Consider the following 115,343-nt stretch of genomic DNA (forward strand, 5'->3'; position numbering starts at 1 on the left):
TTACGCAAATATCTGTAGGCCCGCGCAAGCGCAGCGCCGCCGGGCAATTCCTGAAGATTGCACCTGGCCAGCACGATAAAAGCCCTCTTTACAGAGGGCTTTTATCGCACAATAGCGAAGATTAACGCTTAAAGCGGTCCGGGAAGGTCATTTCGCTGTAGCGAACGAAGCGGGTGCCTTTCGCCAGTTTGTACCCAAACCAGATGACGAGGAACAGCGGAATACCGATGTAGGTCGCCGCCACGCCGCCCCAGTCAATGGTGTCCTTGAGGAACGCTTCGTAGTTCTGTCCGAGGGTGATGATCAGGCACAGCACGAAGGCGAAGATCGGCCCCAGCGGGAAGAACCCGGAACGATACGGCAGATTATTAATATCGTTACCCTGCAGGACGAAGCCACGACGGAAACGATAGTGGCTGATGGCAATCCCCAGCCAAGCGATAAAGCCCGTCATCCCCGAGGTGTTCAGCAGCCACAGGTACACCGTCTGGTTACCGAACATCGAAGTCAGGAAGCACAGCGCCGCGATAACGGTGGTCGCATACAGGGCGTTGCGCGGTACGCCGCCGCGCGACAGCTTCGAGAAAATGCGCGGCGCTTTGCCGTCGCAGGCCAGGGTATACAGCATACGCGTAGAAGCGTACATCCCCGAGTTACCCGCCGACAGAACGGCCGTCAGGATAACGGCGTTCATGATCGCCGCCGCCGACAGCAGACCGGCGTGCTGGAAGACCAGCGTGAACGGGCTGACGGAGATATCTTTAACGTCGTTGCGCAGCAGGCTCGGATCGGTATACGGAATGATCAGGCTGATAATCAGGATCGCGAAGACATAGAACAGCAGGATACGCCAGAAGACCTGGCGCACCGCGCGCGGAATGTTCTTTTCCGGGTTCTCAGACTCACCGGCGGCAATACCGATAAGCTCGGTGCCCTGGAAGGAGAAGCCGACAATCATCGCCACGCCGATCATCGCCGAGAAGCCGCCGGCAAACGGCGCATCCGCGATCCCCCAGTTGCTCCAGCCGGCAGGCTGCGCCCCTTTGAAGATGCCGACAATCATCATCACGCCGACGATGATAAAGATAATGACGGTGGCCACTTTGATCAGCGAGAACCAGTATTCCGCCTCGCCAAATCCGCGCACCGAGATCCAGTTCAGCAGGAACATAATGCCGAGGAACAAGGCGCTCCAGATCCAGCCTGGGGTATCAGGGAACCAGTAGCTCATCACCAGCTGCGAGGCCACGAGGTCAACGGCGATCGTTACCGCCCAGTTGTACCAGTAGTTCCAGCCCAGCGCGAAGCCGAAGCCCTCTTCAACATAATTCTGCCCGTAGGTGGCGAAGGAACCGGACACCGGCATAAACGCCGCCAGTTCGCCCAGGCTGGTCATCAGGAAATAGACCATCAGACCGATCAGAATATAAGACAGCAGCGCCCCGCCGGGACCTGCTTGCGAAATCGTTGCGCCAGAGGCAACAAAAAGACCCGTACCGATGGAACCGCCGATGGCGATCATGGTCAAGTGGCGCGCCTTTAGTTCACGACGTAGCGTGGGCGCTTCTGTGGTTTTAGTTTCCGAAACCATGTGATAATGCTATCCATCCAAAAAATGAGGCGCGATTGTAGCAGACGATCGGGGTTCCATCCGGTACAAATGCAAAGTTATAAGAGAGCTTCATGATCGACCGCAAATTATTAGTAAAGCACTAACCTTCGGAATTGCCAGCAAATTCCCCCCTTTTATCAGGCGATAAAGCCGGATCGCTACACCTGGCAATACTGCAGAAAACGTTGTAATGCTTTGGAAATATGCTTCTGCCGGTGGTGGATGCGCCACAGCGTGCGCGTCAGCCGGGGCAGCGGCACTTTCAGCTCCGCCAGCGTGCCGGAGGCCAGCTGTTCGGCAATCACCCGCCGCGATAAGCAGCTGATCCCCAGCCCATGGCGCACCGCGTGCTTGATCGCCTCCGAGTTGCCCAGCTCCATCCCCAGGTGAAACGCCGGCAGATGCGACAGCAGAACGTAATCGACAATCTCCCGGGTGCCAGACCCATGCTCGCGCAGGATCCACGGCGCCTCGGCCAGCTGCTGCAGGGTCACCTCCCCCGCCAGCAGCGGCGAGTCAGGCGCGGCAAACACCACCAGCTCATCTTCCAGCCACGGCTCGGCGATAATATCGGCGGCATGGCACGGCCCCTCGATCAGACCGAAATCCACCCGCAGGTCGGCAACGGCGTTAATCACGTCCAGGCTGTTGCCCACGCTCAGCTCAACCGGCAGATCCGGGAAGTCATGGCGATAGCGGGCAATGATCTCCGGCATAATATAGTTGCCGATGGTGCTGCTGGCGTAGACCCGAATCGCCCCGTTGTCGCCGCGAAACAGCTGCTCAATCTCCAGGGCCCGCTCCAGCAACGCCAGGGCGCGCGGATAGAGCAGCCGTCCATGCTCATTGACCACCAGCCGCTTGCCGACGCGGTCGAACAGCTGTACGCCAAGCTGCCCTTCCAGATCGGTCAGCGCGGCGCTGACCGCCGATTGCGAAAGCGCCAGCATCTGTGACGCCTGAGTGGTCGACCCACTCTTATGGACTTCGGCGAACACTTCCAGCTGCCGCAGCGTAATATGCATAACCCACCCGTTTAGTAATCCAGTCTGAATAACCTTCCTTACTATGGTGACACAAATCGAGGCGGCTGACGGAAGGAAAATCCCCTTACGTCACAAAATCATCGTCTTGCTGACAAGATCAGCTCGCTTGCGCGCCTCACTCCCCTGCCCCGTTGTCGCCAGCGAAGCGGCCATTTACCACTTATTACGATTGATTATAAACATATAATCAATTTTATATTTAATCCCGCGCGGCGTAACCTTTAGGCAGACAAAGGAGAAGGTTATGACAGCACTCACTTTACCCACCAAACATCGTTCCCTGCGGCATTTTGTCCCAGGCCTGGCGCTGACCGCCGCCCTGACCGGCGCCGCCCTGTGGGCCGGTAGCTTCCCGGCCATCGCCGGGGCGGGCTTCAGCGCCCTGACCCTCGCTATTCTGTTCGGGATGGTCGTCGGTAACACGGTCTATCCGAAAATCTGGCAGCCCTGCGACGGCGGGGTGATCTTCGCCAAACAGTATCTGCTGCGCCTGGGGATCATCCTCTACGGCTTCCGCCTGACGTTCGCCCAGATTGCCGACGTCGGCGTGAGCGGTATTTTGATTGACGTTCTGACGCTCTCCAGCACCTTTTTCATCGCCTGCTTCCTGGGCCAGAAAGTGTTTGGGCTCGATAAGCACACCAGCTGGCTGATCGGCGCCGGCAGCAGCATCTGCGGCGCGGCGGCAGTGCTTGCCAGCGAGCCGGTGGTCAAAGCCGAAGCCAGTAAAGTGACCGTCGCCGTCGCCACGGTGGTGATCTTCGGTACCATCGCCATCTTCCTCTACCCGGCGATGTACCCGCTGCTGGCGCACTGGTTTACCCCGGAGACCTACGGGATCTATATGGGTTCCACCATGCATGAAGTGGCGCAGGTCGTCGCCGCCGGCCATGCGGTCAGCCCGGATGCGGAGAACGCCGCGGTTATCGCTAAAATGCTGCGCGTGATGATGCTGGCCCCGTTCCTGCTGTTCCTGGCGGCGCGTGTTAAACAACTGACCCCGGCAGGTAACGGCGAGAAAAGCAAAATCACCATTCCGTGGTTTGCCATTATGTTCATCCTGGTGGCGGTGTTTAACTCCTTCCATCTGCTGCCGAAAGCGGTCGTGGAGATGCTGGTGACGCTGGATACCGTCCTGCTGGCGATGGCGATGGCCGCTCTTGGGGTGACCACTCACGTCAGCGCGCTGAAAAAAGCCGGGGCGAAACCGCTGCTGATGGCGCTGATGCTGTTCGTCTGGTTGATTGTCGGCGGCGGGGCCATTAACGTCGCCATCCACAGCCTGATGGCATAAAGCACTACATCTTTCTCCAGTTAAGCCGCTATCATTACCCACCCCCCAGCGGCTTTAACTGGAGTTTTTTTATGAAATACGTAGGAGCGCACGTGAGCGCCTCAGGTGGACTGGCCAATGCCGCCATTCGCGCCGCCGAAATCGAAGCAACCGCCTTCGCCCTCTTCACCAAAAATCAGCGCCAGTGGCGCGCCGCGCCGCTCAGCGACCAGACCATCGCCGAATTCAAAGCCGCCTGTGAAAAGTATCACTTTGGCCCCGGACAGATCCTGCCGCACGACAGCTACCTGATTAACCTCGGCCACCCGGTGGAAGAGGCGCTGGAAAAATCCCGTGACGCCTTCATCGATGAGATGACCCGCTGTCAGCAGCTGGGGCTGACGCTGCTCAACTTCCACCCCGGCAGCCATCTGCAGCAGATCCCGGAGGAAGAGTGTCTGGCGCGCATCGCCGAATCGATCAATATTGCGCTGGCGAAGACCGAAGGCGTCACCGCGGTTATCGAAAATACCGCCGGCCAGGGCAGCAACCTGGGCTTTAAGTTCGAGCACCTCGCAGCCATCATCGACGGCGTGGAAGATAAAACCCGCGTCGGCGTCTGCATCGATACCTGCCACGCCTTCGCCGCCGGCTATGACCTGCGCAGCGCCGAAGCCTGCGAGAAGACCTTTGCCGACTTCGACCGTATCGTCGGCTTTCAGTATCTGCGCGGCATGCATCTCAACGATGCCAAGAGCGCCTTCGGCAGCCGGGTCGACCGTCACCATAGTCTGGGGGAAGGCAACATCGGCCACGATTGCTTCAGCTGGATCATGCAGGACAACCGCTTCGACGGCATTCCGCTGATTCTGGAAACCATCAACCCGGATATCTGGGCGGAAGAGATTGCCTGGCTGCGGGCGCAGCAGATCGCCGAAGTGGCGTAAATAGAGACATAAAAAAAGGGCCGACTGTTCGGCCCTTTTTTATTGCGGAGAAATTATGCCGCTTTTTCGACTTCCGCTACCTGCGCTTCCGGGCGTTTCAGCACCGCGTAGGAGAGGCCCGCCACCAGCGTCCCGGCAACAATCGCCAGCAGGTAGCCCAGCACTGGCGTAATCGCCCCCGGGATCAGCAGAACAAACAGCCCGCCGTGCGGCGCCATCAGTTTCGCGCCAATCGCCATCGAGATAGCGCCGGTTACCGCGCCGCCGACGATACAGCAAGGCAGCACGCGCATCGGGTCACGGGCGGCAAAAGGAATCGCCCCTTCAGAGATAAAGCACAGGCCGAGAACCAGCGCGGCTTTACCCCCTTCCCGCTGCCCTTTGTCGAACTTATTGCGGGCAACCAGCGTCGCGATACCCATCGCCAGCGGAGGCACCATACCGGCCGCCATGATCGCCGCCATCGGCGCGTAGGTCTGGGTACTCAGCAGGCCAACGCCGAAGGCATAGGCCGCTTTGTTCACCGGGCCGCCCATGTCGGTACACATCATCGCGCCGAGGATCGCGCCCAGCAGAACCGCGTTGGCGGTGCCCATGGTTTGCAGCCAGTGGGTCAGCCAGGCGAGGATACCGGCGACCGGTTTACCAATCAGGTAGATCATCGCCAGGCCCACGATCAGGCTGGAGACCAGCGGAATGATCAGGATCGGCTTCAGCGCTTCCATACTCTGCGGCAGTTTCAGCTTAGTGCTGATGGCTTTCGCCACGTAACCGGCAAGGAAACCGGCAATGATCCCGCCGATAAAGCCGGAGCCGCCGCTGACCGCCAGCATACCGCCGATAAGACCCGGGGTCAGACCCGGACGGTCGGCAATGGAGAAGGCGATAAAGCCCGCCAGCACCGGCACCATCAGCGCGAAGGCCGAGCCGCCGCCGATTTGCATCAGCGCCGCCGCGAGGGTGTCTTTCACTTCAAACGCTTTGATCCCGAAGGCAAAGGAGAGCGCGATACACAGGCCGCCCGCCACCACCATCGGCAGCATGTAGGAGACGCCGGTCAGCAGGTGGCGGTAGGCGCCCGCCGACTCTTTTTTACCTTCGCCAGCAGCCTGAGGTTTACCGGAAGGTTGGTACGGTTTGGCTTCAGCCACCGCTTTGTCCAGCTCCTGGGCGGTTTTCTTCAGCGCCAGACCGGTGGTGGTGCGATACATCGGCTTGCCGGCGAATTTCGCCAGGTCGACTTCGATATCGGCGGCGACGATCACCAGATCCGCCTCGGCCACCTCTTCCGGGGTGATAGCATTGCCCGCGCCGACGGAGCCGCGGGTTTCCACTTTCACCCACCAGCCGCGTTTTTTCGCTTCGGTTTCAATGGCTTCAGCCGCCATAAAGGTATGGGCAACGCCGGTCGGACAGGCGGTGACCGCGACAATACGTTTCGGTCCGCCGGTGGCCGCCGGGACTGCCGCGGCGGCAGGCGCCGCGTACGGCGTCGCGTGGCCTTTGGCTTCGCTGAGGAACAGCTCCGGGTGCGCCACGGCGCGATTAATATCGCCGAGGTAGACCTGTTTGCCGTTCAGCGCGCTGTCAGTGGGCAGCGCCGACCCGAGAACAATCACCAGTTCGGCGTCGTTCGGATTATCAATCAGTTCAAGGTGCGCTTTTGGCGCTGCGGCACCCAGCAGGGTTTTCGCCATATAGGCGCGCGCCTGTCCGAGTCCGGCATCAATAATCAGCAGCGTTTTCATTATGCCTCTCCTGCTGTCAATTAAAGGGTTGTAAGTCGACGCGCGCCATCATCGCGGCCAACTGGGTACGGTCGGTGATCCCGACGTTGCTCTGGCTGACGGCCAGGGCAGCGACGGCGGTCGCCAGGCGCAGGGTATGCTCGCTGGATTCACGCATCAGCAGGCCGTAAATCAGGCCGCCGACCATCGAATCGCCGGCGCCAACGGTGCTGACCACTTCGACTGAAGGCGGTTTGGCAATCCACTCGCCGGAGGCGTTCACCCACAGCGCGCCCTCTTCGCCCAGGGAAATCACCACGTGGGCGATCCCCTGCTCGCGCAGCGCATGGGCGGCGTCGATAACGTCTTTCATCTCCGGCAGCTTACGGCCAGCCCAGATCTCCAGCTCGCGACGGTTCGGTTTCACCAGCCACGGCGCCGCTTTCAGTCCGGCAACCAGCGCTTCGCGGCTGCTGTCGAAAATGATGCACGGGCACTGGCTGCGCAGACGGGTCATCCAGTCGGTAAAGGCCTCCGGGCTGACGCCGGACGGCAGGCTGCCGCTGACGCAGACCATATCGAACTGCCCCAGCCAGCTCAGGGAGTCGTTGACGAAGCGTTCCCAGTCGCCTGGGGTCACTTCAAAGCCGGAGAAGTTGAAATCGGTCACTTCGCCATCTTTTTCCGTCAGCTTAACGTTGATGCGGGTCCGGCCCTGCACCACCTGGAAACGGTTGGCGATCCCCAGCTCGCTGAACAGCTGCTGAAAGCCATCCTGGTTGTCTTTCCCCAGGAAGCCGCCGACGGTGACGTCAATGCCAAGATCTTTCAGCACTTTCGCCACGTTGATGCCTTTCCCGGCGGCGTGCAGGCCGGTGGTACGCACCAGGTTCACTTCACCGCGCTCGATCTCCGGGGTGAAGCCCACCAGATCGTACGCCGGGTTTAAAGTAATGGTTGCTACACGTCTGCTCATTTATGCGCCCTCCCCAAGGCCTGCGGCGATCGCTTCGCCAATCGCATCCAGCGCTTGTTGCGCATCCTCACCCTGCGCGGTAAAGCGCAGACGGTGACCTTTTTTCACACCCAGCGCCACGACCTTCATCAGGCTGCGGCCGTTGGCCGGCTTGCCGGAACCGTCGAGGTTAGTGACGGTGACGTCGCTGGAAAATTGTTTAATGGTGTTGACCAGCATGGTGCCCGGACGGGCATGCAGGCCGTGCTCATTGCGCACCACGAATTCGGCGCTCAGCACATCTTCGGCAATCGCGTCGTCGCTGGTCAGCAGCGCCAGCACGGTGGCGGCGTCGGCTTTCAGCAGATGGTCAGCTTTCTTGTCCAGCAGCAGCTTGCTCAGGCGGTTCAGCACCGCGGTTGGCTGATCGTCGGTCATCGCCACCGTAACCAACAGGGAAACCGGCTGGTCGTCGCGGGTGAAGGCGGTGGCGGCGCGGCTGACCGCCACGGCGCTGCGCAGATTGCCTTCGGCGCTGTCGTTCAGCCAGATGCCCTGACCGAGGTTCAGCGGCGTATCGTTAATGACGTGGCTAACGAAGGCGGAATCCACAGCGCCTGCTTCTTTCAGACGCGCGGCGTTCAGCGCCTGCAGGGTCAGCAGATCGCTGGCCGCGACGTCGAGACTCAGGGTCTCGTTGTCCAGCTTCAGCGCTTCGCTCTGCTTCTCCCCCATCAGCAGCGCCCGCAGCTCTTCCACGGTGGTGGCGGACTGCAGCTGGGCGGCGACCGCGTCATCGCTCAGCACATGGGTCAGCTGACGCAGCAGGCCGAGGTGTTCATCTGAGCTGGCGGCAATCCCGATCGCCACATAGGCGGTCTGCCCTTCGCCCCAGGTGACGCCCTGCGGGAACTGAAACACCTGAACGCCGGTCTTCAGCACCTGGTCACGCGTATCCGTCGTGCCGTGCGGGATCGCGATCCCGTTGCCGAGGAAGGTCGAGGTCTGCTGCTCGCGCGCCAGCATGCCGTTCACGTAGCCATCGGCCACGTTGCCGGCGCTGACCAGCGCGGCGGCGACCTGCCGGATGGCCTCTTCTTTATTACCGGCCTGCTGGCCGGGATGAATATCCTGCACAGATAACTGGAACATGGTTCTCCTCTCCTGCTGAATTGAATCGTTTCAGCTAACTTGAGAAAAAAGGCGCCATCTGACGGTGAACGATATGCCGAATGACGCTGAAACGTTTCAAGAATTCTGTACCTTTCTTGCTCAACGCGCAAGGTACGTCAGCGACTTGATTGCAGAACTTAGAGGTACTGCACACTTTTGCTGAAGCCCTGGCGCCTGGCCGCGGTAAACGTCAGCTTTTTGCTGAACTCTCTATTTTGAAACACCTTTTTAATTATTCGTGCCATACTACTGTTTATTTTCAGCCAGCAGGCGTAAACTCCGCGCCGTCTCCTGAAACTACAGAAAACCAAACACATGGAAAACCGAAGCGCCGCCCTTCCCCGACGCGGGTTCGATGTCACCTCTTCCGCCTTCCTGATCGTCGCCTTTCTGACGGGCATTGCCGGGGCGTTGCAGACGCCGACCCTGAGCCTGTTTCTGACCAATGAAGTGCATGTCCGCCCGGCGATGGTGGGTTTCTTTTTTACCGGCAGCGCCGTCATCGGCATTCTGGTCAGCCAGTTCCTCGCCGGACGTTCTGACCGTCAGGGCGATCGCAAGCAGCTGATTGTCGTCTGCTGCCTGCTGGGGGTGCTGGCCTGCGTGCTGTTTGCCTGGAACCGGAACTATTTCATTTTGCTGTTCATCGGCGTATTCCTTAGCAGCTTTGGTTCGACCGCCAACCCGCAGATGTTCGCCCTCGCGCGCGAGCATGCCGACAAAACCGGCCGCGAAGCGGTGATGTTCAGCTCCATTTTGCGCGCCCAGGTCTCCCTGGCCTGGGTGATTGGTCCCCCGCTGGCCTATGCGCTGGCGATGGGGTTTGGCTTTACCGCGATGTACCTCAGCGCCGCGGCGGCGTTTATCGTCTGCGGGATCATGGTCTGGCTGTTCTTGCCCAGCATGCGCAAAGCCAAGGCGGTGGCGACTGGCCGGCTGGAAGCCCCGCGCACGCACCGCCGCGATGCGCTGCTGCTGTTCAGCATCTGCACGCTGATGTGGGGCACCAACAGCCTGTACATCATTAATATGCCGCTGTTTATCATTGACGAGCTGCATCTGCCGGAGAAGCTGGCCGGCCTGATGATGGGGACCGCCGCCGGGCTGGAAATTCCCACCATGCTGATTGCCGGTTACTACGCCCGGCGCTTCGGTAAACGCTTTCTGATGCGCCTTTCCGCGGTGGCTGGGGTGCTGTTTTATGTGGGCATGCTGACGGTGCATACGCCGGCGCTGCTGCTGGCGATGCAGGTGCTGAACGCCATCTATATCGGGATCCTCGCCGGGATTGGCATGCTTTATTTCCAGGATTTGATGCCCGGGCAGGCGGGCGCGGCCACCACCCTCTACACCAATACCACCCGCGTCGGCTGGATCATCGCCGGCTCACTGGCGGGCGTGGTGGCAGAGATCTGGAGCTATCATGCGGTGTTCTGGATAGCGCTGGTTATGGGGATCGCCACCCAGGCCTGCCTGTGGCGGATCAGAGATGTATAGATAAGGTTGCCCGGCCGGAGCCGGGCAGTGGAGATTAGTGATCCAGATAGAGATAATGCAGCCAACTGGTCATGCGCAGCAGCACCTTGCGCATAATCGACACATGGGCAAAATAATCGGTATATACCGCAGCCTGGGCGCTGACCCCGTCCGGTAAATGTTCCACTTCCGGATGGGGATCGAGGTCGATCAGCACGTAAATGCCCTCTTTCCCCGCCCCGGCGTTCAGCCCCTGCAGCGCGCCGCTGGCCTGGTAACTGCCGTCCGGGACGGTCGGCAACACGCGCGATACCTTACCGCTGTAGACGCTGCCCGGCAGACCATTAAACACCACCTCCGCGCTGTCCCCGGCCGTCAGACGCAGGACCGAGTTCTGACGGAATACCGCCACCACCTGGCGCTTTTGCTGGGGAATAAACACCAGCACCGGCTTGAAGGGCAGACGCACCGCGGTCATCCCCGGCCGCGCCAGAAGCTGGGTGACGTAGCCGTCGCTCGGCGCGCGAACCACGGTTTGCGCCAGATTATACTCCGCCTCAAGGATCTGCGATTTCAGGCTGGCAATATTGGCATCCAGCCCGTGGTAGCGGCCGGACACCTGCTCTCTGGCGTTTTGTAATTGCGCTTTCGCCGCCTGCAGGACCGCCGCCTGGATCTGCACCTGCTGCCTGGCGTGAGTCACATCCTGTTCCGAAAAAGGATTCACCGGCATGGCCGCCCCCTGAGCATAGCGCTGGTTGTCACGGGTGACCCGGTCGTACTCCGCCTGCGCCTGCTGTACTCTGGCACAGGCATCGTCAATGGTCGCCTGCTTCGCCCGCAGCGTGGCCTCTTCGGCCGCCAGATCGGCTTTCAGCTTGTTCAGCCGCGCGCGGTAGCGGGTATCGTCGATGCGGAACAGCAGTTCGCCCTTCTTCATTAACACATTGGTTTTACTGGTAACCTCCACCACCTCGCCTGATACCTGGGGCACCATCGGAATGGAGACGACAATTTTTTGCGCTCGCATCGTATAGGGGTGGTTATAGTTCATCGTTAATATTAACGCGCCAACGACCACTATTCCGCCTAATATCGCTGTCGGGATTGTCCATTTATTTACTGGAATGCGAAATATCTTAAATACGCCCCAGGCAATAGCGACATAGCAAAGGATAATTAATAGATCCATATTATTTCTCGCTATTCTCCGCCGACGCCTGCTGGCTGTTTTTTAACGCCGCTTCAAGTAACGCAATGCGTTTCTCCAGCTCCGCTCGCTGCTGATGTCCCTCGGACTGCGAAGCCATCCCCCAGCCACGATCGGGCCGGTACAGCGTGGCCCAGATCCACAGGAAAGGCCAGATAGCATGCAGGGTAAACAGGCTTATCCAGCCCGCCACATGAATCGCGTCCTGATGGGGGTGCTGGCGTTTTTGCGCGATGTGATAGGGAATATCGTGGATAATAATAACTCCATAAAACAGTATGAGAAAAACCAGTATTAATACAAACAAAGCAAAATAATTAAGCAGCATGGTGCATATACACTCAGTAAGCCAGCGGGAAGATCGTTATTTTTAATGACGTCGAGAACCACAAAAGAAGTAATAAAACGCACAGGTTTCCTTAAATAACCGACTGTTCACGGCAAAGGCCATCATACGTTCAGCAGATCAATAAATCACATGGCAATTCCGCCAAACTGGTATATCATTTTTGATATACCATCAATATCAGGCAGCGATAAGATGTTGAAAGACTTTAAAATGGATGAGCTAAGGATCCTCTGCGCCATCGCCGAAACCGCCAGCGTAAGCCGGGCAGCACAGCGCCTGAATATGCCCCAGTCTAACGTCTCACGGACGCTGACCAGCGTGGAGCGGAAAGTCGGCCTGGCCATTTTTCTGCGCACCGCCAGGGAACTGGTGCGTACCGAGTTCGGCGAGCAGTTTATTCACGCCAGCAGCGCCGTTCTTGAGCAGCATGAGCAGCTTATCAACCTCGCCGACCGTTATAAAAACACGCTGCAGGGCGTCGTCACCCTTGGGGCGCCCATCGGCATCCACCAGTTTCTCGGGCGCTATATTCTGCCGGCGCTAAGAAAAACGCTGCCGGAGCTGCAGATCAATCTGGTCACCCGCAACGCCAGCGAGCGGGAACAAAAATACGGCGCCATTTTCAATAGCGACTGCGATCTGCTGATAAGCCCCTTTAAGCCACAGAATGAAAACCTTATCGCCCGCCCCTTCACCCGCTTTCGCACCGGCGTCTTCGCCTCCCCGGATTATCTGGCGCAACACCCTATCGCCGAGCCGGAGGCGCTGGTGGATCATGAGTGCATCACCCTGCGCATGCTGGGCGGCAGCGACAATATCTGGACCTTCAAAAGCAAAAACGGCAAACCGCTCAATCTCACGGTAAAGGGGGGATTCGTGTGCGATAACACGCTGCCGGCGGTGGAGCTGGCGAAGCTGGGAATGGGGATCGTTTATGCGCCCTACTATTCACTCGCCACCGAGCTGGCGGCAGGACAGCTGGTTCCCTGTCTGAAGAAGGAGCGCTGCATCGATCTGCAGGCCTGGCTTATCTACCAGCGACGGGACATTCTTCCGCTACGCGTCCAGGCGCTGCTGGACGGCCTCAGCGTCCATATCAAAAACCTGTCTCATTTGCTGCTTTAAGCTCAGGGCGCGGTGGCCAGCTCAAGCTCCAGCAGCCAGGTGATGGCGTCATCACGATGAGTGAAGCACATCTCCGGCGAGGGCTGCAGGCTGGCGCACACCTTCGGACGCAGTGGGGAGCCGAAAATCAGGCACAGATTGTGCTCGGAGAGCTGAATACAGCGGGTATTGGCCGGCTTGCCCTGCGGCATGCCGGGGATCGGCGAGGATATAGAGGGGGCGATGCAACATGCGCCACAATCAGTACGACATTCCACAACCCAGCTCCCAAAGGCTCATTTTGCGCCACAGCCTAAACGTTTTGCCAGAAGATAGCAAAACTCGCGAATTCCACTTGCCTGAACGCCCGGGCGCGAGTAGTTTTACGCGATATTTTTGACTCGTTAAGTGACAGGATTACTGCAATGCCAAGAGCGAATGAAATTAAAAAAGGTATGGTGCTGAATTACAACGGCAAGCTGCTGATTGTGAAAAATATCGATATTCAGTCACCCAGCGCCCGCGGTGCTGCGACACTGTATAAAATGCGCTTCTCTGATGTGCGTACCGGCCTGAAAGTAGAAGAGCGCTTCAAAGGCGACGATATCGTCGATACCGTGACCCTGACCCGCCGTTTCGTTGACTTCTCCTATGTCGATGGCAACGAATACGTGTTCATGGATAAAGAAGACTACACCCCTTACACCTTCACGAAAGAGCAGATCGAAGAAGAGCTGCAGTTTATTCCGGAAGGCGGCATGCCGGATATGCAGGTGTTGACCTGGGACGGCCAGCTGCTGGCGCTTGAGCTGCCGCAGACCGTGGACCTGGAAATTATCGAAACCGCGCCGGGTATTAAAGGGGCATCCGCCAGCTCCCGTACCAAGCCCGCCACCATGAGCACCGGCCTGGTGATTCAGGTGCCGGAATACCTGACCACAGGTGAGAAAATCCGCATTCATATCGAAGAGTGCCGCTATATGGGCCGCGCGGATTAATTTTCCGTGACGAGTTGACCAGAAAAAAGGACAGCCGCTGGCTGTCCTTTTTGTTATCCCCGTTGCCGCGATTACAGTAGTTCAGGGTATTTGGTCATCTTCAGCGCCAGCTCCACGCCGCGCACTTCCGCCATCCCCTTGAGACGGCCAATCGCCGAATAGCCTGGGTTGGTTTTCTTGCGCAGATCGTCCAGCATCTGATGACCATGATCCGGACGGAACGGGATCGGGCGCAGATCGCCGGCCTGTTTACGCCGCTGCTCTTCACGCAGAATCGCATCCACCACCGCCACCATATTGACGTCGCCGCTAAGGTGCGCCGCCTCGTGGAAGGTTTTCGGGTTCGCCTCGCGGCAGGTGGCGCGCAGATGGGTAAAGTGGATGCGATCGCCAAAGGTTTCCACCATCTTCACCAGATCGTTATCGGCGCGGACGCCATAGGATCCGGTGCACATGGTAAAGCCGTTATTGATGCTGTCCACTGTCTCTTTCAGCCACTGCATATCTTCGATGGTCGACACGATACGCGGCAGGCCCAGGATCGGCCGCGGCGGATCGTCCGGATGCACTGCCAGTCGGATCCCCACCTCTTCGCACACCGGTACGATGGCCCGCAGGAAATAGGCCATATTTTCGCGCAACTGCGCTTTATCGATGTGGTCATATTCCGCCAGGCGCGCGCGGAACTGGTCGAGGGTGTAGCCCTCTTCCGCCCCCGGCAGGCCGGCGATGATATTGCGGGTCAGTTTCTCAATGTCCGCTTCGCTCATCGCCTTGTAATACGCCTCGGCCTGGCGCTGCTCTTCTTCGCTGTAATCCGCTTCCGCCCCCGGTCGTTTGAGGATATGCAGTTCAAAGGCGGCGAAGGCGATCTGATCGAAACGCAGCGCCCGGGAGCCGTCCGGCAGCTCATATTCCAGATCGGTGCGCGTCCAGTCGAGGATCGGCATAAAGTTGTAGCATACGGTATCGATGCCGCAGGCCGCGAGGTTGCGGATGCTCTGCTGATAGTTGGCAATCCAGGTCGCATACTGCCCGCTGTGGGTTTTAATATCCTCGTGCACCGGAATGCTTTCGACCACCGACCAGGTCAGCCCTTTCGCCGCTAACAGCGCTTGACGCTCTTTAATCTCGTCGACCGGCCAGACCTGACCGTTTGCAATATGGTGCAGCGCAGTGACGACCCCGGTCGCCCCCGCCTGTCGTACATCATCAAGCGATACCGGATCGTTCGGCCCATACCACCGCCAGGTTTGCTCCATCGCTATGCCCTCACAAAAGTTGTTATACCAATAATGGCGACAATCATGACGACTACCATACATGTTTCTCGTCAGGCTGCAAACAGTGCCGGCGCATTGATTGATCCAGCTCACAGTCAGCGGATAATTTCGGCTTACCAATTTAATTTCCTGTCATATAACTTTAGACTGGCAATGTTAATAAGCAGTTAAACAGGTGTGTAAAGAATGACAACAATTGCAACCGCTACGCTACCGGAAAACGTGCAACGTCCTCAGTACGATCGCAGCCAGCTCCGCTCGCGTATTGTCCATTTCGGCTTTGGCGCGTTTCATCGCGCGCACCAGGCGCTGCTGACCGATCGCGTGCTGAATAACATCGGCGGCGACTGGGGGATCTGCGAAATCAGTCTGTTCAGCGGCGATACGCTGATGAGCCAGCTTCGCGAACAGGACCACCTGTTTACCGTACTGGAAAAAGGCGCCGACGGTAATCAGCCCATTGTTATCGGCGCGGTGCACGAATGCCTGAACGCCAGGCTCGATTCGCTGGCGGCGATTATCGAGAAATTTTGCGAGCCGCAGGTAGCGATTGTCTCGCTGACCATCACGGAAAAAGGCTATTGCATCGATCCGGCGACCGGCAAGCTGGATCCGACGCATCCGCGTATCGTTCACGATCTGGAAAATCCGACGCTGCCGCAGTCGGCTCCCGGTATTTTAGTTGAAGCGCTGGCCCGCCGCCGGGAACGAGGCCTGTCGCCCTTTACCGTGCTCTCCTGCGATAACATTCCCGACAACGGCCACGTGGTGAAAAATGCCGTCCTCGGCATGGCGGAAAAACGCAGTCCGGCGCTGGCGAGCTGGATCGCCGACAACGTTAGCTTCCCGGGCACCATGGTGGATCGCATTGTTCCCGCCGCCACCGCGGAGTCGCTGGCGGAAATCGCCGCCGTGCTGGGGGTGGAAGATCCCTGCGCCATCAGCTGCGAACCCTTCATTCAGTGGGTGGTCGAAGACCACTTTGTCGCCGGGCGCCCCGCCTGGGAGACGGCGGGCGTGCAGATGACCGACGACGTGCTGCCCTGGGAGCAGATGAAGCTGCGGATGCTCAACGGCAGCCACTCTTTCCTCGCCTGGCTTGGCTATCTGGCAGGTCATGCGCACGTCAGCGACTGCATGCAGGATGAGGTCTTCCGCCGCGCCGCCCGCCAGCTGATGCTTGACGAACAGGCCCCGACGCTGACCATTACCGGCGTCGATCTGGCGGCCTATGCCGACAGCCTGATCGCGCGCTTCAGCAACCCGGCGCTCAAACACCGTACCTGGCAAATCGCCATGGACGGCAGCCAGAAGCTGCCCCAGCGTATGCTCGACGGTATTCGCGTGCATCTTGAGCGCGGCAGCCGCTGGCCGCTGCTGGCCCTCGGCGTAGCCGGCTGGATGCGCTACGTCAGCGGTACGGACGATGCCGGTCAGGCCATCGACGTCCGCGATCCGCTGGTGGACAAGATCCAGCAGCGGGTGGCGCAGAGCGATGAACAGCAGCGCGTTGACGCCCTGCTGGGTCTGGAGGAAATATTTGGCCGCGACCTGCCGCGCAACGCGCAGTTTGTCGCCGGGATCCGCGCCGCCTGGCAGCAGCTGGCGATGCACGGCGCCCGCGAGGCGGTTGCCCGCGCGCTCAATTCTTAACAATATTTGCGCTTATGCGGACAGAATTTCCTTCTGTCCGCCTCAGGACTTCTCTTTTCCCTCTTTTTTCGTCAGGATAGGCGTAACTGTTACAACATTACATTTATCCTGGAGAAAAGAGTGACCAGAACCAATTTGATCACCGGCTTTCTCGGCAGCGGTAAGACGACCTCGATTCTTCATCTGCTGGCGCAGAAGCCTGCGGATGAAAAATGGGCCGTACTGGTTAACGAGTTTGGCGAAGTCGGGATAGACGGCGCCCTGCTGGCCGACAGCGGCGCCCTGCTCAAGGAGATCCCCGGCGGCTGCATGTGCTGTGTCAATGGCCTGCCGATGCAGGTCGGGCTGAATACCCTGCTGCGCCAGGGGAAACCCGATCGTCTGTTGATTGAGCCCACCGGACTTGGCCATCCAAAGCAGATCCTCGATATCCTCACCGCGGCGGTGTATGAACCCTGGATCGATCTGCGCGCGACCCTGTGCATCCTCGATCCGCGTCAGCTACTGGACGAGAAAGCGGTCAACAACGACAACTTTCGCGACCAGCTGGCGGCGGCGGATATCATCGTGGCCAATAAAAGCGATCGGGAAACGCCCGAAAGCGCTCAGGCGTTTGTCGACTGGTGGCAACGCTGGGGTGGCGATCGCCGCCAGGTGTCGGCGACCCAGGGTAATATCGACCTGGCCCTGCTTGATGAACCGCGACGCAACACCGCCCCGCTGCCGGCGAGCGCGGAGCACGCCCACCGCCATCCCCCCACAGCCGGTCTCGCCGCCCTTAGTCTGGCGGAACACCAGCGCTGGCGCCGCCACCTTAACAGCGGCCAGGGCTATCAGGCCTGCGGCTGGATCTTCGACGCGGAAACGGTCTTTGACACCATCGCCCTGCTGGAGTGGGCCCGGCTAGCGCCGGTGGCGCGCGTCAAAGGTGTGCTGCGCATTGCCGAAGGGGCGGTGCGGATCAACCGCCAGGGCGAGGATCTGCATATCGAGACCCTTAGCGTCGCCCCGCCCGATAGCCGCATCGAGCTTATCTCCGCCCATGAAGCCGACTGGAACGCGCTCCAGACCTCATTGTTGAGGCTTCGTTTAAGTTAAGGCGGCTAAGGTTGCCGCCGACTGTCACAAAATCGCAATGGCTATGATGAAAAACCGAATTCCTTTAATCCTGCTGCTTAACATCGCGGGTGTGGCGCTATTTTGCTCCTGGTATCTGCCAGCCAACCACGGCGCGTGGGCGCCGGTAGACGCCGCGATCTTCCATTTCTTTAACCATGGCGTCAGCGTCAGCCGCGCTTACGCCTGGCTGCTGGCGATCATCAACAATCGCGCCTTCGACGCCTGCTCGCTGCTGGCGATGGGTTGCCTGATGCTCAGCTACTGGCTCAAGGCGCCGGCGGCAGGCCGTCGTCAGATCGCTATTATGGGCGTGGTAATGCTGCTGGCGGCGGTGATCATCAACCAGCTGGCGCAGCACCTGATGCCGGTTCAGCGCGCCAGTCCGTCGCTGTTTTTCAGCGATGTCACCCGCGTCAGCGACGTCGTTAACTTCCCCACTAAGGATGCTTCCAAGGACAGCTTCCCCGGCGATCATGGGATGATGCTGCTGATCTTCGCGAGCTTTATGTGGCGCTATTTTGGTCGCCGCGCGCTGGCCGTGGCGCTGGTGATATTTGTGGTCTTTGCTTTCCCGCGGGTGATGATTGGCGCCCACTGGTTCAGCGATATTGCCGTCGGCTCTCTGACCGCCGTGCTGATTGGCGCGCCCTGGGTATTGATGACGCCGCTGAGCGATAAACTGATCGCCTTTTTCGATCGCTACTTACCCGGCGGAATATCGGCCAAATAAAGCCGCGGGCCGCCGCCAGGGGCATTATCTATAAGGGGACCTTTTGGGTCCCTTTTTTCAATTGTCCTTTTTTTCAACATCACGTTCATCTTCTTGTCACATTAATCCCGTGACAAATGAAGGAATTGTCTGTTTTTTGCCCGCAATTGCCGCAATTTTGTCCTTTCCCGATGATTCACTTTTTGTCACCAAAATACTTATAAGAAATCGCGCAAAACCGCTCGCCATGCGGCGTTTGATAGGGTAATCTCGTTCTCGTTTTGCCTTTTCCGCAACATTAATTCAGGCCCTGAATAAAATTGTGCGTGACTGCACAAATTTAAGCTTAAGGAATTGTCTCATTGCGGATGGGTATTTAGGCTCTAACACGTTTGGCATTTTTTATAACGACATTGTCGTTAAGGACAACAAGGGAAAATAAACAGCATGGTCAAATCTCAGCCGATTTTGAGATACATCTTGCGGGTAGCCCCCGCGATTGCAGTAGCGGTTCTGCTTTCCGCGTGTAGTTCAACAAGTACCGCCAGGAATATGCATTCTGAGACGCATGCTGTGGGTAGTGGCGATTTATCATCACTGCAAGCCTCTCAGGATGAATTTGAAACGATGGTCCGTAACCTGGACGTGAAGTCCCGTTTAATGGATCAGTATGCCAGCTGGAAAGGCGTGCGTTACCGCCTCGGCGGCAGCACTCGCAAAGGTATCGACTGCTCGGCGTTCGTGCAGCGCACCTTCCGCGAACAATTTGGTCTGGAACTGCCGCGTTCAACTTCTGAACAGCAGGAAACCGGAAAATCGATTTCCCGTACCCAGCTGCGTACTGGCGATCTGGTTCTGTTCCGCGCCGGCTCTACCGGCCGCCATGTCGGGATCTACCTCGGCAACAACCAGTTTGTTCACGCCTCTACCAGCAGCGGAGTGACCATCTCCAGCATGGATGAGCCATACTGGAAAAAGCGCTACAACGAAGCGCGTCGAGTCCTGAGCCGCTCGTAAACTGTCCTCTACCGCCGCCGGTTATCCCTTGGCTGGAAGCGGGATAAAAAAACACTGCCCCGGCAGTGTTTTTTTTTGCCACCTGATTCTGAACGACGCAAAATAAGCTATGTCTTTTAAGTGGGAATGAGAAAAACGACGACTGACAACCCGTTGCTGCGCATCAATAACACGGAAAGACTATAGCTATGCTGACTCGCTACTTTTCGCCCCAGCGTAAAACCTGGCTAACCAGCCTGTGCGTGGGCATTATCGTCGCGCTACTGGCTGGCAGCATTCAGTTTATGGTGATTTACCATAACCGGGCCGAGCGTTTCGACGCCATTATCAACAATGTTAATACCTATCTGAAAAGCTATTTTCACGACCTGCGCCAGACCATTGACGGCCTGCAGCCGCTGGTGGAGCAGCCCTGCGAGAATATTGACTCCGGGCTCACCTCCCACGCCGCGTTCAGCCCTAACGTCCGCGCTTTCCTGCTGGTCAAAAACGGCGTGGCCTTTTGCTCCTCGGCAACCGGCGCCATGAATACCCCCCTCACCCAGCTGATCCCGGCCATTGATATCCGCAAACCCCTTGATATGGCGATTTTGCCAGGCACGCCGATGATGCCGAAGAGCGCGGCGCTGGCGCTATGGGTAGGCAAACCCGGTGATGAAAACAGCGGCATTTTCGTGTCGATTAACGCCAATCTCACGCCGTATATCCTCTATTCCGCACGGCAGAATGATTTCAGCGGTATTGCGCTGGTCATCGGCCACACCGCTATCTCCACCTTCAGTAACCGGCTGGTGGATCCGCAAACGCTGCATAACGTGCCGATCCGCGAAGTGCAGATCGACGGTTTCCCCCTCAAGGTCTACCTGTATGCCAACAGCTGGCTGGCGGAAAATACGCAGTTTGCTCTGCTGCTCGGGGTGGTGTGCGGCCTACTGGCGGGGCTGCTCTGCTATTACGTGCTGTCGATCAAATCCGATCCGCGAAAATCCATTCTGCTGGGGATCAAAAACAACCAGTTCTACGTCGTCTATCAGCCGGTGGTGAATGCCCAGACTCTGCGTATCAGCGGCGTGGAGGTCCTGATGCGCTGGCGCCATCCGGTGGTAGGCGAAATTCCGCCTGACGTCTTTATTAACCTCGCGGAAACCCAGCAGATGATCGTGCCGCTGACCGATCACCTGCTGGCGCTGATCGCCCGCGACGCGCCGGCGCTGAAGCGTATTCTGCCGCACGGCGTCAAGCTGGGGCTCAATATTTCCCCCGCCCATCTTCAGGCCGACAGCTTCCGCGACGATATGCTGCGCTTCGCCGCCGCGCTGCCCGCCGGCCATTTTCACGTGGTGCTGGAGGTCACAGAGCGGGCGATGATTGACAAAGAAAAATCGGTCGCTAACTTCGCCTGGCTGCACCAGCACGGTTTTGAAATCGCGATCGATGATTTTGGCACCGGGCATAGCGCGTTGATCTATCTCGAACGCTATAACTTCGATTATCTGAAGATCGATCGCGGCTTTGTGCAGGCGATCGGCACCGAAACCGTCACCTCGCCAGTGCTGGATGCGGTGCTGACCCTCAGCCGCCGGCTGAAATTGATGACCGTTGCCGAAGGGGTGGAGACCCAGGAGCAGGCGGAGTGGCTCCGCGCTCAGGGAGTGCATTTCCTGCAGGGGTACTGGATCAGCCGGCCGCTGTCGCTGGCGGCGCTGGTGGCCGCGCACGATGAACCCGCGAATTATTTCACAACGCGTTAAGTCTCACTTATGATGCGGGAACAGAAGTCGGCCACGGGGGCCGGCTATGACAGGGTATTCTGCCGCCTATGTATGCGCGACTTTTTCTGCTTCTGCTTGCTCTGTTTAGCCTGAGCGCTAAAGCGCAATCCATTCAGGAAAGCGTCGCCTTCGCGATTATCGGCGAACCCAAATACGCCGCCGGTTTCAGCCATTTTGATTATGTTAATCCACAGGCGCCGAAAGGCGGCACCCTCACCCTGGCGGCGATCGGCACCTTTGATAACTTCAACCGCTACGCGCTGCGCGGCAATCCCGCGGTACGCACTGAGGCGCTCTACGATCCCCTGTTCACCACCTCGGATGATGAGCCCGGCAGCTACTATCCGCTGATTGCCGAGCGGGCGCGCTACGCCGGGGACTATTCATGGATGGAGATCGCCCTCAACCCGCGCGCCCGTTTTCACGACGGCACGCCGATCACCGCCCGCGATGTCGCTTTTACCTTCAATAAGTTTATGACCGAAGGGGTGCCGCAGTTCCGCCTCTTTTATAAAGGCACCACCGTGAAGGCCATCGCGCCGTTGACCGTGCGTATCGACCTCGGCCAGCCCGGTAAAGAGAACATGCTGAGCCTGCTGAGCCTGCCGGTGATGCCCGAGGCGTTCTGGCGTCATCACAAACTCAGCGACCCGCTGTCAAAGCCGCCGCTGGCCAGCGGGCCCTACCGCATCAGCGCCTGGCGGATGGGACAGTATATTACCTATTCCCGGGTCGCCGACTACTGGGCGGCCGACCTGCCGGTCAACCGCGGTCGCTGGAACTTCGATACGCTGCGCTATGACTATTATCTTGACGACAACGTCGCTTTCGAAGCCTTTAAAGCCGGGGCCGTCGACCGCCGGGAAGAGACGGTCGCCAAAAACTGGGCCACCCGCTACGTCGGCCGCAACTTCAGCCGCGGCTACATCATTAAAGAGGAGTATGCCAACACCTCGGCGCAGGATACCCAGTGGCTGGCGTTCAATATTCAGCGCCCGGTATTCGCCGATCGCCGGGTGCGGGAGGCCATTACCCTGGCGTTTGATTTTGAATGGATGAACAAGGCGCTGTTTTACAGCGCGTATCAGCGCGCCAACAGCTATTTCCAGAACACCGAATATGCCGCCCGCAGCCTGCCCGACGCGGCCGAGCTGGCCCTGCTGACGCCGATGAAAAACGAACTGCCCCCCGAGCTCTTCAGCCAGGTGTACCAGCCGCCGGTCTCCCGCGGCGATGGCTTCGACCGCGCCAACTTACTCCAAGCCGACGCCCTGCTTAACGCGGCGGGCTGGACGGTGAAGAACCAGCGCCGGGTTAACGCCGCCACCGGCAAGCCGCTGCGCTTTGAACTGCTGATGCCGGCCGGAAGCAATGACCGCTGGGTGCTGCCGTTTCAGCACAACCTGCAGCGCCTGGGGATCGTCATGGATATTCGTCAGGTGGATAACTCGCAGTACAGCAACCGCCGCCGCAGCCGCGATTACGACATGATGCCGAGCCTGTGGCGCGCCATGCCCTGGCCGGGGACTGACCTGCAAATCTCCTGGGCGTCGGACTATATTCACTCCAGCTACAACGCGCCGGGGGTGCAAAGTCCGGTGGTGGATAAACTGATTGCGCAGATCCTGCAGTGGCAGGGTAATAAGCAGAAGCTGATCCCGCTTGGCCGGGCGCTGGACCGCGTCCTCACCTGGAACCACTACATGTTGCCGATGTGGTATATGGCGCAGGACCGCACCGCGTGGTGGAATAAATTCTCGTTCCCCCAAACCCGCCCCATTTATTCGTCCGGCCTTGATACCTGGTGGTATGACGCGAACAAAGCGGCCACCCTCCCCGCGGACAGACGCTAAGGACATACCATGGGCAGCTACCTGATCCGCCGTTTGCTGTTAGTGATCCCCACCCTGTGGGCCATCATTACCATTAACTTTTTTATTGTACAGATCGCTCCCGGCGGCCCGGTCGACCAGGCCATCGCCGCCATCGAATTTGGTCAGCACGGCGGAATGCCAGGCGCCGGCGACGGCGGGATGGGCGCCAGCCATGCCCGTACCGGCGCCGGCAATATCAGCGAGGGTCACTATCGCGGGGGGCGCGGCCTCGATCCGGAAGTCATCGCCGAGATCACCCACCGCTACGGCTTCGACAAACCGCTGCACGAGCGCTACCTGAAGATGCTGGGCGATTATCTGCGCTTTGATTTTGGCGACAGCCTGTTTCGCAGCGCCTCCGTGCTGCAGCTGATTAAAGACAGCCTGCCGGTCTCGGTGAGCCTCGGGCTGTGGAGCACGCTGATCATCTATCTGGTCTCCATTCCGCTGGGTATCCGCAAAGCCGTCAGCAACGGCAGCCGCTTTGACATCTGGAGCAGTACGCTGATTATCATTGGCTATGCGATCCCCGCCTTTCTGTTCGCCATCCTGCTGATCGTGATTTTCGCCGGCGGCAGCTATTTCGACCTCTTCCCGCTGCGCGGTCTGGTCTCGCCAAACTTCGACACCCTCCCGTGGTATGAAAAGATCCTCGACTATCTGTGGCACATCACCCTGCCGGTGCTGGCGACGGTGATCGGCGGCTTTGCCGCCCTGACCATGCTGACTAAAAACAGCTTCCTTGACGAGATCCGCAAACAGTATGTGGTCACCGCCCGCGCCAAAGGCGTCGGTGAGAAACAGATCCTCTGGGGACATGTGTTCCGCAACGCCATGCTGCTGGTGATCGCCGGTTTCCCGGCCACCTTTATCAGTATGTTCTTTACCGGCTCGCTGCTGATCGAAGTGATGTTCTCCCTGAATGGTCTGGGGCTGCTGGGCTATGAAGCGACGGTCTCCCGCGACTATCCGGTGATGTTCGGCACGCTCTATATTTTCACCCTGATCGGCCTGCTGCTGAATATCGTCAGCGATATCAGCTATACGCTGGTCGACCCGCGTATTGATTTTGAGGGCCGCTAATGTCGTTCTTCAGTCCCGTTAATCAGGCCCGCTGGGCGCGCTTTCGCCACAACCGTCGCGGTTACTGGTCGCTGTGGCTGTTTTTAATCCTCTTCCTCTGCAGCCTGGGGGCTGAGCTGCTGGCCAACGATCGGCCGCTGCTGGTGCAGTACCGGGGCCAGCTGTACGTCCCGGTGTTAAAAAACTATACCGAGCAGACCTTCGGCGGCGCATTCGCCACCGCCGCCGACTATCAGGATCCCTGGCTGCAGCAGCAGCTGGCCAGCCACGGCTGGGCGCTTTGGCCGCCGGTGCGCTTCGGCGCGACGACGATCAATTTTGCCAGCACGGTTCCTTTTCCATCGCCGCCCTCGGCCAGCAACTGGCTCGGCACCGACGCCAACGGCGGCGATGTGCTGGCGCGGATCCTTTATGGGACGCGCATCTCGGTACTGTTTGGTCTGCTGCTGACGCTGTTCTCCAGCGTGCTGGGGGTGCTGGCCGGTGCGATACAAGGTTATTACGGCGGTAAAATCGACCTCTGGGGGCAGCGTTTTATCGAAGTCTGGTCCGGTATGCCGACGCTGTTTCTGATCATCCTGCTCTCCAGCGTCGTGCAGCCGGGCTTCTGGTGGCTGCTGGCGATCACCGTCCTGTTTGGCTGGATGACGCTGGTGGGCGTGGTGCGCGCTGAATTTCTCCGCACCCGCAACTACGACTATATCCGGGCGGCGCAGGCGTTAGGGGTCAGCGACCGGCAGATCATCCTGCGGCATATGCTGCCCAACGCGATGGTGGCGACCCTCACCTTCCTGCCTTTTATTCTCTGCAGCTCTATTACCACCCTGACGTCGCTGGATTTTCTCGGCTTCGGCCTGCCGCTCGGCTCGCCCTCCCTCGGCGAGCTGCTCCTGCAGGGCAAAAACAACCTGCAGGCGCCCTGGCTGGGCATTGCCGCGTTTCTCTCTGTCGCCGTGCTGCTGACGCTGCTGATTTTCATCGGTGAAGCGGTGCGCGACGCCTTTGACCCCAGTAAGGCGGTGTAATATGACCCACCCGCTGTTAGCTATCGACAATCTCTCTATCGCCTTTCGCCAGCAGGGGGAGACGCAGACCGTCGTGCATAATCTGTCGCTCGAGGTGGCGGCCGGCGAAACGCTGGCCCTGGTGGGGGAATCCGGCTCCGGTAAGAGCATCTCCGCCCTGTCGGTGCTGCGGCTGCTCCCTACCCCGCCGGCCAGCTACCCCAGCGGCGATATCCGTTTTCATGGCCAGTCGCTGCTGCATGCGGATGAGGCGACCCTGCGCGGCGTGCGCGGCAACCGGATCGCGATGATCTTTCAGGAGCCGATGGTGTCGCTCAATCCCCTCCATACCCTGGAAAAACAGCTCTACGAGGTGCTGTCGTTACACCGGGGAATGCGCAAAGAGGCGGCGCGCGGAGAGATCCTCGACTGCCTGGAGCGCGTCGGGATCCGTCAGGCGCCGCGGCGGCTGGCGGACTATCCGCACCAGCTCTCGGGCGGCGAGCGCCAGCGGGTGATGATCGCCATGGCGCTGCTGACGCGCCCGGAGCTGTTGATTGCCGACGAGCCGACCACCGCCCTCGATGTGTCAGTGCAGGCGCAAATTCTGCAGCTGCTGCGCGAGCTAAAGCGGGAGCTGAACATGGGGTTGCTGTTTATCACCCATAACCTGAGCATCGTCCGCCAGCTGGCTGACCGGGTGGCGGTGATGCAGAACGGCCGCTGCGTGGAGCACAATCACTGTCGGGCGCTGTTTAGCGCGCCGGCCCATCCTTACACCCAACGCCTGCTGGATAGCGAACCGGACGGCGAGCCGGTGCCGCTGGCCGCCGATGCCCCGGTGCTGCTGCAGGCGGAGGCGTTACAGGTGGCGTTCCCCATTCGCCGGGGGATCCTGCGTCGGGTGGTCGATCACCATCGGGTGGTCAATGATCTCCATTTCCAGCTACGGGCCGGCGAGACGCTGGGTCTGGTGGGAGAATCGGGTTCCGGCAAAAGCACGACCGGTCTGGCGCTGCTGCGCCTGATCCCCTCCGAGGGCAAGATAACCTTTGCCGGCCAGCCGATTCAGGGACGCGGTCGCCGACAGCTGCTGCCGCTGCGCCGACAGATGCAGGTGGTTTTTCAGGATCCGAACTCGTCGCTCAATCCGCGCCTGACGGCGCAGCAGATCATTGAGGAGGGCCTGCGCGTCCACCAGCCGACGCTGACGGCGGCTGAACGCGAACAGGCGGTGATCCTTGCCATGCAGGAGGTCGGCCTCGACCCGGCCAGCCGCCAGCGCTACCCGGCGGCTTTCTCCGGCGGCCAGCGCCAGCGTATCGCCATCGCCAGAGCGTTAATCGTCAAGCCGCAGCTGATCGTCCTCGACGAGCCGACTTCCTCGCTGGATAAAACCGTTCAGGCGCAGATCCTGAATCTGCTGAAAGCGTTACAGCTGAAGCATCAGCTGGCCTATATTTTTATCAGCCATGATTTAGGCGTGGTGCGCGCGCTGTGTCACCAAGTGATGGTGCTGCGGCAGGGAGTGGTGGTCGAACAGGGCGAGTGCCAGTCCGTCTTCAGCGCGCCCCGGCATGAGTATACCCGCCAGCTGCTGGCGCTAAGCTGACGGTCAGAAAGGGTTATTGCCGGAAAAGGGCTCGGCGATCGCCACGCCAAAGTTTTTCAGACGACAGGTGGCGGCAAACTCATCCTGCAGATTAACGAACAGGCAGGGCTCGCCTTCGCACTCAAGAACGGAACAGTCGACTTCGATGTCGCTTAACGCCTGGCTGAGCTTATGCATCACCGGCCAGGCTTTTTCACCGTCCGGACTCAGCAACTTCAGGGCGACGAGACTGTTTTCGTTCTGCGCGCCGTTTTGCGGAATCGGTTCAACTCTGGAACCCGCAAAACCGGCCAGCCAGCGATAGCTCTGCGGCAGACGGTGTACGATAGAGAGTTGTTGTGTATTCACGTGGTTTCCCCGGAAGCAAAAGGCTTCACAATAAATTTACATCAATATTAACACACTGTTGACAAATAGTCCTGCTCAGACGCAGAAAACGTTTACAGCCGCGGCGGCCCAGGGTTAAGCGCTTATATTCCAGCGTGTTATTTTTTAACCCGGCAAGCCGATTGGCGCTATATGTACCCGTTTCTGTGATCCAAAACAACTTTTTTATCGCAACAATGCGACTTTTTACACTAATTGATTTTACATAAAGGAAACAAATCGCAGAACCCTGAAGCCCATTGCGGTTGACGTGCATCAAGAAAGGGGCGATTTCGCCCCTGAAAATGTGACCTAGCGTGCGATTTTTCGCCGGCGGGAAGCGTAAAGGGAGAAGAAAATAGAGCTGGTGGCGCAGAAGGCGATGGAGATCAGCATCGGCCAGGCGGTGGTAAAGGTGGCCATCGACAGCAGCGCGCCGATAATCGCCCCGATACCAAAGCGGAAAGTCCCCGCCAGCGACGAAGCGGTGCCCGCCATATGCGGAAACTCATCGAGGATCACCGCCATCGCGTTCGACGACACCATCGATACGCAGCCAACGAAGGCCGCCACGCCGATGACCAGCGACCAGAAGCCGACGTCGAGCAGCGCGCAAACCACCATCCACACCGCCATGGCAAACTGGATCCACAGCCCGGCGCGGAACATGCGCAACGCCCCTACCCGCCGCACAAACCGGCTGTTGAACATGGTCATCAGGAACAGAAAGACAATGTTCAGCGCAAAATAGTAGCCAAAGTGCTGAGGCGCGACGTGGTTAATATTGATATAGACGAAAGGCCCGGCGCTAAGGAAAGAGAACATGCCCGCGAAGCTGAAGCCGCTCGCCAGCATATAGCTCAGGACCCGCTTATGGCGGAACAGGGTGGCAAAGTTACCCATCGTGGTGCGCAGGTGGAACGGCTGACGCCTTTCAGCCGGCAGCGTTTCGCGGATAAACAGGCCGATCATCAGCGACGCCAGCAGGGCCGCCAGGGCGAGGATCCAGAAGATGGCATGCCAGCTGAACCAGACCAGCACCGCCCCGCCGACCATCGGCGCCACCAGCGGCGCAATGGTCGTCACCAGCATGACAAACGACATCATCCGCGAAAACTCATCTTTCGGATAGATATCGCGCATCAGGGCGTTGATCACCACGCTGGCCGCCGCGGCCGCCAGACCGTGGAAGAAGCGCATGGCGATCAGCATCTCGATGGTCTGCGACAGGGCGCAGGCCACCGCCGCCGCGGCGAAGACCAGCGTTCCGCCGAGGATCACCGGCTTGCGGCCGAGGCTGTCGGCCATCGGACCGTACAGCAGCTGCCCCAGCGCAAAGCCGAGGATATAGGTGCTGAGGGTCATCTGCGCGCTGCCGTCCGGCACGTGGTACTGGGCAGCGATCACCGGCAGGGCCGGAAGATACATATCGATCGACAGCGGCATCAGCATGGCCAGCAGGCCAAGGATAAAGACAATCCCCAGAGACGAATTTTGCTTCAGCGTCACGTTTTGCTCCGTGGCTGCGGGGCGCCCACGCTGGCGATTTCCGCTTCCGTCAGCGGACGATATTCACCCGGCGCCAGAGACTCATCCAGCAGGATGTCGCCGATGCGTTCCCGATGCAGGCCAACCACGTGGTTGCCCACGGCGGCGAACATGCGTTTCACCTGATGGTAGCGGCCTTCGCTAATGGTGAGGCGCACTTCGGTCGGAGTGATAACTTCCAGCACCGCCGGTTTGGTGAGATCTTTTTCGTTATGCAGCTGGACGCCTGTGGCAAACAGCTCCGCGGTCCCTTCCGCCAGCGGGCTTTCCAGCGCCACCAGATAGGTTTTTTCACAGTGGTGTCGCGGCGAGGTAATGCGGTGCGACCATTGGCCGTCATCGGTCATCAGCACCAGTCCGGTGGTGTCGATATCCAGCCGACCGGCGGCATGCAGCTTATGCGCCACCGGCTCGTCGAGGAAATAGAGGATAGTCGGATGATCGGGATCGTCGGTGGAACAGACGTACCCCTGCGGCTTGTTGAGCATAAAATAGCGCGGGCCGTTCTGCTGGGTCAGCGTGTTCCCGTCATACTCCACCTCGTGCTCCGGCTGAAGCTTAAAGGAAGCATCTTTTACAATGTCGCCGTCCACGGTAACGCGGCTGCCGCGGATTTCACGCCCGGCAATAGCCCGGCTGACGCCAAGCTGCTGAGCGATAAACTTATCAAGTCGCATGAGATTTTTTTAGCCTGTCAAAGTGCTGGAGCGGGCAAATCGCCCGAAAAAGAAGAAATTCACTGGCTAGTATAACGGGCTCTTAACACCACTCAAGGGAAAAGATTCATGGCATACTATTCGCGAGTTAATTAGCCCCGTGAATTCATGACTTTTACATTACGTCCCTACCAACAAGAAGCCGTCGATGCCACCCTCGCCTGGTTTCGTCGCCATACCGAGCCGGCGGCGATTGTCCTGCCCACCGGCGCGGGCAAAAGCCTGGTGATCGCCGAGCTTGCCCGACTGGCCCGCGGCCGCGTGCTGGTGCTGGCCCACGTCAAAGAGCTGGTGGCGCAGAATCATGCTAAATACTGCGCCCTTGGCCTCGAGGCGGATATCTTTGCCGCCGGACTGCAGCGTAAAGAGAGCCACGGCAAAGTGGTGTTCGGCAGCGTGCAGTCGGTGGCGCGCAATCTGGCGCAATTTCGCAGCGAGTTTTCGCTGCTGATCGTCGATGAATGCCACCGCATCAGCGATGATGACGACAGCCAGTATCAGCAGATCATCAGCCACCTGCGGCAGGTCAACCCGCAGCTCCGGCTGCTCGGCCTGACGGCGACCCCGTTCCGCCTCGGCAAGGGGTGGATCTATCAGTTCCACTACCACGGGATGGTGCGTGGCGATGAAAAAGCCCTGTTCCGCGACTGCATCTATGAGCTGCCGCTGCGCTATATGATTAAGCACGGCTACCTGACGCCGCCGGAACGCCTCGATATGCCGGTGGTACAGTACGATTTCAGCCGCCTGCAGGCGCAAAGCAACGGCCTGTTCAGCGAAGCCGATCTTAACCATGAGCTGAAAAAACAGCAGCGTATCACCCCACATATCGTCAGCCAGATCGTGGAGTTCGCCGAAAGCCGCAAAGGGGTGATGATCTTCGCCGCCACCGTGGAGCACGCCCGGGAAGTGACCGGCCTGCTACCGGCAGGCCAGGCGGCGCTGATCACCGGGGAAACCCCGGGTCCGGAACGGGATCGCATCATCGAGGCGTTTAAAGCGCAGGAGTATCGCTATCTGGTGAACGTCGCGGTGCTGACCACCGGCTTCGACGCCCCGCACGTCGACCTGATCGCCATCCTCCGCCCCACCGAGTCGGTGAGTCTTTACCAACAGATCGTTGGCCGCGGCCTGCGCCTGGCGCCGGGAAAAACCGACTGCCTGATCCTCGACTACGCCGGCAACCCGCACGACCTGTACGCCCCGGAAGTGGGAACGCCGAAGGGTAAAAGCGACAACGTGCCGGTGCAGGTCTTCTGCCCGGCCTGCGGCTTCGCCAATACCTTCTGGGGCAAAACCACCGCCGACGGCACCTTGATTGAACACTTTGGCCGCCGCTGCCAGGGGTGGTTCGAAGATGACGACGGCCACCGCGAACAGTGCGACTTCCGCTTTCGCTTCAAAAACTGTCCGCAGTGCAACGCGGAAAACGATATCGCCGCCCGCCGCTGCAGGGAGTGCGACACCATTCTGGTTGACCCGGACGATATGCTGAAGGCGGCGCTGAAGCTGAAGGACGCGCTGGTGCTACGCTGCAGCGGCATGGCCCTGCAGCACGGCGGCGACGAGAAAGGCCCGTGGCTGAAAATCACCTACTACGATGAAGACGGCGCCGACGTCAGTGAGCGCTTCCGTCTGCAGACGCCCGCCCAGCGCACCGCCTTCGAACAACTATTTATTCGCCCGCATACCCGCACCCCCGGGGTGCCGCTGCGCTGGATAACGCCGGCGGATATCGTGGCCCAGCAGGCGCTGCTGCGCCATCCGGACTTTGTCGTCGCCCGCATGAAAGGCCAGTACTGGCAGGTGCGGGAAAAAGTGTTCGATTATCAGGGGCGTTTTCGCCGCGCCAACGAGCTGCGTTAATCACCCGAAAGCTGAGGTTTTGATTGCCCGGGTGTCGTTTGGCGGCTATAATGCCGCCCGCTTTTGCATTCGCAAAGCAGATAATCCGCCTGTTGCTGGGTCGCCTGTAGCAGGCTTTATATATAGAGAGACATCAATGTTTACTATCAACGCAGAAGTACGTAAAGAGCAGGGTAAGGGTGCGAGCCGCCGCCTGCGCGCAGCTAACAAGTTCCCGGCAATCATCTACGGTGGCGAAGCTGCTCCGGTTGCTATCGAACTGGACCACGACAAAGTATGGAACATGCAGGGCAAAGCTGAGTTTTACGGCGAAGTTCTGACCGTCGTGGTTGATGGCAAAGAAGAAAAAGTCAAAGTTCAGGCTGTTCAGCGCCACGCGTTCAAGCCGAAACTGACTCACATCGACTTCGTTCGCGCGTAATCGCCGATAGCAAGTTGAATGGCAAGCGCCCCGGGGTCTTCGGCTCCGGGGCGTTTTGTTATCCGCGCCGCCAAAGCGCCGGCGCCTCGTGCACGATGTCGCTCAGCAGCCGGTGCTTATTCATTCCGGGCAGCCAGAGCATCACCATGGTGACGTTCAGTCCCTGACTGCCGACCTCCGTCGCGATTTCACCGACTCCCCGCCACTCGCCTGGCCGCAAATGGTCCGGTAAAAACCCCCAGCCCCTCCCCTGCTCCATCGCATGGCGCAGCAGGGTAATTTCGTTCATATACAGCGTATGGCCGGAGATCTGCAGCCGGCGGGCAATCTGATCGTCGCTGCGCCGGTGCATCACCAGCTGCGGCGTCAACGACAGATTCAGCAGCGTCAGCGGCCGCGCGGCATCCCGGAACAGGCGGTCCGCCGCGTAGAAACGCAGATCCACGGTGCCGAGCGCCCGCCACTCCATTTCGCTGCCCAGCGTGCGGTTGTTGGCCTGGCACATCGCCATATCCGCCACGCCATCGCTCAGCGCCTGCTCGGCTTCGCGCCGTGAGGCGCTCCAGCAGCTTAACCGGATCTGCCGCCGGGCCAGCGTATCGGCCAGCGCGCAGAGAAAATCACGTGGGATAAAGGGATCGTACACCAGACGCAGCGCCTGCCCGGCGGTTTGCGGCAGCGTTTGCGCAAAAGACTCGAAAGCCTGCGCCTGGCGCAACAGCAGATGCGCCTGACGAAAAAGCTGCTCCCCTTCGGCGGTTAAGGTCAGGGTACGCCCTTCCCGGCTGAACAGCCGATAGCCCAGCGCATCTTCCAGATAGTCCAGCAGATCGCGCAGCGTGGTTCGGTCTTTACCTAACCGAATAGCCGCCCGCGACAGGCTGCCGGTCTCGGCGATGGTGGCGAATGCTTCAATCTGCGCGAAAGAATACTGCAGGGTTTTCATCCTTCTCTCCCTTGCGGGGGAAAATCCCCCCTTTGCTGATTTTAGCCGCCGCGCGCCGATTTATATACTGCGATGCGAATCTATGGCAAACGAGGAAAGGAAGATGATAAGAAAACCACTGGCCCTGGCGTTAATCCTGGCGGCGCTGCCGGCCGCGGCAATGGCACAACGCTGCGGCGACCTGACGCTGGATGTCTGCCCAACGCCTTACGACCAAACGCTACCCGCCGCCAAAGATATGCTCAGCTGGGATCAGACTTCACGCGTGATTGGCTTTCGAAATGACTATCGCAACTATGCCGGCGATGTTTTCCGCCACGGCGCCTCGGCGCCGCTGGAACGCGCTGAAAAGCCATTGACCGATGCCCGCTATACCCTTAACGGCCACACCTGGACCCTGCAGGATTACCTGAAGCGCGAGAACGTCAGCGGTATGCTGGTGCTGAAAGACGGCAAAGTCGCCTGGAAATATCTTGGCGACGGCAACACCGATACCACCCTGTGGACCTCACGCTCGGTGGGAAAATCGGTGGTCTCGACGCTGGTGGGCATCGCCATTCAGCAGGGTAAGATCCACTCCCTCGATGATCTGATTACCGTTTATGAACCCGAACTGAAAGGCACAGCCTGGGACGGCGTGACGCTGAAGCAGTTGATGCAGCACACCAGCGGTGTGGAATGGAATGAAGACTACACCGACCCGCAGTCGCACTTCGCCCGCCTGACCCAGTGCGAGGCGCAGCCCGGGGCCTATGCCTGCGTGCGCAAGATCGTCACCGGCCTGGCGCGCAAACATCCGGCGGGCGAGCAGTGGTCCTACTCTTCCGGCGGCGCCTGGCTGCTGGGCGATATCCTGGAGCGCGCCACCGGCATGTCGCTGGCCGCCTGGCTTGAGCAGTCGCTGTGGCGGCCCGCCGGGATGGCCCACGACGGCGTATGGCATGCTTATCAGCAAGGGAAGCACGATGTCGGCGCCCACGGTTTTAACGCCACCCTTGAAGACTGGGGCCGCTTCGGCGAATTCGTCGCCCGCGATGGTCGGTTAAGCAACGGCAAACGGCTGGTGCCGGCGGGCTGGTTCGATCAGGCCGCAAGCTGGACCACTGCGCTAAACTCGGTCTCGGCGGCGCATCCGCAAGGTATCTACGGCTATCAGTGGTGGAATAACGCCATTCCGGCGAATGCGCAAAACGTCCAGCCGACGCCGCAGGAAGGGCTGAAAGACTCGCTGTGGGCGCTGGGGATCTACGGCCAGGTGATCATGGTGAACCGCGCGGAACACCTGGTGATCGTCCAGTGGTCGACCTGGCCGCAGGCGGAACCCTCCTTTAACGCCCAGCCGCTGGAAGCGGCGCTGATGTACACCGCCATTGCCCGCGAGCTGCGTTAACCCTCCCTGCTCCTTGCCGCTCAGCCGGCGAGGAGCGTGTCGGCATTCAGCGCCAGGTGCTGCAGCAGGATAATGGTTTTGGCATCCATGATCTCGCCATCGCGAATGGCCTGCAGCGCCCGCGCCAGCGGCCACTCCAGCACTTCAATGTCCTCACCTTCCGCCGCCAGCCCGCCGCCGTCTCCCTGCCGGTCATCGGCCTGATATTCGGCGATAAAAAAGTAGAGTTTTTCGGTGACAGATCCGGGGCTCATAAAGACGGTGAAGAGGGGCTCGATGCGCGTCACCCGAAAGCCGGTCTCCTCTTCCGCTTCGGCAACGATCCGCGCCTCCGGCGAGGCGTTATCCAACAGCCCTGCCGCCGCTTCAATGAGATATCCGTCGTGACCGTGAGTAAACACCGGAAAACGGAACTGACGGGTCAGGACCACCGTCCGCTTTTCCAGGTTGTAGAGTAAAATGACCGCGCCGTTGCCGCGATCGTAGGCCTCGCGGCTCTGCTCCTGCCAGCGTCCGTCCCGGCGCTGCAGTTCGAAGGTATATTTTTTCAGCGTGTACCAGTTATCAGAGAGCAGCGTCTCGCGAACGTGACGGACGTGCGGTGCATGAGTTTGCATGTTATATCCCCTTTCAGATGACAGCAGGCACCATAACATGCATAATCGCGCATAAACAAGATCACACGTGAAGGAAAAATCATGCTCGCCAGTCAACGAAAACAGCAAATCCTGCAGATCCTTGCGGAAGAAAAACAGGTAATGTCCGGGGAGCTGAGCCAACGGTTTAACGTCTCTGAGGACTCCATTCGCCGCGATCTGCGCGAGCTGGCGGCGGAAGGAAAACTGCAGCGGGTCCACGGCGGGGCGCTGCCGGTCTCTGCCGCCATCGCCCCTATTGAAACACGCAAAAGCGTGCAAATCGCCTCCAAACAGGCGGTGGCGCGCGCTGCCGCCGGCCTGATCCAGCCTGGACAGGTGGTGATTGTCGATGGCGGCACCACCACCGCGGCGATGATCGGCTTATTACCCGCCGACCTCAGCTGCACGGTGGTCACTCACAGCCCCGGCATCGCCGTGGCGCTGGTCGATCACCCGCGAATCGAGGTGATCCTGCTCGGCGGCAAAGTGTTTAAGCATTCGGTTGTCGCCGTCGGCCCCGAAACGCTGGAAGCAATGGCGCGGATCAACGCCGATGTGTTCTTTATGGGGGTGACCGGCGTCCACCCGCGAGCGGGTTTTACCACCGGTGATTATGAAGAGGCAGGCATCAAGCGCGCGCTGGCGGCCAGGGCCGCGGAAACCGTGGTGATGGCCTCCCGGGAAAAGCTCAACGCCGCGTCGGCCTTTGCCATCGGCGAGCTGAACCTCGCCAGTACGCTTATCGTCGATGGGGAGCCCGACGCCGCGCTGCGCCAGCGGCTGGTGCAGAGCGGCGTGGAGATCGTCCCCGTACAGCGGTCGCGCTGACGGGGCGTGGCGCTTAGTTGCCGCCGGACGTCCGGCGCTGCAGCTGGTCGCGCAGGTTCGGCGGGGTGCCCTTAATGGTCAGGGTATCGGTGGCGGGATCCCAGAATACGCGTTCGCCCAGCAGCATCGCGTCGAAGTTAATGGTCAAACCGCCGCCGCTGCCGGCAAACTTGGTCAGCTGACGTAAGGTGCTGCGATCCGCCGGGAAGCTCTCTTCCAGCTCGTAGCCCTGCTCGGCGGTGAACTCCTGGAAGCTCTTTTCGCTGACGCCGGCAAGCTCTTTGGACAGCGACTCCAGCTCAATCTCTTCCCCGGCCTGCAGCTGTTCATTGCAGTAAGCATAGACCTGCTGACGCACATTCTGTCGCTCGGATTTATCAAGCTGCGCGTCGGCGGCAAAGTCATCCACCGCCTGCAGCAGGCCGCGGTTCTGCGCTTTGGCGTTGAGACCTTCGCTGGCGCCGAGGAAATCCATGAAGAAATCGGCCACTTTGCGCCCCACCCGCCCTTTCAGGAAGGTCAGGTAGCGGGTCGACTCCGGATTGGTTTCCCACTCGGTCAGATCGATGCGCGCGACGATATCGGCATGGTTAATATCCAGATAATGGGTCGAGCGGATATCCAGCTCTTCGTTGACGCGCATGCTGCTCAGGTTATTGAGCACCGCCACCAGCAGATACTCGACCGCCAGGTAACGATACTGACAGAAGAGGACAATGCCCCCTTCGGCGAACGGGTATTTCGCCAGCTCATCGCGCAGGCGGCCGGTCGCCGCGCGGCTGAACGCCAGAAACTCCTCTTCCCCCTGACGCTGCAGGCGCAGCGCCTGCGCCAGTTCGCTCTCTTCATTGAACAAGCCATAGGCTTTGCTTTTGGCGCTATAAACCCGGTGCAGTTCAGCCATCATCTCGACGACCGTCGCGTTCGGCTCCAGCAGTGACTCGCGCAGCACCAGCTCCAGATTTTGTTCATCACGTTTGATTAACTGATGCAGGGCAATCTGGTCGATATCCAGACTCATGTTAAACTCTCCTTTTAGACCGGGCGGTATTCAACCACCGCCGGGTTGCCGACGCAACTGGCACCACACATTTCGACGTCATGACTGACGATCGGTGCGCTTTTGCGCCGCGGCGAAAAAATGCGGAAAAAAAGCTGCTGCTACGGTAATATGTTGCCCTTTCACGAACAAACAGATTTTGAGTTTATGCCGCAAATTTCCCGCTATAGCGATCAACAGGTCGAACAGTTGCTCAGCGAGCTGACGAACGTCCTGGAATCACACAAAGCCCCGGTTGACCTTTCACTGATGGTGTTAGGCAATATGGTGACCAACCTGATCAACAGTAGCGTCGCGCCGGCGCAGCGTCAGGCCATCGCCCGTTCTTTCGCGCAGGCTTTGCAATCTTCGATTAACGACGATCCAGCGCATTAAGGATAACAGCAACAGTATATGGTGACTCTACGTCAGCCCTACCGAGAAAAAGTCTCCCAGATGGTTAGCTGGGGGCACTGGTTCGCCCTGTTCAACATGTTGTTGGCCATGGTGCTCGGCAGCCGCTACCTTTTTGTCGCCGACTGGCCGACGACGCTTGCCGGACGACTCTTTTCGTACGTCAGTCTCGTCGGGCACTTCAGCTTCCTGGTGTTTACCAGCTATGTGCTGATCCTCTTTCCGTTGACCTTTATCGTGGTCTCGCAGCGCCTGATGCGCTTCCTGTCGGTGATCCTTGCCACCGCCGGGATGACGCTGCTGCTGATAGACAGCGAGGTCTTTACCCGCTTTCATCTTCATTTAAACCCGGTGGTCTGGGAGCTGGTCATCAACCCTGACCAGAATGAGATGGCGCGCGACTGGCAGCTGATGTTTATCAGCGTCCCGGTCATCTTTTTGATTGAAATGCTCTTCGCCACCTGGAGCTGGCAAAAGCTGCGCAGCCTGACGCGTCGCCGCCATTATGCCCGCCCGGTCGCCTGGTTCTTCTTTTTGTCGTTCATCAGCAGCCACCTGGTCTATATCTGGGCGGATGCCAATTTTTATCGCCCGATCACCATGCAGCGAGCGAATCTACCGCTTTCTTATCCGATGACCGCCCGTCGTTTCCTTGAGAAACATGGCCTGCTCGACGCCCAGGATTATCAGCGTCGCCTGGTGGAGCAAGGGGCGCCGGAGGCGGTATCGGTCCAGTATCCGCTCAGTAACCTGCGCTACCGCGACCTCGGCGCGGGCTATAACGTGCTACTGATCACCGTCGACAACCTGAACTACTCGCGGTTTGAAAAAACGATGCCGGCGCTGGCGGCGTTTGCCAAAGAAAACGTGAATTTTACCCAGCATATGAGCTCGGGCAATACCGCCGACAGCGGCCTGTTTGGCCTGTTCTACGGCATTTCGCCAGGCTATATGGACGGTGTCCTCTCGGCGCGTATTCCCGCGGCGCTGATCACCGCTCTCAACCAGCAGGGCTACCAGCTGGGCCTGTTCTCTTCCGATGGGTTTAGCAGCCCGCTGTATCGCCAGGCGCTGCTCTCCGACTTCTCGCTGCCGAGCGCGAAGACCCAGAGCGACGAGCAGACCGCCAATCAGTGGATCGGCTGGCTGGACCGTTACGCGCAGGATGAGAATCGCTGGTTCTCGTGGGTCTCGCTCAATGGCACCACCCTCGACGATACGCAGCAGCAGGGCTTTGTCCGCCGTTATAGCAAGGCGGCAGGCGACGTTGATGCCCAGATCGATCGGGTGCTGACCGCGCTGCGCGAAGCCGGCAAGCTCGATAATACGGTGGTCATTATCACCGGCGGCCACGGCAAGCCGCTTAACGTCAAACACGACCCGTTCGACTGGTCGCGCGAGCAGCTGCAGGTGCCGCTGGTTATTCACTGGCCGGGCACGCCGGCCCAGGAAATTGCCACCCTGACCGATAACAAAGATGTGATGACCACGCTGATGCAGCGCCTGCTTCACGTGTCGACGCCGGCCAATGAGTATTCGCAGGGGGAAGATCTGTTCAGCGCCGCGCGGCGTCGGAACTGGGTCACCGCGGCCAACGGCGATACGCTGGCCATTACCACCCCGGCTATCACCGTGGTCCTCAACCATAACGGCACCTATACCACCTGGAGCCGCGACGGTGAGAAAATCAAAGATCAGAAACCGCAGCTCAGCCTGTTGCTGCAGGTCCTGACCGACGAAAAACGCTTTATCGCTAACTGATTGATTAATTATGAATCAATCGCGCGCGACCCGCTTGCATTCGCTTGGGGAACGGGTAATATTGTTCCCCACGCGTCGGCACGTAGCGCAGCCTGGTAGCGCACCGTCATGGGGTGTCGGGGGTCGGAGGTTCAAATCCTCTCGTGCCGACCAAAAATCCCTGAGAAACCAGCCTTTTAAGGCTGGTTTTTTTATGCCCCTCTTTTACGCCTGTTCCCCTCAGCTCGTTGAATTTGTGCCCTTTCCGCGCCACAGCGTATAGAGTACGACTATCCTGATGGTAAATTACGTCGTAGCATCTATTATTCGACCGTATGACTCATAAGCAGGAGCGGATGACATGAGAGTTAATGGACTTACCAAAGGATTTTTCATCCTTATCGTCTTCATTGTAACCCTGGCCTTTTTTGATGTTCTCTCACCCTATTATTCCGCCATCCTCTGGGCCGCCATCCTCGCGGTGATTTTCAATCCGGTCAAAAACAAGATGCGCACCCGCCTCGGCGAACGTAACGGCCTTGCGGCGCTGATGACCATCGTCATTATCTGCCTTATCGTGTTCACGCCGCTGGCGATTATCCTGTCGTCACTGGCCTACGAGCTGAACGTGGTGTACAGCAAACTGCAGCATAACGATACCCAGTTCCCGACGGTGGTCGCCAGCCTGATCGCCCACCTCCCCGGCTGGGCCAGAAGCTTCCTCGCCGAACATAACCTGGATAGCGCGCAGCAGATCCAGCAGCAGCTCTCCGATGTCGCCCTGAAAGGCGGCCAGTATCTGGCCGGCAGCGCGTTTCTGATTGGTAAAGGCACCTTTGGCTTCACCGTCAGCTTCGGCATTATGCTCTACCTGCTGTTCTTCCTGCTGAAGGATGGCCCTCACCTGGTGCTGTTGATCCTCGAGTCTCTGCCGTTATCCAGCTACGTGAAGCAGCACCTGTTCGCTAAGTTCGCCGCGGTGGCCCGCGCCACGGTAAAAGGCACCGTCGCCGTGGCGCTGGCGCAGGGGGCGCTGGGCGGCTTTGCCTTCTGGATCGCCGGTCTGGACGGCAGCATTCTCTGGGGCGCGCTGATGGCGTTCCTGTCGCTTATCCCGGCGGTAGGCTCGGCCATTATCTGGGTGCCGGCGGCGATTTACCTGTTTGCCACCGGCCAGCTGTGGCAGGGCGCCTTTATCGTCGGCTTCTTTGTCATTGTGATTGGCCTGGTGGACAACATTCTGCGTCCGCTGCTGGTGGGCAAGGATACCAGGATGCCGGACTATCTGATCCTGATCGCCACCCTCGGCGGCATGGAGATCTACGGTATTAACGGCTTTGTTATCGGCCCGCTGATCGCCGCCTTGTTTATCGCCTGCTGGAATTTGCTGTCGGGGCGGGAACACGCTGGCAACACTGATGAAATCGATGAAGAATTTATTGAGGAAGCGAAAAATAGCCGTAATGAATAATTTCACCGGCAGGCCTCTGGCGGCCTGCCAGCGCCCCTGTTGCGCTCTGCGCGGCCGACGTCCTACCAGTAGATAACACTATTCATTTTGCAAAAATTGGTAAATAAATCTTAACATTTAGTAAAGTGATGATAGGCTATCTCTGTCAGGAACGAAAATAAAGGATGATCAACCGTGAAAAAAATCACTACGCTAGCCGTTTCTCTGCTGACCGCCGCCTGCATGTCCGCCGGCGCCCTGGCCGCAGACCAGCCGCTGGAAAAAGTCGCGCCGTTCCCGAAAGCGGAAAAAGGCATGAAGCGTCAGGTTATTCAGCTGCCGCAGCAGCAGGATGAATCGGCGCTGAAGGTTGAGCTGATGATCGGCCAGACGCTGGAAGTCGACTGCAACCACCATCGTCTTGGCGGGGAGCTGGAAAGCAAAACCCTGGAAGGCTGGGGTTATGACTACTATGTTTTTGATAAGCTGAGCGGCCCGGTATCCACCATGATGGCCTGCCCGGACGGCAAGAAAACGAAGAAATTTGTGACTGCCGGCCTCGGCGATGACGCCATGCTGCGCTACAACAGCAAGCTGCCGATCGTCGTCTACACGCCGACCAATGTCGATGTGAAATATCGCATCTGGCGCGCGGAGGAGACTATCGGTAACGCCGAGGTCCGCTAAGGCGTGCCATTAAAACGGCAATAAAAAAACGGCAGCCCGCAGGCTGCCGTTTTTGTCAGAGCGCGATATCCGCTATCGGCTTGCCGCCGCTCAGCGGCTTCAGCTCCGCCTGCGGGGCTTCATCCATCGCCGCGGCTGGCTCATATTTCAGCTCCAGCACTTCACTGGTCCACGCCAGCGCTTTCTCAATCTCCGCCGGGTTACCATCAAGGCGAATACCGTAGGTCGGGATGATCGCCTTCAGCCTTGCCTGCCATTCCGGCGAATTAACTTTGTCCTTAAACACTTTTTCCATCAGCTGCAGCATGATAGGCGCCGCGGTGGAGGCGCCTGGCGATGCGCCGAGCAGCGCCGCGACGGTGCCTTCGTCATCGCTGACCACTTCGGTGCCCAGGCGGAGTACCCCGCCCTTCTTCGCATCGCGCTTGATGATCTGCACGCGCTGACCGGCCTGCCACAACCGCCAGTCCTCTTTCCGCGCTTCCGGATAGTATTCGCACAGCGCGGCCAGACGATCTTTATCTTTCTGCATCACCTGGCTAATCAGATATTTCACCAGATCGAAGTTGTCCAGGCCGACGTTGAGCATCGGCAGGATATTCGAGGTATTGGTCGAGGCCAGCAGATCCCACAGCGAACCGTTCTTCAGGAAGCGGGTCGAGAAGGTCGCGAACGGCCCGAACAGCACCACGCGTTTACCGTCGATAATACGGGTATCGATATGCGGCACCGACATCGGCGGCGCGCCCACTTCGGCCTGGCCGTAAACCTTCGCCAGATGGTGGTTTACCACCTCCGGATTTTCGCAGACCAGGAACTGGCCGCCGACCGGGAAGCCCGCATACTCTTTGGCCTGCGGAATGCCGGTTTCCTGCAGCAGGGTCAGCGCCGCGCCGCCGGCGCCGATAAAGATAAATTTGGCTTTAATAACCCGCTTCTGACGACGGTTGTCGGCATCCGCGAGGGTGACCGTCCAGCTCTTGTCGGCGTTGCGCTTGAAGCGACGTACCACGGTGCCCAACTGGAGGGAGAAATTATCATGCTTTTGCAGGCTGGCGATCAGCTGGCGGGTGATTTCGCCATAGTTGACGTCGGTTCCCACTTCCGTACGGGTGGCGGCCACTTTTTGCAGCGGGTCGCGACCTTCCATCACCAGCGGCGCCCAGGCTTTGATCTGCTGATGGTCTTCAGAGTAACGAATGCCGCGGAACAGTTCGCTCTGCTGCAGCGCCGCATAGCGCGCGCGCAGGAAGTTGACGTTATCTTCGCCCCACACAAAGCTCATGTGCGGCACGCTGTTAATGAATGATTTTGGTTTGTTCAGGACGCCGCGCGTCACCTGATGCGCCCAGAACTGACGCGAGATGTGGAAGGCTTCGTTGATGTCGACCGCTTTGTCGATATTGATGCCGTTGGCGGTCTGCGGCGTGTAGTTCAGCTCCATCAGCGCCGCGTGGCCGGTCCCCGCATTGTTCCACCCGTTTGAGCTCTCTTCCGCCACGCTGGACATCTGCTCAACCATGGTAATAGACCAGTCTGGCTCAAGCTCCTGCAGCCAGGTTCCCAGTGTGGCGCTCATAATGCCGCCGCCAATCAACAATACATCCGTCTCTTGCTCATGGCGGGTGTTGGTCCGAGTGCTGTTGGGACCAACCGCCTGTGAGCGTGGTACGGCCATCTTTTTATTCATCGGATTTGAGCCTTACTTTACTCGCTGTTTTTATTTAGCGCAGGTGATACGATTCTCACCCCTCACGTTACCACCGAAGCTCAAAAATTTAAATATTGTTTAAATTTTAAGTTCTGTTTTGAGATCCGTTATAAAAATGTTTAATAAATGTATACAGCAAATCACTTTTTGTACTGGTGCGCTGGTAGATTCCGCGCTATCATCCCTGGTTTTGTGACAGACCGCACGGAAGCTGGGTCTGACACCGCTCCTCCTTTTTTTATAAGCTGCGAACTTTTTTTATGCCTCCAGTTTCTGACTCCGCCGCTTCCGGCAACCTGCGCACCATCCTCCGTTCTCCGTCGCTGCTGACGCGCGAAGCCCTGGCCGGCGTGCTCACCGCCCTGGCGTTAATCCCGGAAGTGATTTCTTTTTCTGTCATCGCCGGCGTTGACCCACAGGTGAGCCTGATTGCTTCCGTGGTGCTCTGTCTGGCGATGTCGCTACTCGGCGGACGCCCGGCGATGGTCACCGCGGCCGCGGGCTCAGTAGCGCTGGTCATTGGCCCGATGGTGCATCAGCACGGCGTGGGTTACATTCTGCCAGCCGTCATTCTGGCGGGTATTATTCAAATTTTGTTTGGTCTGTGCGGCATGGCGCGCCTGATGCGCTTTATCCCCCCGGCGGTGATGACCGGGTTCGTCAACGCCCTCGGGATCCTGATTTTCTTTGCCCAGGTGCCGCACTTCTGGAGCCGCCAGCCGCTCATCGTCGGCCTGTTTGTCCTGACGCTGCTTATCGTCCTGTGGGCGCCGCGCTTTATTAAGGCTATCCCGGCGCCGCTGATCGCCATCGTCGCGCTCACTCTCTATACCGTCACCACCGGCCAGCTGCTGCCGACCGTCGGCGATGAAGGCTCGATGAGCGGCGGCCTGCCGGGATTCACCGCCCTGACCGTTCCCCTCAATCTTGCCACGCTGCAGATTATCTGGCCGTGCGCCCTCAGCATCGCCTTTGTCGGCCTGATGGAGTCTTTGCTGACGGCTAAGCTGGTGGATGACCTGACCCATACGCCGTCGAATAAATCTCGGGAGAGCGCCGGGCTGGGTATCGCCAACATCCTCGCCGGCTGTTATGGCGGTATCGCGGGCTGCGCGATGATCGGCCAGACCATCGTTAACGTGGAAATGGGTAAAGCCCGCAGCCGTCTCTCTACGGCGATCGCCGGTCTGGTGCTGCTCCTGCTGGTGACAGCGCTCAGCCAGGTGATGGCGAAGATCCCGATGGCGGTCCTGGCCGGGGTGATGGTGATCGTGGCGGTGAAGACCTTTAGCTGGCACAGCATTCGCCCGGGCGAGCTGGCGCGCAATCCGTGGCCGGAAACGCTGGTGATGCTGGTGACCGTCGCCGCGACGGTGGGAACCAGCAATCTGGCGATTGGCGTGCTGGCGGGGATCGTCGCGATGGCGATCATCCCCCGCCGCCTGCGGGCAAAAGCGCAGGCTACATCAGAAACAGCGTCGCCAGCCCCAGAAAAATAAAGAAGCCGCCGGTGTCGGTGATAGCGGTGATCATCACGCTGGAGCCGACCGCCGGATCGCGCCCCAGCTTCACCATGACCATCGGGATGATGACGCCCATCATCGCCGCCATCAGCAGGTTGAGCATCATGGCCAGCGTCATCACTCCGCCAAGCTGCGGATCGTCATACAGCCACCAGGTGATGCCCCCCATGATCCCGCCCCACACCAGGCCATTAATCAGCGCAACGCCCATTTCACGCAGGATCAGGAAGGTAAAGCTGCCGGGCTGGATCTGCTGCAGCGCCATCGCCCGGACGATCATGGTGATCGTCTGGTTGCCGGTATTGCCGCCGATCCCGGCGACGATCGGCATCAGCGAGGCCAGCGCCACCAGCTGAGAAATGGTGTGTTCGAAGCCGTCGATGACCCTGGATGCGATAAACGCCGTACACAGGTTGACCGCCAGCCACGCCCAGCGCGTTTTTACCGCCTTGCTGACCGGGGCGAAGACATCTTCTTCATCGCTCAGACCGCCCATCCGCCGCAGATCGTTGTCGGTCTCTTCATAGACCACATCGACGATTTCATCGATGGTCAGACGGCCGATCAGCTTACCATCGGCATCGATAACGGCGGCGCTGAGCAAGTCATCACGTTCGAAGGTGCGCGCCACCTTCTCCGCCTCTTCGTGCGGCTGAAAGGTGACCGGATCGCCCTCCATCACCTCCCCCACCCGCTTCTGCGCATCGTTGAGCAGAATGGTCTGCAGCTCCAGCTCGCCGAGCAGCAGCTTATTGCGGGTGGTGACAAACAGTTTGTCGGTGTTCTCCGGCATTTTACCGAGACGCCGCAAATAGCGCTGGACCGCCGCCAGGGTGGCCTCCGGCCGCACCGTAATGACCTCAAACTCCATGATCGACCCGACGCTGTTGTCGGCGTAGCGCATGATCTGGCGAATACGGGCGCGCTTCTCGGCCGGCAGGGTCGCCAGCAACCGTCCGGTCAGGTTGCGCGGCAGATGCTGCAGCAGGTAAACCTGTTCATCGATATCCAGCGGCTGCATCGCCTGCAGCAGCTCGTGGTCGCTCATCTTATCGATGAGGTCGCCCCAGACGTTTTCTGAGGCTTCCAGCAGCACTTCGCCGCGTTTATCGTCGGGCACCTGGCACCACAGCGCGGTGCGGGCGTCATAGGGGAGCGCTTCCAGCGCATCGGCGAGATCCGGCGGCGGCAGATGCGAGACCAGGATTTCCACTTCGGCCAGGTCATCGGCGAGCGTACCTTCATCGTAACGTTCTGCCAGCGTCAGTTTGCCCAGCAGCGCAGAGGTCACCGCTTTATCGGTGCTCAACAGCCAAATCAGACGGGCGCGCTCTTCGTCACGCAAGCGGGCGCTTTTTTTATGCAAAACGGACATCGGTCGGGCAATCCTTTTGAGAATAGTGAGCCGGCCTGCGGGCCGGAAGCCTTAAGCATAGCGCGAGGAGGGGGAAATAATAACCGTCAGCAATGTAGACGCTGAAAATTTCAGCGGCGCCCGGGCTTTCCCCGGGCGCGCAGCGTGAATCAGGCCGTGCGGGCCACCGCATCGCGGGAGGCCTGCGCCCGCTCTTCGCCGGTGAGCTCTGACAGCTGCCCGGCACGCATCTCCAGCAGGCGATCGGCGTGCTGGAAGTAGTGATCGTCATGGCTGATGGCGAACACGGTTTTCCCCATCTGCTTCATCAACGGCAGCAGGACCTGATAGAACTCGCGGCGGAAATGCGGATCCTGATCCGCCGCCCATTCATCCAGCAGAATGATATCCCGGGACTCGGCCAGCGCCAGCAGGAGCGCCACGCGCTTCTTCTGCCCTTTCGACAGCCGCAGGTCGCCGATCTTACCGTTTTCCAGCTGCAGCTTGTGGGCCATTTGCAGACGCTCCAGCCACGTTGCCACCAGCGCCGGATCGGCCTCCTCGCCCTGCGGCCCGAGCAGACGGTCGAACAGCCAGACGTCTGTAAACACGGCGGAGAACAGTTTGCGGTACGCCTCCGGTTTATCCGCCGCCAGCGGCTGGCCGTCCACCAGAATCTGACCGGAAACCGGCTGATACAGGCCGGTCAGGAGCATCGCCAGGGTTGACTTGCCGCTGCCGTTGCCGCCGATCAGAAACACCAGTTCGCCGCGTTTTAGCGTCAGATTAAGCGGCCCTACCGCAAAGCGATGGTCCGGATAATGGAAAGTGACATCGCGCAGCTCCAGCGTCTGCCAGTCAGCCTGCGGCTGCGGCCGGGGGAAATCGGCCCGGTAAGGGGTGAGGGAGAACTGGCGCAGCTTGTTGAATGCCACCTGGGCGCTCAGCAGCGTGGGCAGCGCGCCGACGGCGGAGAGCAGCGGCGTGCGCAAAAACAGCAGCGTCAGGGAGTAGGTCGCCGCCACGGCGGTATCGGCCCAGCCGAGGCTGTTGGCCATCCAGAACACCAGCCCGATGGCGCCAAGCATCATAATATTCGACCAGTTGACCGCGCTGAGGTGGAAGGTATCGGCGCGAACGATGTGGTGCCGGTACTCACGGGCGTCCGGGAGGTAGAGCTGATTAAACACATACTCCGCGCGCTCGCGGTTGAGGGTCAGCTCTTTGCGCCCTTCCAGCACCGTCTGGTAGTCGTGATAGAGCTTATCTTCCGTTTCGCGCAGGCTGGCCATATGTCTGTAGACCCGCGACACCAGCACAAAACCGCCCCAGATGGTGAGCGCCATCCACAGGGCCGTCACCAGCATCATTTTTCCTGACAGCCAGGCCAGATAAGCGGCGGAGCCGAAGGTGAGAATGATCCCCTGCACCAGCTCAGGGAGGCGTACAAAGGCGATGGTAATATTGCGGATATCGCTGGTCAGCCCGGCAAGCAGCGACGCGCTGCCGATCTTCTCCACCTGTTCAATCTGGGTATCGAGGATGCGTTTCACAAACTCGCCGCGCAGGCGATAAACAAAATGATGGCCGAGGGTGGTCAACGCCAGCTGCGAGCCCAGGGTCACCGCCATCAACAGCCCCAGCAGGCCAAGAAATTCCGGCAGCACCCGCAGCGAGGTATCGACAGTGGCGATCAGGCGCAGGTTAATAAAGGCGATTAAGCCGATACCCAGCGCGGCGCTGAGCAGGCTGAGGGCAATAACGCCCAGAAACGGCCAGCGATACTGGCGCCAGACGAGAGAAAGAAGTTCCATAACAGGCTATCCGGAAAAGCAAAACAGCCAGCAGTTTAAACGGCTCGCCGGTGACATCAAGAATAATTCTTATTTTAATCGCCGGGACGGCCCGCCTGCCGAAAGGTGAGGTTATATCGACAGTCTCCGGTCTCGGGATGATGGCCCGCTTTCAGCGGCTGAACGCCATGATAAAACAGGCGCGACTCCCCGCCCCAGACCACCACATCGCCATGCTCCAGCAGCAGCCGCTGCAGCGGGTCGCTGCGCTGCAACCCGCCAAACTGAAAGATGGCCGGCACGCCCAACGAGACCGAGACGATCGGCGCCCGCAGATCCTGTTCATCTTTATCCTGATGCAACGACAGCTTTGCGCCGGGCTGGTAGCGGTTAATCAGACAGGCGTCGGGGGAAAAGCCCGGGTAGCCGCCGGCCGCGGCTGCCGCCAGCGCCAGTTCACGGAATACGGCCGGCATCGGCGGCCAGGTGTGATGAGTTACCGGGTCGACCGGGGCGTAGAGATAGCCGTGGCGATCGGTGGTCCAGCCCAGCCGGCCGCAGTTGGTCATCGCCACCGACATGGTGTACCCGCCCGGCGTGACCATCTGGCGAAACGGCGACTGACGGGCGACGTCGGCAATCGCCTGCAGCAGCCCCGGAGCGCGCTCACGGGCAAAGCGCCGAAGTACCACCGCGCCGGGGGCCAGCGGCTCCTCCCACGGTGGGGTATCGCTAAACAGATCGAGCATTACTCCTCCTCTCGTTGCGCCTCGCGCGCCAGCAGCTGCGCTTTTCGCGCGGTTCCCCAGCGATAACCGGACAGCGCGCCATTCTCACGCACCACCCGATGGCAGGGAACGATCACCGCCAGCGAATTCGCCGCGCAGGCGCCGGCCACGGCTCTTACCGCCCGCGGCTGGCCAATATGCTCCGCCACCTGGCGGTAGCTGCGGGTCTCGCCCGCCGGGATCTGCCGCAGCGCCTGCCAGACCTGCAGCTGGAACGCGGTGCCCTGCAGATCCAGCGGCAGCGACACCGGCCGCCGGCTGTCGTCGAGGTGGGCAAAAATCTCCGCCATCTGACGACGAAACTCAGGGTCGCCCTGGCGCAGCTCGGCGCGGGGAAAGCGCTGGCGCAGATCGTCGAGCAATGCAGCATCGTTATCACCCGGCAGCACGGCGCAGACGCCGCGTTCGCTTTGCGCCACCAGGCAGCGGCCCAGCGCGCAGTCGCCCGTCGTCCAGGTCACCACGGCGGCGGCGCCGCCGCGGCGAAACTGGCTGGCGGTCATCCCTAAGGCGGCATCGGCCTGGCGATAATAGCTGCTGCTGTCGGGGAAGCCGGCCGCCAGCGCGGCGCGGGTCACCGGTTTCCCCTGCTCCAGCGCCTCGCGCAGGCGTCGCGCGCGCCACGCCTGCTGCCAGGCTTTGGGGGTCATACCGGTCACGGATTTGAATAAACGGTGGAAATGAAACGGGCTGACCGCCAGCTCGCGCGCCAGCGCCTCGAGGGTCAGGGGCGCCTCCTGCTCCAGCAAGCGACAGGCCTGCGCCACTTTATCGATCCTTTGCTGCTGCGGGCAGGCTTTATCCGGCTGGCAGCGTTTGCAGGGGCGGAATCCCGCCGCCACGGCAGCAGCGACGTCAGCAAAAAAGCGCACGTTTTCCCGCCGCGCGCGCCGCGAGCGGCAGGAGGGACGGCAGCAGATGCCGGTGGTCAGTACCGCAAAGACGAACTGACCATCGGCCCGGGTATCACGCTCGCAGACCGCCTGCCAGCGGCGGTCATCAGTATCGGCAACTATCGGTTTCATCACGGGTCTCCTGCTGTAAGTGTATCCTCAGTCTGTGGTAAAGCCCGCCTCAAAAAACCCGCAATCTTGCTTTTTAATTTTTTTCGCCGACGAGGAAGGTACGGAACTGCGGCGACATCCAGGTTTTAAAGCCCTCCCCCTCTTTGACGATCATGTAGACTGCCAGCCCTTGCTCGCGCACCACCTGCTGCGCTTTTTCCGGCCCCAGCACCATCAGCCCGGTATCCCAGCCGTCCGCCTCCAGCGCCGTTGGCGCAATAACGGTCACCGAGACCAGCTTATGGGTTATCGGCTGCCCGGTCTGCGGGTCGATGACGTGAGAGATACGTTTCCCGTCGAGTTCATAGTAGTTGCGATAGCTGCCAGAGGTGCTGATGCCGTGGCCATTGATGTCGACAATCGCCTGAACGGCGTTTTCCCGGTCGGTCGGTTTCTGGATCGCCACCCGCCAGGGCTTGCCTTCGCCATTCATCCCGCGGCTGACCAGCGCCCCGCCCACCGACACCAGATAGCGGGAGATCCCCTCCTGCTCCATCAAGCGCGCAAGGTGGTCGGCGGCATAGCCTTCCCCCACGGTGGAGAGGTCGACAAACAGATCGGGAATATCTTTTTGCAGGAACTGCCTGCCGCTCTGATTGATAACCTGCAGATGCTGCAGGCCGGTGCGCGCTTTCGCCGCGACGATCGCCTGCGCATCCGGGGTGGCGACCGGCTGTTTATCCGGGCCAAAGCCCCACAGATTGACCAGCGGCCCCACGGTGATGTCCATCGCGCCGTCCGTTTTGGCGCCAATCCGCAGCGACAGGGTCACGATGTCCACCATCGCTTCGCTCACCGGCCAGGGCCGGGTATCCGCCGCGTGGTTGAAACGCATCAGCGCCGAGTCGTTTTTCCAGGTCGACAGCAGGCGATCGTCGGCGTCCAGCTGGGCCTGAACCTTGGCGCGCAGCGCCTGGGCCTTTGCCTCATCCACGCCGATAACGCTGACCCGCCAGAAGGTGCCCATCGTTTTACCATCCAGTACGGTGGCCGTTGAGGCGGGTGTCGCGGGAGTGGTGGCTGAATCGCAGCCAGAGAACAGTACGCAGGCGCCCAACAGCGCGGCGCGAAAGAAAGTCATATCCATTAATCGAGGCTCCTCTTACCAGGGCGACAAGAGTATACCAGCGAGGTTAAACCAGACATAAAAAAAGGCGCCAGAGGCGCCTTTTTGTTATACAGCTTGCAACTTAGAACTGGTAAACCAGGCCCAGGGCAACCACGTCGTCGGTAGAAACACCGGCTTTGCGGGTGAAGCTGTTGTCGTCCAGCAGGTTGATTTTGTAGTCAACATAGGTGGACATGTTTTTGTTGAAGTAGTAGGTCGCGCCAACGTCAACATATTTCAGGATGTCCTGGTCGCCGTAGCCTTCCAGATCCTTACCTTTAGACTGCAGGTAAGCGACGGACGGACGCAGACCGAAGTCGAACTGGTACTGAGCAACCACTTCGAAGTTCTGCGCTTTGTTAGCAAAGCCCAGAGAACCAGCGCGGGTCGCGTTGTAGGTCTGGGTGTACTGAGTGGCCAGGTAAACGTTGTTCGCGTCGTATTTCAGACCGCCGGTGTAGGTTTCAGCGTTGTCGCCACGACCCAGAACCAGGTTGTTCTGATCGTCGGTACGTTTAGAGTGAGAGTACGCGAAACCAGCGCTGATGCCATCAAAGATGTCATAAGTTACAGAGGTACCGAAGCCGTCACCGTTCTGTTTCTGAGCGCCACGACCGTTGTTGGTCGCGCCTTCGCCGCTGACGCTGCCGTTTTTACCCTGGTACTGCAGAGCAAAGTTCAGGCCGTCAACCAGACCGAAGAAGTCAGAGTTACGATAGGTTGCAACGCCGTTAGCACGGGACTGCAGGAAGTTGTCAGAACCGTAGGTGTCGCCGCCGAATTCCGGCAGAACGTCGGTCCAGGACGTTACGTCGTATACTACGCCGTAGTTACGACCGTAGTCGAAAGAGCCCGCGTCGCCAAATTTCAGACCGGCGAATGCCAGACGAGTCCAGGCCTGATCGCTGGAGCTTTCAGTGTTGTTCGCCTGAACGTTGTATTCCCACTGGCCGTAACCGGTCAGCTGGTCGTTGATCTGAGTTTCGCCTTTCACGCCTACACGCATGTAGGTCTGGTCGCCGTCGACGCCCTTGTCGTCAGAGAAGTAGTGCAGACCGTCAATTTTACCGTACAGGTCTAATTTGTTGCCGTCTTTGTTATAAATTTCAGCCGCATTTGCTGCGCCTGCTACCAGCAGAGCCGGTACCAGGAGGGACAGTACTTTAACTTTCATGTTATTAACCCTCTGTTTGTTATATGCCTTTTATTATGCCACTGCTTACTGATTACCCTTCTAATCAGTCGGCTATTTCATTGTGCTGCAAAATGCAGAATAATCCAACAAGAATATGATACTAAAACTTCTAAGATGTTTCAAAGTTCCCACAAGATGTTTCAATTTGTAAATGCAGCGGAACTTTTTTTCACCCCAAAATGGCCAGGGAAATACGCACTAATAATCAAAAAAATTATTTAGCCATTCAAAATCAATACGATATACAAAACCAAGCCTATAGCACTGAATGGTAAAACAAAATGATCATTGGTGACTAAAATAAGAGTCGCTATCATCATTAACTTTATTTATTACCGTCATTCAGTTCTGAATGTCTGTTTACCCCTATTTCAACCGGATGCCTCGCATCCGGTTTTTTTTACCCTTCTTTACACAACTTTAATTTATCTGTGCTACAGCCAATGATTCCCTAACGACTATTAATCAATCAATTAGGCAGCCTTTCGTGCTTATTCCGCCAATGTCTTGTTATTTCGTGCGATTCTTCGCTTTTGTTTCTGCCAATATCGTCAGCTGTCAGCCTTGCGGACGCGGTTTCATTTACGCTTCGTTTCTAAGATAATTCCTGGGCGGTATCGCGCCGCTGGCGCCAATCTGTAGTATGGATTTACGCCATTAGCCTTTATACTGCCTGCAGCATCTGCTTTGTTGCCAGTTACTCTGGCGCTACATCCTGTTTACAAACAATGATGAGTCGTTCAGCCACAAGATGACCCCGAAAAAATTCTCTCTGATCCCCGGCAACATCAGCCGCTTCTTCATTTTGATGGTTATTGTCCTGCTGGCGACGATGGGGGTGATGATTCAAAGCGCCGTCAATGCCTGGCTGAAAGAGAAGAGCTATCAGGTGGTTGATGTCTCCCATGCCCTGCACCAGCGTATTGATACCTGGCGCTATGCCACCTGGCAAATCTACGACAATATCGCCGCCACCTCTTCCAACACCGCCAGCGGCGGCCTGCAGGAGACGCGTTTAAAGCAGGACGTGTACTATCTGGAGAAGCCCCGACGTAAAACCGAAGCCCTGATCTTTGGCTCCCACGACAGCTCGACCCTCGAGATGACGCAAAAAATGTCCGATTATCTGGATATTTTGTGGGGCGCGGAGACCATTCCGTGGTCGATGTACTATCTCAATGGTCTGGATAATAGCCTGATTCTCATCTCCACCCTGCCGTTGAAGGACCTCTCCTCAAGCTTTAAAGAGTCAACCATCAGCAGCGTGGTGGAATCCCGGCGCGCGGAAATGCTGCTGCAGGCCAATACCCTTGATGAGCGCGAGACCTTCTCGCCGCTGCGCCATCTTGCCTGGCAGAACGCGCACTACTTTACGTTACGTACTACCTTCAATCAGCCTGGACACCTGGCGACAGTGGTCGCCTTCGACCTGCCGATTAACGATCTGATCCCGCCGGGCATGGCGCTGGACAGCTTCCGTATCGAGCCTGATCCCTCGCAAAATGTTGCCGCCAGCCCCGAGAAAGAGGCTAGCGATCATATCGGGATCACCTTCAACGGCATGCAGATTGACATCGCCACCGACATCAGCACCACCGGTATGCAGGTGCTGTGGACGGTCCCGATGAGCACCATGCTGCTGGAGTCCCTGCAAAACATTCTTCTGCCGCTGCTGCTTAACATTGGCCTGCTGGCGCTGGCCCTGTTCGGTTTCACCACCTTTCGGCATTATAAAGGACGCAGCAGTGCCTCGGGCGCCGGGCTCCCCTCCGCCGCCAATAGCGAACTGCGTTTACTGCGCGCCATTAATGAAGAAATTGTGTCTTTGCTGCCGCTGGGGCTGCTCGTCCACGATCAGGAAGCCAACCGAACGGTGATCAGCAACCCGATTGCCGACCATCTGCTTCCACACCTGAACCTGCAGAACATCACCAACATGGCGGACCAGCATCAGGGGGTGATCCAGGCCACCGTCAACAACGAACAGTATGAGATCCGCCAGTATCGCAGCCAGGTAGCGCCGCGCACGCAGATCCTGATTATCCGAGACCAGGACCGCGAAGTGCTGGTCAATAAAAAGCTCAAACAGGCCCAGCGCTTGTATGAGAAAAACCAGCAGGGCCGGGCGGCCTTTATGCAGCATATCGGCAGCGCCCTGAAGCAGCCCGCCCTGAACCTGGCGGCCGAGGCAGCGGCGCTCGACGGCGCGGAGAACCGGACGCTGGCGCAGCATGCCGATGAGCTGGTCACACTGATCGATGACATTCAGCTGGCTAACCTGCTGGAAAGCGATGCCTGGAAAACCAGCCAGTCGCTGTTCTCGGTGCAGGAGCTGATCGACGACGTCGTACCGGAGGTGCTGCCGGCGATGAAGCGCAAGGGGCTGCAGTTGCTTATCAATAACGCGCTGCCTGCCGGCGAGCAACGCTATGGCGACCGTGAAGCGCTGCGGCGCACGCTGGTGCTGCTGATCCAGTATTCCGTCACCACCACGCCGATCGGCAAGATCACCCTCGACGTCTGCCAGGAAGAGTCGGCCAGCGATCGCCTGACCTTCCGCATTCTCGATACCGGCAACGGGGTCTCGGCTAACGAGATCGACAATATGCACTTCCCGTATCTCAATGAGACCCAGAGCGATCTGTACGGCAAAGCGAACGCCCTCACCTTCTGGTTGTGTGACCGCATGACGCGCAAGCTGGGCGGGCAGTTGACCATCAAAGCGCGAGAGTCGCTGGGGACTCGCTATAGCCTGCATCTGAAAATGCCGGCCAGCGAAGAGGCGCCAGAGGCGGGAGAACATCTGCTGGATGACGTTATCGTCCTGCTGGATGTGACCTCCAGCGAAGTGCGGCGGATTGTCACCCGCCAGCTGGAGAGCTGGGGGGCGTCCTGCATCACGCCGGACGATCGGGCGACAAGTCAAGCGTTCGATCTGTATTTAACGGATAATCCGTCTAATCTTACTGCTTCGGGCTTGCTTTTAAGCGATGATGAGGTTGGGATACGCAAAATCGGCCCGGGCCAACTGCGGGTCAACTTTAATATTAGCACGGCGATGCAGGAGGCTATCCTGCAGCTTATTGAGCAGCAGCTGGCGGAGGAGGCGGTTCAGCCCGCCACCTCAGGAAACGAGAGTAACGCCGAACTCCATGCCAGCGGCTATTACGCACTGTTTGCCGATACGGTACCGGATGATGTTCAGAGATTGTATACTGAAATCGAAGCGGGCGATTTTGCTGCTCTGGCACAAACCGCCCACCGCCTCAAAGGGGCATTTGCTATGCTTAATCTGATACCCGGCAAACAGTTATGTGAAACGCTTGAGCATCTGATTCGCGAAAAGGATGCGCAAGGCATAGAAAAATATATCAGCGACATTGACGCTTACGTCAAGAGCTTGCTGTAGAAGGTAGCCTTATACATGAACACTATGAACGTAATTATTGCCGATGACCATCCGATCGTACTGTTCGGTATTCGTAAGTCACTTGAGCAAATTGAGTGGGTGAACGTCGTTGGCGAGTTTGAAGACTCCACGGCCCTTATCAACAATCTTCCGAAGCTGGACGCCCATGTGCTGATCACCGATCTGTCCATGCCCGGTGATAAATACGGCGACGGGATCACGCTGATTAAATACATCAAGCGCCACTTCCCGGATCTGTCGATCATTGTTCTGACCATGAACAACAACCCGGCGATCCTCAGCGCGGTGCTGGATCTGGATATCGAAGGGATCGTCCTCAAGCAGGGGGCGCCGACCGATCTGCCAAAAGCGCTGGCCGCGCTGCAGAAAGGGAAGAAATTCACCCCGGAAAGCGTCTCTCGTCTGCTGGAAAAAATCAGCGCCAGCGGCTATGGCGATAAACGCCTGTCGCCGAAGGAGAGCGAAGTGCTGCGTCTGTTCGCCGAAGGCTTCCTGGTGACCGAGATCGCCAAAAAGCTTAACCGCAGCATCAAAACCATCAGTAGCCAGAAAAAGTCGGCAATGATGAAGCTGGGCGTCGAAAACGACATCGCCCTGCTGAACTACCTGTCCTCCGTCTCGCTGAGCGCGACGGACAAAGAGTAACCCTACGCTCTCTCCGTCTCGCCCCGGCGAGACGGAGTTCCCCGTTATTCCCGCCCTTTACGTACCCGCGCCGCATATACCGTCAGCGTTTGCTTCAGCACGTCAAGCGTCACCGGCTTGGACAGACAGCTGTCCATCCCCGATTCCAGACAGCGCTGCTTCTCTTCCGCCAGGGCATTGGCCGTGACGCCAATCACCGGCAGCGTCAGGCCAAGCTGACGAATGCGCTGCGTCAGGCGATAACCATCCATATTAGGCATGTTGACGTCGCTGAGCACGATATCGATGTGCTGCTTGCTGAGGACGTTGAGCGCGTCGACCCCGTCGTTCGCGGTCACGCACTGGTAGCCGAGCGATCCCAGCTGATCCGCCAGCAGGCGCCGGTTGATCGGATGATCGTCGACCACGAGGATCATCATGTCGTCGTTATTGCCGGCCTGCGCCTCCGGCGCCATCAGCGCCCGGCTATTGTCCGCACTGGCCAGCGCGACGTGGAAAATACGCCCCAACAGCGGCAGCAGTTCATGCGGCGTCGTCACGCTATGCAGCCACTCGCCGGCGGCCCGTTCCTGCGGAATACCGATATGACGACGGCAGAAGATGACCATCGCCCTTCCCTGCCAGCCGCTCAGCGCTTCATCGTCAGTGAGTAAGACATCCTCGGCGTCCGGGGTTTCTCCGGCATGACGACGTACCGTAAGGCCGTGATAGCTGAGCAGCGAGGTGACGAACATCGCCAGCGAGGTGTTGTGGATGGCCAGCCAGCAGGTCTTGCCAGCGAAACCGTTCGCCGTCATCTGCGGCGTGTTCTGCACGCCATACAGCGGGATGCGGATGGTAAAGCGGCTGCCCATTCCCGGCTCCGTTTCCACGGCGATATCGCCATCCATCATGCTGATCAGTTTTTCACAAATCGCCAGGCCAAGGCCGGTGCCCTGGAAGTTGCGCTGCACGCCGGTCCCCACCTGGAAGAAGGGGTCGAAGAGGCGCAATACCTCTTTCGCCGGGATCCCCTCCCCGGTGTCGCGGACGCTAATCTGCAGATAATCCCCCGCGCACTGGACGTGCAGGATAATGCAGCCGGTGTCGGTGAACTTGATCGCATTGCTCAGCAGGTTGGAGATCACCTGCTGCAGGCGCATCGGGTCGCCGGACATCTGTTCCGGAACGTCCGGTTCGATAAAGCAGTACAGACCCAGCTGCTTGCGCACCACCAGCGGCAGATAGTTGGCGGAGATATGGTTCATGACCTCGCGCGGGGAAAATTCCCGCGGCTCGATCTTCAATTGCTCGGACTCGATTTTGGAGAAATCGAGAATATCGCTGATGATTTTCAACAGCAGGCTTGAGGAGTTGTTCATCGCCGTCACCAGGCGATCGACGCCCTTCGGCAACGCTTTGGTCTGCAGCAGATCGAGGTTGCCGATGATGCCATACAGCGGAGTACGCAGCTCATGGCTGACGGTGGCAAGGAACATCGATTTCGACTGGCTGGCCTGCTCCGCCGCCTGGGCCATCTCCTGCAGCGACTCTTCCATCTTCACGCGGGCGGAAACGTCCACCAGCACGCAAATCGCCACGTTTTCGTTGCGATAGCGCGAGTGGACAAAGCTAATCTGCAGGTTGGTATGGTTGCTGGTCAGCACATCGACAAAGTTGACCTGCTGGCCGCAGATGATCTGCGTCAGCCGCTGGCGGTCCTCATGGGTCAGCATGTTCAGATAGTTGTGCGCCAGCTCGTTACTGAGAATGTTGGTCCCGTCGAGGGTGCGCAGAATACAGATCCCCACCGGGGCGGAGGCCACGATTTTGCGGTTGAACTGCTCATGCTCTTCCAGCCGCTGAGCGTCATTTTCCGCAGGGATAAAAATGCGCCGCTCATACATCCGCGCCAGCGCAAACAGCATCGCGCCGCTGAGGATATTGAGAACGATGGCGTTGATGATCAGCATACGGATCCGCTCCAGCACCTGGTCTACCGAGACGGAATAGACGATGCTCAGGGAGGACGGCGCGAGGCTTTTCTTCAGCACCAGCTCGCGGAAACCCGCGCTGTAGCCAAACCACATTCGCTCCTGCATCCATTTCGCTTCGCTCTGGATTTTGCTTTCCGCGCCGGCCAGGGAGATCAGCGGCTGGCCGTTATCGTCGAAGATAGTCACGCTCATCGGCAGGCTGCCCGGCGTAAAGAAGCTTTCCATGCGGATGGTCTGCTCAACGCCGAGCATCGCCTGCAGGCGATTGGCCATATAGATCGGCGTCAGGGCGTAAAAATAGCCCACCCCGGGGCGCATGCCCTGGCTTATCCAGAACAGGTTGTTGCCGCGCTCGTTTTGCGGCGCATTGCGGTATTGCTCAATGCGTTGATGCAGGACTTTCAGCGCCTGATCGCGCTCAATCGGCACGTCACGCAGGCCAAAGTTGGCCATACAGAGATTATCGCTGCCGATGAGAAAGATGCGGTTAAGGTCATAGGCGGCGGTAAAATTATCCCGCCAGTAGCGCATAAACCACGCCAGCGATTGGAGCGAATTACGCCAGGCGCTACTCATCGCGCTGCAGTCGGAGTCAGGATACAGGGGTTCAAAGCTGGGGATCGCAATATCGCCGCTTTGCCCTTGCGCTACCGCATCCCCTGCCGACAGCCGGTTACCGGCGACGTACTTCAGCTCTTTAATCACATCCGCCGTACGCTGAATGTAGCGCTGGGCCTGATCGGCGTTGAGATTGAGCTCCTGATGGATCTCGGCTTCCCGCTCGTGCAGCGCGTTGACGATATAAAACACAGAGACAAACGCAATCAGCAGCCACAGCAATACCGCCAGCGCTCTGAACAGATAACGGGAAACCTTCAGGGTTGTGTGAAAAGAGGCAAGATATTTCAATGTGGCGATGCTCGGCCGTCAGGGACTCAACAGAATGGGGTTAAAGTAGCGGTAAACCGGCTTTGCCGCAATGTTAATGCAAAAAGGGCCGGGAGAATACCCGGCCCTTTCAGAACATTTACCTGGGACGATTACTCTTCGTCTTCGGCGATGTCGTCATCGGTATCCGCTTCCGGGGCGATATCGTCATCGCCTTCCGCCGCGCTACCGTCGATGGCGTCCAGTTCTTCGTCGTCGACCGGCTCAGCGACGCGCTGCAGCCCCACCACGTTTTCATCTTCCGCGGTGCGGATGAGGATCACGCCCTGGGTGTTACGGCCCACGATGCTCACTTCGGAAACGCGGGTACGCACCAGCGTCCCGGCGTCGGTGATCATCATGATCTGATCGCAATCATCCACCTGTACGGCGCCGACCACGGAACCGTTACGCTCGGTGACTTTGATCGAGATAACGCCCTGGGTGGCACGCGACTTGGTCGGATACTCAGCCGCGGCGGTACGTTTACCGTAACCGTTTTGCGTCACCGTCAGGATCGCGCCTTCGCCGCGCGGAATAATCAGCGAGACGACGCTGTCGTTTTCCGCCAGCTTAATGCCGCGTACGCCGGTGGCGGTACGGCCCATGGCGCGAACGGCATCCTCTTTGAAGCGCACGACCTTGCCGGCCGCGGAGAACAGCATCACTTCGTCCTGACCAGAGGTCAGATCGACGCCGATCAGCTCATCGCCTTCGTTCAGGTTCACCGCGATAATGCCGGCGGAACGCGGACGACTGAACTCGGTCAGCGCGGTTTTCTTCACGGTACCGCTGGCGGTGGCCATAAAGACGTTGACGCCCTCTTCATACTCGCGGACCGGCAGGATAGCGGTGATACGCTCATCGGCTTCCAGCGGCAGCAGGTTGACGATCGGACGACCGCGCGCGCCGCGGCTGGCCTCCGGCAGCTGATAGACCTTCATCCAGTACAGACGACCGCGGCTTGAGAAGCAGAGGATGGTGTCATGGGTGTTGGCCACCAGCAGGCGGTCAATAAAGTCTTCTTCTTTAATGCGCGCTGCCGATTTGCCTTTACCGCCACGACGCTGTGCTTCGTAGTCGGTCAGCGGCTGATACTTCACATAGCCCTGATGCGACAGGGTGACCACCACGTCTTCCTGGTTGATCAGATCTTCGATGTTGATATCAGCGCTGTTGGCGGTGATTTCGGTACGACGTTCGTCGCCGAACTGGTCGCGGATCAGCTCCAGCTCTTCGCGAATCACTTCCATCAGACGGTCGGCGCTGCCGAGGATGTGCAGCAGTTCCGCGATCTGCTCCAGCAGCTCTTTATATTCGTCGAGCAGTTTTTCATGCTCAAGACCGGTCAGTTTCTGCAGACGCAGATCCAGAATCGCCTGGGCCTGCTGCTCGGTCAGGTAGTATTTACCCTCGCGCACGCCGAACTCTGGCTCCAGCCATTCCGGACGCGCGGCGTCATCACCGGCACGCTCCAGCATCGCCGCGACGTTACCGAGATCCCACGCCTGGGCAACCAGCGCCGCTTTCGCTTCAGCCGGGGTCGGCGCGCGACGGATCAGTTCGATAATCGGGTCGATATTGGCCAGCGCCACGGCCAGCGCTTCGAGGATATGCGCGCGGTCACGGGCTTTACGCAGCTCGAAAATGGTGCGACGGGTCACCACTTCGCGGCGGTGGCGCACGAAGGCGGCGATGATGTCTTTCAGGTTCATGATCTTCGGCTGGCCATGGTGCAGCGCAACCATGTTGATGCCGAAGGAGACCTGCAGCTGGGTCTGGGAATAGAGGTTGTTGAGCACCACTTCCCCTACCGCGTCGCGCTTCACTTCAATCACGATGCGCAACCCGTCTTTATCAGACTCGTCACGCAGCGCGCTGATGCCTTCCACGCGTTTTTCTTTTACCAGCTCGGCGATTTTCTCAATCAGGCGCGCTTTGTTCACCTGATAGGGAATTTCATGCACGATGATGGTTTCGCGGCCGGATTTCGCGTCCACTTCCACTTCCGCGCGCGCGCGGATGTAGACTTTACCGCGACCGGTGCGGTAGGCCTCTTCAATGCCGCGACGGCCGTTGATAATGGCGGCGGTCGGGAAATCAGGGCCAGGAATATGCGCCATCAGCCCTTCAATGCTGATGTCTTCATCGTCGACATAGGCCAGACAGCCGTTGATCACTTCCGTCAGGTTATGCGGCGGTATGTTGGTGGCCATCCCGACGGCGATCCCGGAGGCGCCGTTTACCAGCAGGTTAGGAATTTTGGTCGGCATGACGTCCGGAATACGCTCCGTGCCGTCATAGTTGTCAACGAAATCGACCGTCTCTTTTTCAAGATCGGCCATCAGCTCATGAGCGATTTTCGCCAGACGAATTTCGGTATAACGCATCGCCGCGGCGGAGTCGCCGTCGATGGAACCAAAGTTACCCTGGCCGTCCACCAGCATGTAACGCAGCGAGAACGGCTGCGCCATACGCACGATGGTGTCGTATACCGCGGAGTCGCCGTGCGGGTGGTATTTACCGATTACGTCACCAACGACACGGGCTGATTTTTTATAGGCTTTGTTCCAGTCATTGCCCAATACGTTCATGGCGTATAGTACGCGACGGTGTACCGGCTTCAGGCCATCTCGGACATCCGGCAGCGCACGGCCAACAATGACCGACATCGCATAATCCAGATAAGAGTTCTTAAGCTCTTCCTCAATGTTGACCGGTGTAATTTCTCTCGCAAGGTCGCTCATCTAACCGCTATCCCTCTACTGTATCCCGGATTCAAAGGTCGCAAATTATAACACAGCCGCGCTAAGAGAGGTAAAGCAATACGGTTTATTCATGGCGCGCTGCTGATATACTCGCAGGTCTGAACAGAAAAGGAGTAAAAGCGCCCATGAATGCCGAAAAAACGTCGGTAGCCCCTAACGTCGATCATGCTGAAATCGCCAAATTCGAAGCCGTCGCCTCGCGCTGGTGGGATCTGGAGGGCGAGTTCAAACCGCTCCACCGCATTAACCCCCTGCGGCTGGGCTATATCGCCGAACGCTCAGGCGGCCTGTTCGGTAAAAAAGTCCTCGATGTCGGCTGCGGCGGCGGCATCCTCGCCGAGAGCATGGCGCGCGAAGGCGCGACGGTCACCGGGCTGGACATGGGCGCCGAGCCGCTGCAGGTGGCGAAACTGCACGCCCTGGAGAGCGGAATTCAGGTGGAGTATGTTCAGGAAACGGTTGAAGAACATGCCGCGAAGCATCCGCAGCAGTATGACGTCGTCACCTGCATGGAGATGCTGGAGCACGTCCCTGACCCACAGTCGGTCGTCCACGCCTGCGCGCGGCTGGTGAAGCCTGGCGGCCAGGTCTTCTTCTCCACCATCAACCGTAACGGTAAAGCGTGGCTGATGGCGGTGGTCGGCGCGGAATATGTCATGAAGATGGTGCCCAAAGGCACTCATGATGTGAAAAAGTTTATCAAGCCGGCCGAACTGCTGGGCTGGGTAGATCAGACTTCTCTGCAAGAGCAGCATATCATCGGCCTGCATTACAATCCGTTGACCAACACCTTCAAGTTGGCGCCGGGGGTTGATGTTAACTATATGTTGCATACCAGCGCCAAAAAAGCGTGACGTCAGCACCTGCGCTTATGATGATTGCGCGGCATCAAGCCGCGTGATTATTTCTTCCGATGAAGAAATCAGCACTCGATCAAATTTTCATTTTTTTTTCTGTTTTATTGACTTCTTCTCCAGGCCTTATGCGACGTGGACTTGCGGATTATTACCCTTCCGCAACCTCAATTTAACGTCAAAATCAACCCTTGTACTCAAAAGATTCCTTACTAAAATACTCACCATATAGCGTTCCTTTTATCGACAACCCCCTACATATAGTATTTATCCACAGAGTTAGTCACAACGGCCTTCTGTGGATAAACGGGGGATATTTTCTTTCACGGACAGGTAAAATCCACATGAATCAGAGTCTGCTGGTGACAAAGCGCGACGGAACCACCGAGCGCATCAATCTCGACAAAATCCATCGCGTACTGGATTGGGCGGCAGAAGGACTGAATAACGTTTCGATTTCCCAGGTAGAGCTGCGCTCGCATATCCAGTTCTATGACGGCATTAAAACCGCGGACATCCACGAAACCATTATCAAAGCCGCTGCGGATCTGATCTCCCGCGAGGCGCCGGATTACCAGTACCTCGCCGCGCGTCTGGCGATTTTCCATTTGCGTAAAAAAGCCTTCGGCCAGTTTGAGCCGCCGGCGCTTTACGATCACGTGGTGAAGATGGTCGAGAAGGGTAAATACGATCATCATCTGCTGGAAGACTACACGGAAGAAGAGTTCCAGCAGATGGACGGTTTCCTCGACCACTGGCGCGACATGAACTTCTCCTACGCTGCCGTTAAGCAGCTGGAAGGCAAGTATCTGGTACAAAACCGCGTCACCGGCGAAATTTATGAGAGCGCGCAGTTCCTCTATATTCTGGTGGCTGCCTGCCTGTTCTCTAACTACCCGCGCGAAACGCGTCTGGACTACATCAAGCGTTTCTACGACGCGGTGTCGACCTTTAAAATCTCGCTGCCGACGCCGATCATGTCCGGCGTGCGTACCCCAACCCGTCAGTTCAGCTCCTGCGTGCTGATCGAGTGCGGCGACAGCCTGGACTCCATCAACGCTACCTCCAGCGCGATTGTGAAATACGTTTCCCAGCGCGCCGGCATCGGCATCAACGCCGGCCGCATTCGCGCGCTGGGCAGCCCGATCCGCGGCGGCGAAGCCTTCCACACCGGCTGCATTCCGTTCTACAAACATTTCCAGACCGCGGTGAAGTCCTGCTCGCAGGGCGGCGTACGCGGCGGCGCGGCGACCCTCTTCTACCCAATGTGGCATCTGGAAGTGGAAAGCCTGCTGGTGCTGAAAAACAACCGCGGGACCGACGCCAACCGCGTTCGTCACATGGACTACGGGGTGCAGATCAACAAGCTGATGTACACCCGTCTGCTGAAGGGCGGCGACATTACCCTGTTCAGCCCTTCCGACGTCCCGGGCCTGTATGACGCTTTCTTCGCCGATCAGGACGAATTTGAGCGCCTGTACACCCAGTACGAGCAGGACGACAGCATTCGCAAGCAGCGCATTAAAGCGGTTGAGCTGTTCTCGCTGATGATGCAGGAGCGCGCCTCCACCGGCCGCATCTACATCCAGAACGTCGACCACTGCAACACCCACAGCCCGTTCGATCCGGTGGTCGCCCCGGTGCGCCAGTCTAACCTGTGCCTGGAGATCGCCCTGCCGACTAAACCGCTGGAAGACGTCAACGACGAAAACGGCGAAATCGCGCTGTGCACCCTGTCGGCCTTCAACCTCGGGGCTATCGACAGCCTCGACGAGCTGGAAGAGCTGGCGGTGCTGGCGGTGCGCGCCCTGGACGCGCTGCTCGACTATCAGGATTACCCCATCCCCGCCGCCAAACGCGGCGCAATGGGCCGCCGTACGCTGGGCATCGGCGTGATCAACTTCGCTTACTATCTGGCGAAGCATGGCAAACGCTACTCCGACGGCAGCGCCAACAACCTGACCCACAAAACGTTCGAAGCGATTCAGTACTACCTGCTGAAGGCCTCCAACGAACTGGCTATCGAACAGGGCGCTTGCCCGTGGTTCAACGAAACCACCTATGCGCAGGGTATCCTGCCGATCGATACCTATAAAAAAGACCTGGACGGCATCGTCAGCGAAGCCCTGCACTACGACTGGGAAGCGCTTCGCGCGTCCATCAAAACCCACGGCCTGCGTAACTCCACGCTCTCCGCGCTGATGCCGTCCGAGACCTCGTCGCAGATCTCCAACGCCACCAACGGCATCGAGCCGCCGCGCGGCCACGTGAGTATCAAAGCGTCGAAGGATGGGATCCTGCGCCAGGTGGTGCCGGACTACGAAAACCTGCAGAACGCCTACGAACTGCTGTGGGAAATGCCGAACAACGACGGCTACCTGCAGCTGGTGGGTATCATGCAGAAGTTTATCGACCAGTCGATCTCTGCGAATACCAACTACGATCCGACGCGCTTCCCTTCCGGAAAAGTGCCGATGCAGCAGTTGCTGAAAGACCTGCTCAACGCCTATAAATTCGGCGTCAAAACGCTGTACTATCACAACACCCGTGATGGCGCTGAAGACGCTCAGGATGACCTGGCCCCGTCCATCCAGGACGACGGCTGCGAAAGCGGCGCTTGTAAGATCTAAGGTATTTTTGCCGGGTGGCGCTACGCTTACCCGGCCTACGATTTTGTAGGCCCGGCCAACGCATCGCCGCCGGGCAATACAGTTCAACAGGACTCACTTCAATGGCATACACCACTTTTTCACAGACGAAAAACGATCAGCTGCTTGAGCCAATGTTTTTTGGCCAGCCGGTTAACGTGGCCCGCTACGATCAGCAAAAATACGATATCTTTGAAAAGCTGATTGAAAAACAGCTCTCCTTCTTCTGGCGCCCGGAAGAGGTTGACGTCTCCCGCGATCGCATTGACTACCAGGCGCTGCCGGAACATGAAAAACACATTTTCATCAGCAACCTGAAGTACCAGACGCTGCTCGACTCCATCCAGGGCCGCAGCCCGAACGTGGCCCTGCTGCCGCTGATCTCCATCCCGGAGCTGGAGACCTGGGTGGAAACCTGGGCCTTCTCCGAGACCATTCACTCGCGCTCGTACACCCATATCATCCGCAACATCGTCAACGACCCGGCGACCGTGTTCGACGATATCGTCACCAACGAGCAGATCCAGAAGCGTGCCGAGGGGATCTCCCACTATTACGATTCGCTGATCGAGATGACCAGCTACTGGCACCTGCTGGGCGAAGGCACCCACACCGTCAACGGCAAGACCGTGACCGTCAATCTGCGCGAGCTGAAAAAGAAACTCTATCTGTGCCTGATGAGCGTCAACGCCCTGGAAGCGATCCGCTTCTACGTCAGCTTCGCCTGCTCCTTCGCCTTTGCCGAGCGCAAACTGATGGAAGGCAACGCCAAAATTATCCGCCTGATCGCCCGCGATGAAGCGCTGCACCTGACCGGCACTCAGCATATGCTGAACCTGCTGCGCTCCGGCAGCGACGATCCGGAAATGGCGGAAATCGCCGAAGAGTGCAAGCAGGAGTGCTATGACCTGTTCGTGCTGGCGGCGCAGCAGGAGAAAGAGTGGGCGGACTACCTGTTCCGCGACGGCTCGATGATTGGCCTGAACAAAGATATTCTCTGCCAGTACGTCGAGTACATCACCAATATCCGCATGCAGGCGGTGGGCCTCGATCTGCCGTTCCAGACCCGCTCCAACCCGATCCCGTGGATCAACACCTGGCTGGTGTCCGATAACGTGCAGGTCGCGCCGCAGGAAGTGGAAGTCAGCTCTTATCTGGTCGGCCAGATCGATTCCGAAGTCGACGCTGACGATCTGAGCAACTTCCAGCTGTAATGAAGCGGATCTTCTTGAAAATCTCTGACACTCGCCTTGAGTGTCAGGATGAACACCCTTCCCTGTTGGCTGCTCTTGAATCGCATAATATCGACGTCGAGTATCAGTGCCGCGCAGGCTATTGCGGCTCCTGCCGCACTCGTCTGGTCTCCGGCCAGGTTGACTGGCTGACCGAGCCGCTGGCCTTTATCCAGCCGGGAGAAATTTTGCCCTGCTGCTGCCGGGCGAAGGGCGATATCGAAATTGAGATGTAAGTTTTGTCGGGCGGCGTAACGCTTATGCGCCCGACAAAACTGCCGTTCACAGGCCGGGTAAACCCGGCTTTTTACTGCTTAGCGTCCAGAAACTGCACCGCTTTATCCGGGAAATCGGTAAACAAGCCATCGACGTCCGCCTGGCGATACAGCAGGTCATAGAGCTGATTGACGTTGCTGGCGTACTCCGGCAGCTGATCCGCGCGCACGGTATACGGATGCACCTGCAGATGGCTGGCGTGCGCCTCCTTCACCATCGCCGTCAGCTTCACCGCCCCCGGCTTTGAGCCTTCCGCCACCAGCATATGATAATCCGGACCAATGCCGTCGGCGTACTGCGCAATCTGCGCCATGGCCCCCGGCTTGAACATCCAGTCATAGCTGTAGTTCACCCACTTGCCGTCAGCCTGCCGCTGCTGGGTTTCATTCCAGTCGGTATAGGCGATAAGCTGCACCAGCTTGAGATCCATGCCCATCTTCGGCTCCAGCTCATGCTTAATACGCTTGAGCTCATTGGCGTCAAAGCACTGCAGATAGACCTTATCCTGCTTGCTGGTGTAGCCATATTCTTTCAGCACTTTCAGCGTGCTGGCGGCAATATCTTTGCCTTCCTGATGGTGGAACCACGGCGCTTTGATTTCCGGGTAAATACCGATGTTTTTGCCGGTGGAATGATTCAGCCCCTGGACAAACTCAATCTCTTCTTCAAAGGTATGAATGCGGAAATCGGATTTGCCCATCGGGAAACGCCCGGGATAGGTTTGCACATTCTTGCCGTCTTTCGGCTCAAAGCCTTCGGTAAACGTCAGCGACTTGATCTCGGCCAGGGTAAAGTCGATGGCGTAAAAACGGCCATCTTGACGCGCCCGCTGCGGGAAGCGCTGAGCGACGTCGGTCACCCGATCCAGATAGTGGTCGTGCAACACCACCAGTCGGTCGTCTTTGGTCATCACCAGGTCTTGCTCAAGGTAATCCGCCCCCTGCGAGTAGGCCATCGCTTTCGCCGGCAGGGTATGTTCCGGCAGATAGCCGCTGGCGCCGCGGTGGGCGATAACCATTTTATCCGCCGCTGCCGCGCTGAAGCACAGCGCAGAACTGGCCAACATCATGCCGCTCATTAGCGCGGTGAGTTTCATGTTCATCGCCGCTCCTTAGGCTTGCTTCAGCTGTTGATGATGGCGGCGTTCACCGAGCATCACGATAACCAGCAGGACAACCGCCAGCACGCTGCCGCCGATCATCACCATAAAGCCGCCGTCCCAACCGAAGAAATCGACGGTGTAGCCGACGATGGCGCTCGCGGCCACGGAACCGCCGAGGTAACCGAACAGGCCGGTGAAGCCTGCGGCGGTGCCGGCGGCTTTCTTCGGCGCCAGCTCCAGCGCATGCAGACCAATCAGCATCACCGGGCCGTAGATCAGGAAGCCGATAATAATCATACAGGCCATATCGACGCCCGGGTTACCCGGCGGGTTCAGCCAGTACACGACGGTGGCGATGGTCACCAGGGTCATAAAGAACACGCCGGTGGCGCCGCGGTTGCCTTTAAACACTTTATCCGACATCCAGCCGCACAGCAGGGTGCCCGGGATCCCCGCGTACTCGTACAGGAAGTAGGCCCAGGAGGATTTATCCAGCGCGAAGTGCTTCACCTCTTTCAGGTAGGTCGGCGACCAGTCGAGAATGCCGTAGCGCAGCAGATAAACGAAGACGTTGGCGACCGCGATGTACCACAGCAGCTTGTTCGGCAGAATGTACTGCATAAAGATCTGCTTCGCCGTCAGCTCTTGTTCATGCTCTTCGCTGTAATCGTCCGGGTAGTCGTTTTTATACTCTTCGATCGGCGGCAGGCCGCAGGATTGCGGCGTATCGCGCATCATCGCGAAGGCGAAAATCGCCAGCAGAATAGCGCCGAAAGCCGGCATATAGAGCGCCGCATGCCAGTCGTTAAACCAGGCCATACCTAACAGGAACAGCAGCGGCGGAATCCCCCCGCCGACGTTATGCGCGCAGTTCCACACTGAAACAATTCCGCCGCGCTCTTTCTGCGACCACCAGTGGACCATGGTACGGCCGCACGGCGGCCAGCCCATCCCCTGGAACCAGCCGCAGAGAAACAGCAGCACGAACATGATCATGATGCTCGAGGTGGCCCACGGTATGAAGCCCATCACCAGCATCACCAGCGCGGCGAGGATCAGCCCCGCCGGCAGGAAAATGCGCGGATTCGAACGGTCAGAGACCGATCCCATGATGAATTTCGAAAATCCGTAGGCAATGGAGATGCCGGAAAGGGCGAAACCGAGATCGCCGCGAGAAAAACCTTGCTCGATAAGATAGGGCATCGCCAGGGCAAAGTTCTTACGAACCAGATAGTAAGCGGCATAACCAAAGAAGATGCCGATAAAAATCTGCCAGCGTAACCGACGATAGAGCGGGTCGATCTCCGCGGCTGGCAAACGCGCTTTATGCGCGGCGGGTTTAAAAATACTTAACATATCAGCCTCCGTGGCCCTTGCTGTTTTTTACTGACGTCACGACAACAATCCCAGATTAATCACCAACTTCGAATCTGGCCGCGATGGTAGGCAATACGTAGAGCTGATACTGTGAAACATCGCACAATTTGTTACAGAAATATGACAAAAGGTTCCAATGTGAGCACAAAATCACATAATTCGCTCAAATAACGCGCGAATATGCTCGAAATCAAACAATAACCTTATTGATTGTGGCTAAATGGCGGTAAACGAAAGCAGAGGAGCTGAAGATGACGGGACGTCTTGATAGCGAGGTCATCATCATCGGCGGCGGAGCAACCGGCGCTGGCATCGCCCGCGACTGCGCCCGACGCGGATTACGCACAGTGCTCATTGAGCGCCATGATATCGCCACCGGGGCCACCGGCCGTAATCATGGGCTGTTGCACAGCGGCGCCCGCTATGCGGTGACCGACAACGAATCCGCCCGCGAATGCATCAGTGAGAACCGCATCCTGCGCCGCATCGCCCGTCACTGTATCGAACCGGCCGGCGGTCTGTTCATTACCCTGCCTGAAGACGATCTGGCCTGGCAGCAGACCTTTATCGCCGCCTGCCAGCAGGCTGGCATAGAGGCCACGCCGCTTTCTGCGCAGGAGGCGCTGCGCCGCGAGCCCGCCGTCAACCCGACGCTGCTGGGGGCGGTGCAGGTCCCGGATGGTACCATTGACCCGTTTCGCCTCACCGCGGCCAATATGCTCGACGCCCGCGAACACGGCGCGCAGATCCTCACCGGCTGCGAAGTGACAGGCCTGCTGCGCCAGGGCGACCGCATCTGTGGCGTCCAGGTATACGATCGTCAGCTTCACCAGACCCGCGCCCTGTACGCCGGGGTAGTGGTCAATGCCGCCGGGATCTGGGGGCAGCGCATTGCGGAATATGCCGACCTGCGCATCACCATGTTTCCGGCGAAGGGATCGCTGTTGATCCTTGACCACCGCATTAACAACCTGGTGATCAACCGCTGCCGTAAGCCGGCCGATGCCGATATTCTGGTGCCCGGGGATACCATCTCGCTGATCGGCACCACCTCGATGCATATTCCTTATGACGAAATTGACGACAACCGGGTAACGACCGCGGAAGTCGAAACCCTGCTGCGCGAAGGTGAAAAGCTGGCGCCGGTCATGGGCCGCACCCGGATCCTCCGCGCCTACTCCGGCGTCCGCCCGCTGGTGGCCAGCGACAACGATCCCAGCGGACGCAGCGTCAGCCGCGGCATCGTCCTGCTCGACCATGCTCAGCGCGACGGCATGGAAGGCTTCATTACCATCACCGGCGGCAAGCTGATGACCTATCGCCTGATGGCCGAGTGGGCCACCGACGCCGTCTGTCGTAAGCTGGGCAACACCACCCCCTGTTCCACGGCCGAGAGCCCGCTCCCCGGGTCGCAGGAGCCGACGGAAAGCACCCTGCGAAAAATTATCTCCCTGCCGGGCCCGCTGCGCGGCTCTGCTGTCTACCGCCATGGCGATCGCACGCCGGCCTGGCTTGGCGACAGCCGCCAGCACCGTAGTCTGGTCTGCGAATGCGAAGCCGTCACCGCTGGTGAAGTGAAATACGCGGTGGAAAATCTGGCGGTCCACACCCTGCTCGACCTGCGCCGCCGTACCCGGATTGGCATGGGGACCTGCCAGGGGGAACTCTGCGCCTGCCGCGCCGCCGGTCTGCTGCAGCGCTTTAACGTCACCACCCCCGCGCAGTCGTTGACCCAGCTGTCGGCGTTTCTCAATGAGCGCTGGAAGGGCGTGCAGCCCATCGCCTGGGGCGACGCGCTGCGCGAAAGCGAATTCACCCGCTGGGTCTACCTCGGCCTGTGCGGACTACCACAGGAGCATCAGGATGAAATTTGACTGCGCGATTATCGGCGGCGGACTGGCCGGCCTGCTGTGCGGCCTGACGCTGAATCAGTCCGGCCTGCGCAGCGTTATCATCAGCCGCGGGCAAAGCGCGTTGCATTTTTCCTCCGCGTCGTTAGATCTGCTCTCGGCGCTGCCGAACGGCGATAACGTCACTGACCTCGCGCAAGGTCTGCAGCAGCTCGCTGAACTGCTTCCTGAGCACCCTTATTCCCGGCTCGGCGCCGGGGCGGTGCTCGAATACGCAAAACAGACTGAAGCTTTGCTGGCCGCCTGCGGCGCGGTGATGCAGGGCGACGCGCACCGCCCGCACCGGCGGGTAACGCCGCTGGGGACGCTGCGCGCGGCGTGGTTATCGCCGCAGGAGGTTCCTGTCGCGCCACTCCCCCGACAGGGGGTCTGTCTGGTGGGGATCAGCGGCTTTGCCGATTTTCAGCCGCATCTCGCCGCCGCCGCGCTCGGGCAAACCGGCGTCACCGCCGTAGCGGCGGAAATCGAGTTACCGCTGCTGGATGTTTTACGTGACAACCCCACCGAGTTTCGCGCCGCCAATATCGCCCGCCTCCTCGACGATGAAAACCACTGGCCTGCCCTGCATGCGGCGCTGCTACCGCTGGCGCAGCAGCATGAGCAGCTGATCATGCCCGCCTGCTTTGGCCTCGCCGACGATCGCCTGTACCACTGGCTGCAGGCGCGCCTGCCCTGCCCGCTGCGTCTGCTGCCGACGCTGCCGCCTTCGGTTCCCGGGATGCGCCTGCACCGTTTGCTGCAGCGGCAGTTTATTCGCGGCGGCGGCATCTGGCTTGCCGGCGATGAAGTGGTGAACATCAGCCATCGACAGGGCGCCGTCGAGGCCGTCTGGACGCGAAATCACGGCGATATTGCGCTGCGTCCGCGTTTTACCGTGCTGGCCAGCGGCAGCTTTTTCAGTAACGGTCTTGTCGCCACGCGGGATAGCGTGCGCGAACCCATTCTCGGTCTCGATCTACAGCAGACCCTGCCGCGCGACGACTGGTACCAGCGCGACTTCTTTGCCTCCCAGCCGTGGCAGCGCTTCGGGGTGAAAACCGATGCCCTGCTGCGCCCCATGCTGGGCGGGCAGCCGTTCAGCAATCTTTTCGCCATCGGTTCGCTGCTCGGCGGGTTCGATGCCATTCAGCTCGGCTGCGGCGGCGGGGTCTGCGCCGTCACCGCACTGCACGCCGCCAGACAGATCCACGCCCTCGCCGGAGGCCGACCATGAACGATACCCGTTTTGAAAGCTGCATTAAGTGCACGGTCTGTACCACCACCTGTCCGGTCAGCCGGGTCAATCCGCGCTATCCCGGGCCGAAACAGGCGGGGCCGGACGGCGAACGCCTGCGCCTGAAGGATGGCGCGCTGTACGATGAGGCGCTCAAGTACTGCATTAACTGCAAGCGCTGTGAGGTCGCCTGCCCGTCGGATGTGAAAATTGGCGATATCATTCAGCGCGCCCGGGCACAGTATGGCCAGCAAAAACCGACCCTGCGCGACGCTATTCTCAGCCATACCGATCTGATGGGCACCCTTTCCACCCCCTTTGCCCCACTGGTAAACGCCACCACCGGCTTAAAACCGGTACGCCGCCTGCTCGACGCGGCGCTCAATATCGATCATCGGCGCACGCTGCCAAAATATGGCTTCGGCACCTTCCGCCGCGCTTACCGCCAGCTCGCGGCCAGACAGGCGCAGTACCCTGAGCAGGTGGCCTTCTTTCATGGTTGCTACGTCAACTATAACCACCCGCAGCTGGGCAAGGATCTGATTCGCGTCGTCAATGCGCTGGGCACCGGCGTGCAGTTGTTATCACGGGAAAAATGCTGCGGCGTGCCGCTGATCGCCAACGGCTTTTTTGACAAAGCGCGTAAGCAGGCGCAGAGCAACGTCGCCGCGATGCGGGAAAACGCGCTGCCGATCATCGCCACCTCCTCGACCTGCACCTTTACGCTGCGCGATGAATACCCGCATCTCCTTGATGTCGACAACAGCGATCTCCGCGACCGGGTGGAGCTGGCCACTCGCTGGATCTGGAAACAACTGGATAGTGGCAAAACGCTGCCGCTGCGCCCGCTGCCGCTGAAGGTGGTCTATCACACGCCGTGCCATATGGAGAAAATGGGCTGGTCGCTGTATACCCTCGAACTGCTGCGGCTGATCCCTGGCCTGCAGCTGGAAGTGCTGGATTCGCAGTGCTGCGGCATCGCCGGCACCTACGGGTTTAAGACTGAGAATTACGCGGTATCCCAGGCTATCGGCGCCCCGCTGTTCCGTCAGATTGAGGAGAGCGGCGCCGACATCGTCGTCACCGACTGCGAGACCTGTAAATGGCAGATAGAAATGTCCACCAGCAAACGCTGCGAACATCCGCTGACGGTGCTGGCGCAGGCGCTCGCCTGAGTCCGGCGCCAGCCTGCGCCGTCAATAGCTCGCTTTCTCCTGCGGCTGAGCGCTGGCGGATTTAAACATTGCCAGCCGGCGGTCCAGCGCCTGGGTGTACAGCATGGTATCGACCCCGACGGCGACGAAATTGGCCCCCCAGGCGAGACATTTTTCCGCCATCGCCGGGTCGACCGCCAGAAATCCGGCCGCTTTTCCCGCCGCGCGAATGCGCCGGATGCTCTGTTCAATCACCCGCTGCACGTCAGGATGGCCAGCATCGTCCGGGTGTCCCAGCGAAGCGGAGAGATCCGCCGGCCCGATAAACACCCCGTCAATGCCCTCCACCTCGAGGATAGCGTCCAGATTTTCCAGCGCGGTTCGGCTCTCCACCTGAATCAGCAGACAGAGTTCGTCATTCGCCTCCGCCATATAATTCTCCACTCTGCCCCAGCGCGCCGCCCGGGCCACGCCGGCGCCAACGCCGCGGCTACCGACGGGAGGATAACGGGTTGCCGAGACGACTTCCCGCGCCTGCTCGGCGGTATCGACCATCGGCACCAGCAACGTTCTGGCGCCAATATCCAGCACCTGTTTTATCAGGCTGCGGCTGCCCTCCACCGGACGGATCACCGGCTGACTGGCGTAAGGGGCGATGGCCTGGAGCTGATGATAAAGGTCCTGAATAGTGTTCGGGGCATGCTCGCCGTCGATCAGCAGCCAGTCATATCCGGAAGTGGCGGCAATCTCCGCCAGATAGGAGGAGGTCGAGCTCAGCCACAGGCCTATTTGCGTCTCACCGCGTAATAATCCACGTTTGAAGGGGTTTGATAACAGTGCGTTCATAGCGATTCCTTTAATCAATGCTGTACGCCGCCGCGCTGAGGAACCGCGCGGGTGAGGCTTAATGAGAAGATGATGATCACCCCGATGATGGCCACGCCGGCCAGGGTTAACAGTCCAGCGGCGCTGCTGGCGAACAGCGTTTCGGCCTGCACGCGAACGATCGGCGCCAGAAAGCCGCCGATGGCGCCAAACAGGTTAACGAAGCCAATCCCGGCGGCCAGCGCCGTGCCGGAGAGCAGCTGCGTCGGCATCGTCCAGAAGACCGGCTGCACGGCAATCACCCCAACCGCCGCCACGCACAGCGCGATGATAGCCAGCACCGGCGCCACCAGCCCGGAAACCGCAATCCCGACCGCTGCCGCCAGCAGCGTCAACGCGGCAATATTGCGCCGCTCGCCGGTACGATCGGAGTAGCGAGGGATAAGCCAGGTGCCGAACAGCGCCGCCACCCACGGAATAGCCGTCACCACCGAGGCAATGAAGCCGACTTTGGTGCCCAACAGCGCGGCGACCTGAGTGGGCAGGAAGAAAATCAGGCCATAGACCGCCACCTGAATGGTCATGTAGATCAGCGCCAGCTGCCAGACCCGCCCGTTACGCAGCGCATCGGACAGACGCGAAGTGACCTTTTTCTCCTCCTCTCGCGCCAGCTCGCTTATCAGGGCCTGTTTCTCCGCCGCGCTCAGGAAGCGGGCATGCTGCGGCGAATCGTCCAGCCAGAAGAAGGTGAACGCTCCCGCGGCGACGGCGAGCAGGCCTTCAATCACAAACATCCAGAACCAGCCGGGATGGCCCATAAACCCATGCATCTCCAGCAGCGCGCCGGATAAAGGCGAACCGAGGGTCAGCGCCAGCGGCGCCCCCATATAAAAAAGCCCCATAATGCTGGCGCGGTTTTGCTGGGGAAACCACTGAGACGTGAGGTAGATCATGCCGGGGAAGAAGCCTGCCTCCGCCGCGCCCAGCAGGGTACGTACCAGCAGGAATTTCGCTTCCGTATCCGCCCACGCCATCGCCGCCGACAGCACGCCCCACAGCAGCGTGGTGCAGCCGATCCATTTTCTGGCGCCAAATTTACGCATCAGGAGGTTGGCCGGCACCCCAAGAAAGGCATAGACCACAAAGAAAATCCCCGCCCCCAGCGCATAGGCTTCGTTGCTGAGGCCAGTGTCCAGCTGGTAGGTCTCTTTGGCGAAACCGATATTCGAACGGTCAAGAAACGCCAGCACGTACAGCGCCAGCATAAAGGGGATTAAGCGGGCGCGGTTTTTCTTCACCACGCTCTCCAGCAGAGTGTTGCTCATCATAATATCCTCAGGCGTGGGCCGCCGGGCGGCCCGGGGGATCAGTGTTGATAAGGACGTTTCAGGTTGCAGTCGCGATTGAGCTCGACGCCAAAGCCGGGTTTATCCAGTACCGATTTATGAATGCGCCCCCTCTCCGGCACCGGCTCGCCGAGCAGGATCGGGTCGAACTGCGGACGCAGCGTGGCGCAGTCAGGACTGGTCATCAGAAACTCGCTGAACGGCGTGTTGGTGAAAGTGATCACCGCATGATGTGAGTAAACCGACGAGCCGTGCGGCACCACCAGCTGCCCGCGCGCTTTAGCAATAGCCGCTATCTCCACCAGCGTGGTTAAGCCGCCGCACCAGCCGACGTCGGGCTGCATAATATCGATTCCGGTCTCCGACAGGGTGCGGAAGGACTGCAGGGTGCCGTGGTGCTCGCCGCTGGTCACCATCATCCCGGCCGGCGCCTGGCGCTTCAGCTCGCGATAACCTTCATACTGCTGCGGCGGCAGGCACTCCTCGATCCACTTGAGGTTGTAAGGGGCGCAGGCATGGGCAAGTTTGGTGGCATAGTTAACGTCCTGACTCATCCAGCAGTCCAGCATTAACCAGAAATCCGGGCCGCATTTTTCGCGCATGTCCGCCACCATGGCGACGTCTTTGCGGATCCCGGCGTCGCCATCGTGCGGGCCCCAGTGGGTGGGCATTTTGCCGCCGATAAAGCCCATCTCCTGCGCCAGATCCGGACGAGCGCCGGTGGCATAGAACTGGATTTCGTCACGCACCGCTCCGCCCAGCAGTTTGTAGACCGGCAGGCCAACCACTTTCCCGAACAGATCCCACAGCGCGAGGTCGACACAGGAGATAGTGTTCATCACCAGACCGCCGGATCCTGCGTAGTAAAGGGTGGCGTTGAGCATCTGGTCGTGGATCAGTTTGATATCGCTGACGCATTTGCCTTCGATAAAGCGGTTGAGATGTTTTTCCACGATAAAGCAGCCCATCTCTCCGGCCGTCGACACGGCAAAGCCGGTCTGCCCGTTGTCGGCTTCCACTTCCACAATCAGCGTGCCCAGCACGTTGATGCCAAACGACTGGCGGGACTGCTCATACTGTTTGTATTTGCTCATCGGCGTGGCGATATGATCGTCAATCCAGTGGTTAGCCCCCTGATCGTGGTAATCGCCGCCGCCGGCGCCCTGCTCTGCGGTGGCGCCGCCGGTAAACCAGGCGCGGACGTGTTTAATTTTCGGTAGGGTCATGGTGTTCTCCTTATGATGAGGCGAGTTGTTCAAAGGGGCTTTTCCACCCCAGCAGTCGTGAAATATCTTTCGCGCAGGCAATCGCCTTACCGGCAAGGTAATCGCGATTGTCTTCATTGATTTGCAGACGGGTACCCACCACCGAGATGGCGGCGGTCAGGTCGTTATTGGCGTTAAAAACCGGGGCGGCCACGCAGCGCACGTCCGGATAGTCCTCGCCATTATCAAAGCTCCACCCCCGGGCGCGGATCCGCCCCAGCTCCTCCCGCAGTTGTTGAGCATTGCTGATGGTCGTTGGCGTAGCCCGCTCCCACTGCAGTTCATCGATAATCGATGCCTGAACCCCGGCGGGCTGCCAGGCCAGCAGACATTTGCCGATCCCGGAGCGGTAAAGCGACAGGCTCTTTCCTTCGTGCGAACGCACGCTAATGGTGGCGGGTGATTCAATTTTCAGAATGTAGTAGGCGTTACCGTGATCGATAATGCCCAGATGGCAGAGCAGGCCGCACTCATCCATCAGCCGGGTCAGGCGCGGCCGCGCCAGCTCGCGCAGGTCCATTTTGCTTAGCGCCTGCCCGGCCAGCTCCACCAGTTTGGTCCACAGGCAGTAGTTATCCTGATTATCCATACTGATGAAGCGCTGCTTTTTCAGCTCGCCCAGCAGCAGATAAACCGTGCTTTTCGGGATCCCCAGCTCCGCTATTATCGTCGCCGCGCTGCAGGGTCCGATGCGGCCAATTAAATTGAGGATCTCAATCGCGCGGGTCAGCGCCGGGACTTTCGTTGATTCCAACATACTGGACTCCAATCCTGAATACTGGAATCAGTGTTGCGGTTGTCCGGGCGGTAAAGTGTGAGCGACATCGCGGGGCAATCGCTTTCCCGTATGCTGGACCGTTCGCAGCGGAAAATTGCGACTTAACGCACAGAATTTTTTCAGGAGAGTACAACAGGCTGGACAACCGGCGCCCGGGAGAAGCCCGCGCGCCGGGAAACGACCTACATTGAGAGGGAATCCACCACGTTAATCCAGCCATGTTCACTGGCCAGCGGTTGGCCATTCAGCCAGCGACGCAGCAGGTTTAATGCCATCATGGCGCAGACTTCCTGGCGTACCGCCAGGCTGTGGCGGGTGACGCTAAACTTCACCCGCAGCGCGAAGGTGCCGTCGGGGGTGGCCAGGGCCACGTTAAGATGATCGTTTTCCTGGCCGCTCACCGCCAGGGCCAGGCCGGCAAAATGGTTAATGCGCCGCTCGGCCGCCCAGCGGGCCGCCTGCGCCAGCGTCTCCTCCTGCGCCGGGACCACTTCGCTGGCCAGCAGCGGCGCGCCGGCGCGGGACAGCTGGAGCGCCAGCAGACCGCCGGTAAACTGCTCGCTGAGCGTCAGGCTCAGCTGCCGCTCCTGCAGGCAGCGTGCAATCTGCGCCGGTAACCCTTCAGTGCCTTCGAAAATCAGGCTGTCGCCAGCCACTTTACGCACTTCCGGCCACAGGGCCAGCATGGCGTCACGCTGCTCAGCCGGTCCGGTCAGCTTCAGCTCAATGATCGGCATCGACGAGCGGTAGCCCATCACTACGCCAGGCGGTAACGTCAGCGGATTGAGGTTTTGCGCCAGCTCGCTTTCCGAGCGGCCAAAAGTGGTCAGCCGCAGGCATACCGGCGGTTCCGGCAGCGTAAAGCGCTGGCGCAGGCGCGGTAAAATCTCCTGCTCGACCATCACTTTGAATTCAGAGGGAACGCCGGGGGTGAAAAACATCAGGCAGCGATTGAGCTGGATGGCAAAGCCGCAGGCCGTGCCCACCGGGTTATTGATCATCTCGGCGCTGGCGGGGATTTCCGCCTGCTTACGGTTGCTTTCCGCCATCGGCCGCCCGCGTTCAGCAAAGAAGCGGGTCATGGTTTCCAGCCACTCCGGATGCAAAATAAGTCCTTCGCCTTTCGCGGTGGCCGCGGCCAGCGCGCTCAGGTCGTCGCTGGTTGGGCCGAGGCCGCCATTGACGATCAGCACATCCGCCTGTTCGCTGCGTTCGCGAAGAATCGCCACCAGCGCATCGAGATCGTCGCCGACGGTATTACGGCGCGTTAATGGTAAACCCTGATTAAAAAAGAAATCCGCCAGCCATGCTGCATTGGTGTCAACGATTTGACCATGCAACACTTCATCGCCAGTGGACAGCATTTCCACATTCAACATTGCTCACTCCTTGCCTGCCAGGTGGCAAATACTATAACGCAAAGCGGGAGGCTGACGAGGAGGAAAATCTGGCGCGGCAAGAAGAGACCGCGCCGGAGGAGATTAGAAGCTGGCGCTGGCGCCGATGTACGGGCCGTCGGCGATGGTGTTATCGCGGTTGCCATCTTTGCCCGCCAGGTTCAGATAGCGATAGCCTGCCTGGATGCTGAGCGGACGCATAATGGTCCAGCTGGCGCCGACGTTGGCTTCCTGATAGCTGTCAATGCCGCTGGAGAGGGAATCTGGAGAGTAGTAGTAGTCGCCATACAGACGGAAGCTGTCGCCGATTTTCCACTGCAGGCCGCCGCCGACCGCGGCCGCATAACCTTCATCACCCTGTTTCGGGTTGGTGTATACCCCTTTACCGCCCACGGTCGCCAGGAACGGCCCCAGCGGAATATTCAGGCCCAGGCCTAAACCCGCGGCGTCGCCATCGTTATCGCTGTGCAGCCAGTTACCCGAAACAGCCAGACCGGTGGACTCGGTGCCGAAGCCGACCCCAAGGTTGGTGTAATGCTCGCCTGCTTCGCCGGTAACGCTGATCGCATGGGCCGCCGAAGAGACCAGCATGACGCCAGCCAGCGCCATAAAAATGCTTTTTTTCATTATTTACTCTATCCAGAAAATTAAAATCAAAGAAGTCCCGAAAAAACCTGAAAATTCTACTGCGCACTCGTCAGGAATCAATGACCTGGCGAAATGATTTTTCACAAGAGTGTAACCAGTTGCGTCTTTTTACAGCAATACCGCCGCGCATTTGCGAAAGAATGTAAATTTCACCGCATTCATATTCAGTGGAATTATATTTAATTAGGTTGTATTGATTAAATAAATCTATATTTACCTGCGCAATCGCCGTCGCGCAGGCTGTTTGAAGGAAGCAGAAAAATTAATGGGCGAGCAGGGCCAGGCGCTCCGGCGCAAGCCCCGTCAGCTTCGCCACCAGCGCCAGATCAAGCCCGTTTTCCAGCATCGCCTGGGCAATACGTTGCGCAGCCAATTGTTCTCCCTGTTCAAGACCTTGCTGCAGGCCCTGCTCAAGGCCCTGCTGATGGCCGCGTTGTTCCAGAAACTGGGCAATGTTCATTAGCGTCTCCTTATGCAGCCGTCTGGGGACATTTTGCGCAAGATTACGTAAAAAGGCGACCGGATCGGCGGCATTTCCTGCCTGCAATAAATAGTGAAGCAGCGTCCTGAGCTGTCTGCGGCTAGTGTATCCCAGCGCCAACAGGCTGGCTAGTTGCTCCTGCAGTTCCATCATATCGCGCTGCCGGATATGCTTTTGCAGTAACTCAAGCATCGCGACCCGTCGGTGCTGCATTATTGTATCGTCAGGAAGCACCGTGATATCGATTAAGTGAAAATCCTGATTGTATACTTGCCGCGCGGTTTGCGGATGAGCAAATCCTTCCAGCCAGCACATGGGATACGGCCAGGGCGAGACTTGCCCATGATAAAAAAGCAGCGGGATCACCAATGGCAGTTGCGTATGTCCTTTATCCAGATGGCGCTGCATCGCTGCTATCGCATAACGCATCAGGCGAAATGCCATATGACGGTCCGCAGAGCTTTGATGTTCGATAAGCAGATAGATATATCCGTCCCCCGCCTGGGTTTGCAGCGAGTAAAGAATATCGGAATGGCTGGCGCGCAGGTCTTCATCGATAAAACTTCCGGACTCCAACTGCAGCGTTTGCAGATTGCATAATTCTCGCAAATGTTCAGGAAGGTGAATGTCCAGAAAATCCCGCGCCGTCGCCCGATGCGACAGTAGGTGTTTAAACACGGCGTCATGTGGGGAATGGGTGGTCCTTTCCATGGTGGCTCTCCATACGATAATTTTCGCTTAACTTATCACTCTGTAAAGCCAGCGCCGTATTTCCCTTGCGGTTTGCCGAGGCGCCTCGCAAACTGTTTCCTCGATACCCGGCCCGACTTACTGCGAAGGAGAAAAATCATGCGTCAAAGGACGATTGTTTGCCCGCTAATCCAAAATGATGGCCATTACCTGTTGTGCAAGATGGCTGCCGACCGCGGGGTTTTTCCCGGACAGTGGGCGCTGGCCGGCGGCGGCATGGAGCCGGGGGAAAGTATTGAAGAGGCGCTGCGACGCGAAGTCCGCGAGGAGCTTGGCGAAAAACTGCAGTTGACCCGTATCACGCCATGGAGCTTCCGCGACGATACCCGCGTGAAAACCTATCCCGACGGGTGCCAGGAAACGATCTATATGATCTATCTGATCTTCGACTGCGTTAGCGCCAATCGCGACGTAACGATCAACGAGGAGTTTGACGATTACGCCTGGGTGAAAGCGGATGAGCTTAAAAACTACGATCTCAATGCCGCCACCCGCCTCACCCTGAGCATGAAGGGGCTACTCTGACGCCACGGTCAGCAGGCGCAGCGTCGCCTTCAGTCCGCCCAGGCTTTCGCTGCGCGAAAGCTGCAGGTGGCTACGATGCAAACGTGCAATATCGTTAACCAGCGCCAGGCCCAGCCCGGCGCCGGGAATCGCGCCCGCGTTATCGAGGCGGCGAAACGGCATCAGCGCCTGGTGTACCTGGTGGTCGTCAATTCCCGGACCGCTGTCTTCCACGCTGAGCAACACGGCGTCGCCATCGCGATGCAGGCTAAGCGTGACCGTTCCATATTCCGGGGTATAGCGAATGGCATTGTCGAGCAGGTTAGCGCACAGCTCCCCCAGCAGAACGCTATCGCCTGCCACATGTACCGCCGACTGCTCGCCCTCGTAGCCAAGATCGATATGTTTGCTCCGCGCTTGCGCGATACGTGAAAAGCAGCTGTTGCGCACAATCTCCGGCAAGTTAATCACCGCAAACGCCTGCTCCCGCTGTTTTACCGTCGCCAGCTGCAGCAACCGCTCCGTTAACAAGACCGTATCGTCCAGCGTGGCGCGCATCGCCTGCAGACTTTCGCGCCACAGTTGCGGATCGTCGCTGGCCAGGGCTACCGAAGCCTGCGTTTTCAGCACCGCAAGCGGTGTTTTCAGCTGATGGGACGCATCGGCGCTAAAGCGCTCCTGGCGGGAGATCATCACCCGCAGGCGGTCGATATAGCGGTTGAACGCGACAATCAGCAGCCGCGTTTCCGACCAGGGCAGCAGCTCCGGCAGCGGCGTCAGCAGACCGGGTTCACGGCGCACCATCAGCGCGGAGAGCTGACGCATGGGCCGCAGCACGCGGCGCAGCAGCCAGGCTGCCAGCACCAGCGTCAACAGGACCAGTAACCCCTGCGACACCCAGGATGAGAAGAGTAATTGTCCGGCCAGCCAGCGGCGGGACTGCAGCGTTTCGGCAATATATATCTCCGCCATGCCAACGATGCCGCCTTCGTTGATGGGCTGCAGCAGGCGCGCCACGCGGATTGCCTGACCGCGATATTCGGTATGATAAAACCACGCCAGCGCCGGATAGAGCTGAGTTCGCGAGGTGGAGGGCGGCATCGCGGGCAGATCGTCATAGCCGGAAATGACCTTCCCCTGCGGGTCGAGCACCTTGTAATAGAGACGATCGTTCATATTGAGCTCGAAGCTGTCCAGCACCACCCAGGGCACATTCACCTCCAGTTGCCCTCCGCGAACCACCAGCTGCTCGGCCACCGTCCGCGCCGACGACAGCAGGGTACGATCGTAGGCTTGCGTCGCCGCCTGCAGCGCGCTGACGTAGCTGTTAAACGCGGAGAGTCCCCACAGCAGGACCAGCGGCAGGCCGAGAAACAGCAACAGTTGGGCATAGAGCGATTGCAGCTTACTCCATCTCATGGCGCTCGCACTCAAGCAGATAGCCTAAACCGCGCAGGGTGGTTATACGCACATTGCTCGCCTGAAGTTTCTTGCGCAGACGGTGAATGTAGAGTTCGATGCTTTCCGGACTGACGTCATCGCTGAGGCTGAACACCTGTTCGAACAGCTGCTGACGGGAAACCGGGCGAGTGCGGCGAAACATCAGCACCTTCAATAGCGCCAGCTCGCGCGGCGTCAGAGACAACATCTGGCCGCGGAGTAAAAAATAGCCTTCGTCACAATACGCCAGCTCGCCAAGCTGCTGCACCTCATGCACCTGCCCTTCGCTGCGCCGGAGCAGCGCCCGCAGGCGGGCGTCGAGCTCTTCCAGCTCAAAGGGCTTAGGTAAATAGTCATCCGCGCCGGCATTTAAGCCCTTCACCCGGTCCGCTACCGCGCTGCGGGCGGTCAGCAACAGCACCGGCAGGGTCTGCCCGCGCTTGCGCAGCCGCTGCACCACTTCAAGGCCATCGAACCCCGGCATACCGATATCCAGCACCGCCAGCGCATATTGCTCGCTTTGCAGCAGATGGTCGGCCGCACGCCCGTCAGCGACGCAATCTACGGCAAAACCGCCCTGCACCAGCGCTTTTTCCAGCCAGTGAGCCAGCTCACGATTATCCTCGGCTAATAAGAGACGCATATCACATCCTGTAACGTTGCTGCTGCATTGAAAGGGAAATGAAAGGTAACTGTTTTAACAATCATGCAACCGAATCGCCATATGTCGGTTCACATAATCAAAAAAACCTGCCCTGTACCTGCTGAGGAAGCCTATGAAAACGCCATTTTTCCGCCATCTGAGCGCCATCGCGCTGTGCCTTTGCACCACATCCGCCTTCGCCGCGGAGGCCCCGTCCCGCACCGAATGTATCGCGCCCGCTAAACCCGGCGGCGGCTTTGACCTGACCTGTAAGCTGATTCAGGTGAGCCTGATGGAAACCGGCGCTATCGAGAAACCGATGCGCGTCACCTATATGCCCGGCGGCGTGGGCGCGGTAGCCTACAACGCCATAGTCGCCCAGCGCCCGGCAGAGCCGGGGACCGTCGTCGCCTTCTCCGGCGGCTCGCTGCTGAACCTGTCGCAGGGTAAATTCGGCCGTTACAGCGTCGATGACGTGCGCTGGCTGGCGAGCGTCGGCACCGACTACGGCATGATCGCCGTGCGCGCCGATTCGCCATGGAAAGATCTGAAGTCGTTTATGACCGCGATGGAGAAAAATCCCTCCAGTATCGTGATTGGCGCCGGGGCCTCCATCGGCAGCCAGGACTGGATGAAAGCGGCGCTGCTGGCGCAAAAAGCCAACGTCGACCCGCATAAAATGCGCTACGTCGCCTTTGAGGGCGGCGGCGAGCCGGTGACCGCGCTGCTCGGTAACCATGTGCAGGCGGTCTCCGGCGATCTCAGCGAGATGGTGCCCTATCTGCAGGGCAATAAAATCCGCGTGCTGGCGGTCTTCTCCAGTGAACGACTGCCGGGCGCGCTCGCCGATGTCCCCACCGCTAAAGAGCAGGGCTACGACCTGGTCTGGCCGATTATTCGCGGCTTCTTTATGGGCCCGAAAGTCAGCGACGCCGAGTACCAGTGGTGGGTCGATGAATTCACTAAACTGCAGCAAACCGAAGCGTTCAAAAAGCAACGTGAACTGCGCGGCCTGTTTGAATTCAACATGAACGGCAAGGAGCTCGATACCTACGTTAAGCAGCAGGTCAGCGACTATCGCGAACAGGCGAAAGCCTTTGGCCTGGCAAAATAATCCGCGGAGGCGCTAATGAGCGATCGTATTTTTGCCGGAGTGTGGCTGTTGTTATGTATTGGCGGTCTGTTTATCGCCTGGCAGATCCACAGCGAATACGCCTATGAACCCGTCGGCCCGCGTCCCTTCCCGCTCGGGATCATTGGCCTGATGCTGCTGTGCTCGGCGTTAATGTTGCTGCGTCGCCCGGACGCCGTCGAGTGGCCGGGACGGCATGTGCTGCAGCGTCTGCTGACCATGGTCGTGGTGCTGGTGGTCTACGCCTGGGGGTTTGAATGGCTCGGTTTTCCGCTGGCCACCGCGCTGCTGACGGCGATCATTGGTCTGCTGTTCGGCGCGACGCTGCCGGCGGCGGGCATTGCCGGCGTCGCGATGGGCGTGTCGTTATGGTACGCCTTCGACACCCTGCTCGATGTCACCCTGCCCCTTGGCATCTGGTTTAATTAACGGAGGCGTTTATGGATACCTGGATCTATCTCTCGCAGGGCTTCGCCGTCGCCATGACGCCGGAGAACCTGCTGATCGCCCTGATCGGCTGCTTTGTCGGGACTATCGTCGGCCTCCTGCCGGGGCTGGGGCCTATCAACGGCGTGGCGATTCTGCTGCCGCTGGCTTTCGCCCTGCATTTACCCGCGGAATCGGCGCTGATCCTGCTGGCGACGGTTTATATCGGTTGCGAATACGGCGGGCGTATTTCATCAATTCTGTTGAACGTGCCCGGCGATGCCGCCGCCATTATGACCGCCCTCGACGGCTATCCGATGGCCCAGCAGGGTCGCGGCGGCGTTGCGTTGTCGATTTCCGCCGTCAGTTCCTTCTTTGGCTCAATGATCGCCATCGGCGGTATTATTTTGTTCGCGCCGCTGCTCGCCCAGTGGTCGCTGGCGTTCGGTCCGGCGGAGTACTTCGCGCTGATGGTCTTCGCCATCGCCTGTCTTGGCAGCATGATGGCGCAGAACCCGCTGAAGTCGTTCCTCGCGGCGTTAATCGGCCTGGGTCTGGCGACGGTAGGGGTGGACGCCAATACCGGGGTTTACCGCTTCACCTTCGACAGCGTCCATCTCTCGGACGGCGTACAGTTTATTGTGGTGGTGATCGGCCTGTTCTCGGTTTCAGAAATCCTGTTGATGCTGGAGAGCACCAGCGGCGGACAAACGCTGGTGCGGAAAACCGGACGGATGCTGTTTAACACCAAAGAGGCCGCGCAGTGCGTCGGCGCGACCCTGCGCTCTTCGGTGGTGGGTTTCTTCGTCGGCATTCTGCCCGGCGCCGGGGCGACCATCGCCAGCGCCATTACCTACATGACGGAGAAAAAACTCAGCGGTAACAGCGATAACTTCGGCAAGGGCGATATTCGCGGCGTGGCGGCGCCGGAAGCGGCCAATAACGCCTCCGCCTGCGGTTCCTTTATTCCCATGCTGACGCTCGGCGTGCCGGGGTCCGGCACCACCGCGGTGATGATGGGCGCGCTGACGCTGTATAACATCACCCCCGGCCCGGCAATGTTCACCGAGCAGCCGGATATCGTCTGGGGGCTGATTGCCGCCCTGCTGATCGCCAACGTGATGCTGCTTATTATGAACATTCCGCTGATCGGCCTGTTCACCCGTATGCTGACCATTCCGCTGTGGTTTCTGGTCCCGGCCATCGCCGCGGTCTCCGCCGTCGGCGTCTACGCGGTACACAGCACCACTTTTGACCTGCTGCTGATGGTGGGGCTCGGGGTGCTCGGCTACATCATGCGCAAAATGCACTTCCCGATGTCGCCGCTGATCCTTGGCTTCGTGCTGGGGGAGATGCTGGAGCAGAACCTGCGTCGCGCGCTGTCGATCAGCAACGGCAATCTGGCGATCCTGTGGCAAAGCGGGGTGACCAAAACGCTGCTGGTGCTGGCTATCGCCGTGCTGGTGGTGCCGCCGCTGCTGCGTCTGCGGCGTAAACAGCGCCAGCGTCGCGCCGAAGCCAATATCGGCTAAGCCGGCGAATTGACCCATTCGCGCAGCGCCCGGCGCGAGATCTTAATCCCACCGTTCTTTAACGTTTCCGGCAGCCGCAGCCAACGCACCGGCTGCTGGAAACGCGCCAGCCGTTCCGCGCTCCATGCCGCCAGCACGCTCATTTCGCAGCCGTCATCGCATTCCACCACCGCTACCGGACGCTGGCCATATTCCGCATCGTCCAGCGGCACGACAAACGCCTGCTGTATCTGCGGATGCGCCCCGATGATCCGTTCCACCTCCTCCGGCTGGATCCCTTCCCCACCGCTGAAAAAGAGATTATCCAGGCGCCCGAGGAGAGTAAGCCGTCCATCGATGATCTCGCCGCGATCGCGGGTGGCAAACCACCCTTCGTCGTTGGTCAATGGCAACAATTGACCGTCGCGCCAGTAGCCCGCGGCCATGCTCGCCGCCCGCAGCCAGACCTCGCCGGCAACGATTTTCATCTCCCGCCCCGGCAACGCCGCGCCTACATCCGCCGCGCCGTCGGCCTCTTTAGCGCAGACTGTGGAAGCGAATTCGGTCAGGCCATAGCCGCAGTAGGTGCGTACCCCCTGCCCCCGCGCCCGCTCGGTCAATTCGACCGGGATCGCCGCGCCGCCGAGCAGCACCGCCTTGAGGGAAAGCGCAGCATCGTCATTCAGCAGGCGCCACAGCTGAGTCGGCACCAGCGAAGCATGGGTACAGCCCTGCAGCATCTGCGCCAGCGGCTGTTTATCGCGCACCGTCAGCCGCGCGCCGGCCAGCAGCCAGCGCCACATAATCCCCTGGCCGGAGACATGAAACAGCGGCAGCGACAGCAGCCAGTCATCTTCTGCGGCAAACGGCATCAGCGCCAGCACGCCGGCGGCGCTGGCCAGATGGGCGCTGGCATGATGCACTGCCGCCTTCGGCAAACCGGTCGACCCCGAGGTCAGCGTCATTGAGGCGAAACGATCCCCACGCCACGGCACAGCATGGGTTCCCGTTGTCGCCTGCAGGGTTAACGCCGGTAAATCCCCCGGCAGCGCATCGCCGTTAAGCACCAGCTGATGCTGGACGGTCAACGCTGGCAGCAGTTCCTGCAGCAACGCCGTCGGCAGCTGCGGATTCAGCGGCAGCACCCGCGCGCCACACTGCAGCAGCGCCAGCCAGGCCAGCAGCGTCGACGGCTGGTTAAAAGCCTGCAGCGCCACCCCGTGACCTTCGGTTACGCCCTGCGCGGCAAACCCGGCCGCCAGCGCGTCAACGCGGGCGCACAGGTCGCGCCAGGTCAGCGGCTGGTCATTCAGGCGCAGCGCCTGCGCCTCTCCGCGCCGCTGGCGCCAGTGCCGCCAGGGCCAGTCGCGAAAGGTCACAGCAGCGGCTCCAGTGTATCGATGCTGAGCATCGGCAGGGTGCTTTCCGGCCACGCCCGCACCAGCTGGGCGCCCATCAGCGACAGGGTGTCCAGTCCGGGGATGGTCTGCGGCGTCAGCCAGGCGGCAACCCGCGCCAGCTGGGTTAACCCGAGGCTGGACTCGATCGACGAGCTGATCACCGCGCTCAGCCCCAGCGCATGGGCCGCGGCGACCTGCTGCTGAACCCGGTGTAAACTGCCGGTTAGCGTCGGCTTGATCACCACCGCGCGCACGCCCGGCTCGGCGACGAAGCGAAAATCCGCCTCGCGCAGGCTTTCATCCCAGGCGATAGCGATCCCGGTTTCGCGACTAAAGGCCCGCGAGTCCTCCCGCGTTTTACAAGGTTCCTCAAGAAAGGCAATGCGCTGGCGATACGCCGGATCGACATATTTCGCAAACTGCTGCGCTTTCAGCGGCGTCCAGGCCCGGTTGGCATCCAGACGCAACTGCAGGTCGGGGATGGCTTCCAGCAGCAGATTAACCACCATGCCGTCGCGGACCGCCTCCCAGAGCCCCACTTTCACCTTAGCGACTTTCTCGCCGGGCATCGCCGCCAGTCTGGCGAACAGCTCATCCGGATCGCCGGAGCAGAGCGGCGCCGCGCGATAATCCGCGGCCTGCGGCAGCTCGCCGCTGAGCTCCGCCTGCGCGCAGCTGATGCCAAAGGCGACAGAGGGCAGCGCAGGAAGCGCCGGCTCCGCGCCGTCGCGCCAGGCCTGAGCCCAGGGCAGCAGCGCCGCCTCCGCCTCCGCCAGGGTCTCTGCGCTGAATCCCGGCAGGGGAGAAATTTCCCCCCAGCCCTCCCGCTCACCCTCCCGCAGGTGGATGAACAGCCCGTCGCGGGTTTTTAACCGCCGTTCTCGCAGCACCACGCCCGCGTCCATCGGTATCTGCCAGCGGTAAACCTGCGAAACGCGCATTAGGGATTCCGTTTAAATTTGCTGAAGTCCGGCTGACGTTTCTGGTTGAAGGCATTGCGGCCTTCCTGTCCCTCTTCCGTCATGTAGAACAGCATAGTGGCGTTGCCCGCCAGCTCCTGCAGACCGGCCTGGCCGTCGCAGTCGGCGTTCAGCGCCGCTTTCAGGCAGCGCAGCGCCATTGGACTGTTCTGCAGCATTTCACGACACCAGCGCACCGTCTCTTTTTCCAGATCCGCCAGCGGCACCACGGTGTTCACCAGCCCCATGTCCAGCGCCTGCTGCGCGTCATACTGACGGCAGAGGAACCAGATTTCGCGCGCTTTTTTCTGCCCGACGATGCGCGCCATATAGGAGGCGCCCCAGCCGCCGTCGAAGGAGCCGACTTTCGGCCCGGTCTGACCGAAGATGGCGTTTTCCGCCGCGATGGTCAGATCGCACATCATGTGCAGCACGTGGCCGCCGCCGATAGAGTAGCCGGCCACCATCGCTACCACCGGCTTCGGGCAGGTGCGGATCTGGCGCTGAAAGTCGAGTACGTTGAGATGATGCACGCCGGAGTCGTCCTGATAGCCGCCGTAATCGCCGCGGACTTTCTGATCGCCGCCGGCGCAAAAGGCTTTCTCACCTTCCCCGGTCAGGACAATCACCCCGATATTGTCGTCATAACGGGCATCCGCCAGCGCCTGGATCATCTCTTTGACGGTCAGCGGGCGGAAGGCGTTGCGCACCTGCGGGCGATTGATTGTGATTTTGGCAATGCCGTCGGCCGATTTGTGATAGCGAATATCGGTATAGCCTTCGGAACAATCGTGCCATTCAACAGGGGCATAGAGCATTGCTTCATCAAGAGAGATCATAGAATGTCCTTCAGTTAACTTGCCAGAATCTGCGCCAGACAGGCAATCACCGCCGCCGGGTTGTCCCGGTGCGCGTTGTGTCCGGCATGGTGAATAAGATGGAGATCCGCCGCGAGCGCCTGCGCGATGGCGCGAAACTTCGCGTCGCGCTCGCCGCACAGGTAATGAAAGGGGAAATCGCGCGCCTGCAGGGACGCGCGCAGATCGGCCTGCCCGGCAAGGGAGGTCGCCTGCAGCATCTCGGCCAGCGTCGCGCCGTTGTTCCGGCTGCGTAAGGCGACCAGCGCCGCGCGCTGCCCGGCATCCAGTGAAGCGAAGACCGGCTGCTGATACCAGTCGGCAAAGACCTGCGCCAACGGCTCATGGCGAAAACGTTCCGCCCAGGCGCTGTCGTTGCTGCGCCGCGCCTGCCGCGCTTCGGCATCCTGCAGCCCCGGATGGCCGCCCTCAACGATCAGGCCGCGCAGGCCCGCGCGCGGCTGGCAGGCGAAGTTCATCGCCACCCGGCCCCCCAGCGAGTAACCGATCAGCCAGTAGTTAAGTATGTTGTAACTATTAAGCGTAGCCTGCAGCAAAATATTGACCCCGGCAAAGTTCTGCACCGCGATATCCGCCGAGCCGCCGTGGCCCGGCAGATCGAGATACAGCCGCGGCCAGGCGCGAAACGCGTCGCCTACTTCCCGCCACTCATGGCGGTCGCCGGAAAAACCGTGCAGAAAGACCAGCCAGGGATAACCCGGCTGGCCATGTTCGACAGCAGCGCTGAGGGTCACAGGCGACTTACCTGCGCCAGCAGCTGCTGGAGGGTCTGCGTGCCGTCGGTCTCATTGACCGCCAGCTCAATCACCGTCGCCCCTGCCCTGCGCCAGGCGCCGGCCAGCGCCTCATCCAGCGCCTGCCAGTCAGCCGGGCGATGATAGACCAGGCCGAACATCGCCGCCGCGTGGCTGAAATCAACGTCCTGCGGCATTAAGTAGAACTGGCGCCGCTCGTCCTGCGGCGTCGGCAGCATGGAGAAAATCTGCCCGCCGTTGTTGTTCACCACGATCAGCACCAACGGCGCCGACGCCTGGCGCAGCAGGGCCAGCGAGTTGAGATCGTACAGCGCCGAAAGATCGCCGACGATAGCCAGGGTTGGCCGGGCGCTGGCGCGCTGGACGCCGGCGGCGGTGGCGATCAAGCCATCAATGCCGCTGGCGCCGCGGTTGCTATAAACCGGGTAGCCAGCCGGCAGCTGCGCCAGGGCGTCGATCAGGCGCACCACCAGGCTGTTGCCGACAAACAGTTGCCCCTGTTCCGGCAGATAGCGCCGAATTCGCTGCGCCAACTGCGCTTCGCCAAAGGGTTCGTTGCTGGCGACCGCCGCCTCCCACGCCTGTCGGGCCAGTTCAGGAATAGCCGTCGCCCACGGCTGGCGTTTCTCCGCCGGGTGAAGCTCAAGCCAGCGGTCAATGCTGGCGAGCAGACGACGGCCGCGGTGCTGCGCCGGATCGAGACGGCCGGGCAGATTATCCACCAGCCAGTATTCATCAGGCTCGCAGGTGGCCTGCCACTGCAGGACCCGCTTGCCGGTCAGGCTGCTGCCGAGCTGAACCACGATCTGCGCCTGCGCCAGCTCGCTCACCGCTTTGCCGTTGCCCAGCCACAGGTCAGCGCACGGCAGCGGCTGCCCGGTCTGTGACAGGATATCGCCGATCAGCAGCCAGCCGAGGGTTTGCGCCCACTCGGCCACTTTTTTCCCTTCGGCGGCGCTCATTCTGCCCGCCACGACCACGCCGCGCTTTTGCCGCCAGAAGAACCAGTCGCGCTGTTTCTCACTTTCCATCTGCAGCGCCTGACGTAACCAGGGTTTATCGCTCTGCCACCAGTTGCCGAGCTGCTGCTGCCACTCCACGCCGGTATCATTCATATCGCCATACAGCGGTTCGGCGAACGGGCAGTTGATATGCACCCCGCCGGCGTGCAGCTCGCCCAAGGCCTGGTCGAGGGTCGAGACCAGCCAGCGGGCGGAAATATCCTGCGAGGGACGCGGCAGAGAAATCGTCTGCGACGGATGGGAGGCGAACATCCCCGGCTGACGAATCGCCTGATTGGCGCCGCAGTCGATCAGCTCCGGCGGACGGTCAGCGGTCAGGAGAATCAGCTTTTCCCCGGTAAGCCCCGCCTCAATCAGCGCCGGATATAGGTTCGCGGTGGCGGTCCCGGAGGTCACAATAACCGCCACCGGCTGACGACTGGCTTTCGCCAGACCGAGCGCCAGGTGGCCAAGGCCGCGTTCGTCAAAATGGGTATGATGGATAAAGGCGCGGTTTTCCGCCGCCGCCAGGGTTAAGGGTGTCGAGCGCGAGCCCGGCGCAATGCAGATATGCTGCACGCCGTGGCGCGTTAAAGCTTCCAGGATCACCGCCGCCCAGCGTCGGTTAAATGCGCTTACTGACATGAAATTGTCCGGTATCAAATATTGATGCTAAGTATAGATAAGGCAAAGTGACGGCGTTTTGATATGCATCGTCATTCCCGTCTTATGGACACAGCAGCGAGCGCAGCCCGGCCGCTTTGTTGTCAATCTCCTGCCACTCCTGCTGCGCATCGGAGCCGCTGACGATCCCCGCCCCGGCATACAGTCGCAGAGTGTCGTTGTCCACTTTCGCCGAACGCAGCGCCACGCAAAACTCGCTTTGCGCCAGCGACAGATACCCGGCGGAGCCGGCGTACCATTCACGGGAAAAAGGTTCATGGCGCTGAATGAATGCCAGCGCCGCCTGCCGCGGCAGGCCGGCCACCGCGGCGGTGGGCTGGAGCTGCAGCAGACAGCGGCTGTCGTCAGGCTCCGCCAGCTCGGTCCAGATGCAGCGTCGGAGATGCTGCACCTTGCGCAGCCTCACCACCTGCGGCGGCAGAACGTCCAGCGTCGAGGCCTCACTTTGCAGGCGCTGGCAGATATCCTCCACCACCAGCATGTTTTCCCGCTGATTTTTGTCGTCTTTCATCAACCAGTCGGCCAGCTGCTGCGCCTTCGCGTCATCCTGATGATTAGCGACGGTGCCCGCCAGCGCTTCGGTGCGCAGCAGCGCGCCGCGCCGGCGCCACAGCCGCTCCGGCGTGGAGCCGAAAAACGCCTGCCGGGCACTGAACGCCATCAGGAAATGAAAACAGTTAAGATTGCGGCTGCGGCTGGCGGCCATGATGCTCACGGCATCCAGCGGGGCGGCAAACTGCAGGTCGGTTGCCCGCGCCAGCACCACTTTATCCATGTCGCCGGCGGCGATGGCCTGCGTCGCCTGGTCTATCATTGCCTGCCACTGGGGATAATCGGAGGAGTGGCGCTCGCTCAGCAGCGGCGGCACGCCGCCAGGGGTCGCCTGGGCGGTGGTCAGACTGGCGAGAAAATCACCCGCCGTCACGGCATCGTCGCGCAGGGAGAGGTCGCTGTGCAGCACCAGCCGCATCACGGCCCTGCCGCCGCACCGACGCCACTCCAGACGCGGCAGCACCAGCCGGCCCTGCTGCGGGGCAAACGCATTCAGGCCGCAGATGCGCAGATCATGCCGCCCGGCCTGGTGTAAAAAGCGGTTTGCGGCGTCGAGCGAGGGAAAGCTTTTTACCGCCCCCAGCGCCGCCAGCTCCTCGTCGCCATTGCGCTGCTGCCAGTAGAACTGCGGCCACTGCGGCTGCTGGCCGCACCATAGCAGCGGATCGAAGGCATCATTCAGCGGAAAGGCAATATCGATAATTCGCGTGCCGGGTGAGTCAGGAAAGGGCTCACTCAGGCCGTCACGTAAACGGGCCAGCGCAGTGGAAACAGACAGCACGCAAACCTCCACGGTAGTAAAACCCCACATTATAAGGGGTTCAACGGCGGAATAGCAGTACCCATGACGAGGGAGCGGGTTTTAACTCCCCCGCTCGCCGGCCCGGAACAAGGTTGGGACGCGAGTGTTCAGGGGTCAGAGAGCGCGGCTTTCCCGCGCCATGCCGATGTGCGGAATGCCATCCTCATCATAGACCTCAGTCACTGGCGTAAAACCGAAGTGGGCGTAAAAGGCTTGCAGATGCGCCTGCGCCCCGAGGTAAATCGCCTTTTGCGGCCAGTGCCGCTGACAGCTGGCCAGCGCCTGCGCCATCAGCTGATGGCCGAGCTTTTCACCGCGCGCGGCGGGGCTGACGATAACCCGGCCAATCACCACCGGATCGTACGTCTCTTCGCTTTTAAGGATCCGCGCATAGGCCACCAGTTCGCCATCGCGCCAGCCGAGCAGATGGCGATTTTCCCCGACCAAATCATCGCCGTCGACATCCTGATAGGCGCACTGCTGCTCCACGACAAAGACTTCGCTGCGCAGCTTCAGCAGCGCATACAGCTGGGCAACGGTCAGTTCACTATGATGGAGATCCTGCCAGGTCATCATCTGCTGCTCCTTATTGATATACTGATACTTTGCGACTCGCCCTGAGGACACTGGACGATGGAATTAACTTTTTTGGGGACATCCGCCGGGGTGCCGACCCGCACGCGTAATATGACGTCGATATTACTCAATTTGCAACAGCCAACCCGCGCCGAAATGTGGTTGTTTGACTGCGGCGAAGGGACCCAGCATCAATTTCTGCATACGCCCCATCATCCAGGCAAACTGAATAAGATCTTTATTACCCATCTGCACGGCGACCATCTGTTCGGCCTGCCCGGCCTGCTGTGCAGCCGCTCGATGCAGGGGAATTCGCTGCCGCTGACGGTCTACGGACCAAAAGGAATAAAGGAATTCATTGACACCGCGCTGCGCCTCAGCGGTTCGTGGACCGATTACCCCCTGACCATCGTCGAAGTCGGCCCCGGTCTGGTGTTCGACGAAGAGGGCTATCGGGTCACCGCGTTCCCGCTCAGCCATCCGGTGGAGTGCTACGGGTATCGCATTGAGCAGCATGACAAGCCCGGCGCCCTCGACGCCGCCCAGCTGATTGCCGACGGCGTGCCCCCCGGACCGCTGTTTCACCGGCTTAAGCGCGGTGAACAGGTCACGCTGGCGGATGGCCGGACGATCGACGGCAGCCGCTACCTGGGACCCGCTACGCCGGGTAAAACGCTGGCCATCTTCGGCGATACCGCCCCCTGCCCGCAGGCGCTGGAAATGGCGCGCGGGGCGGATGTGATGGTGCACGAAACCACGCTGGAGCAGGCGATGGTGGAGAAAGCCAATAGCCGCGGCCACTCTTCCAGTCAGCAGACCGCAGCGCTTGCCAAAGAAGCGGGGGTCGGCACGCTAATCGCCACCCACTTTAGCTCACGCTACGATGCCGAAGGCTGCCTGCGGATGCTGGCGGAATGCCGGGAGATTTTCCCGGACACCCTGCTGGCGGAAGACTTTATGGTCTACAGGGTGGCGTAACATTCCGGGCATAAAAAAACCGCCATTCCGGCGGTTTTTTTATTGAGGCAATCAACTTACATCAGCGGCGTCGCCAGCTGCACGATGCTAATCAGCGGCTGCGGCCAGATACCGAGCACCAGCACCAGCAGGGCAGAGATCAGCACCACGATACCGCCCGCGCTGTACTGCCAGTTCGACGGCGCATCACGGTTCAGCTGCTCCGGCGCGCTCAGGTACAAACTCACCGCCACGCGCAGGTAGTAGTAGAGACCGATCGCCGAGCCGACAACCACCGCGGCAACCAGCCACCACAGATGGGCGTGAACACCGACGGCCAGCACGTAGAACTTACCGATAAAGCCGAGCGTCATTGGGATACCGGCCAGGGAGAGCATCATCACCGTCATCACCGCCGACAGGATCGGACGGTGCCAGAACAGACCGCGGTAGGAGAACAGCGAGTCCGCGTCCGGGCCACGGTATGGGCTGGACATCAGGCTGACCACGCCGAACGCGCCGAGGCTGCTGAACAGGTAGCCGGCCAGGTAGACGCCAACGGCTTCCATCGACATTTCGCCGCTTTGCAGGGCGATCAGCGCCACCAGCAGATAGCCGAGGTGGGAGATAGAAGAGTAACCGAGCAGACGTTTGATATTGGTCTGGCTCAGCGCCATCAGGTTACCGAAGATGATAGAGGCGAAGGCGATCAGCCCCAGCACCACGCGCACCGCTTCGCTGTTGCCCACCGGCATGTACAGGAACAGACGCATCACCACGCCGAAGATAGCAATCTTGCTGGCGGTCGCCAGGAAGGTGGAGACCGGCGCAGGCGCCCCCTGGTAAACGTCCGGCGTCCACAGGTGGAACGGCACCAGCGACAGCTTAAAGCCAAGACCGACGATCATCAGGCCGAGCCCTGCCAGCAGCAGCGGCTCGTGCAGGGTGTTGTCCGCCAGGCTCTTGCCCAGCGCAAGGAAGGACAGGTTGCCGGAGTTCGCATACACCAGCGCCATACCGAACAGCAGGAAAGAGGAGGCTGCCGCGGAGAGGATGGTGTATTTGATGCTCGCTTCCAGCGAACGCTTCTGGCGGAAGGCGTAGCCGACCAGGCCGAACAGCGGCAAGGAGATCAACTCGATGCCGAGGAACAGCGCCGCCAGATGATTCGCACCGGCCAGCAGAATGCCGCCCAGGGCGGCAATCAACACCAGCAGGTAGAACTCTTCTTTGTTGTCCTTGTAACCCTCAAGCCACGGGTAGGCGAAAGTACAGGTCGCGAGGCTCGCCAGCAGCACCAGCCCGGTATAGAGCATAGCGTAGCCGTCAACGCGGATCAGCGGCGTGACGTCCATCGCCCCGTTCTGGCCGACGAACCAGAGCGAGACCAGCGCGGCGTTAAGCCCGAGAACCGACAGCGTGGCATTGAGAAAATGATTGCGTCGCCACGCAATGGAGAGCATCACAACCACCACCGTCAAGCCGACGATCAGCAGCGGTAGCAGTGCGATCAGTTGTTGTGGAGTTATTGTCATGGCGAATTACGGCCTTGTAGTAGAAACAGAATTAACAAACCACTGCTGAATGTTGCTCATCGCAGCATGCGAGGTGTCGAGGATCGGCTGCGGGAAGAAGCCCAACAGCACCAGCAGCACCACCAGCAGCAGGATGATAGACAGTTCACGCAGGGACATCCCCGGCAGCGCTTTCGCCGCGATTTCGCTTTTCGCTTTACCGAAATAAGCGCGATGCAGCATCGACAGCGAGTAAACGGACGCGAATACCAGACCAAAGGTCGAGATCACGGTGATCACCGGCACCACTTTATAGCTGCCGAACAGGATCATAAATTCGCCGACGAAGTTACCCGTGCCCGGCATCCCCAGGGTGGCGACGGCGAAGAACATCGACATCGCCGGCAGCCATTTGATTTTGCTCCACAGACCGCCCATCTGACGCATGTCACGGGTATGCAGACGTTCGTACAGCTGGCCGCAGAGAATAAACAGACCCGCCGCGGAGAGACCGTGAGCAATCATCTGGATCACCGCCCCCTGATACGCCAGCTGGCTGCCGGTGTAGATAGCAATCAGCACGAAGCCCATGTGGGACACGGAGGTGTAGGCGATAAGACGTTTGATATCCGTCTGCGCAAAGGCCATCCACGCGCCGTAGAAGATCCCGATCACGCCCAGCCACATCGCGATGGGCGCAAACTCGGCGGAGGCGTTCGGGAACAGCGGCAGCGCAAAGCGCAGCAGACCGTAGGCCGCGGTTTTCAGCAGGATCCCCGCGAGGTCGACGGAACCGGCGGTCGGCGCCTGGGAGTGGGCGTCCGGCAGCCAGCCGTGCAGCGGCACCACCGGCATTTTCACCGCGAAGGCGATGAAGAAGCCGAGCATCAGCAGGTATTCCACGCCGTGGGACATCGGGGTTTTCAACAGCTCTTCATAGTTGAAAGTCCACACGCCGGTGGCGTTGAAGTGGACGAATGCCAGCGCCAGAATGGCGATCAGCATCACCAGGCCGCTCGCCTGGGTGTAGATGAAGAACTTGGTGGCCGCCGTGATACGCGTTTTACCGTCAGAGGCTTTGTGGCCCCACAGCGCGATCAGGAAGTACATCGGCACCAACATCATTTCCCAGAAGAAGAAGAACAGGAACATGTCGATGGCGAGGAACACGCCGATGACGCCGCCCAGGATCCACATCAGGTTGAGGTGGAAGAATCCCTGGTATTTTTCGATTTCGCGCCAGGAACAGAGCACCGCCAGCACGCCGAGCAGGCCGGTCAGCACCACCATCAGCAGCGACAGGCCGTCGATCGCCAGATGAATGCTAATGCCGAAGCGTGGGATCCACGGCAGCACGAACTCAGACTGCCACTGCGGAATACCCGCGGATTGCGTCAGAGAATAGCCGCCCTGCATCCACAGCTGCAGGCCAAGCGCCAGCGTCAGTCCCATAGTAATCAGCGCGATCCAGCGCGGCACTTTCACGCCAAAGCGTTCGGTCTGCCAGCACAGGAAGCCGCCGATAAAGGGGATTAATATCAACCAAGGCAATAACATGGTGATTTTTATTCCTTATTTAAGTCCGGTTCAGGCTATCTTACTCGTCATAGCGAACTCCGGCTGTGCTCACAATCCTCACGTACTTTAATACGCTCCGGTTGCTCCGCGCAGGCGGCGTCCACGTTGACTTCGCCGATAATGCCTGTCCTTTACGACCTGATTTTCAACGAATTCTCACAGAAAATTCACTTCGGTTTGAGGCTTGTTTTGTCGGGTGGCGCTAACGCTTACCCGACCTACGGTCCCGTAGGCCCGGCAAGCAGCGCGCCGCCGGGCAACACAATGGTTCTCAAACTCAACGCAATACCATCAGCAGCGCCAGCACCACCACCGCGCCGATGCTCATTGACGCCACATACCAGCGCAGATAGCCGTTTTCGCTCACCAGCAGGCCTTTACCTGCGAAGCGGGAGAGGATCGCCGGGATGTTCATCAATGCGTTCAGCGGATCGCTCTTCAGCAGCCAGGCAATGCCGAGGAATGGCTTAACGAAGACTTTGTCGTATAACCAGTCGAAGCCCCAGGCATGGAACCACCAGGTACCGAAGAAGCGGCCAGGCGCGCTGTTGGCGATAGAGGTCACCAGGGTGCGTTTGCCCAGCCACAGCCATGCGGCGATCAGGATGCCGGCAATGGCGATGATCCCGGAGGCAATCTCCAGCGTCATCACGTTGCCGTGCGCCAGTTCAGTGGTCTGCGGCAGGACGCCTTCCAGCGGCGGCACGATCAGCGCGCCAACGAAGGTGGACAGCACCAGCAGCACAATCAGCGGCAGATGATGGGTGATCCCCTTCCCTGCGTGCGCGTGAATTTGCTCTTTACCGTGGAACACGATGAAAATCATGCGGAAGGTGTACAGCGAGGTCATAAAGGCGCCGACCAGGCCCGCCACCATCAGGTTGATATGGCCGTTGGCCATCGCCCCCGCCAGAATCTCATCCTTACTGAAGAAGCCTGCGGTAATGAGCGGCAGAGCGGACAGCGCCGCGCCCCCCACCAGGAAGCAGACGTACACCAGCGGAATAGATTTGCGCAGGCCGCCCATCTTGAAGATGTTCTGTTCGTGATGGCAGGCGAGAATCACCGAACCCGACGACAGGAACAGCAGCGCTTTAAAGAACGCGTGGGTCATCAGATGGAAAATCGCCGCATCCCATGCCTGCACGCCCAGCGCGAGGAACATGTAGCCAATCTGGCTCATGGTGGAGTAAGCGAGAACGCGTTTGATGTCGGTCTGCACCAGCGCGGCGAAGCCCGCCAGCACCAGCGTTACCGCCCCGACGATCCCGACCAGATGCAGCACTTCCGGCGTCATCAGGAACAGACCGTGGGTACGGGCGATCAGGTAGACGCCCGCGGTAACCATGGTGGCGGCGTGGATCAGCGCGGAGACTGGCGTCGGACCCGCCATCGCATCGGCAAGCCACGTTTGCAGCGGCAGCTGGGCGGATTTACCGACCGCGCCGCCGAGCAGCATCAGCGTCGCCCACTGCAGCGTGATGCTGCCGTTAGCGAAGTGCTGCGGCGCCAGCTCAACCATTTCGCGGAAGTTGAGGGTACCCAGTTCGTTATAAAGAATGAACAGCGCGAAGGCGAGGAACACGTCGCCGACGCGGGTCACCACAAACGCTTTCATCGCTGCGGCGCCGTTCTTCGGATCGGTGTAGTAGAAACCGATCAGCAGGTAAGAGCAGAGACCCACCCCTTCCCAACCCAGGTACATCAGCAGCAGGTTATCGGCCAGTACCAGGACCACCATGCTGGCGATAAACAGGTTGGTGTAGGCGAAGAAGCGGGAATAGCCCTCTTCACCGCGCATATACCAGGAGGCGAACATATGGATCAGGAAGCCGACGCCGGTCACCACGGAGAGCATGGTCAGCGACAGGCCGTCCAGCACCAGGTTGAAGCCGATGTTGAAATCCCCAACCGACATCCAGGTCCACAGCGGCACGCTGACCGCCTGTTTGCCGTTAGCGAAAAAGTCAACGCCGACGTAGGCGGTGACCAGCGCCGCCAGGCCTACCGAGCCCATGCCAACGGTGGCGGAAAGGTTTTCCGACCAGCGCCCGCGGGAAAAGGCCAGCAGCACAAAGCCAATCAATGGCAAAAGAATGGTTAAGGCAAGCATGTTCATCCACGCAACTCACTTACTGAATCGATGTTCAGGTTCTGGCGGCGACGATGGAGCTGCAGCAGCAGCGCCAGACCGATACTCGCTTCCGCAGCCGCGAGGCTGATAGCGAGGATATACATAATCTGACCATCAGTCTGGCCCCAGTAGCTGCCCGCCACCACAAAGGCCAGCGCGGCGGCGTTAATCATGATTTCCAGGCTGATCAACATAAACAGCAGATTGCGGCGGATCACCAGCCCCGTCAGACCAAGCACAAACAGGATGGCCGCGAGGATCAGTCCATGTGTTAAGGGGATCATGCGTGTTCCTCCGTTTTTCTTTTGTCGCTGTCGTTCACACGGTTGCTCAGCACCTCGCCGGCGCGCTCTTCGCGGCCGATATGGAAGGCGACCACCAGGCCCGCCAGCAGCAGCATGGAGGCCAGCTCCACCGCCAGGACGTACGGCCCAAACAGCGCAATACCCACTTCTTTGGCGTTGATCGCCGCGCCGTCGATACCCTGGTCGTTAATCCCCAGGATGGCGTAAACGATAACCACCAGCAGCACCGCGGAGAGGATGGCCGGGCCAATCCAGATCCCCGGCTGCAGCCATTTGCGTTCCTGTTCGATTTCGCTGCCGCCCAGGTTGAGCATCATCACCACGAAGACGAACAGCACCATAATGGCCCCGGCGTAGACGATAATCTCCAGCGCCCCGGCGAAGTAAGCGCCCAGCGAGAAGAACACCCCGGCAATCGCTAACAGCGAAATGATCAGGTACAGCAGCGCATGCACCGGATTGGTGTGGGTGACGACCCGCAAGGTTGCGAGGATGGCGATCAGGCCACAGATATAAAAAGCGAATTCCATTGCCCTCTCCTTACGGTAACAGGCTCTTGACGTCGATCGGCTTAGCTTCGTTTTCCGCTTCGCCCTTATCTTTGCCGTCGATTGCCATACCCGCCATCCGGTAGAAGTTATATTCCGGGTATTTGCCCGGACCGGAAATCAGCAGATCCTCTTTTTCGTACACCAGATCCTGACGCTTGTATTCACCCAGCTCAAAGTCCGGGGTCAACTGGATCGCCGTGGTCGGGCACGCTTCTTCGCACAGACCGCAGAAGATGCAGCGTGAGAAGTTGATGCGGAAGAACTCAGGGTACCAGCGGCCGTCTACCGTCTCTGCTTTCTGCAGAGAAATACAGCCCACCGGGCAGGCTACCGCACACAGGTTACAGGCGACGCAGCGCTCTGCACCGTCCGGATCGCGCGTCAGCACAATCCTGCCGCGATAGCGCGGCGGCAGATAGACCGGCTCTTCCGGGTACATCCTGGTTTCACGTTTGGCGAAGGCATGCAGGCCAATCATCCAGATACTGCGGACCTGGGTGCCGAACCCCACCAATAATTCTTTTAAGGTCATGTTCAATTCACCCCTTATTGCGCCTGCCAGAGAATGACAGCCGCCGTTACCAACAAGTTGACCAGCGTTAACGGCAGGCATACCTTCCAGCCAAAGGACATTACCTGGTCATAGCGCGGACGCGGTAATGATGCGCGGATCAAAATGAACATCATCATGAAGAACGCGGTTTTCAGCGCGAACCAGATGAAAGGAGGTAACCACGGGCCATTCCAGCCGCCGAAGAACAGCGTGACGATCAGCGCTGAAACGGTGACGATACCGATGTATTCACCGACGAAGAACAGACCGAACTTCATGCCGGAATATTCAATGTGGTAACCATCGGCCAGCTCCTGCTCCGCTTCCGGCTGGTCGAACGGGTGACGGTGACACACCGCCACGCCGGCGATGGCGAACGTCACGAAGCCGAAGAACTGCGGAATAACGTTCCACAGATGCGCCTGGTTGTTGACGATATCGGTCATGTTGAATGACCCCGCCTGCGCCACCACGCCCATCAGGGAGAGGCCGAGGAACACTTCGTAGCTCAGGGTCTGCGCGGAAGCACGCATCGCCCCCAGCAGGGAGTATTTGTTGTTGCTCGACCAACCGGCGAACAGCACCGCGTATACCGCCAGGCCTGCCATCATCAGGAAGAACAGGATCCCGATGTTCAGATCGGCCACCACCCACGTCGGGCTGACCGGCACAATGGCGAAGGCCAGCAGCAGCGAAGTAAAGGCGATCACCGGCGCCAGAGTAAAGATCACGCGATCCGAGAAGCGCGGAACCCAGTCCTCTTTAAAGAACATTTTGATCATGTCGGCGACCAGCTGCAGCGAACCGCCCCAGCCCACCCGGTTTGGCCCGTAGCGGTTCTGGAACAGACCGAGCAGACGACGCTCGCCGAAGCTCATGAACGCGCCGCAGGTGACCACCACCAGCAGAATGACCACGGCCTTCAGGATGCTTAACAGAATGTCGATAAGATCCGGCGTTAACCAGCTCATGCTTTCGCCTCCTGCAGTGAATCAATACGCGATCCGGTCAGTACCGGCGCAATGCCCGGCATGCCCATCGGTAAGCCAACCTGTCCTGCGGTCAGACCTTCAGAGATAACCAGCGGCAGACGCAGGGTCTGGCCTTCCACGCTAAAGGAGAGCATCGTCCCGGCGTTGACGCCAAGCTTCGCGGCATCCGCCGGGTTCAGCTTGATGTACGGCTCAGGCATCCGGCTCTGGAACACCGGCGCGCGCTGTGACAGCTCATCGCTGCCAAACAGGTGGTAGTACGGCGCGATACGCCATTTCCCGTCTTCCGCCTGGAAGCTGGCCGGCACCGCCGTGAAGTATTCCAGCCCGCTGGCGGACGCTTCAAACAGACGGACGCCCGGATCGCCGTGGCGCAGTTTCCCGCCCACTTCATCCTGGAACTTGTTCCATGCCTGCGGGGAGTTCCAGCCCGGCGCCCAGGCGAACGGGATCTGCGAACGCGGGGCGGACGGCTGGTTGTTCCCTTCCATGGAGAAGGCGAACATGGTGTCTTTATCCTGCGGCTGACGCGGTTCGTGGACGCTGATGTTGGCGCGCATCGCTGTGCGGCCGCTGTAGCGGTGCGGTTCACGCGCCAGCTTCTGCCCGCGAATGCGGAAGGTCGCATCCGGCGCGGCGTCTTTAATGCCCGCCAGCTGCGGCAGGGCGGCAATCGCGGCATCGATGACGTGGTCCAGCTGCGTCCAGTCAACCTGACGGTTGTTAACGGTGCTGTGCAGGGAATGCAGCCAGCGCCAGCTTTCCAGCATGACGGTTTTCGCGTCGTAGTAGGCCGGGTCGTAGACCTGGAAGAAGCGCTGAGCGCGGCCTTCGTTGTTGACCACGGTACCGTCGCTTTCCGCAAAGCTTGCCGCGGAGAGCACCAGGTGCGCTTTGTCCATAATCGCCGTGCGCTGATGGTCAACCACCATCACCAGCGGCGCTTTGGAGAGCGCTGCGTCGACGCGGGCGGCGGAAGCATGACGGTGAAGGTCGTTTTCCAGCACGATAACCGCGTCTGCGGCGCCGCTTTCCAGTTCGTCCAGCGCCTCTTCAAGCGAGCCGCCGCCGATCATACCCAGACCGACGCTGTTCACCGCGCGGGCAACCATCGTCACGCCGACGTCGGCGCCGCGGCCTTTCAGGGCTTTCGCCACGTTAGCGGCGGCCTGGATGATCTCCATGCTGCCGGCGTTGGTTCCGGAAATAATCAGTGGTTTTTTCGCCCCGGCCAGCGCCTGGACGATGACATCGACTTTACCCTGCAGTTCGCGGCTCAGGCCGTCAACCGCCGGCGCGCTGTCGTCCAGCGCATGGGCGATGGCGAAGCCGAGACGCGCCTGATCTTCCACCGGCGCGCGGTAGGTCCACGCGGCGATGTCATCCAGGCGGGTGTCATCGATGTTGGTGACGAATAGCGGGTGTTTGGCACGCTGGCCGATGTTGAGGATCGCCGCAATCTGCCAGTCGGCCACTTTCTGCGCCGCCGCCATTTCGCGTGCTTTCCCTTTCACCGCCTGACGCACCGCCAGCGCGACGCGCGCGCCGGTCTGGGTAATGTCTTCGCCCAGCACCAGTACCGCGTCGTAGGATTCGATATCGCGCAGGCTTGGGGTGTGGATCCCACCTTCGCGCAGCACTTTCAGCATCATCTGCAGGCGCGCTTGTTCGCCTTTGGCGATGCCGGTATAGAAGTTGTCGGCGCCCACCAGCTCGCGCAGCGCGAAGTTGCTTTCAATGCTGGCGCGCGGGGAGCCGATGCCGATCACTTTCTTCGACTGGCGCAGAATATCCGCCGCGCCCTGCATCGCCTGCTCGGCGTTGAGGGTAATCAGATCGTCGCCGCGGCGCTGAACCGGCTGACGCGGACGGTCTTTCAGGTTCACGTAGCCATAGCCGAAACGACCGCGGTCGCAGAGGAAGTAGCGGTTAACGGTCCCGTTATAACGGTTTTCGATACGACGCAGTTCGCCATAGCGTTCGCCCGGACTGATGTTACAGCCGATGGAACACTGCTGGCAGATGCTCGGCGCAAACTGCATGTCCCATTTACGGTTATAGCGCTCGGAGTGGGTTTTATCGGTGAAGACGCCGGTCGGGCAGACTTCCACCAGGTTGCCGGAGAATTCACTATCCAGGGTGCCATCTTCCGGGCGGCCGAAGTAGACGTTGTCGTGGGCGCCATAGACGCCCAGATCGGTGCCGTCGGCATAATCTTTGTAGTAGCGCACGCAGCGGTAGCAGGCGATGCAGCGGTTCATTTCATGAGAAATAAACGGCCCCAGATCCTGATTGCGGTGGGTACGCTTGGTAAAACGATAGCGGCGGAAGCTATGGCCGGTCATCACCGTCATATCCTGCAGGTGGCAGTTGCCGCCCTCTTCGCAGACCGGGCAGTCGTGCGGGTGGTTGGTCATCAGCCACTCCACCACGCTTTCGCGGAACTGCTTCGCTTCGCCATCGTCGATAGAAATAAAGGTGCCGTCGGATGCCGGAGTCATACAGGACATCACCAGGCGACCACGCGTGTCTTCCGCGTTCTGATATTGCTTCACCGCACACTGGCGGCAAGCACCGACGCTCCCTAGCGCCGGGTGCCAGCAAAAGTAGGGAATATCAAGACCCAGAGAGAGACAAGCCTCCAGCAGGTTGTCCGCTCCGTTGACCTCGTATTCTTTGCCGTCTACATGAATCGTAGCCATTAGCGTGCTTCCAAAAATAAAAAAACCTTTAGATTACCAGCGCGTCTTAAGCAGGTTCGGCTGAATCCCGTTGATTGCATGGGTATTGCTGAACTGCTGCTTAATGCCAGCCTCGAATTCTTCGCGGAAATATTTAATCGCGCTCTGCAGCGGCTCAACCGCGCCCGGCGCGTGCGCGCAGAAGGTTTTACCCGGGCCCAGGAATCGACACAGTTGCTCAAGGGTTTCGATATCGCCAGGCTGGCCTTCGCCGCGCTCCAGGGCGCGCAGGATCTTCACGCTCCACGGCAGCCCATCGCGGCACGGCGTACACCAGCCGCAGGACTCGCGGGCGAAGAACTCTTCGAGGTTGCGCACCAGCGAGACCATGTTGATCTCGTGGTCAACGGCCATCGCCAGCGAGGTGCCCAGACGGCTGCCCGCTTTACCAATGCTTTCGAACTCCATCGGCAGATCGAGGTGCGCTTCGGTGAGGAAGTCGGTCCCTGCCCCACCCGGCTGCCAGGCTTTAAACTTCAGGCCATCGCGCATGCCGCCGGCGTAATCTTCCAGGATCTCGCGGGCAGTGGTGCCGAACGGCAGCTCCCAGACGCCCGGGTTCTTCACGCGGCCGGAGAAGCCCATCAGCTTGGTGCCGGCATCTTTACTGGTGGAGATGTTCTGGTACCACTCAACGCCGTTGGCCAAAATCGCCGGCACGTTGCACAGGGTTTCCACGTTGTTGACGCAGGTCGGCTTACCCCACACGCCGGAGCTCGCCGGGAACGGCGGCTTGGAGCGCGGGTTAGCGCGGCGACCTTCCAGGGAGTTAATCAGCGCCGTCTCTTCGCCGCAGATATAGCGCCCTGCCCCGGTGTGGACAAACAGCTCGAAGTCAAAACCGGTGCCGAGGATGTTTTTCCCCAGCAGGCCCGCCTCGGTGGCTTCGGCAATCGCGCGGCGCAGATGCTGGGCCGCTTCGATATACTCTCCGCGCAGGAAGATGTAGCCGCGGTAGGCCTTCAGCGCAAACGCGGAGATCAGCATGCCTTCCACCAGCAGGTGCGGCAGTTGCTCCATCAGCAGGCGGTCTTTATAGGTGCCCGGCTCCATTTCATCGGCGTTACACAGCAGGTAACGGATATTCATGGACTCGTCTTTCGGCATCAGGCTCCACTTCAGACCGGTGGAGAAGCCCGCGCCGCCGCGCCCTTTCAGGCCAGCGTCTTTTACCGCCGTGACGATCTCATCCGGCGCCATGCCGGTCAGCGCTTTTCGCGCCCCTTCATAGCCATTTTTGCTGCGATACTCGTCCAGCCAGACCGGCTGCTTATCGTCGCGCAGACGCCAGGTGAGCGGATGCGTTTCCGCAGTACGAATTACGGTTTTCATTTGTACTGCTCCAGCAGGTCAGGAATTGCCTCCGGCGTCAGATGGCTGTGAGTGTCCTCATCAATCATCATGGTCGGTCCCTTGTCGCAGTTGCCCAGGCAGCAGGTCGGCAGCAGGGTAAAGCGGCCATCAAAGGTGGTCTGCCCTGGCTTGATGTTCAGCTTCTTCTCGATGGCGGCCTGAATTCCCTGATAGCCGGTAATGTGGCACACCACGCTGTCGCAGTAGCGGATCACGTGACGGCCAACCGGCTGGCGGAAAATCTGGCTGTAGAACGTCGCCACGCCTTCGACGTCGCTGGCCGGGATGCCCAGCACATCGGCAATGGCGTAGATCGCGCCATCCGGCACCCAGCCGCGCTGTTTCTGAACGATTTTCAGCGCTTCGATGGACGCCGCACGCGGGTCTTCGTAGTGGTGCTTCTCGTGCTCAATAGCCTCACGCTCTGCCGCACTCAGCTCAAAAGCCTCGGTTTGTGGTTGTTGATTCTCGTGCATAATTAGCGGTCCACGTCTGACATAACAAAATCGATACTACCCAGATAGACGATCAGGTCGGATACCAGGCTGCCGCGGATCGCCGACGGGATCTGCTGCAGGTGCGCAAAGCTCGGCGTGCGGACGCGGGTACGGTAGCTCATGGTGCTGCCGTCGCTGGTCAGGTAGTAACTGTTAATCCCCTTGGTCGCCTCAATCATCTGGAAGGATTCGTTGGCCGGCATGACCGGGCCCCACGATACCTGCAGGAAGTGGGTGATCAGGGTTTCGATATGCTGCAGCGTGCGCTCTTTCGGCGGCGGCGTGGTCAGCGGGTGATCCGCTTTGAACGGCCCTTCCGGCATATTGTCGAGGCACTGCTGAAGAATGCGCAGGCTCTGGCGCAGCTCTTCGACTTTCAGCATCACGCGGGTGTAGCAGTCAGAGACGCCGCCCCCGGTCGGGACTTCGAAGTCGAAGTTTTCATAGCCAGAATAAGGACGCCATTTACGCACGTCGAAGCCGATACCGGTGGCGCGCAGGCCTGCGCCGGTGGTGCCCCACTCCAGCGCCTCTTTAGCGGTATAGGCTGCCACGCCGACGGAACGGCCCTTCAGAATGGTGTTGCGCAGGGCGGCTTTTTCATAGGAGTCCAGACGCTTCGGCATCCACTCGAGGAACTCACGCAGCAGACGATCCCAGCCGCGCGGCAGATCGTGCGCGACGCCGCCGATGCGGAACCACGCCGGGTGCATACGGAAACCGGTGATCGCTTCCACCAGATCGTAGATTTTCTGCCGATCGGTAAAGGCGAAGAAGACCGGGGTCATCGCGCCGACGTCCTGAATAAAGGTAGAGATATACAGCAGGTGGCTGTTGATGCGGAACAGTTCGGAGAGCATTACGCGGATCACGTTGACGCGATCCGGCACGGTGATCCCGGCCAGTTTTTCCACGGCCAGCACGTACGGCATCTCGTTGACGCAACCGCCAAGGTATTCGATACGGTCGGTGTACGGGATGTAGCTGTGCCAGGACTGGCGCTCGCCCATCTTCTCGGCGCCGCGGTGGTGGTAACCGATGTCCGGCACGCAGTCGACGATCTCTTCGCCATCCAGCTGCAGAATAATGCGGAACGCACCGTGCGCGGAGGGGTGGTTCGGACCGAGGTTGAGGAACATGAAGTCCTCGTTGTCGGTGCCGCGCTTCATGCCCCACTCTTCCGGTTTGAAAGTCAGCGCTTCCATCTCCAGATCCTGCTTGGCTTTGGTCAGCTCAAACGGATCGAATTCGGTGGCGCGCGCCGGGTAGTCTTTACGCAGCGGATGGCCTTCCCAGGTCGGCGGCATCATGATGCGACGCAGGTTCGGGTGGCCATCGAAGGTAATACCAAACATTTCCCAGGTTTCACGCTCATACCAGTTGGCGTTGGGGAACAGTTTGGTGAAGGTCGGCAGATGCAGATCGTTTTCAGACAGCGCCACCTTGAGCATGATGTCGCGGTTGCGGTCGATGGAAATCAGGTGATAGAAAACGGAAAAATCCGCGGCGGGCAGGCCATCGCGGTGCGTGCGCAGACGTTCGTCCATGCCGTGCAGGTCAAACAGCATCACGTAAGGCTTCGGCAATTTCTTCAGGAAATCACCCACCTCAAGCAGCTGCTCGCGCTTGACCCATACCACCGGTACGCCGGTACGGGTTGGCTGAACGGTAAAGGCATCCGGCCCAAAGCGGTTGCGCAGTTCGCCGATCACCGGGTCATCAAGGTGATCGCGGGTTTGCCAGGCTGGTGCGGCGTCATGCGCGGTTAAATCGGTCATATTGTTCACCATTGCAAAAGGTCCGTGGTGACTGCCGGGCGAGACTTCGCGCTGTTGTAGATTGATTTGCGAAGTGGTTCTCCCGCCCGCAGGCGCAAATTAAATCTCGTCCGGCGTCCGCAGATTGGTCACTGCAATACGTTCGCCGCGTTTACGCTCGCGTTCCGACTGCATATTGGCGCGATAGACGCCCTGATCGCCAACCACCCATGAGAGCGGACGACGTTCTTTACCAATGGACTCCTGCAGCAGCATCAGCGCCTGCATATAGGCCTCCGGACGCGGCGGGCAGCCCGGGATGTACACATCGACCGGAATAAACTTATCCACGCCCTGGACGACGGAATAGATGTCGTACATGCCGCCGGAGTTCGCGCAGGCGCCCATGGAGATCACCCACTTCGGCTCCAGCATCTGATCATAGAGACGCTGAATAACCGGCGCCATTTTGGTGAAGCAGGTTCCGGCGACCACCATCAGGTCCGCCTGACGCGGAGAGGCGCGCAGAACTTCGGCCCCAAAGCGCGCAACGTCATGCACCGCAGTGAATGACGTCACCATTTCCACATAACAGCAAGAAAGGCCGAAGTTATACGGCCAAATTGAGTTCTTACGGCCCCAGTTCACCATGTCATGCAGCGCGTGTTCGAGTTTCCCCATATACACGCTTTTGTTGACTTCCTGCTCCAGGGGGTCGGTAACGATCTCCTGTTTCTGCAGGGGGTAACGGTCGTTCTCACCGTTAGGATCTATGCGGGTGAGCGTATAATCCATCTTATTGCCTCGCTTTTACTGCATATGACGGTTAGTGGGACTGTCTGTTTCCGGGTTAACCAGCGTGCGACGGGAACGCGCAGGCGTCCAGTCCAGTGCGCCGATGCGAACGAGATAAACCAGACCAGCCAGTAGCACTAAAATGAAAATTGCGGCTTCCACAAAGCCGACCCAGCCGCTCTCGCGGATGGAGGTCGACCATGCGTAGAGATACAGGGCTTCCACGTCGAAGATCACGAAGAACATGGCAACCAGATAAAACTTCGCAGAAAGACGTAAGCGGGCCGAACCAACGGAGTCGATCCCCGATTCAAACGGCGTGTTTTTACTACGCGCGCGCGCGCGACCGCCAAGGTACCAGCCGCCGACGAGCATCAGGCAGCACAGACCGATAGCGATGATGAGAAATATAGCGAATGCCCAGTGATGAGCGATGACTTCAGTGGATGTTGACATACGCATTGCTTAACCAAAAAAGTGTAGCGCCAAAACCCTCTGCTCTTACTGGCAGATGAACGCCACAGCGTTTCACGGGAGGAATAAAAAATAACCGTGCAAAAAAGCGTCCCTGGAAGATGTGAGAAGCCCAGATGCCGTGGCTTTTTACCCCTTTCTTTAACCTTTTGTCAACTTTAACAAAAGTTTTCATAACATTAATTTACATTGGAATCTTTTCATTAACATTAAATGCCCTTTTATGCGAAATAACCTTGCATACTGTTCGGTTTTAGTGTTGTTGAATCGTGTCCGTTTCCGTCGTAAATCAAAAATCCCTGCTATTTTGACAGGATTTAGCCTCGATTCCTCCCCCCAAAGAGGGGTATTTTCTTGATCTGCGACACGGTTTTGTTAATTACCCCAGGAAATCGGCAACAATCCATCCGGTTTTTTAACATTAGCAGGAAGTGTTGAAAGTGCAGGAAAAAGTCGGCAAGCTGAGCGTCCGGTCACGCCAATGTGCTGATTTTTCTGCAAAGAAATAAAAAAAAGATTCAAAACATCAATAAGAGTGCAAAAAAAAGAGCCACCAGACGAGAAACCTACCCCTGAGGCTCTTTTTGGACACTTACATTCTGTTACCAGTTTTTGTGATCTTTGTTAGCAAAATAACCTCACAAAATGAAGGTGCTTCCTCCCTCTTCCGGAGTAAGTGCCGGCCCCGCGCGCCAGGGATCGCTCTCCTGGCTCAGAGACTGAAAAATCGCCTGCGGTAGTTCGCTCACCGTCTGCGGATTGCAGCTGACGACGTACCGGGTATCCGGCAGGACCGGCAGGCCATCGCTAATGCCGGCCACGCGCAAATCCGGGCTCATCATTTCGACCGGACGCGCGGTGACCCCCAGCCCGGCTTTCACTGCCGCTTTCACCCCGGAGAGCGACGAGGCGCCGTGGGCCAGATGCCAGGAGACGCGGGCAGCCTCCAGCGCGGCGATGATGTCCTCACGGAACGGGCCAGGCTCTTCGAGCAGGATCAGGGGGATCGACTCCCCTTTCGCCAGCACGTAGTCCGCCGCACAGTACCAGAGGGTAGGCGACGTTCTCAGCGTAAAAGCGGTAAAACCGGGAAGCTGATGGGTGGTTAATGCCAGATCGACCTCTCCCCCGCTCAGCATCGCCATGATGACGGCGTGGGGATGGACTTTAATCTCCAGCGTCATTCTGGGATAGAAGCAGCCGATGCGGTTTAACAGAAACGGCAGGATAGTATCAGCGGTTTCTTCCGACGCGCCGATGGTCAGTCCCCCCTGCAGACTGCCATACATCAGCGACATGCAGGCTTCATCGTTAAAGCGCAGGATTTTGCGGGCATAGCCCAGCAGCTGGATGCCCTGCTCGGTCAGCAGTTTATTGCGTCCGTGACGAGCGAAAAGCTCCTTGCCAACCAGCTGCTCCAGGCGTTGCATTTGCTGGCTGACCGCGGACTGGGTACGGCACACTGCGGCGGCGGCGGCGGCGAAGGTGTTCAAATCAGCGACGGCTACAAAGGTGCGCAGCAGATCGAGATCGAGGTTGAGTATCGGACGTGTTGTATTAATCATCTTTCTTCACTTACAGGTGGCTAACGCTGACCTGCCTTGTTGATGCTTTACGCCAGGTTTCCGGCTATTCCCTGAGCCTTGTGCTCACCGTCAGATGGCGGATAAACAACTGGACGAACGTTATTACATGCCAAAGTACTCATCTGAGCAAATGCGCAGAACACTGGAGTAATATATTGTTCGTATTCCTCATTATTATTAATTACCACGGCCAGCAAGGCGTCATACGTCGCCCCGGGAAATCGCACAGTGGTGGTGAGAAAGCCTCTCTTTCGCCGGACTTCTTTTTTGGCGAAAAACGAACAATAAAATTCTGTAATAACAATATATTAGATACCAATTCAGCCGTAAATCATACCGACTACCACTGATATTAACGGCGATATTCTAACCGATTCCCATCCTTTTTATAAGCCTTAATAAGGATTAACTGAGTTAATTTTAAATTTTTTTCAACATTTTATATAAATTAACAAACCTCAGATTATTACCTGTCAAAAATAATAATAATGCGCTTGCGCACAGCTTTTTATTAAAATTACTTAACATCAAGATTACAAATCAACCGCTATTACATTAAGGATAGCGTTTTTTGCGGCCATCCATTCTTCAGCCCCCCCGTTTACCCGACAAACAAACCAGATAAATGATGGTAAAAAAGGCACTACCTCAACATAGACGACCGAAAAAATGCCATGAAAAGGCATAAACCACAGGAAAAATCAGCAAGCAGCAGATAAATCAATTACGCTTAAAATCCTGCGTTAACAAAATCTTCTCCTGCAAAGCCTTCAAAACAGCGGGGAGGCGGAGTACATTGTTCCGTGCTGACTTCCACGGCAGGGAGTGGCGATAACAGCTAAAAGGTCAAGATTCATGTCCCCCATCGAAAAATCCAGCAAGTTAGAGAACGTCTGTTATGACATCCGCGGCCCGGTTCTGAAAGAAGCGAAACGTCTTGAAGAAGAAGGCAATAAGGTTCTGAAACTGAACATCGGCAACCCGGCGCCCTTCGGCTTCGAAGCCCCTGACGAGATCCTCGTCGACGTCATCCGCAATCTGCCTACCGCCCAGGGTTACTGCGATTCGAAAGGATTGTACTCGGCGCGTAAAGCCATCATGCAGCATTACCAGGCGCGGGGAATGCGCGATGTCACCGTGGAAGATATTTACATCGGCAACGGCGTGTCCGAACTGATTGTCCAGGCGATGCAGGCGCTGTTAAACAGCGGCGATGAGATGCTGGTTCCCGCCCCGGACTACCCGCTGTGGACGGCGGCGGTGTCCCTTTCCAGCGGTAAAGCGGTGCACTATCTGTGTGACGAATCCTCTGACTGGTTCCCGGATCTTGACGATATCCGCGCTAAAATTACGCCTCGCACCCGCGGGATCGTGATCATCAACCCCAACAACCCCACCGGCGCGGTCTATTCCAAAGAGCTGCTGCAGGAGATCGTGGAGATCGCCCGCCAGCACAACCTGATTATTTTCGCCGATGAGATCTACGACAAGATCCTCTACGACGAAGCCCAGCATCACTCGATCGCCGCTCTGGCGCCCGATCTGCTGACGGTGACCTTCAACGGACTGTCGAAAACTTACCGCGTCGCCGGCTTCCGTCAGGGCTGGATGGTGCTGAATGGCCCGAAAAAACATGCGAAAGGCTATATCGAAGGACTGGAAATGCTGGCGTCGATGCGTCTGTGCGCCAACGTGCCGGCCCAGCATGCTATCCAGACGGCGCTGGGCGGCTACCAGAGTATCAGCGAATTCATCATTCCCGGCGGGCGTCTGTATGAACAACGCAACCGCGCCTGGGAGTTGATCAACGATATTCCTGGCGTCTCCTGCATGAAGCCAAAAGGCGCGCTGTACATGTTCCCGAAAATCGACGCCAAACGCTTCAATATTCACGATGACCAGAAAATGGTGCTCGATTTCCTGCTGCAGGAGAAAGTGCTGCTGGTGCAGGGTACTGCCTTTAACTGGCCGTGGCCGGATCACGTACGCATTGTGACCCTGCCTCGCGAAGACGACCTGGAGATGGCGATCTCCCGCTTCGGCCGCTTCCTCTCCGGCTACCATCAGCTGTAATCGTGCCGCCGCCGGCATTTGCATCCGGCGGCGATCCCTGCGCACAATGGAACCCGATGTTGTCACTGATTAAGGGTTCCTATGAGTCAGAGTCATTTCTTTGCCCACCTCTCCCGTCTGAAACTGATTAACCGCTGGCCGCTGATGCGCAACGTTCGCACTGAAAATGTCTCCGAGCACAGCCTGCAGGTGGCGATGGTCGCCCACGCGCTGGCGGCGATCAAAAACCGCAAATTCGGCGGCCAGGTCAACGCCGAGCGTATCGCCTTGTTAGCGATGTACCATGACGCCTCGGAAGTCTTAACTGGCGATCTCCCTACTCCGGTGAAATATTTCAATTCGCAGATTGCCCAGGAATATAAGGCGATTGAGAAAATCGCCCAGCAGAAGCTGGTGGATATGGTGCCTGACGAGCTGCGCGATATTTTCGAACCGCTGATTGACGAGCATCACTACAGTGAGGAAGAGCAGTCGATCGTCAAACAGGCTGACGCCCTCTGCGCCTACCTGAAATGCCTCGAAGAGCTGTCGGCGGGCAACAACGAATTTCTGCTGGCCAAAGGCCGTCTGGAAAAAACGCTGGCGTCGCGGCGCAGCGCGGAGATGGATTACTTTATGCAGGTGTTTGTCCCGAGCTTCCAGCTGTCGCTGGATGAAATCAGCCAGGATTCGCCGCTGTAATTTTTCAGGCCGGGCAGCGGTCGCCCCCTACCCGGCCTGCATACCTTAAAACGGGAAGAGCACCGGGATCAGCAGGACGCAGACCACCATTACCAGCACGGTAAAGGGCACGCCAATCTTTACAAAGTCGCTGAAGGAATACTTACCCGGGCCAAGCACCAGGGTGTTGACCGGCGAGGAGACCGGGGTCATAAACGCCGCCGAAGCCGCCATCGCCACCACCATGGCAAAGGGATAGGGCGACACGCCCATCGACTTCGCCGCCGCTAAGGCAATAGGCGCCATCAGCACAGCGGTGGCCGTGTTAGAGATAAACAGGCCTATCGCCGCGCACATCACAAACAGGCAGCCGAGCATCAGATAAGGCCCCTCGCCTCCGGCAACGTCCATCAGTCCCTTGACCACCAGATCCACCCCACCGGTTTTCTGCAAGGCCAGGGCAAACGGCATCATCCCGACAATCAGAATAATGCTCGGCCAGTGGATCGCCTTGTAGGCGCTTTCGGCGTTGATGCAGCGGAATTTGCCCATCAGCAGACAGGCGATGATCGCGGCGATAGGGTTGGGGATTTCATCCGTCAGCATCAGGGCCACCATCAGCACCAGACAGAAAATCGCGTGCGGAGCCTGGCTGTGGGCCGGCGAAGCGTCATCGACCTCAACCGGCATATTGAGCACCACGAAATCCCGACCGCGCTTCGCCAGCAGGGCAATTTGCCGCCAGTTGCCGACCACCAGCAGGATATCGCCGAGCTGCAGCGGCTCATCGACCACGGAACCATCCATCGCTTTGCCATCGCGCTTCATGCCGACGATATTGAGACCAAACCGGGTGCGGAAGGCTATCTCACGCACCGTTTTGCCTATCATCTCTGAATCCGGGATCAGCGCCACCTCCGCCATCCCCACATCCAGCGCCTGATCGGCAAAATACTCGCCGCGCAGCACCATCGGCT

96 protein-coding genes and 1 tRNA gene (1 of these 97 running past the window's edge) are annotated in these 115,343 nt (G+C 59.3%); 40 read left to right on the forward strand and 57 right to left on the reverse strand.

Translation table 11 applies throughout. The features are described 5' to 3' along the window. Positions 1–121: 121 nt before the first annotated feature. A complete protein-coding gene (locus QLG03_RS08725) occupies positions 122–1,591 on the reverse strand; it encodes an amino acid permease (RefSeq protein WP_023290447.1) in 1,470 nt (489 codons plus the stop codon). Positions 1,592–1,770: 179 nt separating this feature from the next. Next, positions 1,771–2,637 (reverse strand): DNA-binding transcriptional regulator YeiE, encoded by an 867-nt coding sequence (gene yieE / locus QLG03_RS08730; RefSeq protein ID WP_004201638.1) that lies wholly within the window; start codon positions 2,635–2,637, stop codon positions 1,771–1,773. A gap of 265 nt (positions 2,638–2,902) precedes the next feature. On the opposite strand from yieE, the gene QLG03_RS08735 reads away from it, so the two are divergent. Next, complete coding sequence (locus tag QLG03_RS08735) at positions 2,903–3,952, forward strand: YeiH family protein (protein WP_023290449.1); 1,050 nt, start codon at positions 2,903–2,905, stop codon at positions 3,950–3,952. A 71-nt stretch (positions 3,953–4,023) separates the two neighbouring features. Further along, positions 4,024–4,878 carry a deoxyribonuclease IV gene (gene nfo, locus QLG03_RS08740; RefSeq protein WP_023290450.1) on the forward strand — a complete coding sequence of 285 codons (855 nt, stop codon included), beginning with the start codon at positions 4,024–4,026 and terminating at the stop codon, positions 4,876–4,878. A 53-nt stretch (positions 4,879–4,931) separates the two neighbouring features. On the opposite strand, the gene fruA is transcribed toward nfo, so the two are convergent. Genes fruA through fruB form a run of 3 tightly spaced genes read right to left on the reverse strand, consistent with a single transcriptional unit; the run spans position 4,932 to position 8,712 of the window. Then, entirely contained in the window at positions 4,932–6,626 is a 1,695-nt protein-coding gene (gene fruA / locus QLG03_RS08745; protein WP_044524221.1) for a PTS fructose transporter subunit IIBC, read from the reverse strand. A gap of 16 nt (positions 6,627–6,642) precedes the next feature. Further along, entirely contained in the window at positions 6,643–7,581 is a 939-nt protein-coding gene (gene fruK / locus QLG03_RS08750; RefSeq protein WP_002912941.1) for a 1-phosphofructokinase, read from the reverse strand. Beyond that, a complete protein-coding gene (fruB, locus tag QLG03_RS08755; RefSeq protein ID WP_255989052.1) occupies positions 7,582–8,712 on the reverse strand; it encodes a fused PTS fructose transporter subunit IIA/HPr protein in 1,131 nt (376 codons plus the stop codon). It lies immediately after the preceding gene. 336 nt (positions 8,713–9,048) lie between these two features. Between fruB and setB the strand changes: the two genes are divergently transcribed. Beyond that, on the forward strand, positions 9,049–10,230 hold the full coding sequence (setB, locus tag QLG03_RS08760) for a sugar efflux transporter SetB (RefSeq protein WP_085551296.1): 1,182 nt from the start codon (positions 9,049–9,051) through the stop codon (positions 10,228–10,230). A 34-nt stretch (positions 10,231–10,264) separates the two neighbouring features. Here the strand turns inward: setB and QLG03_RS08765 are convergent, their stop codons facing one another. Both QLG03_RS08765 and QLG03_RS08770 read right to left on the reverse strand, forming a co-directional pair. Then, entirely contained in the window at positions 10,265–11,401 is a 1,137-nt protein-coding gene (locus QLG03_RS08765) for an HlyD family secretion protein (RefSeq protein ID WP_255989050.1), read from the reverse strand. A gap of 1 nt (position 11,402) precedes the next feature. Continuing rightward, complete coding sequence (locus QLG03_RS08770; RefSeq protein WP_032453532.1) at positions 11,403–11,747, reverse strand: DUF3302 domain-containing protein; 345 nt, start codon at positions 11,745–11,747, stop codon at positions 11,403–11,405. A gap of 213 nt (positions 11,748–11,960) precedes the next feature. On the opposite strand from QLG03_RS08770, the gene QLG03_RS08775 reads away from it, so the two are divergent. Continuing rightward, positions 11,961–12,893: a LysR family transcriptional regulator gene (locus QLG03_RS08775; protein WP_032453533.1), complete on the forward strand. Its 933-nt coding sequence runs from the start codon at positions 11,961–11,963 to the stop codon at positions 12,891–12,893. Positions 12,894–12,895: 2 nt separating this feature from the next. On the opposite strand, the gene QLG03_RS08780 is transcribed toward QLG03_RS08775, so the two are convergent. Further along, complete coding sequence (locus tag QLG03_RS08780; protein WP_023290454.1) at positions 12,896–13,150, reverse strand: YkgJ family cysteine cluster protein; 255 nt, start codon at positions 13,148–13,150, stop codon at positions 12,896–12,898. 147 nt (positions 13,151–13,297) lie between these two features. On the opposite strand from QLG03_RS08780, the gene yeiP reads away from it, so the two are divergent. Next, on the forward strand, positions 13,298–13,870 hold the full coding sequence (gene yeiP, locus QLG03_RS08785) for an elongation factor P-like protein YeiP (RefSeq protein ID WP_002912951.1): 573 nt from the start codon (positions 13,298–13,300) through the stop codon (positions 13,868–13,870). A 71-nt stretch (positions 13,871–13,941) separates the two neighbouring features. On the opposite strand, the gene uxuA is transcribed toward yeiP, so the two are convergent. Then, the gene (gene uxuA / locus QLG03_RS08790; RefSeq protein ID WP_023290455.1) at positions 13,942–15,132 is read right to left on the reverse strand and encodes a mannonate dehydratase; all 1,191 of its coding nucleotides are present in this window, start codon (positions 15,130–15,132) and stop codon (positions 13,942–13,944) included. Between the two features lie 207 nt (positions 15,133–15,339). Between uxuA and QLG03_RS08795 the strand changes: the two genes are divergently transcribed. The 9 genes from QLG03_RS08795 (at position 15,340) to yejF (ending at position 26,996) form a co-directional block, all read left to right on the forward strand. After that, on the forward strand, positions 15,340–16,806 hold the full coding sequence (locus QLG03_RS08795) for a fructuronate reductase (RefSeq protein WP_023290456.1): 1,467 nt from the start codon (positions 15,340–15,342) through the stop codon (positions 16,804–16,806). 120 nt (positions 16,807–16,926) lie between these two features. Next, positions 16,927–17,904, forward strand: a complete 978-nt coding sequence (locus tag QLG03_RS08800; RefSeq protein ID WP_023290457.1) for a GTP-binding protein — start codon at positions 16,927–16,929, stop codon at positions 17,902–17,904. 37 nt (positions 17,905–17,941) lie between these two features. After that, on the forward strand, positions 17,942–18,655 hold the full coding sequence (locus tag QLG03_RS08805; protein ID WP_075206790.1) for a phosphatase PAP2 family protein: 714 nt from the start codon (positions 17,942–17,944) through the stop codon (positions 18,653–18,655). A 426-nt stretch (positions 18,656–19,081) separates the two neighbouring features. Then, on the forward strand, positions 19,082–19,651 hold the full coding sequence (gene mepS / locus QLG03_RS08810) for a bifunctional murein DD-endopeptidase/murein LD-carboxypeptidase (RefSeq protein ID WP_004201653.1): 570 nt from the start codon (positions 19,082–19,084) through the stop codon (positions 19,649–19,651). 188 nt (positions 19,652–19,839) lie between these two features. Continuing rightward, positions 19,840–21,402: a cyclic di-GMP phosphodiesterase gene (locus QLG03_RS08815; protein ID WP_023290460.1), complete on the forward strand. Its 1,563-nt coding sequence runs from the start codon at positions 19,840–19,842 to the stop codon at positions 21,400–21,402. 68 nt (positions 21,403–21,470) lie between these two features. Continuing rightward, positions 21,471–23,276, forward strand: a complete 1,806-nt coding sequence (locus QLG03_RS08820; RefSeq protein WP_032453536.1) for an extracellular solute-binding protein — start codon at positions 21,471–21,473, stop codon at positions 23,274–23,276. Positions 23,277–23,285: 9 nt separating this feature from the next. After that, complete coding sequence (locus tag QLG03_RS08825; protein WP_004201658.1) at positions 23,286–24,380, forward strand: microcin C ABC transporter permease YejB; 1,095 nt, start codon at positions 23,286–23,288, stop codon at positions 24,378–24,380. Beyond that, complete coding sequence (locus QLG03_RS08830; RefSeq protein ID WP_023290463.1) at positions 24,380–25,405, forward strand: microcin C ABC transporter permease; 1,026 nt, start codon at positions 24,380–24,382, stop codon at positions 25,403–25,405. Before QLG03_RS08825 ends, QLG03_RS08830 begins: the two co-directional genes overlap by 1 nt. Position 25,406: 1 nt before the next feature. Further along, a complete protein-coding gene (gene yejF, locus QLG03_RS08835) occupies positions 25,407–26,996 on the forward strand; it encodes a microcin C ABC transporter ATP-binding protein YejF (protein ID WP_032453538.1) in 1,590 nt (529 codons plus the stop codon). Positions 26,997–26,999: 3 nt separating this feature from the next. On the opposite strand, the gene QLG03_RS08840 is transcribed toward yejF, so the two are convergent. The 3 genes from QLG03_RS08840 to rsuA form a co-directional block, all read right to left on the reverse strand. Next, on the reverse strand, positions 27,000–27,344 hold the full coding sequence (locus QLG03_RS08840) for a YejG family protein (protein WP_002912974.1): 345 nt from the start codon (positions 27,342–27,344) through the stop codon (positions 27,000–27,002). Between the two features lie 330 nt (positions 27,345–27,674). Then, positions 27,675–28,871 (reverse strand): Bcr/CflA family multidrug efflux MFS transporter, encoded by a 1,197-nt coding sequence (locus QLG03_RS08845; protein ID WP_023290465.1) that lies wholly within the window; start codon positions 28,869–28,871, stop codon positions 27,675–27,677. Beyond that, complete coding sequence (rsuA, locus tag QLG03_RS08850) at positions 28,868–29,587, reverse strand: 16S rRNA pseudouridine(516) synthase RsuA (protein WP_117136813.1); 720 nt, start codon at positions 29,585–29,587, stop codon at positions 28,868–28,870. The genes QLG03_RS08845 and rsuA overlap by 4 nt, the downstream gene beginning before the upstream one ends. 147 nt (positions 29,588–29,734) lie before the next feature. On the opposite strand from rsuA, the gene QLG03_RS08855 reads away from it, so the two are divergent. Both QLG03_RS08855 and rplY read left to right on the forward strand, forming a co-directional pair. Then, positions 29,735–31,492: a DEAD/DEAH box helicase gene (locus QLG03_RS08855; protein WP_255989040.1), complete on the forward strand. Its 1,758-nt coding sequence runs from the start codon at positions 29,735–29,737 to the stop codon at positions 31,490–31,492. 136 nt (positions 31,493–31,628) lie between these two features. Next, complete coding sequence (gene rplY / locus QLG03_RS08860; protein ID WP_044524232.1) at positions 31,629–31,913, forward strand: 50S ribosomal protein L25; 285 nt, start codon at positions 31,629–31,631, stop codon at positions 31,911–31,913. A 58-nt stretch (positions 31,914–31,971) separates the two neighbouring features. On the opposite strand, the gene QLG03_RS08865 is transcribed toward rplY, so the two are convergent. Beyond that, the gene (locus QLG03_RS08865; protein WP_087827413.1) at positions 31,972–32,859 is read right to left on the reverse strand and encodes a LysR family transcriptional regulator; all 888 of its coding nucleotides are present in this window, start codon (positions 32,857–32,859) and stop codon (positions 31,972–31,974) included. Between the two features lie 103 nt (positions 32,860–32,962). Here QLG03_RS08865 and QLG03_RS08870 point away from each other — a divergent pair, with 103 nt between their 5' ends. Continuing rightward, positions 32,963–34,249, forward strand: a complete 1,287-nt coding sequence (locus tag QLG03_RS08870) for a serine hydrolase (RefSeq protein ID WP_255989036.1) — start codon at positions 32,963–32,965, stop codon at positions 34,247–34,249. Positions 34,250–34,269: 20 nt separating this feature from the next. Here QLG03_RS08870 and QLG03_RS08875 read toward each other — a convergent pair whose 3' ends face one another. Further along, the gene (locus QLG03_RS08875; RefSeq protein WP_255989034.1) at positions 34,270–34,866 is read right to left on the reverse strand and encodes an NUDIX domain-containing protein; all 597 of its coding nucleotides are present in this window, start codon (positions 34,864–34,866) and stop codon (positions 34,270–34,272) included. 81 nt (positions 34,867–34,947) lie between these two features. Between QLG03_RS08875 and QLG03_RS08880 the strand changes: the two genes are divergently transcribed. After that, on the forward strand, positions 34,948–35,715 hold the full coding sequence (locus tag QLG03_RS08880) for a DeoR/GlpR family DNA-binding transcription regulator (RefSeq protein WP_049013174.1): 768 nt from the start codon (positions 34,948–34,950) through the stop codon (positions 35,713–35,715). 13 nt (positions 35,716–35,728) lie between these two features. Here the strand turns inward: QLG03_RS08880 and yejK are convergent, their stop codons facing one another. Continuing rightward, positions 35,729–36,736, reverse strand: a complete 1,008-nt coding sequence (yejK, locus tag QLG03_RS08885; protein ID WP_004144267.1) for a nucleoid-associated protein YejK — start codon at positions 36,734–36,736, stop codon at positions 35,729–35,731. A gap of 186 nt (positions 36,737–36,922) precedes the next feature. Between yejK and QLG03_RS08890 the strand changes: the two genes are divergently transcribed. From QLG03_RS08890 to eco, 5 genes are all read left to right on the forward strand, one after another. Continuing rightward, entirely contained in the window at positions 36,923–37,150 is a 228-nt protein-coding gene (locus QLG03_RS08890; protein ID WP_004195346.1) for a YejL family protein, read from the forward strand. An 18-nt stretch (positions 37,151–37,168) separates the two neighbouring features. Next, positions 37,169–38,929, forward strand: a complete 1,761-nt coding sequence (gene yejM / locus QLG03_RS08895; RefSeq protein WP_049013176.1) for an LPS biosynthesis-modulating metalloenzyme YejM — start codon at positions 37,169–37,171, stop codon at positions 38,927–38,929. Between the two features lie 76 nt (positions 38,930–39,005). Beyond that, a tRNA-Pro gene (locus tag QLG03_RS08900) sits at positions 39,006–39,082 on the forward strand. A gap of 187 nt (positions 39,083–39,269) precedes the next feature. After that, positions 39,270–40,379, forward strand: a complete 1,110-nt coding sequence (locus tag QLG03_RS08905) for an AI-2E family transporter (RefSeq protein WP_048336221.1) — start codon at positions 39,270–39,272, stop codon at positions 40,377–40,379. Positions 40,380–40,553: 174 nt separating this feature from the next. Then, positions 40,554–41,045, forward strand: a complete 492-nt coding sequence (eco, locus tag QLG03_RS08910; RefSeq protein ID WP_023290474.1) for a serine protease inhibitor ecotin — start codon at positions 40,554–40,556, stop codon at positions 41,043–41,045. Positions 41,046–41,100: 55 nt separating this feature from the next. Here eco and mqo read toward each other — a convergent pair whose 3' ends face one another. After that, on the reverse strand, positions 41,101–42,735 hold the full coding sequence (gene mqo / locus QLG03_RS08915) for a malate dehydrogenase (quinone) (RefSeq protein WP_032453547.1): 1,635 nt from the start codon (positions 42,733–42,735) through the stop codon (positions 41,101–41,103). Between the two features lie 281 nt (positions 42,736–43,016). On the opposite strand from mqo, the gene QLG03_RS08920 reads away from it, so the two are divergent. Then, entirely contained in the window at positions 43,017–44,255 is a 1,239-nt protein-coding gene (locus QLG03_RS08920) for a SulP family inorganic anion transporter (RefSeq protein WP_023290476.1), read from the forward strand. Here QLG03_RS08920 and mgtE read toward each other — a convergent pair. From mgtE to ompK36, 6 genes are all read right to left on the reverse strand, one after another. After that, a complete protein-coding gene (mgtE, locus tag QLG03_RS08925; protein WP_023290477.1) occupies positions 44,218–45,654 on the reverse strand; it encodes a magnesium transporter in 1,437 nt (478 codons plus the stop codon). The two genes, QLG03_RS08920 and mgtE, sit on opposite strands and share 38 nt — an antisense overlap. 149 nt (positions 45,655–45,803) lie before the next feature. Then, on the reverse strand, positions 45,804–47,447 hold the full coding sequence (locus QLG03_RS08930; RefSeq protein WP_255989029.1) for a multidrug ABC transporter permease/ATP-binding protein: 1,644 nt from the start codon (positions 47,445–47,447) through the stop codon (positions 45,804–45,806). A gap of 74 nt (positions 47,448–47,521) precedes the next feature. After that, complete coding sequence (alkB, locus tag QLG03_RS08935; protein WP_147733367.1) at positions 47,522–48,175, reverse strand: DNA oxidative demethylase AlkB; 654 nt, start codon at positions 48,173–48,175, stop codon at positions 47,522–47,524. Continuing rightward, positions 48,175–49,239 (reverse strand): bifunctional DNA-binding transcriptional regulator/O6-methylguanine-DNA methyltransferase Ada, encoded by a 1,065-nt coding sequence (gene ada / locus QLG03_RS08940; protein WP_072422099.1) that lies wholly within the window; start codon positions 49,237–49,239, stop codon positions 48,175–48,177. The genes alkB and ada overlap by 1 nt, the downstream gene beginning before the upstream one ends. 73 nt (positions 49,240–49,312) lie before the next feature. Next, complete coding sequence (gene apbE / locus QLG03_RS08945) at positions 49,313–50,365, reverse strand: FAD:protein FMN transferase ApbE (protein WP_282473618.1); 1,053 nt, start codon at positions 50,363–50,365, stop codon at positions 49,313–49,315. A gap of 103 nt (positions 50,366–50,468) precedes the next feature. Beyond that, the gene (gene ompK36, locus QLG03_RS08950; RefSeq protein ID WP_117136808.1) at positions 50,469–51,560 is read right to left on the reverse strand and encodes a porin OmpK36; all 1,092 of its coding nucleotides are present in this window, start codon (positions 51,558–51,560) and stop codon (positions 50,469–50,471) included. 772 nt (positions 51,561–52,332) lie between these two features. Here ompK36 and rcsD point away from each other — a divergent pair. Together rcsD and rcsB are read left to right on the forward strand one after the other, a co-directional pair. Then, positions 52,333–54,990 (forward strand): phosphotransferase RcsD, encoded by a 2,658-nt coding sequence (gene rcsD / locus QLG03_RS08955; protein WP_023290483.1) that lies wholly within the window; start codon positions 52,333–52,335, stop codon positions 54,988–54,990. 15 nt (positions 54,991–55,005) lie between these two features. Continuing rightward, a complete protein-coding gene (rcsB, locus tag QLG03_RS08960) occupies positions 55,006–55,656 on the forward strand; it encodes a response regulator transcription factor RcsB (RefSeq protein ID WP_002913007.1) in 651 nt (216 codons plus the stop codon). Between the two features lie 44 nt (positions 55,657–55,700). Here rcsB and rcsC read toward each other — a convergent pair whose 3' ends face one another. Next, positions 55,701–58,541: a two-component system sensor histidine kinase RcsC gene (rcsC, locus tag QLG03_RS08965; RefSeq protein ID WP_023290484.1), complete on the reverse strand. Its 2,841-nt coding sequence runs from the start codon at positions 58,539–58,541 to the stop codon at positions 55,701–55,703. A gap of 131 nt (positions 58,542–58,672) precedes the next feature. After that, positions 58,673–61,306 carry a DNA topoisomerase (ATP-hydrolyzing) subunit A gene (gene gyrA, locus QLG03_RS08970; RefSeq protein WP_255989023.1) on the reverse strand — a complete coding sequence of 878 codons (2,634 nt, stop codon included), beginning with the start codon at positions 61,304–61,306 and terminating at the stop codon, positions 58,673–58,675. Positions 61,307–61,452: 146 nt separating this feature from the next. Between gyrA and ubiG the strand changes: the two genes are divergently transcribed. From ubiG to yfaE, 4 genes are all read left to right on the forward strand, one after another. Next, positions 61,453–62,181, forward strand: a complete 729-nt coding sequence (ubiG, locus tag QLG03_RS08975) for a bifunctional 2-polyprenyl-6-hydroxyphenol methylase/3-demethylubiquinol 3-O-methyltransferase UbiG (protein WP_180265807.1) — start codon at positions 61,453–61,455, stop codon at positions 62,179–62,181. A 344-nt stretch (positions 62,182–62,525) separates the two neighbouring features. Further along, positions 62,526–64,811: a class 1a ribonucleoside-diphosphate reductase subunit alpha gene (nrdA, locus tag QLG03_RS08980; RefSeq protein ID WP_048297918.1), complete on the forward strand. Its 2,286-nt coding sequence runs from the start codon at positions 62,526–62,528 to the stop codon at positions 64,809–64,811. A 101-nt stretch (positions 64,812–64,912) separates the two neighbouring features. After that, a complete protein-coding gene (gene nrdB, locus QLG03_RS08985) occupies positions 64,913–66,043 on the forward strand; it encodes a class Ia ribonucleoside-diphosphate reductase subunit beta (protein WP_004140835.1) in 1,131 nt (376 codons plus the stop codon). Further along, a complete protein-coding gene (yfaE, locus tag QLG03_RS08990) occupies positions 66,043–66,297 on the forward strand; it encodes a class I ribonucleotide reductase maintenance protein YfaE (protein ID WP_004201692.1) in 255 nt (84 codons plus the stop codon). The genes nrdB and yfaE overlap by 1 nt, the downstream gene beginning before the upstream one ends. A 71-nt stretch (positions 66,298–66,368) precedes the next feature. Here the strand turns inward: yfaE and glpQ are convergent, their stop codons facing one another. Both glpQ and glpT read right to left on the reverse strand, forming a co-directional pair. Then, a complete protein-coding gene (gene glpQ, locus QLG03_RS08995) occupies positions 66,369–67,439 on the reverse strand; it encodes a glycerophosphodiester phosphodiesterase (protein ID WP_255989020.1) in 1,071 nt (356 codons plus the stop codon). 9 nt (positions 67,440–67,448) lie between these two features. Beyond that, positions 67,449–68,795, reverse strand: a complete 1,347-nt coding sequence (glpT, locus tag QLG03_RS09000) for a glycerol-3-phosphate transporter (protein ID WP_223064183.1) — start codon at positions 68,793–68,795, stop codon at positions 67,449–67,451. A gap of 272 nt (positions 68,796–69,067) precedes the next feature. On the opposite strand from glpT, the gene glpA reads away from it, so the two are divergent. The 3 genes from glpA to glpC are packed head-to-tail and all read left to right on the forward strand — an operon-like array spanning position 69,068 to position 73,114. After that, positions 69,068–70,690, forward strand: a complete 1,623-nt coding sequence (gene glpA, locus QLG03_RS09005) for an anaerobic glycerol-3-phosphate dehydrogenase subunit A (RefSeq protein WP_255989015.1) — start codon at positions 69,068–69,070, stop codon at positions 70,688–70,690. Beyond that, positions 70,680–71,939 carry a glycerol-3-phosphate dehydrogenase subunit GlpB gene (gene glpB / locus QLG03_RS09010; protein WP_255989013.1) on the forward strand — a complete coding sequence of 420 codons (1,260 nt, stop codon included), beginning with the start codon at positions 70,680–70,682 and terminating at the stop codon, positions 71,937–71,939. Before glpA ends, glpB begins: the two co-directional genes overlap by 11 nt. Continuing rightward, the gene (gene glpC, locus QLG03_RS09015) at positions 71,936–73,114 is read left to right on the forward strand and encodes an anaerobic glycerol-3-phosphate dehydrogenase subunit GlpC (protein WP_023290491.1); all 1,179 of its coding nucleotides are present in this window, start codon (positions 71,936–71,938) and stop codon (positions 73,112–73,114) included. The genes glpB and glpC overlap by 4 nt, the downstream gene beginning before the upstream one ends. Positions 73,115–73,135: 21 nt before the next feature. On the opposite strand, the gene yfaU is transcribed toward glpC, so the two are convergent. From yfaU to QLG03_RS09050, 7 genes are all read right to left on the reverse strand, one after another. After that, positions 73,136–73,939 carry a 2-keto-3-deoxy-L-rhamnonate aldolase gene (yfaU, locus tag QLG03_RS09020; RefSeq protein WP_023290492.1) on the reverse strand — a complete coding sequence of 268 codons (804 nt, stop codon included), beginning with the start codon at positions 73,937–73,939 and terminating at the stop codon, positions 73,136–73,138. Positions 73,940–73,953: 14 nt separating this feature from the next. Further along, positions 73,954–75,243 carry an MFS transporter gene (locus tag QLG03_RS09025; RefSeq protein WP_032453561.1) on the reverse strand — a complete coding sequence of 430 codons (1,290 nt, stop codon included), beginning with the start codon at positions 75,241–75,243 and terminating at the stop codon, positions 73,954–73,956. A 41-nt stretch (positions 75,244–75,284) separates the two neighbouring features. Then, entirely contained in the window at positions 75,285–76,490 is a 1,206-nt protein-coding gene (gene rhmD / locus QLG03_RS09030) for an L-rhamnonate dehydratase (protein ID WP_017899291.1), read from the reverse strand. Between the two features lie 10 nt (positions 76,491–76,500). After that, positions 76,501–77,286, reverse strand: coding sequence for an IclR family transcriptional regulator (locus QLG03_RS09035; protein WP_023290494.1), 786 nt, complete (start codon positions 77,284–77,286; stop codon positions 76,501–76,503). 203 nt (positions 77,287–77,489) lie between these two features. After that, positions 77,490–78,686, reverse strand: a complete 1,197-nt coding sequence (locus tag QLG03_RS09040; protein WP_044524253.1) for a nicotinamide mononucleotide deamidase-related protein YfaY — start codon at positions 78,684–78,686, stop codon at positions 77,490–77,492. Between the two features lie 102 nt (positions 78,687–78,788). Next, on the reverse strand, positions 78,789–79,331 hold the full coding sequence (locus QLG03_RS09045; protein WP_004201712.1) for a YfaZ family outer membrane protein: 543 nt from the start codon (positions 79,329–79,331) through the stop codon (positions 78,789–78,791). 283 nt (positions 79,332–79,614) lie between these two features. Beyond that, the gene (locus QLG03_RS09050) at positions 79,615–80,544 is read right to left on the reverse strand and encodes an Rpn family recombination-promoting nuclease/putative transposase (RefSeq protein WP_032453563.1); all 930 of its coding nucleotides are present in this window, start codon (positions 80,542–80,544) and stop codon (positions 79,615–79,617) included. A 138-nt stretch (positions 80,545–80,682) separates the two neighbouring features. Here QLG03_RS09050 and nudI point away from each other — a divergent pair, with 138 nt between their 5' ends. Continuing rightward, positions 80,683–81,108: a nucleoside triphosphatase NudI gene (nudI, locus tag QLG03_RS09055; RefSeq protein ID WP_023290497.1), complete on the forward strand. Its 426-nt coding sequence runs from the start codon at positions 80,683–80,685 to the stop codon at positions 81,106–81,108. Here nudI and QLG03_RS09060 read toward each other — a convergent pair. Both QLG03_RS09060 and tctD read right to left on the reverse strand, forming a co-directional pair. Further along, positions 81,100–82,506, reverse strand: coding sequence for a sensor histidine kinase (locus QLG03_RS09060; RefSeq protein ID WP_117129357.1), 1,407 nt, complete (start codon positions 82,504–82,506; stop codon positions 81,100–81,102). The genes nudI and QLG03_RS09060 overlap by 9 nt on opposite strands. After that, positions 82,493–83,170, reverse strand: coding sequence for a transcriptional regulator TctD (tctD, locus tag QLG03_RS09065; protein ID WP_032453566.1), 678 nt, complete (start codon positions 83,168–83,170; stop codon positions 82,493–82,495). The genes QLG03_RS09060 and tctD overlap by 14 nt, the downstream gene beginning before the upstream one ends. 133 nt (positions 83,171–83,303) lie before the next feature. Here tctD and QLG03_RS09070 point away from each other — a divergent pair, with 133 nt between their 5' ends. From QLG03_RS09070 to QLG03_RS09080, 3 genes are read left to right on the forward strand one after another with little or no spacing between them, the layout of a single operon-like run. After that, on the forward strand, positions 83,304–84,284 hold the full coding sequence (locus QLG03_RS09070; RefSeq protein ID WP_048297924.1) for a tripartite tricarboxylate transporter substrate binding protein: 981 nt from the start codon (positions 83,304–83,306) through the stop codon (positions 84,282–84,284). Positions 84,285–84,299: 15 nt separating this feature from the next. Next, on the forward strand, positions 84,300–84,731 hold the full coding sequence (locus QLG03_RS09075) for a tripartite tricarboxylate transporter TctB family protein (protein WP_023290501.1): 432 nt from the start codon (positions 84,300–84,302) through the stop codon (positions 84,729–84,731). A gap of 11 nt (positions 84,732–84,742) precedes the next feature. Continuing rightward, entirely contained in the window at positions 84,743–86,260 is a 1,518-nt protein-coding gene (locus QLG03_RS09080) for a tripartite tricarboxylate transporter permease (RefSeq protein WP_023290502.1), read from the forward strand. Here the strand turns inward: QLG03_RS09080 and menE are convergent. The 7 genes from menE to QLG03_RS09115 form a co-directional block, all read right to left on the reverse strand. Beyond that, positions 86,257–87,618 carry an o-succinylbenzoate--CoA ligase gene (menE, locus tag QLG03_RS09085; protein ID WP_064155535.1) on the reverse strand — a complete coding sequence of 454 codons (1,362 nt, stop codon included), beginning with the start codon at positions 87,616–87,618 and terminating at the stop codon, positions 86,257–86,259. The two genes, QLG03_RS09080 and menE, sit on opposite strands and share 4 nt — an antisense overlap. Further along, a complete protein-coding gene (menC, locus tag QLG03_RS09090; RefSeq protein ID WP_080901567.1) occupies positions 87,615–88,580 on the reverse strand; it encodes an o-succinylbenzoate synthase in 966 nt (321 codons plus the stop codon). The genes menE and menC overlap by 4 nt, the downstream gene beginning before the upstream one ends. Then, positions 88,580–89,437, reverse strand: coding sequence for a 1,4-dihydroxy-2-naphthoyl-CoA synthase (menB, locus tag QLG03_RS09095; protein WP_004201730.1), 858 nt, complete (start codon positions 89,435–89,437; stop codon positions 88,580–88,582). Before menB ends, menC begins: the two co-directional genes overlap by 1 nt. Positions 89,438–89,451: 14 nt before the next feature. Further along, the gene (menH, locus tag QLG03_RS09100; protein ID WP_050533217.1) at positions 89,452–90,210 is read right to left on the reverse strand and encodes a 2-succinyl-6-hydroxy-2,4-cyclohexadiene-1-carboxylate synthase; all 759 of its coding nucleotides are present in this window, start codon (positions 90,208–90,210) and stop codon (positions 89,452–89,454) included. Next, complete coding sequence (gene menD, locus QLG03_RS09105; protein ID WP_255989001.1) at positions 90,207–91,877, reverse strand: 2-succinyl-5-enolpyruvyl-6-hydroxy-3-cyclohexene-1-carboxylic-acid synthase; 1,671 nt, start codon at positions 91,875–91,877, stop codon at positions 90,207–90,209. Before menD ends, menH begins: the two co-directional genes overlap by 4 nt. 82 nt (positions 91,878–91,959) lie before the next feature. Then, positions 91,960–93,249: an isochorismate synthase MenF gene (menF, locus tag QLG03_RS09110; protein ID WP_255989000.1), complete on the reverse strand. Its 1,290-nt coding sequence runs from the start codon at positions 93,247–93,249 to the stop codon at positions 91,960–91,962. A 135-nt stretch (positions 93,250–93,384) separates the two neighbouring features. Further along, positions 93,385–93,846 carry a GNAT family N-acetyltransferase gene (locus QLG03_RS09115; protein WP_048336241.1) on the reverse strand — a complete coding sequence of 154 codons (462 nt, stop codon included), beginning with the start codon at positions 93,844–93,846 and terminating at the stop codon, positions 93,385–93,387. A 57-nt stretch (positions 93,847–93,903) separates the two neighbouring features. Here QLG03_RS09115 and rnz point away from each other — a divergent pair, with 57 nt between their 5' ends. Then, positions 93,904–94,824, forward strand: a complete 921-nt coding sequence (gene rnz / locus QLG03_RS09120; protein ID WP_255988998.1) for a ribonuclease Z — start codon at positions 93,904–93,906, stop codon at positions 94,822–94,824. 56 nt (positions 94,825–94,880) lie between these two features. Here the strand turns inward: rnz and nuoN are convergent, their stop codons facing one another. The 14 genes from nuoN to QLG03_RS09190 all read right to left on the reverse strand — a co-directional run bounded on the left by nuoN (position 94,881) and on the right by QLG03_RS09190 (position 111,612). Beyond that, a complete protein-coding gene (gene nuoN / locus QLG03_RS09125; RefSeq protein ID WP_004201737.1) occupies positions 94,881–96,338 on the reverse strand; it encodes an NADH-quinone oxidoreductase subunit NuoN in 1,458 nt (485 codons plus the stop codon). A gap of 6 nt (positions 96,339–96,344) precedes the next feature. Further along, entirely contained in the window at positions 96,345–97,874 is a 1,530-nt protein-coding gene (nuoM, locus tag QLG03_RS09130; RefSeq protein WP_048297929.1) for an NADH-quinone oxidoreductase subunit M, read from the reverse strand. 298 nt (positions 97,875–98,172) lie between these two features. Next, positions 98,173–100,014, reverse strand: a complete 1,842-nt coding sequence (nuoL, locus tag QLG03_RS09135; RefSeq protein ID WP_282473619.1) for an NADH-quinone oxidoreductase subunit L — start codon at positions 100,012–100,014, stop codon at positions 98,173–98,175. After that, positions 100,011–100,313 (reverse strand): NADH-quinone oxidoreductase subunit NuoK, encoded by a 303-nt coding sequence (gene nuoK / locus QLG03_RS09140; RefSeq protein WP_004865088.1) that lies wholly within the window; start codon positions 100,311–100,313, stop codon positions 100,011–100,013. The genes nuoL and nuoK overlap by 4 nt, the downstream gene beginning before the upstream one ends. Next, positions 100,310–100,864, reverse strand: a complete 555-nt coding sequence (nuoJ, locus tag QLG03_RS09145; RefSeq protein WP_004201743.1) for an NADH-quinone oxidoreductase subunit J — start codon at positions 100,862–100,864, stop codon at positions 100,310–100,312. The genes nuoK and nuoJ overlap by 4 nt, the downstream gene beginning before the upstream one ends. A 10-nt stretch (positions 100,865–100,874) precedes the next feature. Continuing rightward, complete coding sequence (nuoI, locus tag QLG03_RS09150; protein ID WP_002913152.1) at positions 100,875–101,417, reverse strand: NADH-quinone oxidoreductase subunit NuoI; 543 nt, start codon at positions 101,415–101,417, stop codon at positions 100,875–100,877. A 14-nt stretch (positions 101,418–101,431) separates the two neighbouring features. Continuing rightward, on the reverse strand, positions 101,432–102,409 hold the full coding sequence (gene nuoH, locus QLG03_RS09155) for an NADH-quinone oxidoreductase subunit NuoH (RefSeq protein WP_023290510.1): 978 nt from the start codon (positions 102,407–102,409) through the stop codon (positions 101,432–101,434). Then, positions 102,406–105,132: an NADH-quinone oxidoreductase subunit NuoG gene (gene nuoG, locus QLG03_RS09160; protein WP_255988994.1), complete on the reverse strand. Its 2,727-nt coding sequence runs from the start codon at positions 105,130–105,132 to the stop codon at positions 102,406–102,408. The genes nuoH and nuoG overlap by 4 nt, the downstream gene beginning before the upstream one ends. Before the next feature lie 33 nt (positions 105,133–105,165). Continuing rightward, positions 105,166–106,503: an NADH-quinone oxidoreductase subunit NuoF gene (gene nuoF / locus QLG03_RS09165; RefSeq protein ID WP_002913158.1), complete on the reverse strand. Its 1,338-nt coding sequence runs from the start codon at positions 106,501–106,503 to the stop codon at positions 105,166–105,168. Then, the gene (gene nuoE, locus QLG03_RS09170; RefSeq protein WP_002913160.1) at positions 106,500–107,000 is read right to left on the reverse strand and encodes an NADH-quinone oxidoreductase subunit NuoE; all 501 of its coding nucleotides are present in this window, start codon (positions 106,998–107,000) and stop codon (positions 106,500–106,502) included. The genes nuoF and nuoE overlap by 4 nt, the downstream gene beginning before the upstream one ends. Positions 107,001–107,002: 2 nt before the next feature. Next, positions 107,003–108,811, reverse strand: coding sequence for an NADH-quinone oxidoreductase subunit C/D (gene nuoC, locus QLG03_RS09175; RefSeq protein ID WP_004201746.1), 1,809 nt, complete (start codon positions 108,809–108,811; stop codon positions 107,003–107,005). An 87-nt stretch (positions 108,812–108,898) separates the two neighbouring features. Continuing rightward, positions 108,899–109,573, reverse strand: coding sequence for an NADH-quinone oxidoreductase subunit NuoB (nuoB, locus tag QLG03_RS09180; protein WP_002913178.1), 675 nt, complete (start codon positions 109,571–109,573; stop codon positions 108,899–108,901). Positions 109,574–109,588: 15 nt separating this feature from the next. After that, positions 109,589–110,035, reverse strand: a complete 447-nt coding sequence (nuoA, locus tag QLG03_RS09185) for an NADH-quinone oxidoreductase subunit NuoA (protein ID WP_002913181.1) — start codon at positions 110,033–110,035, stop codon at positions 109,589–109,591. A gap of 650 nt (positions 110,036–110,685) precedes the next feature. After that, positions 110,686–111,612 (reverse strand): LysR family transcriptional regulator, encoded by a 927-nt coding sequence (locus tag QLG03_RS09190; RefSeq protein ID WP_032453594.1) that lies wholly within the window; start codon positions 111,610–111,612, stop codon positions 110,686–110,688. Between the two features lie 876 nt (positions 111,613–112,488). Here QLG03_RS09190 and alaA point away from each other — a divergent pair. Further along, on the forward strand, positions 112,489–113,706 hold the full coding sequence (alaA, locus tag QLG03_RS09195; RefSeq protein WP_004201748.1) for an alanine transaminase AlaA: 1,218 nt from the start codon (positions 112,489–112,491) through the stop codon (positions 113,704–113,706). A gap of 81 nt (positions 113,707–113,787) precedes the next feature. Continuing rightward, positions 113,788–114,387: a 5'-deoxynucleotidase gene (yfbR, locus tag QLG03_RS09200; RefSeq protein ID WP_002913188.1), complete on the forward strand. Its 600-nt coding sequence runs from the start codon at positions 113,788–113,790 to the stop codon at positions 114,385–114,387. A 45-nt stretch (positions 114,388–114,432) separates the two neighbouring features. On the opposite strand, the gene QLG03_RS09205 is transcribed toward yfbR, so the two are convergent. Next, positions 114,433–115,343 carry the 3' portion of an SLC13 family permease gene (locus QLG03_RS09205; protein ID WP_044524269.1) on the reverse strand. It continues 922 nt past the right edge of the window, so the window shows 911 of its 1,833 coding nt (coding positions 923–1,833); the start codon falls outside the window, past its right edge; its stop codon occupies positions 114,433–114,435.

The organism is Klebsiella sp. V115_8, from assembly GCF_029967715.1.
In the GTDB taxonomy this organism is placed as follows: domain Bacteria; phylum Pseudomonadota; class Gammaproteobacteria; order Enterobacterales; family Enterobacteriaceae; genus Klebsiella; species Klebsiella quasipneumoniae.

Coding starts and splice junctions, on each gene's coding strand:
- nuoK (WP_004865088.1), bottom strand. CDS start 100,313: ATGATCCCCTTAACACATGGACTGATCCTCGCGGCCATCCTGTTTGTG.
- QLG03_RS09050 (WP_032453563.1), bottom strand. CDS start 80,544: ATGGAAAGGACCACCCATTCCCCACATGACGCCGTGTTTAAACACCTA.
- QLG03_RS09060 (WP_117129357.1), bottom strand. CDS start 82,506: ATGAGATGGAGTAAGCTGCAATCGCTCTATGCCCAACTGTTGCTGTTT.
- nuoL (WP_282473619.1), bottom strand. CDS start 100,014: ATGAACATGCTTGCCTTAACCATTCTTTTGCCATTGATTGGCTTTGTG.
- glpT (WP_223064183.1), bottom strand. CDS start 68,795: ATGTTAAGTATTTTTAAACCCGCCGCGCATAAAGCGCGTTTGCCAGCC.
- QLG03_RS09045 (WP_004201712.1), bottom strand. CDS start 79,331: ATGAAAAAAAGCATTTTTATGGCGCTGGCTGGCGTCATGCTGGTCTCT.
- yfaE (WP_004201692.1), top strand. CDS start 66,043: ATGAAGCGGATCTTCTTGAAAATCTCTGACACTCGCCTTGAGTGTCAG.
- mepS (WP_004201653.1), top strand. CDS start 19,082: ATGGTCAAATCTCAGCCGATTTTGAGATACATCTTGCGGGTAGCCCCC.
- QLG03_RS08880 (WP_049013174.1), top strand. CDS start 34,948: ATGCTCGCCAGTCAACGAAAACAGCAAATCCTGCAGATCCTTGCGGAA.
- gyrA (WP_255989023.1), bottom strand. CDS start 61,306: ATGAGCGACCTTGCGAGAGAAATTACACCGGTCAACATTGAGGAAGAG.
- uxuA (WP_023290455.1), bottom strand. CDS start 15,132: ATGGAGCAAACCTGGCGGTGGTATGGGCCGAACGATCCGGTATCGCTT.
- yfaU (WP_023290492.1), bottom strand. CDS start 73,939: ATGAACGCACTGTTATCAAACCCCTTCAAACGTGGATTATTACGCGGT.
- nuoA (WP_002913181.1), bottom strand. CDS start 110,035: ATGCGTATGTCAACATCCACTGAAGTCATCGCTCATCACTGGGCATTC.
- QLG03_RS08870 (WP_255989036.1), top strand. CDS start 32,963: ATGATAAGAAAACCACTGGCCCTGGCGTTAATCCTGGCGGCGCTGCCG.
- nuoN (WP_004201737.1), bottom strand. CDS start 96,338: ATGACAATAACTCCACAACAACTGATCGCACTGCTACCGCTGCTGATC.
- QLG03_RS08875 (WP_255989034.1), bottom strand. CDS start 34,866: ATGCAAACTCATGCACCGCACGTCCGTCACGTTCGCGAGACGCTGCTC.
- yieE (WP_004201638.1), bottom strand. CDS start 2,637: ATGCATATTACGCTGCGGCAGCTGGAAGTGTTCGCCGAAGTCCATAAG.
- apbE (WP_282473618.1), bottom strand. CDS start 50,365: ATGGATATGACTTTCTTTCGCGCCGCGCTGTTGGGCGCCTGCGTACTG.
- nrdA (WP_048297918.1), top strand. CDS start 62,526: ATGAATCAGAGTCTGCTGGTGACAAAGCGCGACGGAACCACCGAGCGC.
- QLG03_RS08725 (WP_023290447.1), bottom strand. CDS start 1,591: ATGGTTTCGGAAACTAAAACCACAGAAGCGCCCACGCTACGTCGTGAA.
- QLG03_RS08795 (WP_023290456.1), top strand. CDS start 15,340: ATGACAACAATTGCAACCGCTACGCTACCGGAAAACGTGCAACGTCCT.
- menC (WP_080901567.1), bottom strand. CDS start 88,580: ATGCGCGTTTCGCAGGTTTACCGCTGGCAGATACCGATGGACGCGGGC.
- ada (WP_072422099.1), bottom strand. CDS start 49,239: ATGAAACCGATAGTTGCCGATACTGATGACCGCCGCTGGCAGGCGGTC.
- alaA (WP_004201748.1), top strand. CDS start 112,489: ATGTCCCCCATCGAAAAATCCAGCAAGTTAGAGAACGTCTGTTATGAC.
- rsuA (WP_117136813.1), bottom strand. CDS start 29,587: ATGCGACTTGATAAGTTTATCGCTCAGCAGCTTGGCGTCAGCCGGGCT.
- QLG03_RS08890 (WP_004195346.1), top strand. CDS start 36,923: ATGCCGCAAATTTCCCGCTATAGCGATCAACAGGTCGAACAGTTGCTC.
- rnz (WP_255988998.1), top strand. CDS start 93,904: ATGGAATTAACTTTTTTGGGGACATCCGCCGGGGTGCCGACCCGCACG.
- mqo (WP_032453547.1), bottom strand. CDS start 42,735: ATGAATAAAAAGATGGCCGTACCACGCTCACAGGCGGTTGGTCCCAAC.
- QLG03_RS08825 (WP_004201658.1), top strand. CDS start 23,286: ATGGGCAGCTACCTGATCCGCCGTTTGCTGTTAGTGATCCCCACCCTG.
- glpB (WP_255989013.1), top strand. CDS start 70,680: ATGAAATTTGACTGCGCGATTATCGGCGGCGGACTGGCCGGCCTGCTG.
- QLG03_RS08815 (WP_023290460.1), top strand. CDS start 19,840: ATGCTGACTCGCTACTTTTCGCCCCAGCGTAAAACCTGGCTAACCAGC.
- nudI (WP_023290497.1), top strand. CDS start 80,683: ATGCGTCAAAGGACGATTGTTTGCCCGCTAATCCAAAATGATGGCCAT.
- QLG03_RS08820 (WP_032453536.1), top strand. CDS start 21,471: ATGTATGCGCGACTTTTTCTGCTTCTGCTTGCTCTGTTTAGCCTGAGC.
- QLG03_RS09040 (WP_044524253.1), bottom strand. CDS start 78,686: ATGTTGAATGTGGAAATGCTGTCCACTGGCGATGAAGTGTTGCATGGT.
- tctD (WP_032453566.1), bottom strand. CDS start 83,170: ATGCGTCTCTTATTAGCCGAGGATAATCGTGAGCTGGCTCACTGGCTG.
- rcsD (WP_023290483.1), top strand. CDS start 52,333: ATGACCCCGAAAAAATTCTCTCTGATCCCCGGCAACATCAGCCGCTTC.
- nuoF (WP_002913158.1), bottom strand. CDS start 106,503: ATGAAAACCGTAATTCGTACTGCGGAAACGCATCCGCTCACCTGGCGT.
- QLG03_RS08830 (WP_023290463.1), top strand. CDS start 24,380: ATGTCGTTCTTCAGTCCCGTTAATCAGGCCCGCTGGGCGCGCTTTCGC.
- QLG03_RS08920 (WP_023290476.1), top strand. CDS start 43,017: ATGCCTCCAGTTTCTGACTCCGCCGCTTCCGGCAACCTGCGCACCATC.
- nrdB (WP_004140835.1), top strand. CDS start 64,913: ATGGCATACACCACTTTTTCACAGACGAAAAACGATCAGCTGCTTGAG.
- fruA (WP_044524221.1), bottom strand. CDS start 6,626: ATGAAAACGCTGCTGATTATTGATGCCGGACTCGGACAGGCGCGCGCC.
- nuoE (WP_002913160.1), bottom strand. CDS start 107,000: ATGCACGAGAATCAACAACCACAAACCGAGGCTTTTGAGCTGAGTGCG.
- QLG03_RS08735 (WP_023290449.1), top strand. CDS start 2,903: ATGACAGCACTCACTTTACCCACCAAACATCGTTCCCTGCGGCATTTT.
- menB (WP_004201730.1), bottom strand. CDS start 89,437: ATGATCTCTCTTGATGAAGCAATGCTCTATGCCCCTGTTGAATGGCAC.
- yeiP (WP_002912951.1), top strand. CDS start 13,298: ATGCCAAGAGCGAATGAAATTAAAAAAGGTATGGTGCTGAATTACAAC.
- fruK (WP_002912941.1), bottom strand. CDS start 7,581: ATGAGCAGACGTGTAGCAACCATTACTTTAAACCCGGCGTACGATCTG.
- nuoB (WP_002913178.1), bottom strand. CDS start 109,573: ATGGATTATACGCTCACCCGCATAGATCCTAACGGTGAGAACGACCGT.
- QLG03_RS08865 (WP_087827413.1), bottom strand. CDS start 32,859: ATGAAAACCCTGCAGTATTCTTTCGCGCAGATTGAAGCATTCGCCACC.
- QLG03_RS08765 (WP_255989050.1), bottom strand. CDS start 11,401: ATGGATCTATTAATTATCCTTTGCTATGTCGCTATTGCCTGGGGCGTA.
- mgtE (WP_023290477.1), bottom strand. CDS start 45,654: ATGTCCGTTTTGCATAAAAAAAGCGCCCGCTTGCGTGACGAAGAGCGC.
- yejF (WP_032453538.1), top strand. CDS start 25,407: ATGACCCACCCGCTGTTAGCTATCGACAATCTCTCTATCGCCTTTCGC.
- nuoG (WP_255988994.1), bottom strand. CDS start 105,132: ATGGCTACGATTCATGTAGACGGCAAAGAATACGAGGTCAACGGAGCG.
- nuoI (WP_002913152.1), bottom strand. CDS start 101,417: ATGACCTTAAAAGAATTATTGGTGGGGTTCGGCACCCAGGTCCGCAGT.
- ubiG (WP_180265807.1), top strand. CDS start 61,453: ATGAATGCCGAAAAAACGTCGGTAGCCCCTAACGTCGATCATGCTGAA.
- menD (WP_255989001.1), bottom strand. CDS start 91,877: ATGTCAGTAAGCGCATTTAACCGACGCTGGGCGGCGGTGATCCTGGAA.
- QLG03_RS08805 (WP_075206790.1), top strand. CDS start 17,942: ATGGCTATGATGAAAAACCGAATTCCTTTAATCCTGCTGCTTAACATC.
- nuoJ (WP_004201743.1), bottom strand. CDS start 100,864: ATGGAATTCGCTTTTTATATCTGTGGCCTGATCGCCATCCTCGCAACC.
- QLG03_RS08770 (WP_032453532.1), bottom strand. CDS start 11,747: ATGCTGCTTAATTATTTTGCTTTGTTTGTATTAATACTGGTTTTTCTC.
- rplY (WP_044524232.1), top strand. CDS start 31,629: ATGTTTACTATCAACGCAGAAGTACGTAAAGAGCAGGGTAAGGGTGCG.
- QLG03_RS08905 (WP_048336221.1), top strand. CDS start 39,270: ATGAGAGTTAATGGACTTACCAAAGGATTTTTCATCCTTATCGTCTTC.
- QLG03_RS09025 (WP_032453561.1), bottom strand. CDS start 75,243: ATGAGCAACACTCTGCTGGAGAGCGTGGTGAAGAAAAACCGCGCCCGC.
- glpA (WP_255989015.1), top strand. CDS start 69,068: ATGACGGGACGTCTTGATAGCGAGGTCATCATCATCGGCGGCGGAGCA.
- nuoH (WP_023290510.1), bottom strand. CDS start 102,409: ATGAGCTGGTTAACGCCGGATCTTATCGACATTCTGTTAAGCATCCTG.
- rhmD (WP_017899291.1), bottom strand. CDS start 76,490: ATGACCCTACCGAAAATTAAACACGTCCGCGCCTGGTTTACCGGCGGC.
- alkB (WP_147733367.1), bottom strand. CDS start 48,175: ATGCTCGATCTGTTTAGCGATACCCCACCGTGGGAGGAGCCGCTGGCC.
- fruB (WP_255989052.1), bottom strand. CDS start 8,712: ATGTTCCAGTTATCTGTGCAGGATATTCATCCCGGCCAGCAGGCCGGT.
- QLG03_RS08855 (WP_255989040.1), top strand. CDS start 29,735: ATGACTTTTACATTACGTCCCTACCAACAAGAAGCCGTCGATGCCACC.
- QLG03_RS09190 (WP_032453594.1), bottom strand. CDS start 111,612: ATGATTAATACAACACGTCCGATACTCAACCTCGATCTCGATCTGCTG.
- nuoM (WP_048297929.1), bottom strand. CDS start 97,874: ATGTTATTGCCTTGGTTGATATTAATCCCCTTTATCGGCGGCTTCCTG.
- rcsB (WP_002913007.1), top strand. CDS start 55,006: ATGAACACTATGAACGTAATTATTGCCGATGACCATCCGATCGTACTG.
- nuoC (WP_004201746.1), bottom strand. CDS start 108,811: ATGGTGAACAATATGACCGATTTAACCGCGCATGACGCCGCACCAGCC.
- yejK (WP_004144267.1), bottom strand. CDS start 36,736: ATGAGTCTGGATATCGACCAGATTGCCCTGCATCAGTTAATCAAACGT.
- yejM (WP_049013176.1), top strand. CDS start 37,169: ATGGTGACTCTACGTCAGCCCTACCGAGAAAAAGTCTCCCAGATGGTT.
- setB (WP_085551296.1), top strand. CDS start 9,049: ATGGAAAACCGAAGCGCCGCCCTTCCCCGACGCGGGTTCGATGTCACC.
- QLG03_RS09115 (WP_048336241.1), bottom strand. CDS start 93,846: ATGATGACCTGGCAGGATCTCCATCATAGTGAACTGACCGTTGCCCAG.
- QLG03_RS09070 (WP_048297924.1), top strand. CDS start 83,304: ATGAAAACGCCATTTTTCCGCCATCTGAGCGCCATCGCGCTGTGCCTT.
- QLG03_RS09080 (WP_023290502.1), top strand. CDS start 84,743: ATGGATACCTGGATCTATCTCTCGCAGGGCTTCGCCGTCGCCATGACG.
- glpQ (WP_255989020.1), bottom strand. CDS start 67,439: ATGAACATGAAACTCACCGCGCTAATGAGCGGCATGATGTTGGCCAGT.
- QLG03_RS09075 (WP_023290501.1), top strand. CDS start 84,300: ATGAGCGATCGTATTTTTGCCGGAGTGTGGCTGTTGTTATGTATTGGC.
- QLG03_RS09035 (WP_023290494.1), bottom strand. CDS start 77,286: ATGTTGGAATCAACGAAAGTCCCGGCGCTGACCCGCGCGATTGAGATC.
- glpC (WP_023290491.1), top strand. CDS start 71,936: ATGAACGATACCCGTTTTGAAAGCTGCATTAAGTGCACGGTCTGTACC.
- QLG03_RS08775 (WP_032453533.1), top strand. CDS start 11,961: ATGTTGAAAGACTTTAAAATGGATGAGCTAAGGATCCTCTGCGCCATC.
- QLG03_RS08930 (WP_255989029.1), bottom strand. CDS start 47,447: ATGGAACTTCTTTCTCTCGTCTGGCGCCAGTATCGCTGGCCGTTTCTG.
- yfbR (WP_002913188.1), top strand. CDS start 113,788: ATGAGTCAGAGTCATTTCTTTGCCCACCTCTCCCGTCTGAAACTGATT.
- ompK36 (WP_117136808.1), bottom strand. CDS start 51,560: ATGAAAGTTAAAGTACTGTCCCTCCTGGTACCGGCTCTGCTGGTAGCA.
- nfo (WP_023290450.1), top strand. CDS start 4,024: ATGAAATACGTAGGAGCGCACGTGAGCGCCTCAGGTGGACTGGCCAAT.